Raw genomic sequence first — 114,358 nt, 5'->3', positions numbered from 1 at the left:
TTATGGTTCATCGTAACTTTGCCACAACGTGGGCAAAGGATAGAGTCATAAGTCAATTCGCCCCGTACTCGCATAACGCCATCTGATAAGACTTTAGTGCTTAAGTTTTTAATGTTTTCATCTTTTATTTGAAGTAAAACTCTAGTAGACTGGTCTTGGGACATACCGAACACTCGCTTTCAATTGGTTTTGGTCGACTTGATTGTAGCACAGGGCGGTATGCCCTTTTGTTGTACATAAAAATGGTGTTGATGGATTTCATCCATCAACACCAAATATCATAGAACCTTTTTAAATGGAATCATCCAGACGAGTTGATAAAGTTGCCGACCCAGCCAGACGTGTTCAGATACCTTGACCATTAGGACTCTTTACAATTAAAGGGTAAGTAGTTAACGGCGACGGTGCCGAACGAACGTGAAGAAGTGCAGGAGCGCTGCCAGCAGAACGTAGAAGATCACAACGAAACTAAGGTAGGTGATCCAGAACTTACCAGGGGCAAAGACACCCAGCCACCAAGCTTGAAGGCCCATGGTTACTAGCGCCATAGCCGCAATCATGATGAAGAGCAATATGTAGCGTTTCAAAGTGTTATCATCCTTTCGTGGCCGGTCGGCGATTTTATGTCCCCACCGGGTGCATTCTCGTAATTTTTCGGGCCGCGGGGCTTTAGTGCCCCAGGTCCCGGTACCGACAAACTCACCGACTTTAATCAACCCGGCACCGGTCATGACCCGGTCGAACGTGACAAAGGTCTGATCCGTGATTCCTGTAAAGAAGTTGTCGGTTGAACTAATGAAGCAGGTGGTCATACTGAGATAATGCTTGTTCTGATATTTACCGGGTAGGGTGTCGCCCACGGAATTCATCCGAACTAACCGGAACCGCATGCAGTCGAAGAACTGTTTCATCACCCCGGAGAGTCCGCCCCAGTAGGTCGGGGCACACAGAATCCAGAAATCACTGGCCGCCATCTTGGCCTCCAGCTCATCCAATGCCGGACAAGACTGCTCCTTAGTGTCTGGATAGATGTCATAGTCGCGTAAGAACACGGTTTCCACGGTAGCGTCTTCCGGCAATGCCTGGAGGACGGCTGCTAGGTACCCGGCGGTAATCCCTTCCCGTTCGTGACTTCCTAAAATTGCTAAGTAGCGCATTAACTAACCCCCATTTCCTTGATTCACGTCATTAGTATAGCGCAACTTTGAGGATAAACGAAAGTCCCACAACCATAGGGGGTTATGGGACTCACGACATTTTATTGGAATAGATCAGTTAAGATGGCGAAGAAACGGCGCCGCACCGCAACTTCTTCACCCGCCTTAGAAAATTGATAGTTCAAGAGGTGCCGATCGAATTCCCGGAAAAAGACTTTTGCCATGGTGTGATAATCGCTGTCACTTGTCTGATCGATACGCTTAAAACTCCGCCATGTTGTATACAACAACTGGTCATCAGGCACGTCGGAAATCTCTGGGAAGTTCCGGCGAATCTGTTGCGTCATAAGAACTACTTCGTGTGCACGCTCCGGGGACATTTGCATCTGCGGAGCAGCAGTAGTTCCAGTTGCACTTTGTGCCATCTGGTCTGCCTCCTTAATACAGTCACCAAGTTACTTTAAACTACCTCTAGAATACCACTGTTAAGCGAATTCGGTAAGTGGGAGGCCATTGAAGCCGGACTTTTGACGGTGGATTAGTAAATCTTAACCGAAACCAGTCACTTGTCTACAAAGGGCTATGGTATAATATTGGTTTGATTGGCATCCTTTTTAGAAGGGTGCCTGAGCGCGTTGAATTTACCAAGTGAAAGTAGGGTGTCAAATGTCGGCAAGATCTGATCAAACGGAAAGCCAATCCGTGAACGCTCAGGAACAAATGGTAGCTGGGTCAGCCTGGATGACGGCGGGAAGCATCTTCTCACGCATCTTAGGCGCCGTCTACATTATCCCCTGGAGTATCTGGTTCGGTTCCTTCTTCTTACAGGGGAATGCGCTGTATGGAAAGGGCTACAACATCTACAGCTTCTTTCTCATTGCGGCGATTGCGGGGGTCCCTTCGGCGATTGCCAAGCAGGTGGCCCATTATAATGCTTTGAACGAATATGGCATTAGTGTGCGTTTATATCAACGCGGGCTGGTAATTGCGGTAGGTACCGGGGTAGCCATTGCGGCGCTCATGTACTTTGGCGCTGGTTTGTTTACCGGAGGAGACGATAATCTGATTCCGGTACTGCATTCGTTAGCCTGGGCCATTTTGATTATTCCCACGATGAGTCTCACCCGGGGATACTTCCAAGGCTTTCAGCAAATGGCGCCGTCCGCAATTTCTCAATTTGTGGAACAGCTGGCTCGGGTCGCGTACATGTTGATCACGGCGTTTCTGATCATGAAGGTCCTCAAAGGAGACTGGGTGACGGCGGTTGCCCAGTCGACCTTAGCAGCGGCGGTCGGTGCGTTATGCGGGCTCTTGATCCTAGGTGTCTACTACTGGCGGCGCCGAGGCCACTTTCAGGCGCTGGTTCGTCATAGCAATAACGCCTTGGTCGTACCGGCTAACCAATTATACCGAGAAATTGTGGCACAGGCCGTTCCCTTTATTGTTTTGGGGGCCGGCATTACCATCTTCCAATTGATTGATCAATACACCTTTGCCCCAATCATGCATCTAGCGGGCAATTACTCCGATACGTACCTGAACGATTTATTCGCGTTATTCGGGGTCAACGCCAATAAGATTATTATGATTACGATTTCGTTGGCTTCAGCACTGGCGATTACGGTGGTGCCCCTGTTGTCGGAAGCCTACACCCGGGGCAACAAGCGAGAAATATCCGGTCAGTTGACCAATGCCTTTTTGATGTTTGAATTTGTGATGATTCCCAGTGCGTTGGGGATGTCGGCCGTAGCGCGGCCCCTGAACATCGTTTTCTACGGTCACGCGCAAGAAGCACTAGGCGCATCGATCCTGGCATTTTCATCCTACCTGTCGATTATCTTAGGGCTCTATACGGTCGTCTCAGCGCTGATGCAGGGGATTTCGCAGAACCGCCGGGCCGTGAAGTACTTCTTAGTTGGGACGGTCGTCAAATTCGTGGTGCAGTGGCCGTTAGTGTATGTCTTTGGCGCGTTTGGACCGCTCATGGCGACGGGGGTCGGGTTCTTAGTGACCTGTTACCTGATTATTCATTCGCTCAACGTCCAATTCGGCATCTATTACGTCACGATTGCTAAGCAGAGTAACGGCATCCTATTGTCCGCGATTGTGACCTTCGTGATTGCCCGATTAGTGGTCTGGGGTGGTGAAGCCCTGTTAGGGGATGGCCGAATGACCAGCTTCGTGATTACGGCTGTAGCTGCGGTCTTAGGTGGCGGTTTCTACGTCTACACCATGTTGCACAGTCGGCTGGCCGACACCATCATGGGACCACGGATGGCCGGCTTACGGCGACGTTTGCATATTCGTTAGGAGGCGGACTTGCGTGAATTTGGAACACTATTTAACAACACACCATCAGGGAACGCCCCGACAGATTTTTCGGTTATTGCGGCAGGGGCGAGTGACGGTCAACGAAACGGTCGCTGATAGCGGACGCCAGAGTGTGACGGCGGATGATGAGATCGCCGTAGACGGGTTAGCCGTCACAGGGCGACAGCCGCAATATTTGATGCTAAATAAACCGGTAGGGGTCGTCAACGACCTGCGGGCTACGGTAGCCCATAGTGTCGGTAGTCTCTTGAACGTGTTAGACCAGGAGCGGTCCTTACAGGTCTTGGCGGACCTGCCCAAGGAGGTCGCCGGTTTGGTCCTCCTAAGTGACGATGCCCACTTTTTGGCAGACGTTCAGGCTGCTCATTGGCCGAGTACGTTAGAGGTGCGGGTTAACGGGACGGCGCTACAAGACGCGGATCTGAAGACGCTGGCGGCCTGTCAGCAAGCACAGCTGGTAACGCATGACTTACAGCGTTATCAGATCGTCACGGTTCAAACTCGCCAGGTGGCGGTCGCCACGACAGCATTGTTGGGCTTGGCGAACGTGAGCGGTGCCGTAGCGCGGACGGCCATCGGTCCTTTGCAGTTGCCAGTGGACCTGTCTACGGGCACGTATCGGGGGCTATTTGAACCTGAGATTGACGCCGTCATGGTTCCCACAGGCGATACAGTACTTTAAAAGTTAGACAAAAGGGCCCGGAAGTCACTTCCGGGCCCTTTTGCGGTAAAAAGATTTTGTTCAGTTAGTGTGCTTGATGGTCATGCATGTACTGGGGCAATGCGTCAATAATTTGATGGGGTAACACCACATATTGGCTCGCGGCCAATGCTTCGGCGATGGCGCTATGGGTGTAGACGGCCGCTAAAACGGCGTCTTGGTGATCGGAAAACTGGGCCAGGAAGCCACCGACCATGCCCGCTAGCGTATCTCCCATTCCCCCGGTCGCTTGGGCGGGAGTGCCCAAAGGATTTTGAAAGCTACCAGTTGGCGTATAAATTTGGGTGCGGTGTGACTTGACCACGACGGTCGCATTAAGTTGATTGGCGGCGGCCCGATTACGTTCGGGGGTCTGATCAGCAATGGCGATGCCGCTCAGACGCTGCCATTCCATCTGGTGAGGTGTCAAGACCAGGGGAACGGCTGGTAGGGTCAGGTGATGTTGGGCGACCAACGTAATGGCGGACCCGTCGACGACCAAGGTCTGTTGCGCCGTGACTGTCTGGAAGACTTGTTGTAGCGTAGCTAACGCGGCGTCATCGGTGCCTAAGCCGGGACCGATGACCACCACGTCGGCGCCGGCAACCAGGTCAGTCAGCTGAGTGGTTTGACGCATATCGGCGAACATAGCTTCTGGAAGTCGGGCGTGCAGGCTGCTTTGGTTACTGGCATCGGTGATGGTGGTGACCAACCCGGCTCCGGCATAAACGGCCGCAGCGCTGGCCATCAGAATGGCTCCGCCAAAGTTACGGTTACCACCGACTAGGGTCACACGACCATACGTCCCTTTGTGACTGTTAGCTGGCCGTTGACGAATCGTTTGCGGTAGGATGGCGGCTGTGAGTGTTTCCATAAAGAACCCCTCCTAAAATTGATCTCTGTATCCCCAGTATAGCATGCCCGGAGCTGGCAGATGAAAACGGTTGGCCGGTATGCTAGAATTAGGGTTAAACGTGGTGATCATGGGACCACACAACATTCAAGGAGGGGCAATTATGGTACTTGATTGGCAAAAACTGGCACAACAATACCGCGACGACTACGTGGCGGATCTAAAAACACTGGTGAGCATCGATAGCTCACGGGATGATTCACAGGCAACGGCGGACTTTCCACTGGGACCAGGACCAGCTAAAGCCTTAGCGGCGTTCTTGGCCATCGCCAAACGCGATGGTTTCACCGTTAAGAATCTGGATAATCTGGCGGGGTACGTGGAATACGGGTCCGGCGATGAAACCCTAGCCATTTTAGGGCACGCGGACGTTATGCCGGCTGGCAAGGGCTGGCAGACGGATCCATTCACGTTGACGGCTAAGGATGGCAACCTGTACGGTCGGGGGACTTCCGATGATAAAGGCCCCGCCTTAGCAGCCTACTACGGATTGCGGATGTTAAAGGATCAAGGAATCGTTCCCAAGATGAAGGTGCGGTTCATTATCGGAACGGATGAAGAGAGTGACTGGACGGGGATGAACCATTACTTGGATCTGGAACCGGCGCCCACTTTAGGTTTCTCTCCGGATGCCGAATTTCCGTTAATTAACGGGGAAAAAGGCAACGTAACGTTCGAGACGCACTTTAAGGGACGTAACGACGGGGATTATAAGCTAGATGAATTTGATTCAGGGTTACGAATGAACATGGTTCCCCGCGATGCCGAAGCCGATGTGACGGTTCCGGATGCCGCTAAGTTAGCCGCGGACTTCGATGCCTTTTTGGCGCAAGCTCCCGTTACAGGTGAGGCGACAGTTGATGGCCAACACCTACACCTACACGTGGTTGGGAAGGCCGCTCACGGGATGGAACCGAAGAACGGTATCAATGCCGGGACTTATCTGGCCACGTTCTTGGCACCTTATGCGTTCGGTGGCGATGCACAGCATTTCTTGAATCTGCTGGCGGACCAATTGCATGACGATTCTCGAGCACATAAATTAGGGTTAGCATACACGGATAAGGTCATGGGTGACCTGACCATGAACGTTGGTATCATGACGTTTAAGGCGGGTGAAGCAGGCCTTATCAACACGAACTTCCGTTACCCCACGGGCACGGGGGCTGCGACCATTCTGGCTGGCTTGAAGCAGGCCACGGCAGCCATGGACGTGACCGTTGAACAGGGTCGAGAAATGGTGCCACATTACGTAGATCCGAGTGACCCAATCGTGGCGACATTAATGGACGTTTATCGGCAACAGACTGGCGATACCACGGCCCAACCAGAAGTCGTTGGTGGCGGGACTTACGGTCGGCTGATGAAGCGGGGCGTTGCCTTTGGGGCACTCTTCCCCGGTACGCAAGATACCATGCATCAGGCCGACGAGTTTCAACCGGAAGCCGACTTGCTGAAGGCGATGGCCATTTATGGTCAAGCCATCTACGAGCTGACCAAGTAGGCGATAAGTCAAAATCTAAATGGAAAGAGATTGATGACGATGACCCAACAATATCAACACATTTTAGTCGGAGTGGACGGCTCGCGCCAAGCCAAGCGGGCGATTGAAAAGGCCATTGCGGTGGCTCAGCGAAATCAGGCTGAACTTATCATTGTGACGGTCTTGCGCGGGGGACAGTACGTTGGACTGGGAAGTAATGAAGTCGGGTTTGGGTACGTTGATCAAAAGATCATGGATGAATCGCGGCAACGGTTTGAGGACTTGGTTCAGCGTTACCGGCAACAGGCCCAAGATGCTGGGGTCGAACAGGTCGTGACATCGGTTTATTATGGTAACGCGAAGACGGACCTGGCGAGGACCCTACCGCAAGAATTTGGAGCGGACCTAGTGATGTTAGGTGCAACGGGAGCTAACGTGGTTGAACGAATGGTACTGGGTTCTACCGCGGGTTACGTGATCAGCAACGCAGTCTGTGATGTGCTTCTGGTACGGACGGACTTGAAGAATCACACCAAGAAGTTGCGGTCATCCGTTATCCAGTAACTGAAAACAGAAAAATTCTAAGATTAGAAGAGTGGGACCAAAGGGAGCTAGCTTCGCTTAACTGCCTTTGGTCCCACGTTTTAGAATCGTCTAGTCAGAGGTCCGGGAATTTTATCCTGGACTTAGAAAAAGGCTCAGGGATTACGCTCCCTGGGCCTTATTTGTGTCGAAATGATTAGAGACGGTGGATGTCTAGTACACTGCCCGTCTTAGCATCGGCGATAAACTGATATTGAACCAACTGATCGTTTTCGTAACGGTTAATCCCCCCGTAGTAGACCCGGGTCTTGACCGCGAACTTCTGGTAAGGAACCGTTTGATGCTCGATCCAAGCCCCCTCAATGGGGGACTCTTGGCGGAACTGGCGCTTGACCCGGTCTAGAATCGTATCGGGATCTAAATGTGCCGCACCCTTGAATAATTGGGTGATGAAGATGCCCATAATCCCCCCGAGAACACCGGTAAGACTTAATTGATAGAGTTGTCCATTTCTAGCAGCCATCAGACCGCCTCCTTAAACAATTGTTATATTGGGCAATGTTACCACCACATCCACCTTAAGTATAGCAACTTTTGGGCAGAACTGCCCGTAATGTGCCAGAATTTGCTTTAAAATTCTGAGCTACGAGGTTTCGTGGGCCAGACCGAATCGACTTAAGCGCGATCTGTTCTGAAAAAGTTAGTTTGTTTTGGAACTTATTTATCCTCAAAAACGTTGAAAGTCGCCAAGACTAAAGGTTTTGAATGATGGGATAATCAACAAAGATAGTGAATGTTTAATGATGTTTAAATTAAAACTATGAAATGGATAAAGTTCATGATATACTTCTTTTATCGGATGATAAAGCGCTAACATTAAATACGGTGGTGACTCATAAAATGGCAACCAAACAACTTAAAAAATTACTAATTACAACGGCAGTCTTAACCATGGCAGTCGGGTCTTCGGGAGCTCTATCCCCAGTAATTGCGCAAGCAGAAACGACACCCACAACGGTAACTAAAGATCAAAAGACGACGGCAGAAGATACCACAACTTACGATATTGGTGAGGTTACGCTGCCTTTAAGTTACGCTTGGTCTAAGGGACAGTGGCGAACGGCACTGAACCCCATGGTGGCGGGCTTACCTGAAACACTGACCAAAGAGCAATTAGCAGACGATGCGTACATGGACGGTCTTACGTACCCTAGCGGCATGTCCAAAGAGGTTATTCGTAATGCGTTTAACCCGTTAATGGGGGATTTGACGCTGAAAAAGGGAGAAACGGTTGCTGAATTTACGGCAGCTATTAATGGCGAAAACGATATGGATATCGCGACAACGGTCGACCAAATGGCACAAGCGGCAGGGTTTGTCGCTTGGACCATTAAAAGCACGCAGTTATACCTCGAGGGTCGTTATACCCGAGCGGACTATGTGGCCGATTACCCGCAAATCAAGGCTTACATTGATGCGGCTGGAGAGCGTGAAGGTGGCGAGTGGATGCCTAAGGCTTATGAAACGGCCTTGACTGATGACAAGACCTTTAACACGCTGATGTACTCGACGTCGCAAGACGGGACTAACCAAGTAGCGACGCAGTATGGCCTGACCAACCGGGACTTGGACCTGACGAAAGTGGACGCGCAAGGAAGCGAGCAGAGCACGCGAGACCTGTTAGAATCGCCAGCGGATTGGTTGGTTTCGACGGATCCGAAGACGGGACTGAAGACGTTGAATCTGGTGATCATGATGCCAGTTGCCTTCGCTTTTGATGATGGGGAAACGGCGACCACGCCGACTAATCCCATCGAACCGGCTAAACCAGTGACACCAGATCCAGAACCAACGCCGGATCCTGATCCGGATAAACCGGTGACACCGGAGAAGCCTACGCTCCCAACCACACCGGTAACGCCAATTCTTCCCGAACAACCAGAGGTTACCACGCCCAATCAAGATGATGAGGTCACAGCTGGGGAAGCTGGGGCGGCGGTAACGCCGGCTAAGAAGGGGACGGCTGTGTACGCGACAAAGAAGATTGGGCTGTACAGTAGTCGCAACTTCTCTACGAAGACGCGGCGGCAATGGTACGCTAAGCAGTCGCGAATCAACCGGCCAATGTTCGTGGTCACGGATTACGCCACTTCTAAGACGGGGGCGCTGCGTTACCGCGTCAAAGATGTGAACCATCAAAGCACGACGTACGGGAAGAAGGGGTATATCACCGCTAACGCGACCTATACCGCGCCCGTTTATTACCAAACCAAACAAAAGACTTTGACGGTGATTAATCCAGCAGGGGTCAACGCCTACCAAAACAAGGACCTGACCAAGCGGACTAAGCATTACCGTCAAGGCCAAGTTCTGAAGGTCAAGAAGATTGTACGGCATCATTTGACGACGCGGATGCAACTGACGAATGGCCAGTACGTCACGGCGAACAAGAAGTTAGTGATCAGTGGACAACAAGCGATGGTCAAACGCGTACAGACCAAGAAAGCCATAAACCGTTACACAACGGTCAATCTTAAACAAATCAACCATCACTACCGGAAAGGCCAGAAAATAGCCGTTCGCGGATGGGATTACGCGGCCAGTCGTGACTTTAGTCACAAAGACGTCTTACGCTATCAGGTGAGTGGCGGGTACATCACCGCTAACCAAGCTCAGGTTAAGGTCATCAAATAAGGAATTGACACCGATAAAAGTTGCGCTAGGCAGCTTGATCGGTGTTTTCTTTTTGGTGACGAGAGGGCCATTCGGACGGGGAAGTGGCGTTGGTTGAATCCAGAAAGTCCCGTAAAGCGGATTTTACTTTGAAAAAGTAAGAGCTTAAAGTTCGACAACCAGCCTAAAAATGCTATAATTATGCGGTGTTGTAAATTTAGACTTAAATAAAGGAGCGTTTACTAATGGAACAATTACCTAAGATGTCATCCGCTGACTTAAAAGACGTGGTGAAGAGTGGCAAAACCATGCTGTTCTTCTCGGCGACCTGGTGCCCAGATTGCGCATTCATCAAGCCTGCGATGCCTGCCATTGAAGCGGAATACCCCGACTTTAAGTTTATTGCGGTTGACCGGGACGAGAATATCGACTTGGCCGCAGATCTCAACGTCTTTGGGATTCCTAGCTTCATCGCCTACGCTGATGGTCAAGAAATCGGCCGCTTAGTGAACAAGGATCGCAAGACCAAGGCAGAAGTTGAGACCTTTATCAATTCGTTATCAACACCTGCCGACTAAAACAGTTTGAAAGGATTCCGACATGTTAATTGCTAGTTATAATCCCCAGGAGTTAGGGGATACATTGATTGTTGTCATTGCGCAAGACACGCCACAACAGGCCCACACGGTTCGTGAGGGTGTTGCCCGGATTTACGACCCAGAGACCGAAAAGAGTCTCGGGTACAATTTCTTCGACGTTTCTCAGATTTTGCCGAATTTAACGGGACAAGGGCAAGTCTTCTTGTCCGCTGAAGATGTTGCGGCATTGAACCAAAAGTTAGAGGACGCGGGGTTTGCTGGCGAATTGGAGGCTGAAAAGGCTTCTCGGTTCGTCGTCGGGTATGTCAAGACGGCGACGCCTCATCCGGATTCAGACCACTTATTGGTTACTGAAACCGAAGTGGAAGACGGGCACACGTTGCAAATCGTGAGTGGTTCGCCTAACATGCAAGCGGACATTAAGGTCGTGGTGGCGGAAGTCGGGGCAATGATGCCCAACGGTGTCATCATCTGGCCGGGCGAGTTACGGGGCGTCCCTAGCAATGGGATGATCTGTTCTGGTCGCGAACTCGGACTGGCCAATGCACCGCAGCGGCCTGGGGCACTGATTCTGCCTGATGATTATCAAGTCGGTGATGCCTTTGATTTTGACCGGGGACAAACGATTTTTGCGGCCGAATAACGCGAACTTAAAAAACAGTCTAAGAATTAGGTAGGAAAGCGGGTCAGCCCTTGTCGGCGACCCGCTTTTTTGTGTACAATAAGTAGGATTAGCAACTTTGTTTGCCGATAAAACCAGGGAATGCGTCACATCGTCGTTGACGATCACGACTGCTCCTCTTTTAAATCAAAAAACGATGGAAGATTTTCCGTCAAGGAGGAAGCAACATGGAGCACTATGATGGGCCTGCGTTTTACCGTAAATTTCCGGTAAAACCGACACCAGTTAAACGAGAAGCCCCGATTACTGAGCGGGCTGAATCACAAGTTAAAGAACGCCAGCGGCGCAATACCCGTGGAGAACGGACGACACAAAAGCCAGTCACGACGCCGCATCCCGACACTGCCGAGGTGACGTCGGCGGCAGAAAAACCTAATTACCGACCTTTTCAGGTGACAGAGGTGCCCAAGCAGCTCCACTGGACTCACCGGGAGAGTAACAGTCAACAACAGCATTATCAACGCTTAATCGCACAATTAAAAAAAACGGATGATAGCTTCTTGCGGCTAGTGACACCTAGTGTGGTTACGTCGGATGAAGACCAGACGGCTAGTGACGAAACCGTCACGACACAAGCAGTGTCGACGCCGACTAGTGCAACGACTCATCAGGGGTCGGTCACGGCCTCGGATGATCCCACACCGGTGCCGGCAGTCGATGAACCGGTGCCCGTTACAGCATCCACACCAGCGGATCGGGCCAGCTCAGATCCCCAAGATGATGCTGAGACACCGATGACCGTCGTAGATGAACAGGAGACGGTTTCATCAGTCACTACGAATCCTGAAGCGCCTGCGGGGGTGGCCTTACCCGCTGATCCCGAGCCAGCGGCCACTGATTCTGAACCCACATCTCTAGAGCCTACGGTCACCACGCCGACTGAGACACCGCACGAGCCGGCCGGGGAAGACCCGGAAGCACAGGCAACGTTAGTCGAACCCAAGCCTACGGAGATTTTCTATCCGGAAGTTCCGGTGGAACAGTTGTCTGAGAAGGTAGCCGATACACCGGTAGATGAACCGACGGCTGAACCGGAAGCAGAACCGGAAGTAGTGGCTTCGACGCCGGATTCGGACTTAACTTCCCGGCCGGTTACACCGTCAACGATGGATTACCTCCCGGTTGGGACGGTACCACAAGAGGATAGGGGAGGGGACCCCGTTACGCCGAATGACGAATCGACTAATCAAGCGGATCACGATGTTCAACGGTTGTTAGCGCGTACCGAGAAACCTGAACATTCTACAGAGTCGGTCACGCCGGCGAAGGCCGTTGCCCAAGCGGATACGCAATCGACTGATGTGCAGGCTGAAACGCCAGCGGCCACAGACCAGCAACCGGCTGAGACTGCCGATACCGATGATCAAGCGACACCGACTGAACCAGCCACGACATCGAATGAGACTCATCAGACCCGCCAGACGCCTGTTGCCACTAAACCTAAAGCAAAACCAACTCGGGGGTTGGGCCACTCCTTGGGAGATATTATGCAAGAAGAGGGGAACGACCAACGCGACTTGGCCTTATTTGCTGGCGGTCCTCATTCTGCGGCAACACCAGCGCCGACGCCAGCTGACTTGACGGCGCGGGGCTATCACTTCCCGGATATTGGGCTGTTACCTAAACCAGTGGTTCCGGATGAGCAAGCCATGGATGAATGGATCGAACACCAAGCGACGGTCTTAGACGCCACCTTGAGTGCCTTTCACGTGGACGCGCACGTCACGGACTGGACCATTGGCCCGACCGTCACGCAGTTCCAAGTCAAGTTAGCCTTAGGCGTCAAAGTCAGCAAGATTACCAACTTAAACGATGATTTGAAGCTGGCGTTGGCCGCTAAGGATATCCGAATTGAAGCGCCGATTCCGGGGAAGACCACGGTGGGGATTGAAATCCCGAACAAGAAGTCGCGGCCGGTCATGTTATCAGAAATCTTGAATTCACCAGCGTTCCAGCATAATGAGTCTCCTCTGACGGTTGCTTTAGGGGTCGACCTCTTTGGTCAACCGCAAGTCACTGACTTACGGAAGATGCCCCACGGGTTGATTGCCGGTGCAACGGGATCCGGGAAGAGTGTCTTCATCAATTCTCTGCTGCTGTCGATTCTGTATAAGGCCAACCCGCAACAGGTCAAGCTACTGCTGATTGATCCTAAGGCCGTTGAAATGGCGCCATACGATGGGTTGCCTCACTTGTTGGCCCCAGTCATTTCCGACCCTAAGGCCGCCGCGGCAGCGTTGAAGTGGGTCGTCACGGAGATGGATCAACGGTACGAAAAGCTGGCTGCGGCCGGTGTGCGGAACATCGAGCAGTTTAACGATCGCGCGGATGCCAACGATGAACCGGGTCTGAAGATGCCGTACATCGTGATCATTATCGACGAATTAGCTGACCTGATGATGATGGCGGCGAGCGAAGTCCAAGATTACATTGTCCGCATCACGCAGAAGGCCCGAGCAGCCGGTATTCACCTGTTGGTCGCAACCCAACGGCCAAGTGTGGATATCGTGACCGGGACCATTAAGAACAACATTCCGACCCGAATCGCATTTATGGTTTCGAGTCAGATCGATTCACGAACGATTCTGGATACCACGGGTGCCGAAAGCCTGCTGGGACGTGGCGATATGCTTTACTTGGGGAACGGCGCGAGTCAGCCGATGCGGTTACAAGGTGCCTTTGTGGAAGCCGAAGTGGATCGGGTCACGGACTTCGTGCGGACGCAAGGAAAGCCCCAGTATGCGTTTGAACCAAATGGTTTGTTGAAGCAAGAAACCGATGCGGAGAACCAGGACGAACTCCTGCCGAAAGTGTTAGAATACATTGCACAGGAGAAAACGGTTTCGACCTCGAAACTGCAACGAGTCTTCTCCATTGGGTACAACCGGGCTGCCAATCTGATTGACGACCTGGAACAGCACAACTATGTCTCCCCACAGCACGGGTCCAAACCCCGGGAGGTCTACCTAACGCCTGATGACTTGGGCAAGGATCTACCGGAACCCCATGACCAGGATGCACCCTTTTCATCATAAAATGAATAGGTCTCACTTGGATTAAGCCCCCGGTTCTTTTATGGGGGTGGGGGATATGCTAAACTGGTAATAGAGCAGCTCAAACGGGTCTTGGGAATTACTAAAATCGGACTGAGTTGAGTAGAAAAGAGGATCATTTAATGGATAACGCAACGGTGTACCATTTTGTCGGAATTAAAGGATCAGGGATGAGTGCCCTCGCCTTGATTTTACATGATAAGGGTTTTCAAGTTCAGGGCTCAGATATCACGCAGTATACGTTTACCCAACGGGGATTGGAAAAGGCCGATATCAAGGTCATGCCTTTTGATGAAGCCAACATTCACCAGGGGTTAACGGTGATTGCGGGGAATTCGTTTACCGATGACCATCCTGAAATCAAAAAGGCGCGGGAGATGGGACTGCCCGTTTACCGTTACCATGAATTCTTAGGCCACCTGATTGAAGGTTATACCAGCATTGGGGTCGCCGGTGCTCACGGAAAAACCAGTACGACGGGGCTGTTATCGCACGTCTTAAGTGGCGTGGCGCCAACCTCTTACTTAATCGGCGATGGCACTGGCAAAGGGACGCCTAATGCCCGGTTCTTCGTGTACGAAGCGGATGAATACCGGCGGCACTTCCTGGCGACCAGCCCCGATTATGCCATCATGACTAACATTGATTTTGATCACCCAGATTACTACACGGGAATTGATGATGTGTACAGCGCCTTTGAGACTTGGGCTAACCAGGTTAAGAAGGGCATCTTTGCTTGGGGGGACGACCCTGAGCTGCGGAAGCTGAAGACGGATGTGCCCGTCTACTACTACGGGACCAGTGACCGGGATGACTTCCAAGCCAAGAATATCAAGCGGTCAACTACGGGCTCGAACTTTGACGTTTACCATGACGGCAAGTGCCTAGGCAACTTTGAGATTCACCTGTTTGGGGAACACAACGTTCTGAACAGTCTGGCCGTCATTGCGGTGGCTTACTTTGAAAAGGTCAACATGGACGAGATCAAGCGTGAATTGGCTGACTTCAAAGGGGTCAAGCGCCGGTTTACGGAGCGTAAAGTTGCCGATATGACGATCATTGACGACTATGCGCACCATCCATCTGAAATCAAGGCGACGTTGGACGCCGCACGGCAAAAGTACCCAGATAAGGAGATTATTGCGGTCTTCCAGCCCCACACCTTTAGCCGGACGATTGCGCTGATGGACGACTTTGCCAAGAGTCTCAACTTGGCGGATAAAGTCTATCTGACCAACATCTTCAGTTCTGCCCGGGAGACGCAAGGTGCGGTCTCCAGTAAGGACTTAGCTGCGAAGATCAGTAAGGGTGGCGAAATCTTGACGGTCGACAACATGTCACCGTTACTGGACTACCACGATGCCGTTGTGGTCTTCATGGGTGCCGGTGACGTTCAGAAGTACGAACGGGCCTACGAAGATTTACTGAGTCACTTGTCCTTAAAGAATAACTAAAGCATGAATTAAAATGGCTGTCACTCCGATTAGGGAATGACAGCCATTTTTTAGCGAGGCAAGTAACCATTAACCTGGTAATAGTGCTGACTGAGTGTCGTAATTTGAGCTTGAATGGCCGCATTGGCGGGAATCAGAAACATAAGATGGTGGAGCACGCTTAACCAGTTATGTAGGCGGGCGACCCTGCTTAAGTCATCAAAATCAAAGCCGTGCCAGAGTTGCTGGTCAGTCATGGCTAACCAATTCTTTAACTGGTCGGTCGTTAAATGGTGAGCCTGAAACGCCATCACAAGGGTCATGGCCAAGCGGGGTTCCTCGTCGAATTGAAAGACCTGAGTTTGGCGCAACAGGACCGTCGTCAAGGCGTGTAGAGCGGCCTTAACGGCATCGATGGAGAACGCCGGATGAGCCCAGGCAGCCCCCAATAGGTCGGCGCCATGGGAGACACCATCAGCCCAACCGTTTACTGTCCAGCCACGTTGGTCAGTTTCACGGGGTAAATAGGTCAACGCATCGTTGAAAAAATGGTCGCGTAATTCGGGAGTCAACCAATGGGTCTGGGCGTCATCGCTTAGGACCAACGCGGTTAATAGTGCGGTGAAGCTTCGTAGAAAGACCAGGGGGCTTTGGGGGCCGTCAATTGATGCAAAGAGATCATGATTTTGCGTCAAGTGCCGGGCAATCCGATTCTTCTGATCAAGTGAAAGCGTCTGCTGTTCGAATTGCTGGGCAAAGAGACTGTAAATCGTTTGGTCACGGACTGTCGGATCAAGGGCACCAATGTTGGCCAACATGAGGGTTAATTGAGTCGGCGTGAGGGCTTGGTCGGGGTGAGCCAAGGCCTGTTGTAGTGTCAAAAACTGGGGTGCCATGGGAACATCTCCTTAGAATTCATCTTAAAGTCGACTTGTAGATGGCGTTAATTTTGGTAGTCGCTAAATGCGTAAGCCCGTGTTTAAGTTCCAGTAAACCTGTGAATTTTGGAACGCGGTTTGGTTGCTAGGTGGAGGCGGCCACCAACGTTGCCCCAATCTTAGCATATGACTTGCTGGGCGTGACTAAAAAGTGTCGTAATAAGGGGAAATCGTGATTTAACGGTGGATATTGGGGAATTGTTAGACAGATTATTGGCCCTTTAGCGACGAATTTGCTAAACTAGATTCCAGAAACCAAAAAAGTAGCTACACCTTGTTGTGATAGCTAAGTCGGGAATTGATTTGAAAAAGGAGCGTTTAAATGAACAATTATGAACAACAGCCCCGCGAGACGATTAATACCCAAGTTGGCCTGAATCGTTTTCTGACCAAGATGTTTGGTTGGATGGGGTTAGCGGTATTAGTCTCTGCGTTGACCGCTTATCTGATGGTTACCAATGGTTCAGCAAGTATGATGCGTGGTGGTGGGATGTTGGTCGGTCTGATCGTCTGGTTCATCTTACCATTCGTGATTAGTGCCCAATCGATGAAACGGCCAACGGTCGCTTTCGGAGGCCTGATGGTGTACGCCGTTATTACTGGAGCCGTTATTTCCAGTTATGCCTTTGTCTACACGGGAGCCGCGATGGCACAAGCCTTTGTCTCAAGTGCGGCTGTCTTCTTGACCATGTCCGTGATTGGCTTAACCACTAAGCGAGATCTGTCACGGATCGGGACTCAGGCCACTGCGGCGTTGATCGGATTGATTGTCGCCATGGTGATCAACCTCTTCTTGCGGAGCCCAATGATTTCGTTGATCTTCTCGTTCATTGCGGTGATTATCTTCTCCGCTTTGACGGCTTGGGACACGCAAAAGATGCAGAAGTTGTACTTGCAGTATGGGGATCAAGTTTCCGTAACTGGTTTGGCCGTTACGGGGGCATTACAACTGTACTTAGACTTCGTGAACTTGTTCTTACAACTCTTACAAATTATCGGGATTTTTGGTGGCGGCAGTCGCGATTAATCTTGAAAAATGACTTAGGGAAGTCCCGGCTGAGGCCGGGACTTTTTTTGCGATGGCAAAAACTGATTTCCCAGTGGCTGGTGCTTACCTAGAGATAAGCGGTCAACGGCAGTCAGGATGGATTTGGGTGGCATTAGCACTTGGGGAGCCGAGAACCGACTTGGTGCAATGACTCAAAAAGCAAGCAAACGGTTTGAACCTGCGCTATTTTCTCCCAGCTTACTGATTTTTGCCCTATTCACTAGGCCTTTCCCTAGGTTTTGTTTCGGATTTGACGCGTTTTTTGGTAAAATAGACCCAGAATAGACGAATGCGACAGAAGAGCTGTCGCGTGGAAGGAGTCCACTATGGCGGAGAAACGATTGTTATTGATCGATGGCAACAGTGTTGCGTTTAAAGCCTTTTTTGCCCTGTATACCTCATTAGGCCGGTTTACCAATGGGGATGGGTTACACACGAACGCCATTTATGGCTTCAACACGATGTTAGAGACCATGCTGGATAAGGTTCAACCAACGCATGCGTTAGTGGCCTTTGATGCCGGTAAGGTCACGTTTCGGACCAAGATGTATGACGACTATAAGGGGGGCCGTGCGAAGACCGCACCAGAGCTGTCCGAACAGTTCCCGTACTTAAAGGAACTGCTAAAGGCTCGGGGAATCAAGACCTACGAACTGCCGAACTATGAAGCGGACGACATTATTGGGACGACGGCTAAGCGTGCGGAGGCGGCTGGGTTCACGACCACCATCGTGACGGGAGATCGGGATCTGACCCAGTTGGCCAACGATCATACCACCGTGGCCATTTCTAAAAAAGGGGTCAGTGAAATAGAACGGTACACGCCCGCTTACGTAAAAGAAAAGATGGGCGTGACGCCGGAACAGATTATTGATATCAAAGGCCTTCAGGGCGATAATTCGGATAACTACCCGGGAGTTACGGGGGTCGGTCCTAAGCGCGCGGTTGATCTTATCGATCAGTACGGTAGCGTTGAGGGCGTCTACGACCACATTGATGAGATTACGGCGAAAAAACTCAAGGAGCATCTGGTGGCCGATAAGGACCAAGCCTTCTTGTCGAAAAAACTGGCCACGATTAATCGAGATGCACCGGTCGACCTGACCTTAGAGGACCTAACCTATGCGGGGCCTGAGCGGGATGCCTTGGTCGCGTTTTACCAACGGATGGGCTTTCGTAAGTTCTTACAGGGGATGTCGGTGGATGGCGTGACGCCTTCTGCGACCCCCGGCTTGAAAGCTATTGCGTATACGGTCTTGACAGCCGCTAACTTGGCGGATGTCCAGGTGACGGATGAGTGTGCCTTCTACCTAGAAATGGATGGGGACAATTATCATCTGGCCAAGTTTGCGGGCTTTGTCATCGGTCACGATGACCACTGGTGGGTCAGCCGAGACGTTTCGTTGTTACAGATGGCGCCCCTTAAGCAGCTGTTGGAGAATGCGCAGGTTGCCAAACAGGTCTTTGATGCCAAACGGACCTATGTCGGGTTGAACCGGCTGGGCATCACGTTGGCCGGTGTGGATGGTGACCTATTACTCTGCTCGTACCTGCTGAACACCTACGACAATAGCAATGACTTGGGACGGGTTGCCGCAGAACACGGGTATGACCAGGTGGAGACGGATGAAGACGTGTACGGTCGGGGAGCTAAGCGGGCCATTCCGACGGATGATACGGTGTTCTTCAAACATTTAGCCCGGAAGGCACAAGCGATTGCCCGGTTGAAACAGACCTTGTTTAAAGACCTAGAAGAAAATGACCAGGCAGAACTGTATCGTCAGATCGAACGTCCCATGGCCTTCGTCTTAGCGCGGATGGAAATCGAAGGTATCACGGTCGATGCCGACGAGTTACGGGCAATGGGCAGTAAGTTTAGCGAACAGCTAGCCGAGATCGAGCAAACGATTTACCAAGAAGCGGGCGAAGAGTTTAACATTGGTTCGCCTAAGCAACTGGGTCACATCCTGTTCGAAAAGATGCACCTGCCCGTGTTGAAGAAGACCAAGACCGGGTATTCGACGGCGGTAGGCGTCCTAGAAAAACTGGCCGTGGACGCGCCTATCGCTGAGAACATTCTGAAGTATCGGAAGATTGCGAAGATTCAATCGACCTATGTCGAGGGACTCCTAAAAGTGATCAATCCCGCTGACCACAAGGTTCACACGCGGTACTTGCAGACGTTAACGCAGACGGGACGACTTTCTTCGGTCGACCCGAACTTGCAAAACATCCCTGTGCGGACGGAAGAGGGGAAAGCGATTCGGAAGGCCTTTGTTCCGCGGCATCCGGGTTGGCAGATCTTCTCTTCGGACTATTCACAGATTGAACTGCGGGTCTTGGCCCATATGAGTCACGATGCGAACATGCAAGAAGCGTTCCGGGAAGGTGAAGATATTCACGCGGCCACGGCCCGGCGAATCTTTAAGCTGGGGTCGGACCAAGAAGTGACGCCGAATATTCGGCGTCAAGCCAAGGCGGTCAACTTTGGAATCGTCTACGGCATCAGTGACTTCGGTCTGTCCCAAAACATTGGAATCTCCCGGAAGCAGGCTAAGCAATTTATCGAGACCTACTTCGAAGAGTACCCAGGCGTTAAAGCCTACACCGAGCACATGGTACAGGTCGCCCATGATCAGGGCTACGTCGAGACGATTGCCCACCGGCGGCGTTATCTTCCGGATATTAACTCGCGGAACTTTAACCAACGCTCCTTTGCGGAACGGACGGCGATGAATACGCCTATTCAAGGTAGTGCGGCCGATATCATTAAGATTGCGATGATTCACATGGAGGAAGCCTTGCAGGGGATGCAAGCTACGATGTTGTTGCAGGTTCACGATGAGTTGATCTTTGAGGCGCCGGCTGAAGAGATCCCAACGCTGGCTAAGTTAGTGCCGAAGATCATGGATTCGGCGGTGAAGCTGGAGATTCCGTTGAAGGTCGAAAGTCATGCGGGACCGACCTGGTATGATTTGAAGTAACCGGATAACGGGTAAGAAGTGGTTAAGCTAGTCAGAGAAAGGGCGATAAGATGCCAGAATTACCAGAAGTTGAAACGGTTCGGCGGGGCCTGACCCAGTTAGTGGGGGGCGCCACGATCGACCACGTAGAGGTCTTTTATCCTAAAATGGTGACGCCGGATGCTGAAGTGTTTACGGCTGAATTGATTGGTCGCAAAATTGAAAAGATTGATCGCCGGGGAAAGTATTTACTCTTCCGGTTCAGCGGTCAGCTAACGATGGTGTCCCATCTGCGGATGGAAGGAAAGTATGACGTTCAGCCCGAAGGCAGTCCGGTCACGAAGCACACACACGTGATCTTTCACCTGACCGATGACCGCGAACTCCGTTACACGGATACCCGGAAGTTTGGCCGGATGCGGTTGGTTCCGACGGGGACCGAAGCGGAAGCCTTACCGTCATTGGGGAAGATGGGACCTGAACCGACTGAAGCGACCCTGACGCTGGATTATATGCAGCGAATTTTTGGAAAGTCGCATAAGATTATCAAGCCTTTCTTACTGGATCAATCCCGAATCGCTGGGTTGGGGAACATCTATGCCGACGAAGTCCTGTGGTTGTCAAAGATCAACCCGCTGACGCCAGTGGACACGTTGACCAAGGATCAGCTGGTGACGTTACGGCAAGCAATCATTGACGAGATTCAAAAGGCGATTGCGGGCCACGGCACCACGGTTCATTCGTTCTCGACGGCTTTTGGGGATGCGGGGCATTTTCAAAATGACCTGCACGTCTACGGCCACGAGGGTGAGCCCTGTGAGCGGTGCGGAACCGAAATCGTGAAGATCAAGGTTGCTCAGCGGGGCACCCATTTCTGTCCCCATTGTCAACCGTTGCCACCCGATGCGCAGGGGGTCTTGACCGATGACTGAGGTCTGGGGACTCACGGGTGGAATCGCAACGGGGAAGTCTACGGTGAGCACATGGTTAAAGCAGGCAGAGATTCCGGTCATTGATGCGGATACGATTGCCCGCCAAGTCGTTGCGCTGGGCACCCCGGGATTGCAACAAATCAGCGTTGCGTTTGGGCCCGATTACTTGCAGGCCGATGGGACACTGAACCGGGCCAAGCTGGGCCAATTGGTCTTTCATGATCCGACCCAGTTACAACGGCTAAATGCCATTACCACCCCATTGATTCGGGATGAGATTCGCCGGCAACTGGCGGCTTATCGCATGCGAAAAGTGCCGGTAGTGATGGTGGACGCGCCTACGCTGTTTGAGGTGGGCTATCTGCAAAAGCTGGTCGATCATGTGATGGTGGTGGCCACCAGTGCCACGCACCAGAAGCAACGGCTCATGGCTCGTAACGGGTATACCGCAGTGGATGCCCAAGCCAGAATCGACCGTCAGTGGCCCTTGGCTCAAAAAATTGCGGCTGCGGACGTGGTCATTGATAACGACGGGGACATTACCCAAACACGCCAACAAGTGGTAAAATGGCTTGACATGAATAAATTTGGAAAAACGAATCAGGTAAAATGAGGTGACCAACTATGCAGTGTCCGCACTGTCATCATAACGGGTCACGAGTCGTCGACAGTCGTCCGACTGACGATGGTCGCGTGATTCGCCGCCGTCGGGAGTGCGAGAGCTGCGGCTTTCGGTTCACGACGTTTGAGCGCGTGGAAGTCACACCGCTCCTGGTGATTAAGAAGAACGGGACTCGGGAAGAGTTCAATCGAGAAAAGATTTTACGGGGAATTATTCGCTCGGCCGAAAAACGTCCGGTCGGTATGGATGCCATGACCCAAATTGTTGATGAGGTTGAAAATAAGATTCGGGCGTTAGGCGTCAATGAAATTTCCAGCCAGGTCATTGGGGAATATGTCATGAACCGGTTGGTCGACGTTGACGAAATTGCCTATATTCGGTTTGCAAGTGTTTACCGGCAGTTTAAGGATACGGGGGTTTTCTTCAACGAACTGAAGGATATCTTGGATAAGGATAAGCTGAAACAGGGTAAATCCAAGCCGAAAAAGGACTAAAGTGAGGCGAGATAACGGATGGAGGATTCTTGGCATCAATTGACCCCCCGAACAGGGTTCGTGGTTCGACTGGCTGATCGCGTTACTGATCAGAGTTGGCAGACCTTGACGCAACTCTATCAACCCATTATTGGTCCAGTGGCTGCTGCGTTATACAGCAGCCTCTTTTGGCTACCGGAACGCGAACAGTTGCACCGGCACGGCCGGTTGTTAGCCGGATTAGGCATTGATCTAGAGCACTTGTACGCCGCGCGGTTACGCTTAGAGGCCACGGGGTTACTGACGACCACGGTGAAGACGGCTAACGATTTGACCACCTTTTGCTATACGTTACGCGCACCGTTGACGCCCACGCGCTTCTTTAACGATGATCTCTTAAGCGTTCAATTGTTAGGTGTGATCGGTGAGGAGAGCTATCAGACCTTGCTGACCACGGCGACAGTCGTGACGCCCGCTGCCGACGAACAGGACATTACCAAGAACTTTTTGGAAGTCTTTCACGTGGATGGCCACGAGCTCAGTCAGTTGCCCGCTGCCGTGACGGCCGGGCGACACCAGATAACGGCTAAGACGGCTGAACCGGCTGTGGATTTGCCAGCAACGGATTTTGATTTTCACTTGCTGGGTGAAATTTTAAAACGGTCTTACGTGGATGCCCAGGCCTTGCAACCTTACCGGGAATTACTGGTCACCGAACACGTGACTTATGGGTTAGACGAGCCGACCATGGCTCGTTACATTGGCGAGGCCACTGACCTGGCCACGAACGCCTTTGACCCAGAACGGTTTAAGCGGGTGGTCGCCCGTCACTTCGAACAGCAGCATCCGGGCCAACCGGTTCAATCGACGGCCTCCCCGGCGCCGACTCCGGCTGCGGTCAAGTCGACGGCTGAGCAGACGGTGCTTCAGATGGCCAGTCAGATGACCCCGGCGGACTTCCTGGAAGCCATTAAGCAACAAACGGGGGGCTTTGTGACCTCGGGCGAGCAACGCATCATTCGTGACCTGGTGGGCCGGCAACTCTTTTCCCAAGGGGTTCTGAACATGATGGTGTACCACGTTTTGGTGGACGAGGAACGGCCAACCTTGAATAAGGCGTTGCTGGATACCATCGCCAATGATTGGAGTCAATCGAAGGTCACGACCCCCCAACAGGCGGTTGTGAAGATTCGGGAGCGGCAGCAGGCAGCTAAGCAGCCACGCTCACGGGCAACGGGCTCTCGTCGGAACGCCACGACGGTCAAGGAGACGTTACCGGAATGGGCTAAGGCGCCCGCGGCCACTAAGGCGGCTAAGCAACCGCAGTTATCGGATCAACAAAAACAAAAACTTAACGCCCGAATTGCCCGATTTAAGCAACGGCGTTCTGGGAAGGAGGATTCCTGATGGAAGATGTCAGTAAAGCCATGCAGCAGCTGATGAGTCAGCGACACCTGAATGCGAATTACCGCCAGCTAATGGCCAAAGTCTATGCCGACCAGACGGTCCAGCAGTTTTATCATGACCATAAGGCAGAGTTGGCGGAAGACGTTTTGGACCGCTCGGCAGCTAAACTCTATGAATTCGTGAGCGAACGGGCCAAGGTGGCACAGGGTGGCGAAACGTTTGCAGCGGGGTATGAACCCCAATTGATCGTGTCGAATCACCTGATCGACGTGGCCTATGTTCCGACTAAGGCCACCCAAGAAAAGCAGGCCCAGCAGCAGTTACGACAACGGGTCCGGTCAATAGCGATGCCTAAGGATATTCGTAACGCGCAACTTGATAACTTTGACCACGATGAGGAACGGATGGAGGCCCTGATGGCCGCTTATGATTTCATCGAGACCTACGAGGCGAGTCCCCATCGGCGTCACCAGGCCCTATACTTGGCCGGCAGTTTTGGGGTGGGCAAGACCTACCTCTTAGCGGCGATTGCTAATCAGCTGGCTAACGACGGCTTCTCCAGCACGTTAGTTCACTTTCCGAGTTTTGCGGTGGAGATGAAGAACGCGATTGCCCAGAACGGCGTCGGGGATAAGCTGGACGCGTTGAAGCGCGCCCCGGTATTAATGATCGATGACATTGGTGCGGATGCCATGTCAGCGTGGGTTCGGGATGACATCTTAGGCGTCATTTTGGAGTACCGGATGCAAGAGGAGCTACCGACGTTCTTTAGTTCGAATTTCTCGATGGCTCAGTTGGAGAACGAACACCTGCGGATCTCATCGCGTGGGGATGACGAACCCCTTAAAGCGCAACGGTTGATGCAACGGATTCGGTTCTTATCACGGGAGATCACCATGGTGGGGGTCAACCGCCGGCCACAATAAATTCGAGGTTACCGCTTGACAACTTTTGGCTGCGAGTGTTTAATAGTCCTTGAAGCCAATTAAAAGCTAAGACGAGAGATACGATGCGTTGTGGTTTGTCTCCAGGAAGAGGAAACCTAGATTGGAAGTTTCCTTAGTCGGCCCAATGCATTACCGCTTTCGCAGCTGTCAGAAGGAAAATTTCTGGCCGGTTCGTTCCGTTATCGACGATTAGAGTTCACGGGCGTAGTCTCGTGAAGAATATCGGGTGGAACCACGTTAATTAGACGTCCCCAGTGTCCTTAATGGATGCTGGGAACTTTTTGCGTTGACTGCTCAAAACACACAAGGGAGATCATACCATGGCAGAAATTTCAATTAAGTTCCCTGACGGCAAGGTTCAATCCTTTGCTGAAGGGACGACGCCAGCTGACGTCGCCGAATCCATTTCCATTAGCTTAGCCAAGAAAGCCGTTGCGGCAAAGTACAACGGTGAACTGGTCGATTACCTGACCCCACTGAAGGGTGACGGTGATATCGAAATCGTGACGAAGAGTGATGCAGACGGTTTGGCAGTTCTGCGGAACACCACGGCGGCTTTACTGCGGATTGCCTTGAAGAAGGAATTCCCAGCTATTCGCTTGGGTGAAGTTAGCGCTGACGATGACGGCTTTTACGTTGATACGGATAAGGATGACCAACAAGTCAGTGTTGACGAGTTGGATGCCTTAGCGGTTATCGTGGATAAGTTGGTCAAGGACCACTTAGACATCAAGCGGGTCGCTTTGAGCAAGGCTGACGCGTTGGCAACGGTCAAGGATGACCAATTCAGCACGGCTCTGATCAACGCCATTGACGGCGACCAAGTGCCTTTCTTACAGATTGGGGATTACCAAGTCTTAAGTGATGGCGCCCAATTGGTGAACACCAAGGACGTTAAGCAGTTCAAGTTCCTGTCAGTTGCCGGTGCCTACTGGCAAGGCAAGTCTTCGAACCCAATGCTGCAACGGATCTACGGGACGGCCTTCTACAAGGAAGCTGATTTAAAGGCTGACTTAGCACGGCGGCAAGAAGCCCGCGAGCGGGATCACCGAGTTATCGGGAATCAACTGGATCTGTTCTTCGTTGACCCGAAGGTTGGAGCCGGCTTACCTTACTGGATGCCAAATGGTGCTACGATTCGGCGGACAATCGAACGTTACATCATCGACAAGGAAGTGGCCAACGGTTACCAACACGTTTACACGCCAGTTCTGGCTAACTTGGACTTATACAAGCAATCTGGTCACTGGGCCCACTACCGGGAAGACATGTTCCCACCAATGGACATGGGTGATGGCGAACAGCTGGAATTACGGCCAATGAACTGCCCAAGCCACATTCAGATTTACAACCACCACATCCGTTCTTACCGGGAATTGCCATTGCGGATTGCCGAATTAGGGATGATGCACCGTTACGAAAAGTCAGGTGCCCTGAGTGGTCTGCAACGGGTTCGTGAAATGACCTTGAACGACGGGCACACGTTCGTGGCACCAGATCAGATTCAAGACGAATTCAAGCGCATCTTGAAGTTGATGGTTCAGGTCTACGCTGACTTCGATATCAACGATTACACGTTCCGGTTAAGTTACCGGGATCCTAAGAACACTGAAAAGTACTTCGCCGATGACGAGATGTGGAACAAGGCACAAACCATGTTGAAGGGTGCCATGGACGACTTAGGTCTAGATTACGTCGAAGCTGAAGGGGAAGCGGCCTTCTACGGTCCTAAGCTGGACGTCCAGACTAAGACGGCCCTGGGGAACGAAGAAACGTTATCCACGATTCAATTAGACTTCATGTTGCCAGAACGGTTCGACCTGCACTACATCGGTGCTGATGGTGAAGAACACCGTCCAGTGATGATTCACCGTGGTTTGGTTTCCACGATGGAACGGTTCACGGCTTACCTGACTGAAATCTACAAGGGTGCTTTCCCAACTTGGTTGGCACCCAAGCAAGTGACGATTATCCCCGTTTCCGAAGAAAAGCATGGCGCTTACGCGGATAAGTTAGCTGCTGAGATGAAGGCTGCGAACATTCGGGTCAACGTCGACAAGCGGGGCGAAAAGATGGGTTACCTGATTCGGGATGCCCAAACGCACAAGATTCCATACACGTTAGTGGTCGGGGAACAAGAAATGGCCAACGGCAGTGTGTCTGTACGGAAGTACGGGGAAGACGATGCGCAATCCATGAGCAGCGCCGACTTCATGAAGGAAATTCTGGACGACATTGCCTCATACAGCCGTGACGGAGACAGCACGGGTGAAGAAAGCCAAGTTGAAAAGAAGTTAGACCAAGACTAGTTCATCGGTCGGTGGATTAGACTAGGTTGACGATTAGCCATTGTTTTGGGAAAAGCAGTTGACATCCGCAACTGGTCCTGATATGATGGTTAAGTTGAGAAATTAAGCAGAGGCTACCGCTTCTCGCCTTGTGACTAAGTTGCTGGGCTGGATATGCACGTTAATTCCGTTCTTTAGAATGGGATTTCTTGCGGGAGCCGTTTGATTTTCATCAAAGGTTCCCGCATTTTTTGTCTCATGTGGTTCTCAAGATTATTTTGGAGGTGGATTACCATAGCAAACGACACGATTGTCAACGAGGGGATTCGCGCACGCGAAGTTCGGTTGATTGCCGATAACGGTGACCAATTAGGAATCAAGTCCAAGCGCGATGCATTACAGATCGCCGAAGACGCCAACCTCGATTTAGTTTTGGTTGCACCGAAAGCTAAGCCACCCGTAGCCCGGATCATGGATTACGGGAAGTACCGGTTCGAGTTGCAGAAGAAGCAACGCGAAGCTCGGAAAAAGCAAAAAGTGGTCAGTGTTAAGGAAGTGCGTCTGAGTCCTACCATTGATACCAACGACTTTAACTTCAAGTTGAAGAACGCTAAGAAGTTCTTGACCAAGGGTGAAAAGGTTCGGGTCTCAATCCGGTTCAAGGGTCGGGCCATTACCCATAAAGACATTGGTCGCGAAGTACTCAATCGCATGGCAGAAGAAACTTCTGACGTGGCAACGGTTGAGCAACGGCCAAAGATGGATGGTCGGAGCATGTTCTTGATGCTCTCACCCATTGAGAAAAAGTAAGAGTTGATTGTGTAGCTTCGGCTACGAACTTAAGGAGGATTTTTCGTACTATGCCAAAGATGAAGACTAACCGCGCTGCAGCCAAGCGTTTCAAAGTAACTGCTAAGGGCGGTATCAAGAGTGCTAATGCTTACACGTCTCACCGTTTCCACGGTAAGACCAAGAAGCAACGCCGGAACCTTCGTGGGACCCGGATGATGGATCAAACGACTATCAAGACTTACCGGAGCTTATTACAAAAGTAATTCTCGGGTATTCGGTCGTTAAAATTTCGGGTGGACGATGAATCGTCCCCATAATGTTTGAATTGATTTAGGAGGAAAAGATTATGCCACGAGTTAAAGGCGGTAATGTTACACGCGCACGTCGTAAGAAAGTTTTAAAGTTAGCTAAGGGTTACCGGGGCTCCAAGCACCGTTTATTCAAGGTTGCTAAGGACCAAGTTCGGAAGGGTTACCAATACTCCTTCCGTGACCGTAAAGCTACGAAGCGTAACTTCCGTAAGCTTTGGATTGCCCGGATCAACGCCGCAGCCCGGATGAACGGTCTGAGCTACAGCAAGTTGATGCACGGTTTGAAGTTAGCCAACATTGATGTTAACCGGAAGATGTTAGCCGACTTAGCTGTGAACGATGCAGCTGCCTTCACTGCTTTAGCTGACCAAGCTAAGCAAGCATTGGCTGCTTAATTTCAGTCGATGAAAAGACTTCGCTGACTTTCAGCGGGGCCTTTTTTATTTTTGCGGGTCGCAGAAGATAGCCGTTAAGATGCCCCATGGGTCTTAGACGGAAGTGGTGCGGTCCGCAAACACCATGGGTGGTAAAATAACCAGATATTGCGTATAATGAAGTGCTAGATATGCCAGTATGGCATTGGCACGAAGGGAGGAGTCACCCGCATGGTTGCTGGATTTAAACCCACGTGGATGGTTACGAACATATATGATTTGACCCCCGCCGATTTGAAGGCGCAAGGGATTCGAGCAGTCTTGACCGATTTGGACAATACCTTGATTGCTTGGAACAATCCGGATGGAACGCCGGAATTACGTCACTGGCTCAATTTATTAGAATTAGCCGGGATTCGGGTGATCGTGGTTTCCAACAACAGTCGCCAGCGGGTGGACCGGGCCGTTGCCCCGTTTAAGCTACCGTATATTCACCGTGCACTGAAGCCGTTGTCGTGGGGGCTCAAGCGGGCCTTGACCCGTTGGCACCTTCGCCGCGATGAAGTGGTGATGGTCGGTGACCAGTTATTGACGGATGTCTGGGCGGCCCACAATAGCGGCATTCGTAGTGTACTGGTCAAGCCGTTGATTCAATCGGACGCCTGGGTCACCAAGGGCAACCGTTTCCTAGAAAAAATCGTGATGTGGCGGTTACGTCACGTCTATCCAGAGTTAACTTGGCAGGAGGATTTAAATGAACGAAAAACACATTGACCCCGTCTTAGTGGACGGGGAACCGTTACGTTGCATTGGGTGTGGCGCAATGATTCAAACAACGGATAAGACGGCACCGGGGTATACGCCTCAGTCCGCCTTGGATAAGGGCATTGAAACCAACGAAGTCTATTGCCAACGGTGCTTCCGGTTACGGAACTATAACGAAATTACGCCAGTCGGGTTGACCGATGACGATTTCTTAAACCTGTTGACGCAGATTCAAGACGCAAATGCCCTAATCGTGTATGTTGTCGACATCTTTGACTTTAACGGTAGTGTGATTCCAGGGTTGCACCGGTTTGTCGGGGACAACCCCGTTCTGCTGGTCGGGAATAAAGAGGACCTCTTGCCAAGTTCGTTGAAGCGCAGCAAGTTGCAAGACTGGTTGCGGCAACGGGCGAATGAAGCGGGCTTGCGGCCGATTGACGTGACGTTATTGAGTGCTAAGACCAACCAGTCGGTCGATAGTCTCCTTGCCAAGATTGACAAATACCGGGGAAACCGCGACGTTTACGTAGTCGGCGTGACCAACGTCGGCAAGTCAACGTTAATTAATCAAATTATCCGGCAGAATACCGGAGTCCGTGACCTGATCACCACGTCACGGTTCCCGGGGACGACCTTGGACAAGATTGAGTTGCCACTAGATGACGACCATGTCTTGGTTGATACGCCGGGGATTATTCAAAATGCACAGATGGCCCACTTCCTAACGGGGAAGGACCTCAAGATTGTGACGCCACAGAAACCGATTAAGCCGAAGGTCTACCAGTTGAATGACCAGCAGACGTTATTCTTAGGTGGTGTGGCACGTTTCGATTATGACAAGGGGCCTAAGTCAGGGTTCACGGCTTATTTCGAGAACAACCTATACATTCATCGGACCAAGCTGGCGAACGCCGATGATTTTCGGCAACGGCAGTTAGGACAACTTCTGACGCCACCGCAACCGGAAAACGTCGCTGATTTTCCAGCCTTAGTGGCCCACACCTTTAAGACCACGGCTAAGAGTGACTTAGTCTTTGAAGGCTTAGGGTGGATCACAGTACCAGCAGGGGTCAATGTGACCGGCTGGGCACCCGAGGGTGTTGGCGTCTTGTTACGACGCGCAATGATATAGTAATGGAGGAAATAAATTTGTTACGAGGCAAACAAAAACGCTATTTACGGGCACAAGCCCACAACCTACGGCCCATCTTTTCTGTTGGCAAAAATGGGCTGACCCAGACGTGGTTAGATCAGCTGACAGGGGCCCTGGAAAAGCGGGAACTGATTAAGATTAACCTGCAACAAAGTGCCGAAGCCACGGTCGCAGAGACCAAGGACTTCATCGAAGGCCATACGGACATTCAAGTCGTTCAAACGATTGGACGGGTACTAGTGCTGTACCGGCCGGCAACGGATACGGATAATCAACGCTATTCAACGGTGGTTGAAGACATGTAAGGGGGCTAAGCGGTCGTGGTAAAGATCTTAGAACGAACGAGTACGAAAGTCGCTACGGAGATGGCGGCTACGGCCAAGAAGCGTCGAATCGGCATTCTTGGCGGAACTTTTAATCCGCCGCACTTAGGACACTTAGTGATTGCGGATCAGGTTGCGACCCAGTTGGGCTTAGATCAAGTCTTGTTCATGCCGGATGCGGAGCCGCCACACGTTGATCGAAAGATTACGATTCCGGCAAAGGACCGGGTGGCCATGGTCAAGGCAGCGATTGCGGATAATCCGCGATTCTCGTTAGAATTAACTGAAGTTGAGCGGGGGGGCCGGAGCTATAGTTATGAGACGATGCGCCAGCTTACCCAGCAACATCCAGAAAATCAGTATTATTTCATTATTGGCGGCGACATGGTCGCCTACCTGCCGAAGTGGTACCGGATTAATGATTTGGTAAAGTTGGTCCAGTTTGTGGGCGTTTGCCGTCAGGGATACACTCACGAGTCGCCGTATCCCGTTCTCTGGGTCGACGTGCCGCAGATTGGCATTAGTTCGACGATGGTTCGGGAACAAGTTCGGCGGGGCCAGTCGGTTCGTTATCTGGTTCCGACCTTGGTGGATCTCTATATAAAGGAGCATTTGTTATATCGTGGCTGAGATGACGTATACGGAACACCTCTTTCCGGGGACCCGGGAGGAGTTGCTGGCTAAGATTGAAAAGCAGCTAAAGCCCAAGCGGTTTCAACACGTTTTACGGGTGGAGCAGACTGCCATTCAGTTAGCCCAAGCGAACCACGTTGATTTGGAGAAAGCCAGTATTGCGGGGTTGACCCATGATTACGCGAAGCAGCGACCGGATGAAGACTTTATCCAGGCCATTCACGACTATGCCATGGATCCCGCGTTGCTCACCTACGGCAATGCCATCTGGCACGGCGTTGTGGGTGCTGAGTTCGTTAAGCGCGAGCTGGGTGTCATGGATGAGGACATCTTAAATGCGGTTCGGCACCATACCACCGGCGCGGTTTACATGACGAAGCTGGAGCAGATTGTGTATATGGCAGACTTCATTGAACCAGCCCGCGACTTTCCCGGGGTTGATCGGGCCCGGGAACTCACGGCACAAGACTTGGGCCGCGGGGTAGCCTATCAAGCACAACACACGTTGGCGTACTTAGTGGCGAAGAACCAACCCGTTTACCCTAAGTCTATTGAAACCTATAACGCCTGGATTCGGCGTTACCCGACGATTTGAGAGGAGCACATCATTTGGAAAGCAAAACATTATTAGAAATTGCAGTTAAAGCCGCTGAAAGCAAGCGGGCAGAGGGCATTACCGCATTGGATATGCAGAAAATCAGCTTGATGGCAGACTACTTCCTGATCATGGAAGCTAATTCTAGCCGGCAAGTTAAGGCGATTGCTGACGAAATCATTGATAAGATGGCCGAAAACGACGTGACGATTCGCGACGTGGAAGGTAAGGATGGCGCCAACTGGATCTTAATCGACCTAGGTGACGTTGTGGTTCACGTTTTCCAGAAGGAACAACGGTCCCACTACAATCTGGAAAAGCTCTGGTCCGACGCGCCAACCGTTGACCTGAGCCAATGGGTCGAAGCAGAAGCATGATTTATCAATCCTTCGCCCAGTTATACGACGAATTGTTTGATCCAGCCATGTACCAACAATGGCTGGATTTTGTCGCTTCACGTGTTGCACCTACGGAAGGGCCCTTGTTGGATTTGGCCTGTGGGAGCGGTCGGCTAGGTGTTCAACTCGCCCAGCGGGGGTATGACGTGAGTGGCTTAGATCTGTCGGAAGAGATGCTGGCTTTGGCGGAAAAACACGCTGAAGAGGCCCAGGTGACCTTTCCGCTGATGGCGGGGAACATGGTCGACCTCAGTGAGATCGACACGTATCAAACAGTGACTTGTTTTGCCGATTCGTTCTGCTACTTACCAGATATCGCGACGGTCACGCAGGCCTTTACGCAGGTTCATGATCACTTGGCAATCGGCGGAAAGTTCTTGTTTGACGTCATCACGCCCCATCAGACGGACGACGTCTACCCGGGGTATATGTATAATTATGTTGATGATGACCGGGCCTTTCTCTGGACCAGTTACGGGATTGAAGATGAAGAACACGCCGTTGAGCACGACTTAACGTTCTTTATTCACGATGTCGCCGACGACGCCTATCACAAAGTTACGGAATTACACCATGAACGAACTTACGCGTTGGCTGATTATCAGCAGGCGCTTCAACAAGCTGGACTGACCTTAAAGCGGGTAAGCGCCGACTTTGGTGAACGGGACATTGATGATCAGACCACGCGTTGGTTCTTTGAGGCCACACGGGAGGCTTAACCATGACGTTACGGGCGGCAGGTATCATTGCCGAATATAATCCTTTTCATAATGGACACGCGTATCAATTGAGCCAGGTGCGCACGCAGACGGATGCGGATCTCATCGTGGTGGCGATGAGTGGTAACTGGGTCCAGCGTGGGGAACCGGCCTTGATGGACAAGTGGCAGCGGGCCCAAGCAGCGTTAGTAAGCGGCGTCGATCTAGTGGTCGAATTACCTACGACCAGTGCCGTTCAACCCGCGCATTTATTTGCTGCGGGGGGTGTGCAGGTATTAGCAGCGCTGGGGTGTCAGTGGTTAGCGTTTGGGACGGAGCATCCGGATTTAGACTATGGGCAACTGATGGCTCATTTGCCCACGAATCCGGCGACGTTTAAACGGTTCGACCAGACCTACGCGACCCTGTTTCAGGGGTATCTCCGGGATCAGACGGGGATTACGTTGAATGCGGCTAATGACATTCTGGGCTTCTTCTATGCCCTAGCGAACCGCCAAGCTGGTAGTCCGCTCCGCTTAGTACCGTTACCGCGACGGGGGAGTCAGCATAACGACCAACGGATTGCCGATCAGGCGCACTTTGCGAGTGCCACGGCGATTCGTACGGCAGCGCTAGCCGATGACTGGGACGCCGTTCGGTCCGTGGTGCCTGAGACCACGCTAGCCGCGTTACAGACGACCCAGTTGACCAGTTGGGAGGACTTCTGGCCCCTATTACGGTACCAACTGATCAGTAGTGCCGTAACGGACCTGGGAGCCCTGTACCAGATGCGTGAGGGCGTAGAGTACCGCTTGAAGAAGGCGGCGTTGCCCGCGACGAGTTTTGCGGCGTTTATGCACGCGGTCAAGACCAAACGGTACACTTATACGCGACTACAGCGGCAGGCCACATCGGTGCTCTTGCAGACCAAGCCTGCGGAAATGTTAGCCGGTCCCCAGTACCTTCGCGTTTTAGGGTATAATGCGGTGGGACGCCAGTATCTGCACCAGATTAAGAAACACGTGGCTTTGCCGCTGGTCAGTCGAGCAGACCGGGAGTGGCAGCAGAAGCTGGGAGCTTTGGACAACCGGGCGGGCCTGGTACGGTCTCTGGTGACTGGCGTTGCCCAGGACGATGGCCGCATTCCCGTGATGTTTCCCGATTCTCAAAGACTATCAAGGAAATTACCTTGACATCATTTCGCTTGACAGGTATAATTTATCACGTTGCATTGGAGGAATAACGATGAAATGGTCGTTGACCGAGTTACGCAAGAACCACCGGAATGACCCCTTACAGTTTGAGGAGACGCTGGATTTGAAGGCGGATCTGATGGATCGGTATGGGGAAGAGGTCTTAGATCTCAGTCCCGTTAAGGTTCAAGGGATGGTTTCCGTCGTGAACGGTGACGTTGCGGTGGATGCCCGGGTCAAAGCGGATTTGACGGTTCCGTCAAGTCGGTCTTTGACGCCGGTGGATTTACCCGTCGATTTTAGGATGACGGAGTACTACGTTTCGGATGCTGCGGCAACGCAACGGTTTGAGAAGACCGACGTTGTGATGGTGGTTCCGGACGACTTGATTGATTTTGATAAAGCCGTTGGGGATAACATCATCTTGCAAATTCCGATGCACATTCTGTCTGATGCCGAACAACAAGGTGCCGCAATGCCAGAAGGGCAAGATTGGCAGGTTGTGCGTGAGGCCGACTTAGATAAAGTCGAGGCAGAAAATCAATCAGTTGATCCACGTCTTGCAAAGTTAAAGGACTTCTTCCCTGATCAGGATGATAAGTAGTCACTTTGTGAGCCTTAAAATTTTTTCACTAGTGGATAATTTTAATTAAAGGAGGTGTTTTCTTTGGCTGTACCAGCACGGAAAACGTCTAAGACGAAAAAGCGCATGCGTCGGGGTCACATTAAGTTGAATGTCCCTGGTTTGACGCCATGCCCAAACTGTGGTGAACTGCGTAAGTCACACATGGTTTGCCCTAGCTGTGGCTTCTACGATGGCCGTCAGGTCGTTGCAAAGGCAACTGCAAACAACTAAACCTAAATGAAAAAACTCCTATGAAGTCCGCGGCTTCTGGGAGTTTTTTTGTACCCTAATTTCACTTGTGTGTTGATAAATGATAAATTAAAATATGATTATAAAACGATTATTATTTATTAATTATGGAGGTGGAAAACGTGCTGGTTCGGCGCTATTGGCACTATGCTCGGTATTCGGTAGGCTGGTTATTGCTCCTGATACCGATTGCTAGTGCGATTGAAATTGCGGTTGCCGCGTTGTTACAGCTGATGACGGATGCAGCGACGGGTCACAGTTCAATATCCTATGGCGGGTTGGTGGCTATTGTGGGTGGCTATATTTTAGTGGACGCGGGGATGTTTTTCGGCTGTCAGTACCTGACACAAACGACGCTGAATCGTATGATGGCTGGTCTTCGCCAAGATCTGTTAGGGGCACTGTTCCGCCAACCGACCGGTGTTGGCCGGGATACCCAAGCGCTAACGACGACCTACTATAATGACTTTACGACTACGTTACCCATCATTCGGCAAGAATACCTGCAGGGGAGCGTCAACGTGTACCGGGCGTTATGGCAATTCTTAATTGCCGTGGGCATGTCGGTGATGATTCAGCCCTGGCTGAGCTTATTGATCTTGGCATTATGCTTGCCGGGATTGGGGGTGCCGTTTCTTCAACGGCGTCGCTTACAACGGCGGAAGCAAGCCGTACTCCAACAAAATCAAGCGGTGACGCAACGGTTACAGGATGCAACGCAGGGATTGCGTACGATTCAAATTTTTAATGTTCAACGACAATTACAACGGCTATTTAATCATCAAAGTCAACGGCTGTGGCGCGTTCAAAATCAAGATCAGTGGACACGCAAGACCGTTAGCGGGGTCAGCCAGCTCTTGGATAATGTGTTGTACTTGGGGACCTGGGTTGGCGGAATTTACTTTGTGGTGCGGCAGACGATTACGTTGGGACAGTTGGTAGCCTTCTCCCAATTGATGATTTTTATCTCGGAGCCCATTCAGTCGGCTTCCGGATTGTTAGGAGATCTGGTGGGGGGGCGTACAGCGGCACGTGAGCTTGAAGCGCGTTTGGCAGTGACCCCGTCAAACGCGTCCCAACGGCAGCTGGCACCACTTACCCAGATAGCTTTTAATCAGGTGGGTTATGCCTCGAAAGATGTGTCGATTTTACAGGGTGTCAGCCTAACCTTGCAGGCCCAACAGCATTACGTTATTGTTGGCAAGAGCGGGAGCGGTAAGTCAACGTTGTTGAACTTACCACTTTCTCCGGGACTGTCGATAGCGGGGACCATACAGCTTAATCAGCACAATCTGGAAGAGTATTCAGCAACGTCCGTGGCTCAGCGCTTGGGACTCTTGACGCAAGAGGTCGCGCTCTTCGATGATACGATTGCGAACAACTTGAGTCTGTACCAGGAGGTGGCTGAACCACGACTTCAAGCGGCCCTACGGTTAGTGGGTCTCGATCGCTGGGCAACGCCTGAAGGGGTCCAGCAAGCCATTAGCCGGCAGGGGACCCGGTTATCGGGTGGTGAGCGGCATCGGTTAGCTGTGGCGCGTCTGTGGCTTCAAAACAAAGATTTTTCGTTTTTAGATGAACCCTTGACGGGGTTAGACCCTAAGACGGCCCATGACTTGGTTCAAGTCTTCACCACGCGCTGGCCTACGGGGTGGGCGCTAGTAACCCATCAGTATGATGCAACCCTGTTTGCGGCGGCTGATCAGATCATTGTGGTTGACGCAGGCCGAATTGTGGCCCGAGGAACTCAGGAGACGGCTGCCGTGCAGCACTGGTTAGCGCGGCTTAAGTTAACGGAAGCCTGACGGTTTTAGACTAGAATACGTCAAAACGGCAGTGACGTCCTGAGGGGACGGCCACTGCCGTTTAGTGCGTTATCGTTTAAGTTTACTTGGTAAAGTCGACGACCATCCGACCAACGATTTGGTTGTTCTTCATTTCGTCAATGATATCGTTAACTTCGTCCAAACGACGGGTCTTAACGATTGGGTGAACCTTGCCTTCAGCACCGAATTGGAAGGTTTCGGCTAAGTCTTGACGGGTCCCAACTAAGGAACCACGAACGGAGATACCGTCCAGAACCGTCTTGGCGATGTTCAGCTTCATGTCACCCTGTGGTAAGGCCACGGCAACGAGCTTCCCATCAGGACGCAGGGCGTTAACGGATTGCGTAAAGGCGTCCGCGTTAACGGCAGTTACTTGGGCGGTGTTGACCCCGCCGACCTTCTTTTGAATCTGTTCAGCAACGTCACCGTCGTGCCGGTTGATCAGCACTTCCGCACCGTTTTCCTTAGCAGCTTCCAGCTTGTCTGGGTTCCCATCAACGGCAACAACGTGTGCACCGAAGACGTTGTGGGCGTATTGGATGGCCAAGTTACCTAAACCACCGGCACCGACAACTTCGACCCATTGGCCAGGCTTGGTCTCGCCGACCTTCAAGGCCTTGTACATCGTCACACCAGCACAAGTTAAGGAAGTGGCTTCGACAGGGTCCAAACCTTCAGGGACCTTAACAGCATAGTTGGCATCCACGATGCATTCTTCAGCCATGGCACCATCGACGGTGAACCCGGAGTTCAGAACATTCCGGCAAAGTGTTTCCCGACCGGTCAAGCAGTATTCACAGTGGCCACAGCCCTTGTAGAACCAAGCAATGGAGACCCGGTCACCGATCTTTAAGTTTTTAACATCGTCAGCAACTTGAATCACTTTACCGACACCTTCATGGCCAATGATCCGACCTGGTTGCTTACCAAAGTCACCGGCAGCGACGTGTAAGTCGGTGTGGCATAGCCCACAATATTCCATCTTAACTAAGGCTTCACCGTGAGTGATGGGACGGAGCGTGACGTCCTTGATATCAACATAACCATCTACAGAATCGCGAATAACAGCAGCTTTCATGAAAAGAACCCCTTTTCTTTTTTATCTACACCGCTTAGTATACTTAAAAAATTCACAAGTGCAAGTGAAATCATACACAAAAATAAAATTTAAAAAACTTTTGTCGAAACTGATTGGGGATAATATGGCTTTAGAATGGTTATTCAACTGCCTTTCTAATGTGAAAGTAACCACGAATTAATTTTTCATTAAGCACAAGCCAAAAGAATGCAACCGGTTGTTTACAGGCCTTAGCGCACTTTTAACGCTTCTGCCAATTAATCCCTGTTACGACGAAGGGAAAAGGCGCACAATTGGGAGTAAATATGATAAAATTAAATATTGGAATGAACCACGGTTGCTCTTGAAACACCACGACTGGTGTATGCTGAGCACAGCTAAATCGCCCTAGAGGAGTTAAAGAGTAATGAGTCGAATTTTAATTATTGAAGACGAAAAAAACCTGGCGCGCTTTGTTGAACTGGAACTGAAGCACGAAGGATACGAAACGAACGTTCAGTTTAATGGCCGGACGGGGCTTGATGCCGCGTTATCACAGGACTTCGATGTGATTTTACTAGATTTGATGTTGCCTGAATTAAACGGGATTGAAGTTGCCCGGCGGGTGCGGGAAGTGAAGAGTACGCCAATCATTATGATGACGGCTCGTGACTCGGTGATCGACCGTGTCTCCGGGTTGGATCATGGTGCCGACGATTACATTGTTAAGCCGTTTGCCATTGAAGAATTGTTGGCCCGGGTGCGGGCCCTGTTACGCCGGATTCATTTGGAAGGTGAACAGAAGAACACCAAGCAAACCACGGTGAAGTTCAAAGATCTGACGATTGAGAAGGAAAACCGAATCGTGCGGCGTGGCGACGAGGTCATCAACCTCACTAAGCGGGAGTACGAACTGCTCTTGGCGTTGATGGAGAACGTGAACGTAGTCCTGGCCAGAGACGTGTTACTGACCAAGGTCTGGGGGTACGAATCCGAAGTTGAGACCAACGTGGTCGATGTGTACGTCCGGTACTTACGGAACAAAATTGATGTGCCTGGTCAGAAGAGCTACATTCAGACTGTCCGGGGCACGGGGTACGTGATGCGGTCGTGAGAACTCCCGAATCTAGTCTCGCGGAAGAACCCGTTGAGGCTAAGAAAAAGCCGTTCCGCTTTTCGTTAAAGTGGAAGTGGGCTTTATCAACGGCTGGCGCAGTTTTGATTATTTTTACCGTGATTGCGCTTCTGATCTTTAACAGTTTCATGACCGTCTTACTCCAGCAGGAGCGGACCCATGTCGGTGACACCATGAATGTTGTGGTGGAAAAGCTGAATACTCAGAAACAAGAACTGACGGGCCAAACGGTCGATAACCTATTGCGCCCCCGAGTAGCGGCGATTTTGGGGAAGAAAACCACGCCGTACAATAGTGCTATCGTGACCAGCTTAGCTCGGGATAGCCAGACCGTTGCGGTGTATGACCCGGCCGGAGCCTTGCTCTTCACTAGTCGGGGTGCGAACGTCGCGACGTTTAAGCCGGTGAATAAACAACAGATTCGGACCCAGCAGACCAAGCAGGGATCCGGGTTGATTGGTCGGACACCGATTCGCTCGAAACAAAATGACCAGATTATTGGGTACGTGCAGGTCGACGATAACCTCCAGGATTATCACGAGACCCAGACGCGGCTGCTACAGGTCGTCATTGTCTTGGGCTTGATGGCCGCATTGGCGGCGGCAATTCTCAGCTACATCTTGGCGTCGTTCTTACTACGGCCTATGGATGCCATTCGGGATACGATTCACGCCGTGCGGGATGATCCCCAAACGGATGAACGAGTGCCAGTGTCTAAGCGTAACGATGAACTGGGTGATTTGACAGCGCTGCTGAACGATATGATCGATACCACGCAGCGGTACATCGACCAACAGCAACAATTCGTGGAAGATGTCTCTCATGAGTTGCGGACGCCGGTGGCCATTATTCAGGGCCACATGGAGATGCTGGACCGGTGGGGGAAAGATGATCCCGAGGTCCTTGATGAGTCCATTAAGGCTTCCTTACAAGAGACCAAGCGAATGAAGAGCTTGGTTCAAGAGATGTTGGATCTGCAACGGGCGGAGCAGATTGAAGTGACGTTTACCAATGACGTGACCGATGTGAGTGAAGTGGTCACGCAGGTCTACGACAACTTTAAGATGATCCATCCCGACTATGTCTTTATTCTGGACGATGACGTTCATCAGTCGATTCAAGCCCAGATCTACCGGAACCACTTGGAACAGATCTTGATTATCCTGCTAGATAACGCCGTGAAGTACTCGACCACGCGCAAGGAGGTCCACCTGACCTACGAGCAAGATTCACGGAACGTGGAGATTGCGGTCCAGGACTTCGGGGAAGGCATCTCGCAGGCCAATCGCGACCGGGTCTTTAACCGGTTCTATCGGGTCGACAAAGCACGTTCGCGGACTAAAGGGGGCAATGGACTGGGTCTCGCAATTGCCAAACGGTTGATTGAGGGGTATCACGGGTCCATTACCATTGAGAGTGCCGTCGGACACGGGTCCGTCTTTCGAATCTCGTTGCCAATCCTGTCTAAGGAAGCGGCAGACCGTTTGATAAAAAAGAAACAGCAGGCCCAAGCAGCGAATACGGACATTTCTGGCTTGCTGAAGTCTCAGCTATTAGAGGACGACTCCGGTGAAGATCCGGCTACTAAGTCGGAGACACCGGACGACCATTAAGACACAGGTCTATGATGCATTAGGCCCGAATAAAAGGCGCTCACCAAGTTGAATTGGTGAGCGCCTTTTAGATGGTTTTAGCAATTACCGCCGGTGCTGTTGTTTACCAGCATTCCGGTTGCGGTTGTGATGATGAATCTGTTTTTGTTGCGCTTTGACCTGTTTAGGTGCAACGGGTTTGACGGGTGCAACCGGCGCAGGTTTAGGCATTTTTTCCATTTCTTCTTTGATCTGCCGCCGAATTCGAGGCCGATAGAAGTTGATGATCAACGTTTGCAAGCAGGCGAACAACCCACCCACGAAGAAGTACAGGCCAAGTCCGGCAGGTGAACTCATCGTGAAGAAGAGAATCATAACGGGGCTCATCAGCATGGTGTAGCGCATCTGCTTCTTCTGATCTTCCGGCATCCCCAGCATGGATAAGTACCCTTGAAGCAAGTAGGACAAGAAGGAGAGCAGGGCTAACAGCCAACTAGCTTTCCCTAAGGGGATGTTCATGAAGACGGCTTTGGAAAGCTCAGGTGAGTACCGGATAGCGGCGTATAACGCGGCAAAAATCGGCATTTGAATCAATAATGGCAAACAGCCGATTCCCCCGGTCATACTGATGCCGTTGTTCCGGTAGAGGGCCATCATTTCTTGACTGATAGCGGCTTGCTCTTCCTTAGTCTTCGCAGCCTTCTGCCGTTTTTGAATCTCCTGCATCTGAGGCCGAACCATGGACATCTTTTCTTGTTGGACCGTGGCGCCCCGCATCTGCTTGACCATGACGGGAAGCAGGACCATCCGGACGATCACCGTTAAGATGATGATGGCCCAGCCGTAGCTGTTCCCGAAGATGTTGGCTAACCAATCCATGACGTGTTGTCCGGGAACGGCGAGGTAATCATAGACGAAGCCATACGGTTTCCCGTTCTTGGTCTGCACACACCCGCTCAGCAGTAAGGCTAAGCTCGCGAGGGCGGCAGTGGCCGAAAATCTCTTGGAAAATTTCATTGATTTCAGAAACCCCTTTATAAATTTAACAATAGAAACGTTGCCGTTCCCATGCGGCGAAATCGCCGTGAACATTCAATATCTTACTTGATTTAGGTGGCTTTTTCAAATGATTATTTGAAAGTCGGCAAAGTGTTGGGCCGGAAGTTCCGTCTGAACCAAGTCCGTGACCCGAGCCCAAGCATTGACGTGGTAGAGTCGGTGAGCGAACAAGTCCAGGACCTCGGCTGAACCGCTGGCTACGATTGCGACTTGGCCGGTCTCCAGGTTCTGAACGGTTCCCGTCACGTGTAGATCACGGGCTAACTGGACGGTGGCCCAGCGAAAGCCGACGCCCTGAACGCGACCACTCACCAGAAAGCGACGAGTTAACAAGGTGATTTCCCTCCTTTTAAGATATCCCTTTATGACATGATACCGCATCAATTCCCGGCGGACACGAATATATGGTAAAATTAAGAATAAAACCAGTGAATGGGAGCGTTACTCTTGCAAGAAAAAATCACATCGAGTCAAAATAAACGGGTCAAGCAGTGGCGGGCACTGACCACCAAAAAAGGACGTCAAGCAACGCAAACCTACCTATTGGAAGGGTGGCATCTGGTCCACGAGGCCATCTTGGCGCACCAGTCGTTACGGGCCATCATGGGAACGGCGGAACAGTTAACGGCCCATGCGGCTGAGTTGCCGGCCAACGTTGATCGCTTTGAACTGACCGAGAGTATCGCTAAGACGATTGGGGATGCCAATACGCCACAGGGAATCTTTGCGACGGTCCCGCTACCGGCTAAGGATGTTTTAGACCCCCAGACGGTTGAAGGAGGCTGGCTGTTCTTAGATCAGGTGCAAGATCCTGGGAACATTGGAACCATGGTTCGGACGGCCGACGCTGCTGGCTTACGGGGCGTGGTCTTGGGACTAGGGAGTGCGAGCCTGTACCTGCCGAAGGTCCTGCGGGCGATGCAGGGGAGTCAATTTCACGTTGAAGTGGTGGAAGCAGATCTGCACCAGTGGATTCAGGCCTTCACGGCGCGGCATTTACCGGTCTACGGGACCAACCTAGACCCGCAGGCGCAAGATTACCGGAACGTTGACCCAGTCACGACGGGGGCGATTGTCATGGGGAATGAAGGGAACGGCATGGCTCCCGACCTGCAGCAACTCACAACGCGTAACCTGTACATTCCCATTAAGGGCCGGGCGGAATCGCTAAACGTGGCGGTAGCGGCGGGAATTGTAATGTTTCGGTTGTTTGGCTGAGGCCATCGATTGAGAGCCAGGTTGCAAGACTAGGCGACTTAAAATGGTGACCGTTTAGCAGTTTTCGTTAAAAAAGTGCTAATTTACGGCTAAATCGGCCATAATGATTGCATTTTGAGGAAAAGTAAGTAAAATACAGGGTAACTATTGGTAGTATCACAGCATAATTCTAATTGAAAAGGAAGCATTCTATGACCAAATTATCTTGGCGTGATGATCCCGAATACCTTGCGATCGTTTCTGATTTGTTGGCGCAGGAGCCGGTGCAACGTCTGGCGAATTATACCCAGCATCATCACTCTAATCGACTGGACCATTCCATCTCGGTTTCGTATAACAGTTACTTGATTGCAAAGAAGTTGCATTTAAATGCACGGGCCACCGCGCGGGGTGGGTTGCTTCATGATTTGTTTTATTATGACTGGCGGACGACCAAGTTCGATTTAGGGTCGCACGCGTTTATCCATCCGCGGGTCGCTTTACGGAACGCCGAAAAGTTGACGGATTTGACGCCGATGGAAAAGGATATTATTTTGAAGCATATGTGGGGGGCCACGTTGGCCATGCCGCGGTATCGCGAAAGTATGATCGTTTCGTTAGTTGATGACTACGAAGCCGTCCACGAGTTCACGGGCCCGGCCCGTAAGCATATGCAACTGCTACTTGATAAGTTAACGCCTAACGCTTAGAGTGGGCTAGGAATGTATGAAGGGAGGTAAACGATATGCAAATGATGCCTACAAAAGAGGAAACATCGAAATCAGAAGAAGTTGATTTTACGCTCTGTCCTCGTTTGGAACAGACGTTTACCTTTTTAGGTAAGAAGTGGAACGGCTTGATTATTGATGTTTTGCTAGAAGATGGCCCGCAACGGTTCCGGGACTTGGCGCACAAGGTCTCCCGGTGCAGTGATCGGGTGCTGGTGGAACGCTTGAAGGAGCTGGAACAAAACGGTGTGATCGTACGCCGGACGTATCCTGACAAGTCGTTGATCGAGTATGACCTGACCACTAAAGGTCGGGAATTCCGCGATGTGATGACCGCGATTCATGCGTGGTCTGACAAGTGGTCTTGTCCGGTCGAAGCTGCTGAGAAGTAGTTGACAGCTACCGGAAAGTTCGGTAGGCTGATAAGAGTGATTTAGTTAAAGACGATGATAGAAATTAGTAGCCGGAAGGATTTGGCAGGAAGAGCGGGGCATGACTGAAACCCTGCTTCAAATCCATTCGGGTGAATTCACTTCTTGAGTTGACACCGGGATTCGGAAACGATGAAAGGTGCTCCGGTGAGTGACCGTTATCACGACTGAGTGTGGGGCATTAGGAGAACTAGTGCCCTGAATCAGGGTGGTACCGCGAAGCTTCGTCCCTCTTTTTAAGAGGAACGGAGCTTTTTTTGTGGGCATCACTAGGTGGTTGAGTAGAAATGGAGGAAAACACGGATGTCGTTAAAAGAGCGATTAACGGAACTACAACAAAAAGGGTTAGCCGAAATCCAAAAGTCCCAAGACTTGAAGGATGTCAACCAGATTCGGGTCAACCTGTTGGGCAAGAAGGGTCCCATTACCGAAGTTTTACGGGGGATGCGGGATCTAGAAGCCGAAGAACGGCCTAAGGTCGGTGCGTTTGCGAACGAAGTACGGGATAACCTGACCGCTGCATTGGCTAAGCGTCGCGAAGACCTGGAAGCAGCTGTTTTAAACGCGCGGTTGGCTAAGGAAACCATCGATGTGACCTTACCAGGAACGCCGGTCGCTAAGGGTGAGCCTCATGTGATCCAACAAATTATTGACCAGATTGAAGACCTCTTCTTAGGGATGGGGTACCAAGTCTTGAGTGGGCCAGAAGTCGAAGAAGATAAGTACAACTTCGAAATGATGAACTTGCCTAAGAACCACCCCGCTCGGGACATGCAAGATACGTTCTACATCACGAAGGAAATCTTGATGCGGACGCAGACGTCACCGATGCAAGCCCGGACGCTGGAAAAGCACGACTTTAGTCAGGGCCCATTGAAGATGATCTCTCCCGGTGTGGTTTATCGGCGCGACACCGACGACCCCACACACTCCCACCAGTTCCACCAAGTGGAAGGCCTAGTGATCGACAAGCACGTGACCATGGCGGACCTCAAGGGAACGTTACAGGTCTTAGCGCATGAGTTGTTCGGAGATAAGTTCGATGTTCGGCTGCGGCCAAGTTACTTCCCGTTCACGGAACCATCAGTTGAAGCGGATATTACTTGTTTCAACTGTGGTGGTAAGGGCTGCAAGGTCTGCAAGAACACGGGCTGGATCGAAGTGTTAGGTGCCGGAATGGTCCACCCGAACGTCTTGAAGATGGCGGGCGTGGATCCGGACGTTTACGGCGGATTCGCGTTTGGGGTCGGTCCCGACCGGTTTGCCATGTTGAAGTATGGCGTCGACGATATTCGGAACTTCTACTTGAACGATGTTCGTTTCCTGACGCAATTTACCAAGAAAGGATAGCCGCCAACGATGAATATTTCTTACAATTGGATTAAAGAATACTTGGATTTAGATGTTTCCGCAACGGATTTGGCGGAAAAGATCGAACGGACGTCGGTTGAAGTGGACAGTGTGGTACGGCCCGCCGACGGGTTAAAGAAGATCGTGGTGGGGCACGTGAACTCATTGGTTGCTCACCCCGATTCTGACCACCTCCACATCTGTGAAGTCGATGTAGGGGATGACCAACCTTCACAAATCGTGTGTGGGGCACCCAACGTCGCAGCGGGTCAGAACGTGATCGTTGCGTTACCGGGGTCACGGATTGCCAACAACGTGAAGATCAAGCGTTCCAAGATGCGGGGCGTAGAATCCGATGGCATGATCTGCTCCTTACAAGAAATTGGATTCAGTGAGGATGTTGTGCCTAAGGAATACGCTGATGGCATTTACGTATTGCCAGCCGATGCACAACCGGGTGAACCCGTTTTCGGACTCTTAGGAATGGACGACAGCCTGATTGATTTGGATGTCACGCCTAACCGAGGCGACATGCTGAGCTTGAACGGGACGTTGCGCGACTTAGCCGCAATCTATGATCAACCCGTTAAGCTGGACCAACCAGCCGTTAAGGAGACTGGGGAGGCCATTGCTGACCAACTGACCCTGCACGTGGATGCGGCGTTAGCGCCTCAGTACCGGATGCGGTTAGTCCGCGACCTGAAGATTGCCCCTAGTCCAATGTGGTTACAGATTCGGTTATGGAACGCGGGGATTCGGCCAATCAACAACGTGGTCGATGTGACGAACTACATCATGTTGAAGTATGGCCAACCCCTACACGCCTTTGACTACGATAAGTTTACGGGACAGGACGTCTATGTTCGGACAGCAAATGCTGGGGAACAGTTGACGACTTTAGACGAAAATGACCACGATTTGGATCCTAAGGATATCGTGATTGCTGATGGTCAAGCGCCCATTGCGTTGGCTGGGGTGATGGGTGGTTTATCGACCGCCATTACTGGTCAGACACACACGGTGGCCATTGAAGCAGCGGTCTTCGAACACGATCACATCCGTAAGGCAGCACAACGGCACCACTTACACACGGACGCGTCACAGCGGTTCGAACGGGGCGTCAACCAAGCGGGTGTGCAGGATGCCTTAGATGCTGCTGCTCAGCTGATGGATGAATTAGCTAGTGGCGCGGTTCAGACGGGGACGGCCGTGGGCAGTAACCAACAACCCGATCCAGCGGTGATTCCGTTGACGCTGACGCACGTGAATGCCGTCTTGGGGATGGACCTCAAGCAGGCACAGGTCACGCATATTCTGGAATCATTAGGCTTTACGGTGGCTGTTGACGGGGACCAAATGACCGTCACGGTGCCAATTCGGCGCAACGATATTCATATTCCGGCCGATCTGCTGGAAGAAATTGCGCGAATCTACGGTTACGACAACATTCCAGTGACCTTGCCGACGGGACGGATGACGCAGGGACGCTTGACGCCAGCTCAACGGCTGATGCGGGCGACCCGGCACTCCTTAGAGGCCTTGGGCTTGAACCAAGCCATCTCGTACGCATTGACTACGGAAGACAAAGCTAAAATGTTCATGATGCGCGAGAGTGTTCCGACCAAGTTGGCTTGGCCAATGAGCGTGGATCACGCGGTCTTGCGAATGAACCTGATTACGGGCTTGTTGGACGATCTGGCCTACAATGCCGCCCGGAAAGTCAAAGATGTTGCGTTATATGAACAAGGACGGGTCTTCTACCGTGAGGACGGAACTGACCGGCCAAGCGAAGAAGAACACATTGCCGGTGCCATTACGGGAACGTTGATGCCCCAGGCTTGGAACCAACCTGCTCAAGCAGTTGATTTCTACCAAGTCAAGGGAATCGTTGCAGCTTACCTGCAAGACATGGCGGTCAATGGTGAGGTCACGTATGTTCCGAACCAGGAGATGCCGGAGATGCACCCTGGACGGACCGCGGATATCTTGGTTCACGGACACCGCATCGGGTACCTTGGTGAGATTCACCCCACGATTGCTAAGCAGTTCAAGATCGGGACGACCTACGTCTTTGAATTGAACCTGCAGGCGATTATTGAGATGCCTAAGCAGGAGAACCAATACGACGTGATCTCGCGGTATCCTGCAATTACGCGTGATATTGCGATGTTGGTAGACGATGAGGTGACCAACGAACAGGTCGTCAACTTGATTGAGAAGCGGGGCGGCGCTTACTTGCAGTCCGTCAAGCTATTCGACGTTTATGCTGGGGTTAAGGTGCCTAAGGGCAAGAAGTCCTTGGCCTACACGCTGACCTATCAAGACAAGCACGCCACCTTAGTGGATGATGCCGTTAACCAGGCCTTTGCGAAGGTTACGAAGCGTTTGGAAGATGAACTGGGCGCGGAGATTCGTTAAACAAGTACGGAGCGTGGACGACCAAGTCGTTCGCGCTTTTTGTTGAAGGTAAACATTACATTTTTATCAAAGTGGTACTTGCTGGTTTTCGTAGCCCCTGAAGTTCTGTATAATATAGGGGACTATGGCATAGAACGGAGGAAACAAGTTGGATAATGGCACAGATCCCACGCCGTCACGACAGGTTCGAGGGCCCAAGCGAACCTCTTTCGGACGGCGAATCATGATTGGGGTGGCCAGCTTATTGGTCATCCTGGCGGTAGCAATCGGCATTATTGGGTATCATTACTTTCAGTCGGCGCTGAAGCCGCTGGATGCCAGTAACGATAATGTGGTTCAGGTGAACGTGCCGATGGGCGCGACGTCAAACAAAATTGGGCAGATTCTGCAGGATAAAAAAGTGGTCAAGAGTGGGATGGTCTTCAACTACTATGTGAAGTCCCATAAGTTCACGAACTTTCGGGCGGGCTACTACCAGTTGAAACCGTCGATGACTCTGAACACGATCGCCAAACGTCTGCAAATGGGTGGTTCGGCGGAACCTATCCAGAGTACGGCCGGTAAGGTGCTGGTTCGAGAAGGCGAAACGGTCGATCAATTAGCCGCGGAGATTCCGATCCAAACGGACTTCACCAAAAAAGAATTTCTGAGCTTGATGAAGAGTCCGAGCTTCTTCAACCAATTAGCGGCGAAATATCCCCGCTTGTTAAGTTCAGCGAAGCAGGCCAAGAACGTCCGGTACCGCTTAGAAGGTTACTTAGCTCCGGCCACGTATCAAGCAGGGAAAAAGATGACCTTGAAGCAGTTGATCACTGAGATGGTGGCCAAGATGGACCAGAACCTACAAAGTCATTACCAGACCATCAAGAAGCAGAAGTTAACGGTTCAAGAGACGTTGACGTTAGCTTCCCTGGTTGAACGCGAAGGGGTTACACAGAAGGACCGGGACAAGATTGCCGGCGTCTTCTTGAACCGAATCGATGCGAATATGGCCTTACAATCGGATATTGCGGTTCAGTATGCGTTGAAGACCACCAAAAAGTCATTGACTTATAAGGACCTCAAGGTAAAATCACCGTATAACCTTTACGTTCATACCGGGTTCGGCCCTGGGCCGTTCGATAGTCCGAGTGTCTCATCGATCAAGGCGGTGCTGCACCCGAGTGCGCGGAATAAGGATTACTATTACTTTATTGCGAACACCAAGACCGGTAAAGTTTACTTTTCAAAGACCTATGATCAGCACCAAGCGTTGACCAGTTCACTGGCTAGCGACAATAAATAAAGGATGGCGACAAAAGTTGGCAGATAAGAAGCGACCAATCATCATTGGAGTTACCGGGGGTTCCGGAAGTGGGAAGACGACCGTTAGTCGGGCGATTTTTAATCAATTAGTGGGTCATTCCATTATGATCTTGCAACAGGATTCCTACTACAAGGACCAAGCAGAAATGACCATGGAACAACGGAAAGCGGTCAACTACGACCATCCTTTGACGTTTGACACGGACCTGCTGGTTGACCAGCTAAAGCAACTCTTACGGTATGAGCCCATTGAAAAGCCGGTCTATGACTACAACTTGTTTACGCGGAGTGATGAAACGATCCACCAAGAACCACGTGACGTGATCATTTTGGAAGGAATTTTGATTCTAGATGATGAACGGTTACGGGACTTAATGGATATTAAGGTCTTCGTTGATACGGATGATGATATTCGGATTATCCGTCGGATTCAACGGGATATGAACGAACGGGACCGTTCGCTGGAATCCGTTATCAGCCAGTACCTGAAGACGGTGAAGCCGATGTACCATCAATTTGTGGAACCCACGAAGCGTTATGCTGACATTATCGTGCCAGAAGGCGGTGAGAACCAAGTGGCCATTGACTTATTGGTCACGAAGATTCGGGCCATCTTAGAGGCGCACGGGAATAAAGAAGTTTTTGACAATCCTGACACGACCATTTAAGATGATGGGGTTAGCTGTATCGGCCTAGTCCGTCTCACGGGCGGGTCGTGAGAATATCGACTCAGTAAAAATAATAGAGAAAAAGGGGTGGCCATTGTGGCAGAAGATAAAATGTATCCAATGACTGAAGAAGGTAAGGAAAAGCTTCAGGCTGAATTGGAAGACTTGAAGACGGTTCAACGGCCTAAGGTGATTGAACGCATCAAGATTGCACGGTCTTACGGTGACCTTTCAGAAAATTCTGAATACGAATCAGCTAAGGATGAACAAAGTATGTTGGAAACTCGGATCAGCACGGTTGAACGGATGATTCAATACGCGCAAATTATTGATAACGAGGGAACCGATAAGGACGAAATCAGTGTCGGGAAGAAGGTCACTTTCCAAGAAGGTGACGATGATCCCGAAGAATACACCATCGTCGGTGCGGCTGAAGCGGATCCGATGGCGGGAAAAATCTCTAACGATTCCCCGATTGCTAAGGGGCTGTTAGGACACCGGGTCGGTGAGAACGTGACGTTCCCCACGCCAGGTGGCGATATGACGGTCAAGGTTTTGGCGGTCGACTAAAGTTAACAGAATACTATTTAACCGGACGCCTGAATGGTGGTCCGGTTTTTTAGTAGCGCGGGTCCCCAATCTAATTGTGAACAATATAATTAGGGATTCTACTTGCCATTAACGGGGCGTTCATGTTATAAAGGTAGTTGAAAACGGATTCATAGTCTGGTTAAGAGGAGTTCTGGTAAAATGAAAATTACGGTAACGGATAGAGCAAGTCAGTGGTTCCGCGAGGATATGGGCATGACGGGTCGTGGGATCCGCTTCTTCGGTAAAGTTTACGGGAAGACGCCAGTTCACCAAGGTTTTTCGTTGGGGATGACGCCAGACGACCATCCGCGCGATCCGGTTGTGACCATGACCAAGGATGACGTCACCTACTACATCACGGAAGGGGACGAATGGTTCTTTGTCGGGTACGATTTGACCATTGAGTATGACCCTAAGACCGATGGCCCAACCTATATTTATACCGAGAATGGCGAATTATAGACCAGCATTAGAGTACTTGTGAGACCCGTTTTCACAGCAACGTATGACATCACAGTTAAAAATACCAAGCTTAGAGGCATAGCTGTTCCCGCTGGGGAGCTCCTATGCCCCAAACTTTTCCCTAGAAAACGTTGAGTATTGCTGAGACGTTGAAAAGAGACCCTCCGGCGTTGGCTGGAGAGTCTCTTTTTAAATAACTGGTAGATTAGTGGCGACGGTGATGGTCGTTAGCGGGACGTGGCCGGTGACGACGATGTTGTCCCCACCAAATCAGACTGACCACTAACAAGGTCAGCGTACTGATCAAGAGCCCCAGGTTCAACATTGGGGGCCAGTAACTGAGCTTGACGTGGTTGGTTCCTTTGCGTAACTTGACGGCGTTGAACATCCCCAAGGTCTTGTAAACCTTAGCGGAGTGGCCATTAACCGTGGCATGCCACCCGGCAGCGTAGGGAATCGACGTGTTGAGCACTTGGTGAGCCGTGGTGGCGGTCACGGTACCGTCAAAGGACCGCTGACTATGTTGAGTTAGCTGCCAAGGGTGCTGTTGCAGCTGTGTGGTCGCTTGTTTGAATTGCGCCGTCTGTAGCCGGTAAAGCGTGAAGTTTTCGAGCCACAGCGAGCTCTTCTTGAGCTGAATGGTCAACTTGAGGGTCTTGCCCTTCGCGTGGTCGGCGACACTTACCAGAATGGTATTGCGGTAAGTCTTGTATTGATTCAGTGGCTGACCATTTAGAATGAAGGTGGCGTTGTCGGGATTGACCGTTGAACCAAAGGTCAGGTAGTAAGCATCGTTAGTGTCGGGCTTGATGGTCAACGTGATACTGGCCGGCTTCACCAGGTTCTTCTTTTGCAGAATGGCGCCGGTGATTTTAGTCTGCTGATTGATGTTTTGGAACGTGACCTGGTTGAAGTTTTCTACTTGATACAGGTGTTTATCCTGAGCATTACCGGTCAGGGCCGCGACCCAATTAGCTTGGTATTGTGCTGGGTCGGCGGTCCCATTCTTTAACGTTAGGATCTGATCACTGGCTGCGTAGCCAATCGGTAGCGCGTAAGGATTCTGATAGGTCGTTGCCCAGTGGTCCTGACGAATTGGTCGGTAGGCCGCTAAGTCGGCCTTGTTGGTGCTGGCGGGAAGCATGTTGGACCCAGCCAACGCCCCCGATAATTGCTTTTGCTGGAAGTAGTACTTCATATTCAGCAGGGAGTCGGTGACTAAGGTCCCGTTACTGTATTCCACGAACCCGTCACCATCAGGACTCCCAATGTGTCCCATGAACGTCGGCGTGGCTTTAGGCAGTGCCGAGGAGAAGACGGAGCCACCGTTAAAGCCGGTTTGGAAAGCGTCCCCCTTAGTTCGCAGGAAGGTCTTTCCAATCCGATAAAAGCTTTGATCGTGGGCCTGGGTCTTATCTACTAAGCGTTGCAATTCGTTGGTGTAGTTGGCGTACTCCGATTGGGAGACGTAGCTGATATTATTCAGAGACAAGAAAGCATTAGCGGTGACTTCAGTGACTCCGACCACGAATAACATCAGGGGATAGAGCCAGTGCTTACGAATCGGCAATGCGTAGATCAGCAAGGCTAAGACCACAAAGAGTGCGCCTAACCAGAAGGCGTTACTGTGGAGGAAGGAAAACTTCTTGAGGTTTTCCCCCACGTAGAAGCAACCGCCGGCAACGACTACCGTGACTAGGGCGATTGCAAGCGGACCGGGTTGAAAATCAGCCGTCAAGGTCTGGGCGGCTAACCAGATCAGCCAGAACCCGACAATGAAGGAGAACCGGTAAGGGTACCAGACGGGAAATTGGCCCGCGTGCCAGAGCAGATCTAAAGGCTGCACACATAATGACGCTGCCAAAAAGAGCGTGATGATTCCGGCGGTGAGGCGACTGCGTAAGGTCTGTCGGCGATCGACCAGGAAGAAGAGTGCCCCTAAAACGGCGATTGCCCCAACAAAGAGGTTGGCCGTTCCACTCGGCATCTGGTCGAAGTTAAACGTGCCCATGAAGAATTTAGCCAGCATTTTGGGTGGGAAAAACTCAAACTTCCACTTGAACGACGTCACCGTGTACTGAGCCTTACTCTGGGTCAAGGACCACCAAGTTGGCAGTAAGACTACTGCGGCCAGGAGCCCGCTAGTCAACGAGCCCAGCGCGAAACGGCCAGCTTGTAAGGCCAACTTTCGCCAGGAGGTAAAGTGCGTTACGGCAATCCAAATGAACGCTAAAATCATGAATAGGCAAATCATGTAAGCCATGTAGTAATTGACGATTAGCATCAGCGTCAGCCAGATTAAATAGGCGCGCCAGTGATTGGTCACGACTAGGCGGTAGAGGCCGTAGAAAATCAGGGGTAGGAAGAACAGGGCATCTAACCACATGATGTTCAGTTGATTGGCGATGGTCCATCCCATCATGGCATAGGCCGTTGATAAGGTGATGGCCACGAAACCGCGTTGCGGCGTGAGCTTCAGGAGAAGCCAGGCGAAGCTTAGTCCCGCAAGGCCGTATTTTAGAACGGTTAGCAGAAAAATACCGCTAGAAAGTGACGTTCCGGGAAAGAAGAAGAGCAACCAATTCAGCGGACTTAGGAGGTAGTAAGCCCAGTTACCGACCATTTCGCCCCCTAGGCCGTTACTGAAGGAGTAAAAAATGGCACTGGGATCGTGCAGAATCGTGCGCCGTAAGTAGGCGAAAAAGTCGATATACTGCTGACCTAAGTCGACGGTCAGTAAACTACTGGTACCGAAGGGAGCCATGTGACGGTAGGCAAAATACGCCGTCATGATTATTAAAGGCGTCAGGAATGCCCCGAGAAGCGTCCATTGACGTTGCGTCAGCGTTTTACGCCGTTGCTTTGCTTGCAAAAGAAAGCCACCTCAATCTTTAGAAATTATAAAAGGTTCTTGGGGAACCTGTACTTTTTGCTTTCAACTACCTAGAATAGCATAGAATCATTAAATTTCGATAGCGGGATAGTGGAGTGAGGCGAAGTTTGGTAAAATAGTAGCAGTACAGTAAGGAGCAGAGCTGTTGTGAAGAATTTCTATAATCGTATGAGTAACCGAAACTCGCGGTCGAGCGGTCCTCAAAAATCGTCGATCCCGTTTCGGTTAAACTTTCTTTTCATTATTGTTGCCCTGTTATTTGCAGCGCTGATTGGACAATTGGCTTACTTGCAAGTAATGTACGGTGCGCAATTCAAGGCCCAGGTGAACCAGACCGATACCACCATTGAAACGACCAATGTTCAGCGGGGGATGATCTATGATTCCAACGGGAAGGTTCTGGTGGGGAACCGAGCGCACCAAGCGATTGCCTATACTAAGGGCGTGAACGTTCTGTCGACGGACATGTACAGTATCGCCAATAAGTTAGGCAAGTATTTGACGGTTCCAACGGATACGTTGACTCCACGTCAATCGATCGACTACTACTTGGCCGATACTAAGCGGTTGGCAGCGGTGGAAAAGCGGATTCCGAAAATCAGTCAGTATTCGGAAACGGAACGCTATAACAAAGCCATGACGTACTTGGAAAATGACGATGGCTTTAAGCTGACCGCGACGCAGAAGAACGCAGCTGAAATTTTCGCTAAGATGAGCGGGGCATACGCCTTGTCGACCACGTACATCAAGGATTCGGACGTGTCGAGTACGGAAATTGCCGAGATTGGTGAACACCTTTCCGAAATGCCGGGGATCAAGGTCAGCACCAGTTGGTCCCGGAGCTACCCGAACGGTGAATCAATCAAGTCAATCATTGGGACGGTTTCGTCGGAAAAGACCGGGTTGCCTAGTGACCAGATCAACGAATTGCTGGCTCAAGGTTACTCCCGAAACGATAGTGTGGGTCAATCCTACTTGGAACAAGAGTACGAGTCCGTCTTGCGTGGGACCAAAGCACAGAAGCAAGTGGAAGTCGCTGGGAATAACAAGATTACCAAGGAAGTCGAGAAGTATGGCGGTCAAAAGGGAGACAACCTTCAGTTGACCATCAATTCGACTTTCCAGACTAAGCTACAAAAACTAGTTCGTTCAGCTGAATCCGGAGCCGGTGGTTATTCAACGGGAACCTACGCTGTCGTGATGAATCCCAACACTGGGGGAATCATTGGGATCGCCGGGGTTGACCGTAATCCTTCGACGGGTAAGATGACCGACAACGCTCTAGGGACCATCAATAGTGACATCGTCATGGGGTCCGTTGTGAAGGGCGCCATGGTCTCAGGGGCGTTGATGGACAAAGTCATAACGCCGGAGAACAATACCTTGACGGATAAGGTGATCAACACTGGTGGGGTCAAGAAGTCGTCTTGGTTCAACCACAGTGGGAATGCGAACATTGCCGTCAACGCGGCAACTGCGCTGGAAGTTTCCTCTAACTCCTATATGATGCAATTGGCCATGAAGGAAGCTAAGTTCAACTATGTACCAGGGGGCGCGCTGAACATGAGTACTGACGCTTTCAGTATTGAACGGGGTTACTTTAACCAATTCGGGTTAGGCGTTAAGACGGGAATCGATCTGCCTGGTGAAAGCAGTGGGTTACAAGGTGGTAGTACCAAAGCCGATATTGGGAGTGCTTTGGACTTGGCCTTCGGGAACTACGACGCTTACACCACCATGCAGGTGGCCCAGTACATGTCAACCGTGGCTAACGGAGGCACGCGGATCGCGCCACACGTGGTTCAAGCGATTCGTGGGACCACGTCTAGCGGGAAGTTGGGAACGGTCAAGTCGACCGTAACGCCGAAGATCCTGAACACCATTGACATGACGGAAGCCGAGAAGAAACTGGTCAAGGAAGGCCTCTATGACGTGGTTCATGGGACCAACACTTACAAGACGGGGGCGGAATTGGCCTCAATCTCACCAGGAATCTCGGCGAAGACGGGGACGGCCGAAACCTTCTACAAGGGTCATTCAACGGTTACGCTGAGCTTGGCGTCTTACGCGCCATCCAATGATCCACAAGTCGTTGTCGCCTTGGCTATGCCAAACTTGAGTACCAGTGATGAAGACAATAACATGAAGTTAGCTAAGCAGATCTATGCCGCTTACTGGAAGACGGTTCAGTCGACCTCTACGTTGGATAATCCGACCAAAGCGACTAAGTCTGGTGCCGCACAAAATACGGCGGGGTAAAAGACCTGTAAAGTATTTTTCCTTAACATATTTGGAATAAGACTGGTAAATGTCGCCGATTAATGGTAATATATTACGAGTTAAGGCTCTAGCCTGTAATTCTGAACAAGTTGGGAGGTTACCCACATGCGTGTCCACATCACTTTGGAATGTACGGAATGCCACGAACGCAATTACTTATCCAGCAAGAACCGGCGTAATAACCCGGACCGGGTTGAATTCAAGAAATACTGCCCGCGCGAACGGAAAGTAACGTTGCATCGTGAAACTAAGTAAAGGGTACGGGCGAAAGCCCGCACCTTTTTTTGTGGTTTCAGACGATTCAGTGCGTCATGCTGGCAAATTATTTTTGAAATGGCAGGCACTATTATAGAATAGGTCTCAAGGAGGTCCTGTAGTCATGGACAAAGCGACACTACGACAACAAACGATTCAGGCGTTGGCCAGTATGCCGGCGGATCAGAAGCAAGCGGCTAGTCAGCAACTTTATCATGCACTACAGGCTTTGCCGCAGTGGCAGGCTGCTCAAACCATTGCGACGACGCTAAGTAGTTCCTTGGAACTAGCGACGCACCCCATCATTGCGGCTGCCCGAGCGGCGGGCAAGACCGTGGCCGTCCCGCAGACGCTACCTAAGCGTCAGATGGCGTTTCGGGAGCTGACGGACCAGACGACCCTAAAGACCACCAAATTTGGCTTAACAGAGCCGCAGGACGGACGAATTATTGAGCCGGCGGCCTTCGATTTGATTGTGGTCCCCGGTCTAAAGTTCGCGGCCGGTGGCGAACGGTTAGGATTTGGCGGCGGATACTATGACCGCTACTTACCGCGGACCCAAGGGTTTAAGGTGGCCTTGGCACTACCGGCACAACAAGCGGAACAGCCTAGCTGGCCGGTAGAAGATTTTGACGTTTTGTTGGATGCCGTTTTAACGGCACAGGGAGAAAAATAAAGGGGACTTTGGGGTGAACCACTTGCGATATCGCTTGCGACGGTTAGATCAGACGCCTTACGTGACGGTAGGGCTGATTGGCTTAATGGTGATCGTTTTCTTAGCGATGACCCTAGCTGGTGGCAGCACAAACGGGAGCGTTTTAATTGAGTTTGGGGCTAAGCTGAACCCGTTGATTCAGCAGGGACAGTGGTGGCGCTTAGTCACACCGATTTTCCTTCATATTGGCTTCACACACATTTTGATGAACATGATCACGTTGTACTTTGTGGGGATGCAGTTGGAAGTGGCGTTCGGCCATGGTCGGTACCTGGCCATCTTTTTGGTGTCCGGTATCGGGGGTAACGTGGCAAGCTTCTGCTTCTCTGATAGTTTATCGGCCGGTGCTAGTACGGCAATTTTTGGCCTCTTTGGGGCCTTTATGATGTTGGGCGAGTCCTTCTGGCAAAATCCAGTGATTCGATCGTTAGCGCGGACTTTTTTGGCCTTTGTGGTGATGAATTTAGCTTTCGATGTCTTTACGCCGGGAATTGACCTAGCCGGCCACGTTGGTGGATTGTTTGCTGGCTTTTTCGTGGCCTATTTAGTCGGGGTCCCGAGAATTGGTCGAGTTAGTGTAATTAAGCGCGTCATCGCATCGATCGTATTAATTGGTGGATTGGTCTGGTTGTATCTTCACGGAATGGCGCAATAGTCAAGTAAAATGTCTCGTGCAATTTGATGGAGGTTGTGGCACAATGAAAACGTTATATGATGTTCAGCAGCTACTTAAAAAATTCGGTATTTATGTATACGTCGGCAAGCGTATGTGGGACATTGAAGTGATGGCATTGGAGCTCGATCACCTGCGGCAAGCAAGGGTGGTTGATGAGGCGACCTTTGTCCAAGCGAAAGTGGTCCTCACACATGAACACCGTCTCGAGGAACAGCGGGCAAGAAATCAACACCAATCCATTGGAGGGATTTAGAGTTATGGCACGTAATTTAATCGGAATTGATTTAGGTGGGACAACCACAAAAATGGCGTTTATTTCGGTTGACGGGGAGATCCTGACGAAGTGGAGTATTCCGACGGATACAAGTGATGATGGTAAGCACATTGTTCCGAATATCATTAAATCAGTCAGTGCGCACATTACCAGTTCTGAGTTCAGCAAGGCTGACTTCTTGGGAATTGGGATGGGCGTTCCTGGTCCCATCGATATTGAAAATGGAATCGTTCTCTTTGCCGTTAACTTGGGCTGGAAGCAACGGCAACAAGTGCGGGATCAGATTCAAGAAGCCTTGGGACTCCCATTTGTGTTGGACAATGATGCCAACGTGGCGTCACTAGGTGAGTACTGGAAAGGTGCCGGCGAAAAGGACGAAGACGTGGTCTTTGTAACGCTCGGAACTGGTGTCGGCGGTGGGGTCATCGCTGGTGGCCGGCTCCTGCACGGTGTCAATGGTGGTGCCGGTGAGCTGGGGCACGTAACGGTTCAACCAAACGGTTACTTGTGTAACTGTGGCAAGCGCGGTTGCCTCGAGCAGTATGCTTCTGCAACGGGGGTCGTGCACGTGGCCGCTGATATGGCTAAGGACTTCTTGGGCACTTCTCGGTTGAAAGAAATGGAAGATAATCAAGAGAATGTGACCTCCAAGATGGTCTTCTATCTGGCAGATAACGGCGACATCTTAGCGAACCAAGTGGTCGACCGGGTTACCTTTTACTTGGGGTTGGCTTTGGCCAACGTGGCCAACATCTTGAATCCAGCCAATATCATCATTGGCGGAGGGGTCTCCAACGCCGGGAACACGTTGTTACAACCAACGACGCGGTACTTCCAAGAAAATGCTTTCCCAGCTGTTCGGGACTCAACCAAGTTGCGGTTAGCCCAATTAGGGAATGACGCGGGCGTTATCGGAGCTGCATCGTTAGCTTTGCGGTTCCAAAAAACTAACTAATTAATATTGGCATAAGCCATCAGGAAGGACGATTTTGTTTTGGTAATTGGTGCAATTTCCGGATTAGCTGTTTCTTGGATCATTTTGATCCTCCTCTTAGTCGTATGGGGCGGTTGGCAGCTGATTACGGTCATCCGGCGCAACCAGGTTTCCACACTACTCGATGAACAGGCGTTTCAGGCAGGTATCCGGAAGGCTCAGGTCGTGGATTTGCGGGAGAAGAAGGATTTTGATGCGGGGCATATTTTAGGTGCTCGGAACATCCCTTATTCAACGTTTAAGGCTTACCACACTGAGTTACGCTCCGATCTGCCAGTCTACTTGTACGATCAGGGGAAGGCTTTGAGTACCCGGGCAGCGTTGCTGCTGGCAAAAGAAGGCTATGACCAGATCTTTATCTTGAAGTCTGGTTATGCCCGTTGGCAAGGAAAAACGAAAAAGACGAAATACTAAAAAAACTGTCATTACCCGGTCGGTAATGACAGTTTTTTGATTTGGTTAAACGTGGTGTGCCGAATGGCTCTTCCGGTTTGCCCGTTTGCGGTTTTCCTCGAAACGTTCTTCCTGTTCTTCAATGGGTTGAACGACCTTTTTCTTGAAGGAGAAGACGGCACCGGCAACAGCACTGGCAGTAGCAACGACACCGAATAAGAATCCTTTTGTGAAATGCTTCATCGTAAATGGCCCCTTTCGCTGGAAATTCATTTATCCGCTTCCATTATGCAAGTTTATTCGGCAAATAGCTAGTGATTTACCTTTTGGTTGGTCAGAAGAGTATGGTACGCTAAGGATAACTTAATTCAGAAGGGGTCCGAAAGATGGAGAAAGTATTGGCAATTGTAGGCCCGACCGCGGTCGGTAAAACGGCGTTAGCCATTCAGCTGGCGCAAAAATTTCATGGGGAGATCATTTCCGGGGATTCCATGCAGGTTTACCGACACTTAGACATTGGTACGGCGAAGACCACAGCGGCAGAACAAGCCCAGGCCCCACATCATCTGATCGATATTTGCGACGTGACGCAGCAGTTTACGGTCGCCCAATTTGTCGCGGCAGCCCAGAAGTTGATCCCAGCGATTCGACAACGCGGACACCTCCCGATTATTGCGGGGGGGACGGGCTTCTATCTTCAGGCCTTATTCGATGGCTTGGCGTTGGGAGCGGATGCGCCAGGAGATCCGGCCGTTCGGGAGCGGCTACGGGCCATTGCTCAAGAAAAAGGCGCCCAAGCCTTATGGGAGCAGTTGAACCAGCAGGACCCGGTCGCGGCGGCTAAGATTCCCCAGACCAATGTCCGCCGAACGGTTCGAGCCTTAGAAGTGATCCAGGTTACGGGACAACGATTCTCTCAGCAAGACAACGCTGGTCCTCAGTATGATGAATGCTACCTGGCCCTGAACACGGAGCGCACCCTACTGTATCATCGGATTAACCAGCGGGTCGATCAGATGGTCCAACAGGGACTGTGGGATGAAGTTAAGTGGCTGGACCAGCAGGGTGGGACACAATTACCAGCCGCTACGGGAATTGGCTACCGGGAATTGTTGCCGGTGCTGGATCATCCAGAACAATGGTCTAGTGCAATTGAGACCGTTAAGCAGGATTCACGGCATTATGCTAAGCGGCAATTGACCTGGTTCCGGAACCAGACTAAGGCCACTTGGTATGATCTCGTCCAGCACCCGGAACAGCAGGCCCAGATTGACACTCAGGTCGCTGCATGGCTCCGACATTAGTTCTTACGATTAACTAAAGATTGGGGTGTTTTACCTCTGAATGTTATAAAACGTGACATCATTTCTTGACCTGTTTCTGAGACGTGGTATGATATCGGTATAGTTGAAGGGGGCCGGTAGGTTGAAAGGAAAAGAATTGCGGCGGTCGTTGGCCGTCTTACCGATCGGTACCGTCATGAAGTTAACGAGTCTGACGGCCCGGCAGATTCGATACTATGAATCGCAGGGGTTGGTTTTACCGCAACGGAATGACGGGAATCGGCGGATGTATTCGCTCAACGACATTGACCGGTTACTGGAGATCAAGGATTACCTCGATGATGGTGTGAACGTGGCCGGCATCAAGGCCATCTATGAACAACAAGCGGCACGGGAGGCGGCGCGGAAGGCCAAGCAAGACCGTCCTTTAACGGATGCGGACGTCCGCCAGATCCTCCAAGACGAGCTGATTCGTCAGGGGGGATTGGGTCATCCCCAAGATGGCGTCGATCCTCACCGACCGCTGTAACATAGATGATGGGTACAGATGATGAGTGACTAAGAATTTGATAGGAGCGATTAGAATGGCAAAACCTGCATATACCAAGGATGACATCCGTCAGATGGCAAAGGACGAAAACGTTAAGTTCCTGCGGTTGATGTTCACCGATTTATTTGGCACGATTAAAAACGTTGAAGTTCCCATTAGCCAACTAGGCAAGTTACTGGATAACAAGCTGATGTTTGATGGGTCATCCATCGACGGCTTTGTTCGGATCGAGGAAAGTGATATGTACCTGTATCCGGATCTGTCGACCTGGATGATCTTCCCGTGGAGTACGGAACGGGGGAAGATTGCACGGGTAATTTGTGAGGTTTATACGCCAGATGGTAAGCCGTTTGAAGGCGATCCGCGGAACAACTTGATTCGTGTTCTGTCAGATATGCGTAAAGCGGGCTTCACGGACTTTAACATTGGCCCCGAACCAGAATTCTTCCTCTTCAAGATGGATGAAAATGGTAAGCCAACGACGGAACTAAACGATAAAGGTAGTTACTTCGACATGGCCCCAATGGACTTGGGTGAAAATTGCCGGCGTGAAATTGTCTTGACGCTGGAAGAAATGGGCTTTGACGTTGAAGCGGCGCACCATGAAGTGGCACCAGGACAACACGAAATCGACTTCAAGTATGCGGATGCCTTAACGGCAGCGGACAACATCCAAACGTTCAAGTTGGTGGTCAAGACGGTGGCTCGGAAGTACGGCTTGTACGCCACCTTCATGCCGAAGCCGTTAGCAGGAATCAACGGTTCCGGGATGCACTTGAACATGTCCCTGTTCCACGATAAAGGAAACGCCTTCTACGACCCTAAGGGCGAGATGGAACTTTCCGAAGATGCTTACCACTTCTTAGGCGGGCTCTTGAAGCACGCCCGGAGCTTTACGGCGATCTGCAACCCAATCGTCAACAGTTACAAGCGGTTAGTGCCAGGGTATGAAGCCCCCGTCTATGTGGCTTGGTCCGGGTCTAACCGGTCGCCATTGATTCGGGTCCCGAGTTCCCGTGGCTTATCAACGCGGTTGGAGCTCCGGAGTGTCGATCCAGCGGCCAACCCATACTTGGCTATTGCGGCCGTCTTGGAAGCTGGGCTGGATGGTTTGCGGAACCAGTTGGCACCACGTGAAGCCGTTGACCGGAACATCTACCGGATGGATGCGGAAGAACGGCAGGAGAACCACATTACCAACTTGCCAGATACGTTGCACAACGCCTTAAAGGACTTGGCAGCTGATGATGTGATGCGTAACGCCATGGGTAGCCACCTGTACCAGAGCTTTATTGAAGCCAAGAACTTAGAATACAATTCTTACCGGACCCAAGTATCACAATGGGAACGGGACCAGTACTTGGAACTTTACTAAGTTTAAGTTTAAACATGACTAAGAAGGTCGGAGACGCTGTCTCGGGCCTTTTTGGCGCCTAATGGGGCTGGTGTAAAATTCATTGGGCGTTTGAGACGGTGTTGGCCCCAAGTTTTCGTATAATAGGAGCCAGAGCCCACCTTGGAAAGCAAGCTCTAAGAAGGGCCTAGGTATCTGGGGACGGGGAACCCGACAAGGTTTAATTAAGGTTCACCCGTTGGTTAGAACATTGATTATAAAAATTTTTTTGTTTTCCACTAAAAATCGCTGAAACGGCTTTATTCTCCCGTATTTTGTTGGTAACATAAACGTATAACCAATGTTCACGGCAGTGCCTAAGAACATGAGAATGAGGGATAATTCATGGAAAATCAAGAACAGCAAACAAGTGCTGCCAACGTCTTAACCCAGGCAATTGCCACAAAACTCGATTACTTGAGCACATTACAGGCGGCGGTTCAGCGCGGCGATGACCGTCAAGTTTATGAATTACTGGACCGAGCACGGTACTATCAAGAAATTAAACAAACGCGGGCCAAGCGGTCTGTTAACCATTTGGAAGAACTAGTCGATAATATTCACCCCCAAATCAGTCACTACTTAAGTGACCGGTTGATCGACTATCTAGGGCATATTTACCCGTTCTTCTACTACGAGGAATATACGACCGGGAGATTCCATATTTACTTCGGAAATTGGTGGGATCGTCGGTTATTTGGTGAACTGGACGTGGTCAACGTTCAATTCAACTTCGACCAGACGGAGTTCGATAAACTGCGGCGGTCGTTTGAACTTGAAGCGCATCATCAACGGTTAAACACCGCAAAGATTGAGGCAATTTCAAGTGAAAGCGAAAAGCTCCAGAAGCTGATGGACGCCCAACCGGTTCGGGATAACGAAAAGACCAAGTTGCGGGAACAGCTTAAGGAAAACAGCCAAAAGAGTGGGATGCCTTGGGAATCTGGGAAGATCAAGGATGAACGTCAGGGAATCATTGACCAACTGACCAAGTTGGCGGATGAGGACGAACAGGCGTTGAACGCCCATAAGACCATCAAGGCGAATGACGACCAAATCTTGGTCCTGTCTAAGGAAGACACAATTCTTAATTACGAAAAGCAGAGTATTCGTGAGGCTTTTGATGATTTTGAACACTTCCAGGCACGTAATCAGAGCTTATACGCGGACTACTTGAACAGCCTAGTAGGTAAGAGTTCTAGTGAAGGTGGGGTGAACGTCGATGATTAACGAAAACGATCCGTCTACGTTAACGACCAGTGGCCGGCTGTTGAACTACAACGCAGCCATTAAGGCGGGGTTGGAGACCGGGATTACGTTCACGAAGCTGATGGACCAGTTGATCAAGACCACGAACCCGGACGAGTTGGTGGCTGCGGCGACTGAGCTCGCGGACTTTAAGTTGGATTCTGATTTTGTCACGTTCCCCCACCAATACAGCAATGCGGACTATTACCTACTGTTTATGTCCCGGATGCTGGAGCTGCATGATCAGGGGAACCAGGTCATGGTTCAGTCCCGCGACCAACATGAGGAGTTGATTCAACAACTAACACCTTTAGGTGATCGGGGAACGTTCAACTTCCGTGTGGAGACGTCCGAAAATGGTGGCGTCTTTTACCGGGAACGAGCTACGGGACAATCCCTGTTCTACCTGAATCTGGACCGGAAGATGTTCCGCTTCAATAGTCATGCGTTAACGCAGTTGTTCATCATCGACCTCCACGAAACGGTGCCAGTCGAGACGGTTAAGACCTCCGTTCAGATTCTGATTGACTTTGCCCGTTACCTGAAGGAAGACTACGGGTACTCCGTGGACTTTAATATCTTGGACGCTGCCAACTCGGAGAATTATCCGGTACACTCAGCCGACTTACCAGCTGGTGTGGTGGACCGACTGTTCGTGGCGGCTGCCAAGAACGACTACATGTTAACTAACGGCGTCAACGGTAACGGTGCCCGAATCGCCTTGGATAAAGGCGTTGTGGTGGACATCTTTAACAACCAACTAGAAGGACAGCCTGAGTGGGTCTTGACGGTTCACGATGACGACCAGAAGACCTCGTGGTTCGACGTGTTGTTAAATTACCCGTTCATTCGGGACTGGTACTTAGAGAACTTGACGGACTTGGAGATTGTCTCCGATCCGCTGATCTTTGGTTAGGGAGGACTTGCCGTGTTAGAACTCGCAAAATTAGTGCAGCAATCCATTGCTTTGGATGAACAGATTACGACGGAACGGGACATCGAAATGACGCGGCCGCATCAAATTGAGAATGCTTACGTTGCCTTAGATGTCGAGTTGGCGGAAGTTGCCAACACGTCGGAGTGGTTCAAAGTTTGGAAGACCCACCGCGGGAAAGCCGATGCCGGTGAGACGCCTCGGCAGACTCTGCTGACGGAGTACACGGATGCCCTAGACTTTTTCTTATTGGTTGCAGCCAAGAAGACTTGGACCCACCTGATCATGTTGACGGAAGAGGACCTAACGGGGTTGGCACAGAGTCGCCCGGCGAAGGACCCGGATCAGCAATACTTAATTCTGAAGCGTATGCTGTTTAACAGTCATTTTGCGCATCGGCAGGATGATTTTCGGCACGCGTGGCGGTTATTCTTGAAGTGGGGAATGGTTGATTTCGGCTTCAGTCAAGACCAGATTCAAGCGGCTTACGAGGCCAAACGCCAGGTCAACTTAGACCGACAGGCCAACGATTATTAAGATGAGTTAAGGTTAAACGACGGGACCGTTTGGAAAAATGGTCCCGTCGTTGTGTCCCCTGGATGCGCGAGTAGCGGAGTTTCAAGGTAAAAAAAGAAAAAATTAACGGTTGTCAACCAAAACTTCTTGACAGGAGGGGCGGCTTCCGGTACAATTTTCATGTTGTATTTGTGGACTTCCACAGCTGCAACCGCTCGGGACAAGCTTTTAAGTACCGTATTCGGTCACTTGTTTTCGGCGAGTCTAAGTCTTAGATCATAAGGAGGTGCACATAGATGTACGCAATTATCGTAACTGGTGGTAAGCAGTACAAGGTCGAAGCAGGCCAAGCTGTTTACGTCGAAAAGTTAAACGTTGAGGCCGGCGCTAAGGTCACTTTTGACCAAGTTGTCTTCGTAGGCGGCGATACGCCAAAGATTGGTACGCCAACTGTAGATGGCGCAACTGTTACTGGGACTGTTGAAAAGAACGGTCTGGAAAAGAAGGTTGTGACCTACAAGTACAAGCCAAAGAAGGGCCAACACACGAAGAAGGGTCACCGTCAACCATACACCAAGGTTGTCATTGACGCTATCAACGCGTAAAGATTAAAGGAGCGAACCCGGATGATTCAAGCAACGGTCCATTATGGATCCGACCGAATCAATTCATTTCGAATCACTGGTCATGCCGATTCCGGCGAATATGGCCAAGACATTGTTTGCGCTGCGGTTTCGGTGCTTGCGATTACGACGGTCAACGGCCTACAACGAGTCGCTAAGATTCCGATCGACGTTGAGAATCGTGATCAGGCAGGGGGCTTTCTGGAAGTTCACCTACCACCAAAGCTGGAAGCAACGACCGAATTAAAGGGACAAGCAATCCTCCAGAGTTTCGCGGATGGGTTACGGGATGTCGCAACGAATTATGCCGACTTCGTCACTTATGATGAAGTCACCGATTAAATTCACGGGGGTGAAACATATGCTGATGAACATGAACTTACAATTCTTCTCTCACCATAAAGGTGGTGGGTCCACTGCTAACGGTCGGGACTCTGCTGGTCGTCGTCTTGGGACGAAGGCTGCTGATGGTTCGACGGTTACGGGTGGTTCTATCCTTTACCGTCAACGTGGGACGCACATCTACCCTGGCCTGAACGTAGGTCGTGGTGGCGATGACACCTTATTCGCTAAGGTTGCGGGTGTGGTTAAATTCGAACGACTTGGTCGCGACAAGCGTCAAGTATCCGTTTACCCAGTTGCCGAAGAAGTAGCTAAATAACACGAGGTTTTCCTCGTACGACTGAAGAGCTTGAGGCGAGACCAATTCGCTTTGAGCTCTTCTTTGCTTTCATTATCTGGGAGGGATGTTGATGACCACAGATCGCGTGGCACGGTTACGTGCGCAGTTTGTACCGCTAAGCATTGATAGTTTCTTGATTCAGGCACCCAGTAATCAACGTTATTTGACAGGAACCAGTGTTGAGCCGGGTGACGGTTACGTGTTGGTCACGCCAAAACGGTTGGTCTTTATTACGGATGCCCGTTATGAGACGGAGCTGAAACGGACGATTCCGACGGTTGAACGGGTGATTACACGAAACTACTTGCAAGCAGTCAACGATACCCTGATTGAGGATGGCGCGACGGTTCTGGGCTTGGAAGACACGTTACCCTTACGGACGTTTACTTGGCTAGACGAGCATCTAACGGCCGATCCCGTGCCGTTAACCAACGTTGTGGATGACTTGCGTCAGGTCAAGGATGCTGACGAACTGGCGGCCATCCAACGGGCGACAGCCCTGACTAGCCAGGGGGTCGAGGCCTTGTTCACGGTCTTAAAGCCCGGAATGACCGAACGCGCAGCAGCCTTGTGGTTGACTCGGTGGATGCAAGACCACGGCGCAACCGGTGTGAGCTTTCCAACCATCGTGGCCAGCGGGGCCCGTTCGGCTTGGCCGCATGGTCAGGCGAGCGATAAGCCTTTGGCCTTACACGAATTGGTGACCATTGATTGTGGGTTCTACGTCGACGGCTATACGTCGGATCTGACCCGGACCGTTGCCTTGGGGGACCCAGGGGACGCTTTGAAGCGGGCATATACCGCTGTGCAGACGGCTCAAGCCAAAATCATGGCGGTTGTGCGTCCTGGCGTGACCGGTGGGGAACTTGATCAGTTAGGTCGCGATTACCTCACAGCTGAAGGTTACGGGGATGCGTTTATCCACGGGACCGGTCACGGGATTGGGTTGGACATTCACGAAGGGCCGAACATCGGTCGTGGCTGGCCGGACCGTTTGGAAGCTGACCAAGTCATCACGGTTGAGCCCGGCGTCTACTTCCCAGGACAAGGCGGAATCCGGATTGAAGACGATTTGCAAGTGACCGCCACGGGGCATACCGTTTTGACTACGGTTCCCCGAAATTTAATTATCTTGTAAGCTCACCCCTTGTCTTGCTTTTTAGGGGGTAGAATTGATATTATAAAGAAGACATCTTTTAGGAGGCTGACATTATGGCAATTTCTACTGCTAATTTTAAAAACGGTTTAACCATTGAAGTGGACCACGCAATCTGGCGGATCTTGGAGTTCCAACACGTTAAACCTGGTAAGGGTGGCGCGTTCGTACGGACGAAGCTGAAGAACTTACGGACGGGTGCCGTTCAAGAAAAGACTTTCCGTGCCGGCGCTAAGATGGAACAAGCGGACATTCAAACGCGTTCGATGCAATACCTGTACGAAGACGGTGATAGCCGGGTCTTCATGGATACGGATAACTACGAACAAATTTCAGTTCCAGATTCCGCAATCAAGGACCAATTACCGTTCTTGCAAGAAAACATGAACGTTGACTTGATCCAATACAATTCTGAAGTCTTAGGAATTGAAGTTCCAAATACGGTTGTTCTGGAAGTCGCTTCAACGGAACCAAGTATCAAGGGGAACACCGCTTCTGGTGGATCTAAGCCAGCAACGATGACGACCGGCTTGGTTGTTCAAGTGCCATTCTTCGTTAACGAAGGCGACAAGCTGTCCATCAACACCCAAGATTCGACGTATATTTCACGAGCTTAGGTCGCTGAATCCAGACATTACCTGAAGTTCAACTCGTAAGGGAGGGTCTACGAATGGCAGAAGATACAAACATTATTTTAGAATCAAAGGAACCCGCACTGGGGAAGATTGAGGTGGCACCACAAGTCCTCGAGATTATCGTGGGCATTGCGGCTAGCCAAACCGATGGTGTTGCACGGATGCGTGGTTCTTTGGCCAACAGCGTGAACGAACTCTTCGGTCGTAAGGAACACGGTAAGGGCGTTAAGCTGACGTTCGACGGTGACGAACTCGCCGTTGATGTTTACGTGTACCTGAACTACGGCGTTGCGGTTCCTAAGGTTGCTTTGGCCATTCAAGACAGCGTGAAGCAACAATTGTTGTTCATGACCGACCTTGACTTACGTGAAGTCAACGTTCACGTGGAAGGCGTCATTCCCGAAAAGACGGCGCAGCAGGTAGATCCAGATAACCTGTTCAACCAGCCAGATGAAGGAGACAGTGAACAATCGTGACACTTACACGACATCAAATTCGGGAGCGAGCATTTCAAATGCTGTTCGCCCTTAACGCTAACGCTGATGCCGATCAAGAGGCGTTGTACCAACGCGTGTTGACCGATGACCCTGACCAGATCGTTCCGGTACCCGAGTACCTGACCACGTTGGTCACAGGGGTTTTGGCCCACCAAAGTGAACTGGATGCTCAGATTGCGAAATATCTGAGTGCCGGTTGGCAGTTGCAACGAATCGCAAAGACCGACTTAATCATTATGCGCGTTGCCTTTTTTGAAATTGACCACGTCCCAGATGTTCCTAACCGGGTGGCCGTTAACGAAGCCTTGGAATTAGCCAAGAACTTCAGTGACGACCGGTCACGGCGGTTCATTAACGGGGTCTTGGCCCATACGTTAGACGGTGACGATGCGGCAGATACGCAAGCCTAATTGACCATTCGTTTGACCGACACCCACTTCTTAACTGGAGTGGGTGTTTTTGGGTTCTGAAATACCGGTAATCCACTGGTATATCACGGATTTAATTGCGGGGGTGATTGCCGTTTTTGTCGGTGCTGGGTGCCCCGTTGGTCCGGTAAATATGCTAAAATCGAGGTATAACTTTTTTAACGGGGGGATTCATGATATGACGACCATCATTGACGGCAAACAATTGGCTAAGGCGTTGAACGCCCAAACGAAGACGCGGGTTGCGGCCTTAGCGGCTCAGGGAAAGGTTCCGGGACTCGCGGTGATTATCGTGGGGACGGACCCCGCCAGTGAACTGTACGTGCGGAGTAAGCACCGGAAGGCCGGTCAATTGGGAATCAACTCGATTGTCCGCCAGTTACCAGCGACCATTAGTCAAGCAGACCTACTCGCAGTGGTGCGAGCGTACAACGTGGACCCCACGATTCATGGAATCTTGGTCCAGTCACCACTACCGAACGGATTAGATGAGACAGCCGTCATCAATGCGATTGATCCTGGTAAGGATGTCGATGGTTTCCACCCCGTAAACGTGGGTCGTTTATTTAAGAATCTACCAGGCCACTATCCGGTATCCTGCACGCCCCGCGGCATTATGACCATGTTGGAGAGCTTACAGACCCCATTGCGTGGTAAGCACGCTGTGGTAGTCGGCCGAAGCAACATCGTGGGACGGCCCATGGCAGCGATGTTGCTGAATGCCGATATGAGCGTGACGATTACCCATAAGTACGGCTCTAATCTACGGGCGCTGACCACGACGGCCGATGTTTTAGTGGTTGCGACGGGTGTGACGCACCTGATCAAGGAAGCGGATGTGAAGCCGGGAGCGATTGTGATCGATGTTGGGATGGACCGGGACGCTGACGGTAAGCTAACGGGAGATGTCGACTTTGACGCGGTCTTTGATAAGGTCCACGCCATTAGTCCGGTGCCTGGCGGCGTGGGGCCAATGACCATTGCGACGTTGATGCGGCAGACTGTCGATTTATGTGAGTGGAGTGACGAGCTTGGCAACGAATGATTACTTAACGGTCACGGCGCTGACCCAGTATATTAAACGAAAATTTGACGTCGACCCTTACTTAGGGAAGGTGTACCTGACGGGGGAAATTTCGAACTTCCGCCTGCGTCCGCACGCCCACCAGTACTTTAGTCTCAAGGATGATCACGCTAAGATTAATGCCATCATGTTTCGTTCGGCCTTTGAGAAGCTTAAGTTTGTTCCCGAAACGGGGATGAAGGTCTTAGTGACGGGACGAATCTCCCTGTATGAACCCAGTGGCAGCTATCAGATCTACGTTGAACGGATGGAGCCAGACGGCGTTGGGGCCTTGTATCAGGCTTATGAACAGTTAAAACGTAAGTTAGCCCAAGAGGGGTTGTTCACGGCGGCTAAACGGCCGTTACCGCGGTTTCCTAAACGGATTGCGGTCGTGACGAGTCCCAGTGGAGCGGTCATTCGGGATATTATCACCACGACCCGGCGGCGGTACCCCATTGCCCAGATTGTGCTTTACCCAGCGGTAGTTCAGGGGGATGCCGCGGCGGCGGATATCGTTCGCCAGATTCAACGAGCGAACGCGAACGGCAGTTTCGACACCCTGATTATTGGTCGGGGAGGTGGCTCAATCGAGGACCTGTGGCCATTTAACGAAGAAGTAGTTGCTCGAGCGATTGCGGCTAGTCACTTACCGGTGATTTCTTCAGTGGGTCACGAAACGGATACCACGATTGCGGATTTAGTCGCCGACGTACGGGCTGCGACGCCAACTGCGGCCGCTGAATTGGCGGTACCGGTGTTGAGTGACGAGCTGGTGAAATTACAGCAGCAACGGACGCGGTTGTTTAACGCCATGGCGAACCGCATCAAGTTCCAACAGGAACGCTTGAATCGGTCATTAGGAGCATACGTGTTCCAGCAACCACAGCGCTTATATGAGACCTACGTGCAACGGTTGGACCGCGCACAGCAGGGACTTAAGCAACAAATGCAGACGCAGCTTCAGGGCTGGCAACAACGGGTCCAACTGGATCAGCAGTGGTTGATCGGCCAGTCACCAGCAACGCGGGTTCACCAGGCCCAGCAACAGGTCGAGCAGACGCAAGCCCGGTTAAAGACGGAGATGCGGCGGTACTTGACCCAACAAGAGGAACATGTGGCCCAACTGGCCAGCGGCTTGGATTACCTCAGTCCGTTGAAAATCATGGGCCGGGGGTACAGTTATGTGACGCAGGATGACCATATCGTGCGGCGTACGCAGGAATTGAAACCCACGACCGCTACGATTCATCTGAGTGACGGGACGGCTGAAGCAACGATTACGACAATCACACCAGCAACGGAGGACCAATAATGAGTGAGACACAAAAACCAACCTTTGAAGAGAACTTAACGACCTTAGAAACCATCGTGGCACAACTGGAAAAGGGAGACATTCCTTTGGAACAGGCGTTAGATCAGTTCCAAAAGGGCGTTGCCCTGAGTAAGGACCTACAGAGTACGTTGCAGAATGCCGAAAAGACCTTGACGACCATGATGACGGACGATGATCAAGAGACGCCGTTTGAGACGCCGCAAGGGGGGGCCAACGATGCCCAATAGCACGCGTGAACAGTTAGCGACTTTTGAAGCCAAGTGGGTTCCGCGGCTGAACGCCCCACTTCGGGCGGCCGTGGGCGTTGACACCACTGAAGAGCGGCTGATGGATGCCATGACGTACTCGCTCTTAGCGGGGGGCAAGCGGCTACGTCCCCTGTTGACTATGGCTACGCTTACCACGGTAGGTGGGGTGTACGAAGAGCAACGCGATTGGCGACCGATTATGGCGCTAGAGTTGTTACACACCTATTCGTTGATTCATGACGACCTACCAGCTATGGACAACGATCCCTTGCGGCGAGGAGAGCCGACCAACCATGTGAAGTTCGGTGCGGGTATGGCCACGCTGGCGGGCGATGGCTTGCTCACGCTGGCCTTCCAGTGGTTGACGGCCACGAACTTACCGGGAGAGACGCAAGCAGCGCTAGTTCAAGCATTGGCGCGCGCGGCGGGCCCTGGTGGAATGGTGGCTGGTCAGGCACGTGATATTCAGTTTGAACACGTGGACCTGCCGATGGGAGAGTTGCGGACATTGCACCGGGAGAAGACAGGGGCCCTGTTGCACTACGCAGTTCAGGCCGGGTTGATCCTCGGCCGCCTGCCGGGGAAGGACTGGACGCCGTACTTAGACTTTGCCGACGCGTTTGGATTAGCTTACCAGATTTATGATGATATTTTGGACGTCGTGGCGTCGCCCGAAGAGTTAGGTAAAGCTACGCATAAGGATGCTGGTGAAGCCAAGAATACTTATCCAGGTAAATTGGGCTTAGCTGGGGCCAATCAGGCGCTAATCGATACGATTGCGGCGGGCCAAGCAGCATTAGCCAAGGTCACGGCGCAAGACACGCGGTTGTTAGCGGCGTTCTTTAGTTATTTCGATACGAAACGGGTGACAAAATCATGAAAAAACAACATGTCGCAGCGCTTTTAGTCGAACAGGGGCTTTACACGTCGTTAGACGAAGCCAAGCGAGCCGTAATGGCTGGTGAAATTCTGGGAACCAATGAGGAACGGCTCGATAAGCCTGGTGAATTGATTCCCATTGATACGGAACTGCACCGTAAGGGTCATCCATTGCCCTATGTGTCCCGGGGTGGGTTCAAGTTAGCCAAGGCATTGGACGTCTTTCAGATCGAGTTGACCGATAAGATCGTGTTGGACATTGGTTCGTCGACCGGTGGGTTTACGGATGTGATGCTACAGAACGGCGCTAAGCTCAGTTATGCGTTGGATGTGGGCAGTAACCAGTTGGTCTGGAAGCTGCGTCAGGACCCGCGGGTCATCGTGATGGAGCATACGAACTTTCGCTACAGTAAGTTAGCTGACTTTACGGAAGGACAGCCCGTCTTCGCTTCCATCGATGTTTCCTTTATCTCGCTTCGCTTGATTTTACCGCCATTGAAGGCTATTTTGCCGGAACATGGTGAGGTCGTAGCGCTGATTAAACCCCAATTCGAGGCGGAACGAGAAGAGGTTGGTGCCCACGGAATCGTGCGGGATCCCGCCGTTCACCGGGCCGTCGTGCAGGGAATTCTGGATTTTGCAGTTGCAACGGGGTACACGGTATTGGGACTCGACTTTTCGCCCATTAAGGGTGGCGAAGGCAACATCGAATTTCTGGTGCACTTGCAGTCAGTTGATAAACATGCAGTTTGCGCGCATACCGTTTCGGTCGACCAGACCTTACAAGCGGCTTATAACAGCCTAAAACAATAGATTATGAGAAAATTATTAGAATTTCCTTTCCAATTCCTAAGCTCTGGTATATGATAGATTTATGCATTTTTACCACATGAGGGGGGCTAGGAATGAAAAAGCAGGAACGTCAGCAATTGCTGAAACGATTATTGACCACCCGTGAAATTGAACGCCAGGAGGATTTTGTTGACCTCTTAGCGGCGGATGGCATTCACGTCACTCAGGCGACGATTTCACGGGATATTAAGGAAATGCAACTTGTCAAATTGCCAGCCGAGTCTGGTGGGTACCGGTACAGCTTGCCTGTGCAAAAGAAGATCGATACGCAAAAGAAGTTACAACGGACCCTGCGAGATGCCTACGTCTCCTTTGCCGTACAAGATCAATTTGGCTACTTAAAGGTGCTACCGGGTAACGGTCCAGTGATTGCTTCACTGCTAGAACAGATGCGTTACGACTTTGTTTTCGGCGTAGTGGGGGATGATAGCAAGATCCTCACGGTTTGTGTTTCCCACCAGGGTGCCTTACAATTAGAAAAGACGATCGACCGCATGCTTGCGGATTGATAAAACGACCACGGTTTGCTGACCAGCCCCATGCTGACGACGTAACCGGTGGTCGTTATTTTTAGGAGGCTACAACGTGTTACAGGAGCTGTCTATTAAAAATTTTGCGATCATCGACCAACTAGACGTCACGTTTCAAAACGGGATGACGGTCCTCACCGGGGAAACCGGTGCCGGAAAATCGATTATCATTGACGCGGTCGGACTCTTAGCGGGTGGCCGGGGGTCGGCGAGCTTCGTCCGGACGGGGACACCCAAAGCCGTGATTCAGGGAAGTTTTGTTTTCCCGGCAGACGGCGTGACTTACCGGGTCTTGGATGATCTGGGCATCGATCATGACGACGGCAGTGTCATCTTACAGCGGGAGATCCACGCTAACGGGCGCAATATCTGCCGGGTCAACGGGATGTTGGTCAACACCAGTACCTTGAAGCGAATCGGTGAAACGGCGGTAGATATCCACGGCCAAAATGAGCATCAAGAATTGATGCAGCCGGATAAGCATCTGGGGATGTTGGATGAATTTGCTGGTAAAGCGGTGGTGCCGCTGGAGCGACAGTACACCACGACCTATCAAGCTTATACTAAGTTGAAGTCGACCCTAGAGAGTCGGCGAGCTAACGAAAAAGAATGGGCCCAACACTTAGATATGTTGCGGTTTCAAGTCAATGAGATCGAAGCGGCCCAGTTAGAACCGGGCGAAGAGGCACAATTGGTTGCCGAACGGGACCGGTTAGATAATTTTCAAAAAATTAACGATGCCTTGCAAAAGGCACAGGTCATTTTGACCGGGGAAGATACGGTCCCCGGCGTCAATGACCAGCTAAGTGACGCCCTACAGGCCATGCAGGCCATTGCGGATTTTGATCCGGCGTTCAAGCAGATTGCCAGCGGCTTGGAAACGGCGTATTACGCTTTGACCGATGCCGTGGGGGATGTTTCTTCACAGCTAGATATGTTGGAGTGGGACGAAGGGCGCCTAGACCAGATTGAACGGCGATTAGAAGTCATTAATCAGTTGAAGTACAAATACGGTGATTCGGAAGAACAGGTGTTGAAGTACTACGACAAGATTGCGGCGGAACTCAAACACATGGAAGCGACCGACGAGACGGCTGACGACCTAGAAGCGAAGGTGGCAGCCCAGGCGTCACAGCTACGGCAGTTAGGGGAGCAGTTGAGCCAGGCGCGACAAACGGCGGCGCGGAAATTGGAAACGGCGATTCACCATGAGCTGGCTGATTTGTATATGGACAAAACGGTCTTTGAGGTACGGTTTGATCGTGCCCAGGGACTATTGAGTACGGGGCTGGACCACGTGGAATTCTATCTGCGGACGAATCCGGGTGAGGCCATGTTACCCTTAGCCAAGGTGGCGTCTGGGGGAGAACTGTCCCGAATCATGTTGGCGCTAAAGACGATCTTTTCCGAGTCGCAGGGGATCACGTCCATTATCTTTGACGAAGTGGACACAGGGGTCAGTGGGCGCGTTGCCCAAGCCATTGCTGAAAAAATCAGTGGAATCGCGCGCGACTCACAGGTCCTATGTATCACCCATCTGCCTCAGGTGGCGGCCATGGCGGATCACCACTTCTTTATTGCGAAACAAATCGTGGGTGACCGGACGGAAACCAAGTTGACGCGCCTCAGTGAAGACAAACGGGTCGGTGAATTGGCCCGGATGTCGGCGGGGACCCAAGTCACTAAGCTGGCGATGGAACACGCCCAGGAATTATTGACGCTGGCGGCTCAAGCAAAACGAAAAGATTAGATAAACGTTCAATATCAGTTAGAGTCTATCTAACGATGTTGAACGTTTTTTGTAATGAATCATTATGGTTATTGACGACCCAATAGTGATTCGCAAAAAAAGTTTCGGATATATATTAGTTTTGCGTTAATCAATTTACCTTTTGGGAGTATACTGAAAGTAAATCTTAGTTACACTTTTAGTGAGAGGTGTCATAAATGAGGAAAAGATTGTTATGGTTAATGATGATGGCAGTTGTGGGGATTCTGGCGATTTTGACTGGCTCGCCAGTGGGGGCCTACGCACAAGATATTACTGGTGTTACGAAGGGGTTGGATGCGCCGGTAAAGGTTGAAGAGGCCATTGATGGCCAGTATGTTGACATTACCCAGGATTACCAGAGTGGGAAAACCCTGTTAACCGCTGGAAATTATTACCAGTTAACATATGATTGGTCGATTGATGATCATCAAAAGGTTTCTGCTGGAGACACCGCTACGGTGACTATGCCGAAGACTTCTACACATGGTTCTTTGGGCTTCGATGTGACCAGTGTAGGCAGTAAGCAAACCGTTGGGAAATTCAACGCGCAAGCGTCTACAGCAGAGGATGCTTTGCAAACCGGCACGATCACCTTTAATGACCAATTAGCCCAGACGAACGTGGGACGGGCAGGTGAAATTTCGTTTACCGTTTCGGGGACGCAAAAAGATACGACGGATCCAAGTGCTGGTCATCAGATAATTGCGAAGGGAGGCTGGGTCCCGGATAATTCTACATATACGGGTTCAATTCCTGATACAGTGGTCTGGCAATTAGTCATCAACCCGGATCGTAAAGATTTGGGGGATGTGACGATCAAAGATGACCTTGATGGCAATTTAACCTTTGATGGCCCTAAAAGCGTGAGTGCACATGCACAAGATGCGGATGGCAATAATATTGCTGAGGTCACGCCGACGGTAACGTCCGAAGGTTCAGAGATTACGTTCATCTTGAAACATGTGACTCAGAAGATTTCTTTAACGTATACTACGACGCCTAAATATGACCAACTTGGGACGGCTACAGCGGGGTACTTCTCCAATTATGCGGATCTCACGTCGACTAGTGGTACCGCCGGTAATACAGGTAGCGGGTCGACCAGTAGCAATCCCGTGTATGGAAACGATCATAAAGATATTGGCTGGGGTGGTAAGGGCAACGTAGGTGGTGGTTACCGGGGCTCAGTTACCTTAACCAAAGTTGATGCGGATGACCCAGCGAAAGTTCTGCCTGGTGCTGTTTATGAGCTAAGAGAATATAATACCGCAACGAAAAAGTATGACAGGGTCTCTCAGTCAAATCTGACTACTGATCATAATGGACAGACCTCTAGCGGATTATCAATAGGCGAGTATGAGTACGTGGAAACTAAGGCGCCAGATGGTTATCAATTGGATACCACGCCCCTTCCATTTGTGATTTCTCCCAATACTGCACCGGTTCACCAGACAGTGACGGCTAAGGATCAGCAGAAACCAGTCGACAATCAGGGAAGTGTGACGCTCACGAAGGTGGACGCAACCAGTAAGCAAGCACTAGCTGGAGCTGTCTTCAGTTTGCAGAAGAAGACGGGTGAGAGTTATCAGGACGTTACCAATAAAACGACGTTGACTACGGACGCTAGCGGACAGCTTAATGTTACGGGATTGAGTGCTGGAACCTACCACTTTACAGAAGTTACGCCGCCAACGGGGTATGTTAAAAGCCAGAAACCAACGGCTGATTTCACCATCACAGCGGGATCTAAGGACCATCAGGCAGTGACGGTGGAGGATACCAAAACGCCTGCGGCCAATCAGGGCAGCGCCATGTTGACTAAGATTGACGCGGCGTCCAATGCAGTCTTACCCGGGGCAACGTTTAAATTACAACGATTAGTTAACGGTCATTATCAAGACGTGGCTGATAAAACAGACCTGGTTACCGATGCCCAAGGACAGATCACGGTTGCGGGATTATCAGGTGGGGACTATCAGTTTGTCGAAACACAGGCACCGGAAGGCTATGACAAGAATGCAGACGGTCAGCCCTTTACGATCACAGCTGGGGTGACCGCTGTTCAGAAGGTCATCATGAAGGATGTTAAGACTAAGACACCACCTAAGGCCACGGGCAGTGCCATTCTAATAAAAGAAGACGCGACGGATGCAGCAAAACGCTTACCGGGTGCGGTCTTTAAGTTGCAGGAGCAAAATGAACAAGGTGTGTACGTCGATTATCAGCCGGAAACGACGGTCACGACCGCAGCCAATGGTCAAGTCAAGGTGACAAACCTGCCAGTAGGCAACTATCAGTTTGTTGAAACGGTTGCCCCTGAGGGTTATCAGTTAGATAAAAACATTGCCCACCGAACTCACTCATTTACGATTGCCACAGGGCAGACCGTTCCTGTAACAGTGACGGTTCAAGATGCCCCTGCAGGTACGCCAACATCTCCGAATAATGAAGCGGACTCATCGTCAAGTTCTTCAAGTGTTGCCAGTTCTTCAAGCGTTACCAACTCGTCGAGTACGGTTCCGCCGGTAATCAGTTCCAGTGAATTGAGTTCATCGGAAATAGTTACCAGTACAGAAACGACTGGTAACTCCAGCTCGCAACCCACAACGAGTACGACTACTAAAACACCAGGCGTGACGCCGTCGAGTCGGGCATCACATACTGACACCACAGTAAATGGTGGCGCTGATGGTTCCGGAGTTGGGTCGGTGAGTGGTGACCGTGGTACGGCGCGCGAATCACATCCGATCCATCATCGTAGTTCAGCTGGAGTTAGTCGTCTGCCACAGACCAGTGAGCAAAGGACTGTGGCGGTATTGTTTGGGGGTCTTCTCCTTCTAGGCGGCACCCTCAGCTATCTGCAATGGCGTCGGAACCGTTCCTAAGCAGACGTTAAAAAGATTGGTTTAACAACATTCTTATTGATAAGGTGTTCAAAAAATCCGCTCTAACCAGTTTGGCTTGCGTCAGATTGGTTAGGGCGGATTGGTGTCATGATGAATTGAATTAATGAAGGTGGACGCGTTGCACCGAACGAAGCATCGTTGGGGTGACGATGGTCGTTAAAGACGTAGACCGCAGAATCATGTGCTGAGCAGCATCCGTTTGCAGGAAGCCACTGACGGTCATTGGGGCAACGTTCGGGGCAGCTTTGAATTGAAGTTGAACCCGGTAATGGCGGGTCACAGCCTGGTCAAGAAAATAAGTGAGTTGAAATTCAGGCATCTGGGGATAGACCACTTGACCATCAATCAGAGGAAGTTCACCAAAGAATTCTTGATAGATAGTGGCGACTTGATTGGATAGGTTGGCGAATCGCCGGGCAGTTGAGTTTTGCATGCTGATCACCTCGAACATTTGTTTGTATTTTTATTATACGAACACACGTTCAAGATTGCAAGCTTTTTCTGAACGGAAGTTTTTTCTCAGTTTTCGGCCGGGAATCCTGCCATCGAGTGGTAAAGAGTGGTAATATAGTAACCTATAGAATTGTAGAATTGCCGGGTAAGGTGAACCGGCCAGAATTTAATTAATGAAGGGATTTTTAGACAATGGCGAAACGTGGAATGCTCATTGTGCTCTCGGGTCCTTCGGGAGTCGGTAAGGGAACGGTACGGAAGGCGCTTTTTGAAACGGGCAATACGGACTTCTCTTACTCAATTTCGATGACAACTCGTAAACCCCGTAAGGGTGAAGTGAACGGGGTCGATTACTACTTTGTCTCTAAAGAAGAGTTTGAAGAAAACATTCGGAACGGCGAGATGTTAGAGTACGCCAAGTATGTTGACAACTACTATGGTACCCCGTTAAAATATGTTAATGAGACCCTTGATCAAGGGAAAGACGTCTTCTTGGAAATCGAAGTCAATGGTGCGATGCAAGTTCGGGCCAATTGTCCCGATGCCGTCTTCGTTTTCCTGACGCCCCCTGATTTAATGGAATTAAAGCACCGCTTAATTGGTCGGGGCACCGATGCCATGGACGTGATCAATAAGCGGATTAAAAAGGCTGTGGGTGAGATTCGGATGATGCGCAACTACGATTACGCCGTGGTGAACGACGAAGTCAGCAACGCGGTCGAACGGATTCAGATGATCATTCGCAGTGAACGGTTACGGGTGACCCGGGTCATGCCGGATTACGAACAGATGATTGGAGACGAATAAACAATGCTATTATATCCTTCAGTTGATGATTTATTAGCGCAAGTGGATTCACGGTATTCATTGATTATGTTGGCTAGCAAGCGGGCCCATGAATTGGACGCGGGTGCTAAGCCACTGTTAACGGAGTACAAGTCGCCGAAGACCATCGGCCGGGCCTTAGAAGAAATTGCGGCCGGGGCTTTGATGATTGATCCAGACGAAAAAGATTTAAACGCCTAAGTTGGGTGCTAGGATAGACCAGGTTGCCAGTAGGTAATCTGGCCTTTTTAGTCAGAAAAGGAGGTTTGTAATGCTTCAGGATAAACATGTGACGTTAACGGTCAGTGGTAGCGTGGCGAGTTATAAAGCCGCCACCTTAGCACGTGCGCTACAGCGTGCAGGTGCCCAGATACGAGTCGTCTTAACGGCAGCGGCGAGTCGGTTCATTACGGCGGAAACGTTCGCTACTTTGACTAAGCATCCCGTCTTGACGGACCAGGGATGGTGGCAAGCCGATGGGCAGATCGACCACGTTGAGTTGGCTGATTGGACCGAATTGGCCTTAGCGGCGCCAGCGTCTGCTAATTTAATGGCGCAATTCGCTAACGGGTTAGCTGATGACGTGGCGAGTGCCACCTGGTTGGCGACGGCGGCGCCCAAAGTCGTGGTACCGGCGATGAACAGCCACATGTGGCAGGCGGCCGCAACGCAACGTAACCGGCAGCGGTTAATCGATGACGGCGTTACGGTTCTGACACCGGCCACGGGTGCGTTAGCCGAAGGATATCAGGGCCAAGGCCGCTTCTTAGAGCCAGCCGAGATTGTGGCCCAGTTGGCGCAACTCACGGCACCGACCGTTGATTTAACGGGCAAACGGATCCTAGTGACGGCGGGAGGGACTCGAGAACGGTTAGATCCGGTCCGGTTCCTGACTAACGATTCTTCTGGCAAGATGGGATATGCGGTCGCAGCGGCGGCGCAACGGGCTGGAGCGACCGTGACGTTGATCACGGCGCCAACCGCCCTGACCGTTCCCCGTGGCGTGACCGTGGTCCCCATTGAGAGTACCCAGGAGTTAGCAGACGCCGTAACGTCACGGTTCCCGCAGGCCGATGCGTTGATCATGGCCGCGGCCGTTGCAGATTTCCAACCGTTGACTGCCGCGACGCAAAAGATTAAGAAGACGGCGGATAACGATGAATTAACGCTGACCTTGAAAAAGACACCGGATATTTTGAAGACGGTCGCGCCGATGAAGCAGGCGGACCAGGTCGTGGTGGGCTTTGCCGCTGAGACCCAGGAATTGCTTAAAAATGGCCGTCAGAAATTACGCCACAAGCATTTAGATATGCTGGCCGCTAATGACGTCTCACGAGCGGATATCGGCTTTAACGGAGACAATAATCAAGTGACCTTTCTCTTTGCTGATGGGACTAGTCAGCAGACGCCGGTCGCATCCAAACGAGTAATCGGTGAACGGTTGATTGAACAGGTCGCAAAGTTGTTCGCAAAGAAATGAGGTGAACGGGATGGCCCAAATCGCGCAGGTCTTAGTTGATGTACCAACCATGCAAACAAATGAACCGTATTCTTATGCGATTCCGGAACAGTTTCAAGATCAGGTGGAACCGGGGATGCGGGTCACGGTCCCGTTCGGTCACCGGGTCGTTTCCGGCTTTGTCGTGGGAATCAGTAATCAGAGCCAGTACGACGGGCAGTTGAAGCCCATTGCAGCCGTCTTGGATTTGGCCCCCGTCTTGAACGCAGAACTTTGGCAGCTCGCAGATTGGCTGGCGACCACGACCTATGCGTTTCGGATCACGTGCATCCAAACCATGTTGCCCAACCTGCTGAAGGCGTCTGTGGAACGGTTCGTTCAGCCGACCGATAAGATTTCAGCGGCTGAACGCGCGCAATACTTTCCAGATAGTTCATCGCGGGCCTTCGATGTCAGCAAGTTGCCCGATGAGACGCTGGCTGGATTGCTAAAACTACGGCGGGCGGGTAAGGTGACGGTAACTTACGATGTCCAGGATAAGGCCACCGTTAAGACCACTCCAGCCATTCTGCCGGCATTGCCAACAGTGAAGTTGCAAGAGATTCAAGCGACGGTAGCTAAACGTGCTCCGAAGCAGGCCCAGTTACTGGCGTATCTACAGACGATGGGGACCACGCCCGTTGCTCAAGCACAAGTGGGTCGTGATGCCGGCGTCAGTGCGGAAGTTATCCGGACGGCGGTGGCAAAAGGGTGGGCAACTAAGCAGGCCCTCGAAGTTTACCGGGACCCGTTTCAACAACCCGTTCCCCCGACTCATCCCTTGACGTTGAATGCCGAACAACAGACCGCCGTCGATGCGATTGACGCGGCCATGGTAGAACATCGGCAGCAGACCTTCTTAGTTGAAGGGGTCACGGGAAGCGGTAAGACGGAGGTCTACCTACAAAGTATTGCTAAGGCCTTAGCCCTGGGCCGTACCGCGTTAATGCTGGTTCCCGAGATTGCCCTGACGCCGCAAATGACCAACCGGGTCAAGTCCCGGTTCGGCCATCAAGTTGCGGTATTGCATAGTGGCTTGTCGAAGGGCGAACAGTACGATGAATGGCGTCGTATCGACCGGGGAGAGGCGACAGTCGTTGTAGGAGCGCGCTCAGCCGTGTTTGCCCCCTTGCATGATATTGGCATCATTATCATGGATGAGGAACACGAAACCAGTTATAAACAAGATGAAAATCCCCGGTACCACGCCCGTGACGTGGCCATCTGGCGCGGAAAGTTTCACCAAGCGCCAGTGGTGCTGGGGAGCGCCACACCGTCTTTGGAGACCCGGGCGCGAGCAGCAAAGGGGTTGTATACCCGCTTGGCCCTCGCACACCGAGTCAACGACCACCCGCTTCCCACGGTCCATATCGTGGATATGCGGGAGGCTTTGAAGGAAAATGGGGACGGTGATTTCTCACCGGAACTCTTAGAAGCCATCCAGACCCGCCTTGATCGCCAAGAACAAGTTGTGTTGATGCTGAACCGACGGGGATATTCGTCGTTTATGATGTGTCGGGACTGCGGGTTTGTGTTGAAGTGTCCCAACTGTGATATTTCACTAACGCTCCACATGGATACGCACAGCATGAAGTGCCATTATTGTGGCCACGAAGAACCCATCCCCCGAATCTGTCCTAACTGTCAGAGCCGCAAGATTCGGTATTATGGAACCGGGACGCAGAAGGTTGAAAAAGCCTTGCAGGCTAAGTTACCGGCTGCTCGAATCTTACGAATGGACGTTGATTCGACCCGGCGGAAGGGCGCCCACGAGCGCCTCTTGAAGCAGTTCGGACAGCACCAGGCGGACATCTTGTTGGGGACTCAGATGATTGCGAAGGGCTTGGACTTCCCGAACGTGACCCTAGTGGGTGTTCTGAATGCCGATACGGCGCTGGGGTTGCCAGACTTCCGGGCTAGTGAGCGGACCTTTCAACTCCTGACGCAGGTCAGTGGTCGGGCCGGCCGTGCGGAAAAACCGGGAGAGGTATTTATTCAGACCTTTAATCCGGAACATTACGCGATTCAACTGGCCCAAAGTCAAGACTACGAGCGCTTCTTCGTCACGGAGATGCATATGCGCCATCAGGGGAATTACCCACCGTACTATTATGCGGTGCAAGTGACGGCTAGCCATGAAGAGGAACCCGTCGCGGCGAAAGCCATGTATCAGATCGTGGACGTGTTGCGACAAGGCCTCAGTGACCAGGCGATTATTTTGGGACCTACGCCCAAGGCGATTGCGCGGGTCAAACGGAAGTATTATTATCAAGTTGTGATTAAGTATAAGCACGAGCCGCGGTTAAAAGCGGTCTTGGAACAGATTCGTCAGGGGGCACAAAAAGCCCAACGGGGATTAACGATTACCATTGATCCCGAACCAATGAATTTTATGTAGACTCTAACTAAAGAAAGTATGGTGCAACAATGACCTCAGTGATTTTTATGGGAACGCCGGAATTTTCCGCGCCTATCTTACAAAGCTTGATCGACCACGACTACCAAGTCTTAGCGGTTGTTACGCAACCCGATCGGCGGGTCGGTCGTAAGCACGTTTTAACGGCATCACCCGTTAAGCAAGTGGCGGTCGCCAACAATATCGAAGTTCTCCAACCGGAGAAGATTGGAGGGAGCCCTGAGATGGCTCGGGCTATCGCGTTAGCACCGGACTTAATCGTCACGGCGGCGTTTGGCCAGTTCCTACCGACCAAGCTCTTGAAGGCGGCCAAGGTCGCGGCGGTAAACGTGCACGCGTCTCTGTTACCGAAGTACCGGGGTGGCGCTCCCGTCCACTATGCCATTATGAATGGTGATCGAGAGACCGGGGTGTCCATCATGTTCATGGAGAAAAAGATGGATGCGGGGGATGTTCTGGCACAACGCGCCATTCCGATCACCGACCAAGACGATGTCGGCAGTATGTTTGATAAGCTTAGTCTGTTAGGACGGGACCTTTTGCTGGATACCTTACCTAAGTTATTAGCGGGCGAGATTACCCCCGTTAAGCAAGATGAGCAGCGGGTCACGTTCGCACCGACCATCAAGTCCGATGAAGAACGGATTGATCTGACCATGAGTGCCCACATGATCGACTGCAAGGTTCGGGCGTTACGGCCGTTCCCAACAGCGCACATCTATCTGAACGGGGTACGGACCAAGTTGTGGCAGGTCACGGTACTGGATCAGACCACGGACTTACAGCCCGGGGAACTGGTCAGCCGCGATAAGCATCACTTGGCAATTGCGACCGGAGAACATGGTGTTCTGCAGATTGATGAGTTACAACCGGCCGGTAAGCCTAAGCTAAGTATCACGGACTTTCTGAACGGATCAACGGATGCCCTACAAGTGGGCGAACAGGTGGCTGAATAATGAGCGAAAATCAAACAGCACGGTCGATGGCCGTGGATGCACTGACCCGGGTTGCGGGCGGTGCCTACTCGAACTTGCAATTGGATAAGATGATCGACCGGAGCACTTTAAACGACGCTGACCGGCGGTTGTTGACCAACTTGGTCTACGGAACGATTCAACACCAGTTAACACTGGAATACTACCTCGATAGTTTTGTCAAACCCAACCAGAAGTTGCAACCATGGGTCAAAATGACGTTGTTAGTGGCCTTATATCAGATGTTGTACTTAGACCGGATTCCGAATTGGGCCATCTTTGATGAGGCCATTCAGTTGGCCAAGGAACGGGGGCACGAAGGAATTCGTCGGTTCGTAACGGGAGTCTTACACGCCGTCGACCGACAAGGCGTTCCGGATGTTGCCCAGATTAGCGACCCAACGCAACGCCTCAGTGTGACCTATTCGATGCCTGTCTGGCTGGTTAAGGCGTTGCAGGCTCAGTTAGGGGAAGCCAAGACTGAAAGCATCTTGAAGACCATCAACCAACCGGCTGCCCAGTCGGTTCGGGTCAACACGGCCGTCACGACTGCGGACCAAGCTATCCAGGCTTTAGAGGCAGTGGGATACCAGGTGGACGTCAGCACTGTTTCGGGTGACGGGCTACGAGTTGACGGCCAACCCGCTAACCACAGCGAATTATTTGAGAACGGGCAACTGACGATTCAAGACGAGAGTGCCATGTTACCCGTAGAAGCCCTGCAGGTCCAACCCGGAGATCAGGTCTTAGATGCCTGTGCCGCTCCTGGGGGGAAGACCACGCAGATTGCGGCCGCGCTAGACCCAGCTGCGGGTGGTCAGGTCACGGCCTTGGATCTGCATGCCAAGAAGGTCAAGCTGATTGCTCAGAACGCCGCACGGTTGCAGGTCGCTGACCGGGTCAACGCCATGGCTTTGGATGCCCGGAAGGTCGATGATGAATTTGCCGACCAGACGTTTGACAAGATTCTGGTGGACGCACCTTGTTCCGGGATTGGTTTGGTTCGGCGGAAACCCGAGATTCGATACGATAAGACCCCCGAAGATAGCCAACATCTGCAGAAAATTCAGCTGGCCATCTTAGATGCCGTGAGTCGTAAGCTGAAGCCGCAGGGGCTGATGGTCTACAGTACTTGCACGATTCTGGAGACGGAAAATGACGCGGTGGTTCGTCAATTCTTGGCGGATCATCCCGACTTCGAAGCCGTTCGGGTGACCACGACGCGCAACGTCAAGGGTGACCGGGAAACGGCAACGTTATCCATCTATCCCGATGATTTCGACACTGACGGCTTCTTCGTGAGTGCCTTCCGGCGGAAAGCGTAGGTGAGCGGCAATGGAAGTTGCCTTTCGAACGGCAATTGGCAAGCAGCGGGCTGATAATCAAGACTACGTCGATGTCTTCACGAATCAGGCCGGGCAACACCTGGCGTTGGTTGCTGACGGCATTGGGGGTCATCAGGGTGGCGACGTGGCGAGTGCCATGGCGGTCTCCCATCTGGGACACGACTTCGAATTGACGGCGTGGACCACGACCACCGCAGCGAGCCAATGGTTGAGCCAACAGATTACCATGGAGAACCATTCGATTATTGAAAAGTCTAATCAATTTGCGGACCTGAATGGCATGGGAACGACCTTGGTAGCAGCCGTCTACTTTACGGATGAAGTCGTGATTGCCAGTATCGGAGATTCCCGGGCTTACCTCTTACGCGATGGTCAACTCCGGCAACTGACGGAGGACCACTCATTGGTCAATGAACTGGTGAAGCGTGGTGAGATCAGCCGACAGGCGGCGCGACACCATCCCCAAAAGAACGTGATTATTCGGTCGTTAGGGATTTCTAACGACGCCAACTTTGATTTGAACACCTACCCGTTGGTCCTAAATGATCAGCTATTGCTGTGCACGGATGGATTGACCAACATGGTCGATGACCAGCAGATTGCCACGGTCTTAGAAAGCGCCCAGCCGCTAGAAGCCAAGTGTGACCGGTTGATTGAACTGGCAAACGCGGCGGGGGGTCTCGACAACATTAGCGTGTTGATTATCGCCAATGGCGGGCGGAAGGTGGCGAGCTGATGCGAGCGGGATACACGTTAAGCGGACGTTACCGCATCATTCGCGCGTTAGGTGAAGGGGGCATGGCCAACGTTTATTTGGCCCACGACCTGATCTTAGACCGGGACGTTTCCGTCAAGTTGTTGCGTTTAGACTTGCGGGATGACCCGAACACCATGCGGCGGTTTCAACGCGAAGCTCTAGCCGCAACCGAGCTAGTGCACGATAATATTGTTCAGGTCTACGACGTTGGCGAAGAAAACGGGATGCAGTACCTGGTGATGGAGTACGTGAAGGGAACCGACCTGAAGGCCTACATCAAGGCGCACTTCCCGATACCTTACCGGGAAGTCATTCAGATCATGGAACAGATTCTCAGTGCGGTACGCCTAGCCCACGAGCACAACATTATCCACCGGGATCTGAAGCCCCAGAATATCTTGATCGATCAAAACCGGGTGGCGAAGATTACGGACTTCGGGATTGCCGTGACCCTGTCCGAACATAGTCTGACGCAGACCAATACGGTCTTAGGGTCGGTCCACTACCTGTCCCCGGAACAGGCCCGTGGTGGCATGGCAACCAAGCAATCGGATATCTATTCACTGGGAATCATTCTGTACGAGATGTTGACGGGAACCGTTCCCTTTGAAGGGGAAACGGCGGTGTCCATTGCGTTGAAGCATTTCCAATCGGACGTTCCCGCGGTGCGGGACACGGATCCACGGATCCCTCAAGCCCTAGAGAACGTGGTCTTCAAGGCCACGGCGAAGCGGCCGCAGAACCGGTATGCGAGTGTAGCCGATATGGCCGCGGATCTGCGGACGTCATTGTCTCCTAAGCGAGCTGGCGAGGAGCGGTTCACACCGGAAGCGGACGATGACGGTGAGACCAAGGTCTTGCCCCTGAGTTCGCTGGGCCACTTATCGGACGCTACCGCACATGCCCAAACGACGCCTGAACCGGCCGCAGCGGCTAAGGCGAGTGAGCAGTCGACTGAAGAAACGGCGCCCAAGGCCCGGCTGTCTTACAAACAGCGCCATCCCCGTCGGCGTAAGTTTATGCTGATGGGATTGATTATCCTGATGCTACTGATTGGGGCCGGTTTAGGGGTCGCACTCTTTCAACCCCGGATGACCAACGTTCCCAATGTGGTGGGTCAGCGACAAGCCAAGGCCCAGTCAACGTTGGTGGCTACCCACCTGAAGGTCGGCGAGATCCATAAGACGGCTAGTGCTAAAGTTAAACGGCACCGAGTTGTCCGGACGGAACCCCGGTCAGGGACGGAGCTGCAACGTAATTCCGTCATCGATCTGTGGATCAGTACGGGCCCTAAGCGCTATCGGTTAGGCGACTACCAGGGAGATTCGTATAGCAGCGTTGCGGCGAAGCTGGAGGCGCTAGGCTTTACGGTTCACCGGGAGTCGGTCCATTCAACCAGTGTGCCAGCGGGCCGGATTATTCAACAGAGCGTTTCGGCGGGTCACAAGGTGATTCCCAAGGACACGGCAATCACGTTGACGGTCTCGACGGGAACCCAGACGGTGACCTTGAGTGATCTCACGGATAAGACCAAGAGCCAAGCACAGGACTATGCGGCGAGCCATAACTTAAACCTGGCGTTCACGTACGCCTATTCTAGCGACGTGGCGAAGGGGAAAGTCATGCGCCAGTCGCCTGGTGAGGGCGCTGTCGTTCAAGAAGGCGACGAGATTACGCTGACTATGTCACGGGGACCGGAAAGTGACAGTTCGGAGACGGACCAGTTCAGTGTTAAGGTCAAAATTCCGTTTGACAGCAGTGCCACCAGTGGCAGCGATACGGAAGATGACGACAGTAGCAGTTCCGCGGCAAGTGAGAACTTGGTTCAAATCTATCTGCGGGACCAGGATCACCAGTTGAGTTCGGTTTACAAACAGATGACCATCACGAATGACACGACGGTTTCGTTGCCGTTCACGGTCGCTCACGGGAAGTCTGGGGCTTATAAGATCGTGCGCAACGGTGAAGTCATTGGTGAAGATAGTCACGTGACGAAAAATTAAGGAAAAAGCCTGCATTTGAAGCTCAGTTCTTTTATAATAAAAGGGAACTGAGCTTTTTTGCATCACGACAAAGAGGAGGTGCTTCATGGCAGAGGGACAGATTCGCCAATCGCTAAGCGGGTTCTATGACGTGTTTAGTGATGGCGAGATGTATCGAACCCGGGCCCGGGGAAACTTTCGCAAGAAGCGGGTGACACCCTTAGTGGGTGATCGCGTACGCTTTGAAAGCTCGTCTCCCAAGGAAGGGTATATTTTAGAGATCCTACCGCGGGATAACGCGTTAACACGACCGCCCGTGGCTAATATTGACCAAGGCGTTGTGGTGACGGCGGTCAAGGCGCCGGACTTTTCGACGAACTTGCTGGATCGGCAATTGATTGCCTTAGAAGTCAGTCGGATTCAACCGGTGATTTATTTCACCAAAACGGACCTGATTGACGATGAACGGTATCAGGAGTTTGAAGACTTGGCGGCGGCCTATCGGCAGTTAGGGTATGCCGTGTGTCTGACCCGCGAACCCTTTGCGTCGACCGGATTGGACCAGCTACGCGAGTTGTTGGCGGGCCAAGAAACGGTCATTATGGGTCAGACCGGTGCGGGCAAGTCAACACTGTTGAACCACATCGCACCGGAGCTGACGTTAGCAACCGGCGAGATTTCGACGGCCCTGAACCGGGGACGGCATACAACCCGGAAAGTTAGTTTGATGCCGGTTGCCGGTGGGTTAGTGGCTGATACGCCGGGATTCTCGTCGTATGATACGCTGACGATCGATTACCGCGAACTGGGACAGTATTTCCCTGAATTTCGTCGGTTGGCGCCAGATTGTCGTTTTCGGGGATGTGTACACGTCAACGAACCGGGCTGTGCGGTCAAGGCCGCATTGGCTGCGGGAGACCTGTTGCAGAGCCGGTACGACAACTACTTGCAATTACTCACGTTGTTACAGAACCAAAAACCTGTTTATCACAAAAAGAAATGAGGAAGAGAAGTTATGATTAAAGTAGCACCATCAATTTTAAGCGCAGATTACGTGAACCTCCAACCAGATATCGAAAAGGTTGACCGTGGGGGTGCGGAAGTTCTGCACATCGACATCATGGATGGTCAATTCGTCCCAGCCTTGTCTTATGGTCCCGGATGGGTCAAGGCAATTCGGCCTATCACCAAGATGGTCTTAGACGTCCACATGATGGTCCAAAACCCAGAACGCTACGTGGATGACTTTGCTAAGGCGGGGGCCGACATCATCGGGGTCCACGTGGAAGCAACGCCACACATTCACCGTGCCTTACAGATGATTCAAAACGCTGGTGTGACGCCAGAAGTTGTCATCAACCCTGGGACGCCGGTTAGTCAGATCGAACCCGTCTTGGACATGGTGGGTCAAGTCTTGGTCATGACGGTCAATCCGGGCTTCGGGGGCCAAAAGTTCCTGCAGAGTACGGTTCAAAAGATCGCACAACTAGACGCAATTAAGAAGGAAAAGGGCTACAACTTCGACATTGAAGTCGATGGTGGGGTCAATGATAAGACGGTAGTTGAGTGTGCGAACGCCGGAGCTACGGTTGCCGTTGCCGGTTCCTACGTCTTCAATGCGGATGATCCCGTTGCCCGGATCAACGCCTTAAAGGACGCCACTAAATAATGCCTCAGGGTGGAACGTTCAATCTCTTGGTGGGCGGGCCTAAGGCCAATTGGCCGCAGACGTTGACCGACCAAGAGATTACGGGCCCCTGGATTGGGGTCGACCGGGGAACGTTGCGGTTGATTGGGTTGAATATTCAGCCGGTAGCGGCCATTGGGGACTTCGATTCTTTACAGGAACCGGAGTTACAATTAGTCCGGCGGAACGTTAAGGACATCCGACAAGCGCAACCCGAAAAGGATTTTACGGATACGCAGATGGCGGTCATGGTGGCCTTTCGGGACTACCATGCGGATCGCGTCGACATTTATGGGGCTACTGGTGGCCGCTTAGACCACTTCATGGCCAACCTCTTTTTGGTCTTGGAGCCGCAGTATAAAAAATATGCTAACCAGATTCGGTTGATTGATCGGCAGAATACAATCACTTTCTATTTACCGGGCCATTACCGGCTCCAAAAGGAAGCTGATAAGAAGTATCTGGCGTTCATTCCATTAACACCGATCGATCACTTGAGCTTATTTGACGAGAAGTATCCGCTCCACGATGAACCGATTCCGTACCCGATTTCCTTCGCCAGTAACGAATTTATTGGGGAGACGGGAACCTTTCAGTTCGACACGGGACTACTGTGTGTGATTCAGAGTTGTGACACCTACGAAGCGCGCCACGAATAGGAGCGTTCAAGCGACACTTAAAACACCCTAAAATTGGCTCTGTAAAACCCAAGCGGTTTTACAGAGCCTTTTTGAGTGGCAGTGGAATAGGTGAGCTGAAGCTTGCCCTTGGCCCACCCCGTGGTGATGGCCGTCCTCACGGCTTACGATTGTGTCACCATAGTGGAACATGATGCGCTATCAGGTCGTGGGACCCAACTGGTAAGGCGGATGATGGGTACAGTCGGCCTTTGGTCGCACGTTTCAACACCGTATTGTTATCGTTAAGAAAAAAAGTCCGGTCAGACGGGGATGTCTAACCGGACTTTTTTTGAAACTGATTTTGGCTAGGAAAACGGGGTTAGAATCAAAAAAAGACGTCATTCAGATCACCATCTGAATAACGTCTTTAATCTTATAAGTCGGTTTTAGTTTAACCTAAACCCGAGTTACCTTACCTGATTTCAAGGTCCGAGCAGAAACCCAAACCTTCTTTGGCTTACCGTCCACTAAGATGCGAACCTTTTGCAAGTTCGGCTTCCAAGCACGACGAGTTGAGTTCAGGGCGTGGGAACGCTTGTTACCGAAGCGCGTCCGCTTGCCGTTAAGAAAATCCTTTGCCATGGCGTAAACCCTCCTTTGTGGATTTATTACTTTTTAAAAAGCAGTGCTTTTTACTCACCTGACTAATTTACCATACTCTTTGAGGGAACGCAATATTTTCTTTCAAGGAAATTTACTTGACAGTCAATTACTGCTACTGCCCGCTTTTCAGTGTTCCTATTTCTATTTTTTAGCAGGTTGTGGTAAGATTAATTTCTGTTAAGATTCTATTCTTTGACAAGGAGGCTATTTCCATGGCCGTAAAGATTAAGACTCAGTACGGAACAATTGATATTACCAATGAAGTAATTGCGACCGTAGTTGGGGGTGCCGCGACTGATAATTATGGTGTCGTGGGCATGGCAAGTAAGAATCAGCTGCGGGATAACGTGAACGATATCCTGCGACGAGAAAATTACGCGCGGGGCGTTGTGGTTCGCCAAGAAGACAACGGTGTCGCAATTGACGTGTATGTGATTGTCAGCTACGGAACTAAGATTTCGGAAGTCTCCCGTAACGTTCAATCCAAAGTGAAGTACAACCTTGAAACGATGCTCGGGGTAACTGCTAATTCAGTTAACGTGATCGTGCAAGGGGTGCGGGTGTTGGCTGACTAGCCAGACGTGCTAAAATCAAGGAGGATACTTAGTTGAAAGTAACAGAAATTACTAATCTTGAGTTTGGTAAGATGGTTCAGGCCGCCTCGCAAAAACTAAACCAAAATGCTGATTTTATTAATTCATTAAACGTGTTCCCAGTGCCTGATGGTGATACGGGAACCAATATGAGTCTGTCGCTGCAAAGTGGGGCCAAATACGAACGCGATGCCGATACCACGGCCGTGGGCGCTTTGGCGGTCGCTTTGGCCAAGGGCTTGTTGATGGGTGCTCGGGGGAACTCTGGGGTCATCTTGTCCCAGATCTTCCGGGGCTTTTCGAAGAAACTGGCCGACAAGCAAACGCTGACGGCGCAAGACTTAGCCGACGGGTTTGCTGCAGGGGCGGAAACGGCCTACAAAGCCGTGATGAAGCCGACCGAAGGGACCATTTTGACGGTGGTTCGGGAAGGTGCCCAGGCGGGCTTAAACGTCGCTAAAGATTCCGATGACATTTTGGCCGTGATGGATGCCGTCTATCAAGCTGCCAAGGCGGCTTTGGCTACCACGCCAGATCTCTTGCCAGTCCTGAAACAGGTTGGGGTCGTCGACTCCGGTGGTCAGGGCCTCACGTTTGTGTTAGAGGCCTTTGACGATTCACTGAATGGTCGGGTCTCCGAAACCGCGGACTACCAGCCCGATGATGCCGAGATGGACGAAATGATTGATGCAACGCACCATCAAAGCGTACAGGGTAAGTTAGACCCGAACAGTATCAAGTATGGGTACTGTACGGAAATCATGGTCCGGATTGGCCGCGGGAAACAGGTCGACCACAAATTCGACTACGATACATTCTATGACTACCTGGCTAAGTTAGGGGATTCCTTACTGGTCGTGAACGATGACGAAATCGTTAAGGTTCATGTGCATACGGAACACCCTGGTAAGGTCATCGCTTGGGGTCAAGAATTCGGTGACCTGGCGAAGGTCAAGGTCGATAACATGCGGATGCAACAAGAAACCATTATGGAACACGACGAAGAGAAGGCACCGGAGGCTGCTCCAGCAGCCCCTGAAGCGGAAGAGGCACCGGAGACGGCGATTATTGCCATTGCTGCCGGAGACGGCTTAGCGACGCTCTTTAAGAGCCTAGGTGTGACGCACGTGGTCAATGGTGGGCAAACCATGAACCCAAGTACGCAAGATATCGTGGATGCCATTCACGCGTCTAAGGCTAAGCGAGCCATTGTGCTGCCGAACAACAAGAACATTTTCTTAGCTGCTGAGCAGGCCGCACAAGTTGCTGATATTCCAACGGTCATCGTTCATGCTAAGACGGTTTCGCAAGGGATGACGGCGATGTTGGGGTACAGTCCGGATGCTAGTCTGGAAGATAACCAGACTTCGATGGAAGATAATTTGACCACGGTCAAGAGTGGTCAGGTGACCCACGCGATTCGCGACACCCAACTAGATGGCTTTGAGATTAAAGAGGGCAACTACATGGGGATCGTCGACGGCACTATTAAGGTGACGGATGCCGATCTGTTGACCACGGCCGTTGACATGGTCAAGGCGATGTTAGATGATGATAGTGAGATTGTCACCATCATCTATGGTGCGGATACCACCGCTGAAGTCGCCGCTGATTTACAACAACGGGTTTCAGATTTAGATGATGACCTGGAAACAGAAGTTCACGAAGGAGACCAACCGGTTTATCCATTCTTGATTTCGGTGGAATAACGAAACAGGCCCGAAAAGATTGGACAGCCGTCCAATCTTTTTTCACATCTAAGACGATTTTGAACGTTGCGTGAACGGAAAACTGAGAGGAGGACCCCGGATGGCAAGTTTAAGTGATTCAGTAGGAAGTTTAAGTGGCGTGGGTCCTAAGCGGGTCCAGGCCCTAAAAGATCTGGCGATTGAGAACGTCAATGACCTGTTGACCTACTTTCCGTTCCGTTATGAGGACCTGCAGGCCAAGGATCCAGCGGAACTCACGGATCAGGCCAAGGTGGCCCTCAAGGGGACCGTGGCGGCTGAGCCCGTGTTGACCCGGTTCGGTCGTAAGAAGAACCGGCTGAACTTCCGGCTGTTGTTGGATGACCACACGATTATCCCGGTGACGTTCTTTAACCAGCCTTGGCTGCGGGATCAGATTGAAGCGGGAAAGTCACTAGTGGTGTATGGGCGGTTCGATGCGAAACGCCAAAGTATGGCGGGCATGAAGCTGCTGACCAGTGCGAACGGTGCGATGGGGTCCATCTATCCGGCCAATAAGGAGATCCGGCAGGCCACCATCAAAAAATTGGTGACACAGGCTTACGAGGCCTATGAATCGGTCATCGTTGACCTGATTCCAGAAGCGATTCGCGCGCAATACCGGTTGTTGCACCGGAAGCAGATGATTCACGACATGCACTTTCCGGCCGATGCCACCGCTGCCCAAGCTGCACGGCGGACGGCTAAGTTCGAAGAATTTTTCTTATTTGAATTGCGCTTGCAGATTGTGAAGCGCCAGGACCATACGTTGCGGGGCCAGGCGCTCCCCTATGATCTGGCCGAGCTAAAACGATTCATTGCGAGTCTGCCCTATGAACTCACGGCGGCGCAGAAGAAAGTGGTTAACGAGATCTGCTATGATTTAAAGCGACCGCTTCACATGAACCGGCTCCTTCAAGGTGATGTGGGAAGCGGGAAGACGGTGGTCGCGGCCATTGGGATGTACGCAGCCATTACTGCCGGGACCCAGGCCGTCTTAATGGCACCGACCGAAATTCTGGCCGAGCAACATGCTAATAATCTGGCCAAGCTATTTGCGGATTTTCCCGTCAACGTTGCGTTGCTGACGGGAGCGACCAAGCCAGCGGCGCGGAAAGTTTTGCTGCCCCAGATTGCGAATGGTGAAGTGAACTTAGTGGTGGGAACGCACGCCCTGATCCAACCCGAGGTCCACTACCACCACTTAGGTTTAGCGGTGATTGACGAGCAACACCGTTTTGGGGTCAATCAACGGCAGGCCCTACGACAAAAGGGGGCTCAGCCCGATATCTTAGCGATGACGGCGACCCCGATTCCCCGGACCCTAGCGATTACCGCTTACGGGGAGATGGATGTTTCCGTGATCAATGAACTTCCCGCAGGGCGTCAGCCGATTCGGACGGTTTGGATTCGTAGTAATCAAGAAGCCAGTATGTTGCGTGAGGTCAAAGCTGAACTTGCGGCGGGGTCGCAGGCTTACGTGGTCACGCCCCTAATTGAAGAATCTGAGGCTGTCGACATGAAGAACGCGGAGGCCATCTATCAACGGTTCCAGGCTCAATTCGAGCCACAGTACCGGGTGGGACTCCTGCACGGACGCATGAAGAATGACGAGAAAAACGCCATCATGGACGCCTTCAAAGCCAACGAATTTCAGGTGCTGGTCGCGACCACGGTGATCGAAGTCGGGGTCGACGTCCCGAATGCGACGTTGATGATGATTTACGATGCCGACCACTTCGGCTTAGCTCAGCTCCACCAGTTGCGGGGCCGCGTTGGTCGGGGGAAGAAAGCGTCGACCTGTATCTTGATTGCGGACCCTAAGAACCAGCTTGCGATTGAGCGGATGACCACGATGACCAGTACCACGGACGGGTTCGTGCTGTCCCAAAAAGATTTGGAACTGCGGGGACCCGGGGATGTTTTGGGACGCAAGCAGTCAGGGGTTCCCGAGTTTAAGGTGGGGGATCCAGTGGCCGACCTCAATATTTTGAGTGTCGCGCAGCAGGCCGCCAAGTCCGTGGTTGACCAGGACGATTGGGCGAACCAGGATGCTAACTTACCAGTGGCGGCCTACCTGACCACCACAGCGCACCAGACCACGACGATGGATTGAATAAAGGAGATTGCAAAAAATGAAGATTGCCGTAGATGCAATGGGTGGCGACTACGCCCCCGACGAAATCGTAAAGGGTGTCGAACTCGCCCGGGATGCTTACCCGGACTTAGAGTTCCTGTTATACGGACAGGCCGATAAGGTCCAACCCCTGCTACAAGATACCACGCGAATCACGCTAAAGCCGGCCGAAGAGGTCATTGCCATGGGGGATGAGCCGGTGCGGGCGGTTCGACGCAAGAAGCACTCGAGCATCGTGTTAGCCGCTACGGCGGTCAAGGAAGGGGAAGCCGATGCCTTCTTCTCAGCAGGGAATACGGGTGCGGTCTTAACGGCCGGGTTATTGATCGTGGGACGGATCAAGGGAATTGACCGTCCGGGTCTGACCACGACCCTCCCGGTTTTACGGAAGCCGGACCAATCCAGCTTTGTGATGTTGGATGTCGGTGCGAATGCCGATACGAAGCCCTTCAACGTGGTCCAGTACGCCATCATGGGCCAGTACTATGCACAGTCGGTCATGCACGTGGCGCATCCCCGCATTGGGCTCTTGAATAACGGGACCGAAGCGGATAAGGGCGACAAGGCTCACCGGGCGATTCATGACACCTTAGCGGGCATGGACGATATTCATTTTGTGGGGAACGTTGAGTCCCGAGAACTCTTGAACGGTGCGGCGGACGTGGTGGTAACGGATGGCTTCACGGGTAACGCGACGCTCAAGGCCATCGAAGGCACCGCCCTCTCGATGCTCAAGCTGATCAAGGGTGAGATTATGAGTGGCGGCCTAGGAGGGAAGCTGGGTGCCAGCATGTTACGGCCAGTCTTTCACCGGGTCCGCGACGCCATGGACTATTCCCAATACGGCGGTGCCGTGCTGTTGGGCTTGAAGGCTCCCGTGGTCAAGACGCACGGCTCGACGAAGGCGGAGACGGTCAAGAATACCATGGGCCAGATTCATGAATTACTGGCCACGGACAGTTCCCGTCAGATGATTAATTACTTTACGGACCACGCCGAACAAATGGCGGCTTTAAAGGAAACCTTGAAGTAGCCCCCTAAAGAATCTGCTAGACAAGCCTTTGGAAAACGGCTAAACTACTATTTGAATACTGTGAGCGAGGGATAGCAAATGACGAGATCAGAAATTTTTACTAAAATTGCCGATATTATTGCGGACCGTTTCGAAGTTGACCGCGATCAGATCAATGAGCAATTAAACTTTAAGCAAGATTTAGATGCCGATTCAATTGATTTTGTGGAATTCGTCTTGGAATTAGAGGATACGTTTAATGCCGAGATTTCTGACGAAGATGCCGAGAAATTAAATACCATTGGTGAAGTGGTTGACTACATCGTCGCCCATCAAGAACAAAAATAGTTACTGAGCGAGTCCGGGCCGCAACCTTTCGTCCCGGGCTTTTTCAATCTTAATAAGGAAATGAGGAATCGCACGTGATTGTTGGATTGAATCAAGAATTAGCCGAACGGTTTGATATCCATATCAAGGACCAATCCCTGCTGGATGAAGCCTTTACGCAGGCTTCGTATGTGAATGAACACCCGAACCAGGGACTGAAATTCTACGAACGTATCGAATTCTTGGGGGATGCGGTGATGCAGTTGGTGGTCTCCAACTACATCTATCGGCGTTATCCTCAGATGCCCCAAGGCCGGTTGACCCGGTTACGGGCTGCCATGGTCAATGAGAACAGCTTTGCTAGTTTTGCGCGTGAGTGTCACTTTGACCAGTATATTCGACTGGGTAAGGGTGAGGAAAAGGCGCAAGCACGGCAACGTGACTCGCTGTTATGTGATATCTTCGAATCTTTCATCGGGGCACTGTACCTGGACCAGGGACTGGATGCTGTGGTGAAGTTCGTCACGCAGGTGGTCTTCCCTAAGTTGGATGAAGGCCGGTTCGACGAGTTCTTTGACCACAAGACGGAGCTGCAGGAGCTGGTCCAACAGAACGGTGCCGTAGCCATCGACTACCGATTAGAGGATGAGCAAGGGCCGGATAACGACCTGGCCTTCAAAGTGGCCGTGTACGTTAATGACCAGTTATTAGGCGAGGGGACTGGTCACTCCAAGAAGCATGCGGAGCAGAACGCTGCACGTCACGCACTAGAAAATTTGAAAGCATAGTAAGGATGACTAACGATGCGGTTAAAGACATTAGAGATTAGCGGGTTCAAGTCCTTTGCGGACAAGACCCGAATTGACTTTTTGCCGGGGATGACCGGCATCGTCGGTCCCAATGGAAGCGGGAAGAGCAATATTGCGGAAGCCGTTCGTTGGGTATTAGGGGAGCAGTCCGCTAAGAGTTTGCGGGGGAGCAAGATGCCTGACGTGATCTTCGGCGGCTCGACCGACCGACATGCCTTGAACCGCGCGGCGGTGGCCATTACCCTGGATAACAGTGACCATTACTTGAAGAGTGCCTATACCGAACTCACGATTAGCCGGGTACTTTACCGGTCCGGGGAAAGTGAGTACCTGTTGAACGGACAGAATTGTCGGCTTAAAGACATCACCGAACTTTTAATGGATTCGGGGATGGGCCAAGATTCGTTTTCCATCATTTCTCAAGGACGAGTCGAAGCCATCTTCAATAGTAAGCCGGAAGATCGGCGGACCATTATTGAAGAAGTCGCGGGGGTGTATAAGTACCGTAAACACAAGGAAACGGCTCAGCACGAATTAGACGGGACCATGGGCGACCTGCACCGGGTCGAAGATATCATCGCCGAACTGGAGGGCCGCTTAGAACCACTTGAACGGCAACGCAGTCTGGCCCAGGACTACCTCGACCAGCAAAAGAAGTTTGCCGTTTTGGACCGTACCCAGTTAGTGCGGCAGTTACACACCGAATTGAAACAAAAGAAGACGGTGGATGCGCAGGTGGTTCGTAAGCAGGCCCAAGTTGCTAATTACCAAGCCGCTCAAAAGGACCAGCAACGCGTGGTCCAGCAGCTTAGTGAGCAGCAGACGGACTTGTTAGCCCAGAAGGATACGTTGCAAGGCCAATTGGTCGCCGCGACGCAGCGGGTCGAACAGTGTCAAGGACAGGTTAACCTGTCGGCAGAACAACGGCGGCACGTTGAGGATCAGCGCCAACGCTTAGCGACCCAGTTGACGGCGTTGCAGCAGCGCCAACAGCATTTAGCTGATCAGCTGGCCGCGGGCGAGCAATCGCTCAAGGAACTACGTCAGCAGATTGCGACGTGTCGGCGAGAGATCAAGGAGTTGCGACAGGAGACGGCTGATAAGCGGGTCGCGGAACTGCGGGATCAGTTAGAAACGTTGCGGGCCGATTACTTTGACCAGAAGCAACAAGTCGCCAACTGGCGGAACCAACGGCAGTACTTACAACAGGACCAGGACCGCCAACAGAAGCGTAGTCAGCGGTTGACGGGACAGCTACAGGAATTGCGGACGGCTGCGGCAACGGCGAAGGCGAAAGCCACGGATCTAGCGCAGCAGGCTACAGCAGTTCAGGAGCAGTTGTCCCAAGCCGAGCAAGCCTATGATGCGGCAGCTGGAGAGTTTCAACAGCACCAGACCACGTATCGGCAGTACCAACGGCAGTGGCAATCAGCGTTGGGCGTGTACCAGCAAGCCAAGACTAGGGCCGCTAACCTACAAGCGTCTGCCGCAGAATACGGGGGCTTCTATCAAGGTGTCCGGGCAATCCTCCGGCAACGGGACCGGTTAACCGGTTTGATTGGTGCGGTGTCAGAATTATTAAAGGTGCCGACGCAATTCACCACCGCCATTGAGTATGCCTTGGGCGGTCAGCTGCAACACGTGATCGTTACGGATGAAGCTGCGGCTAAGGCGGCGGTGGCTTACTTGCGTGAACAACGGGCTGGTCGGGCGACATTTCTGCCCCTGACCACGGTCCGGGGACGCCAAGTTGATCGGACGACCTTGGCCCAACTTGCCGATGTTCCGGGTTTCTTGGGCGTCGGGAGTGCCGTGGTCACGATTGACCAGCGAGCGCAGGGCATCTTAACGCACCTATTGGGGACAACGTTACTGGCGCAAGATCTGGATGCGGCGGTCGCCATTAGCCAGCGGGTCCATCACCGTTATCGGGTGGTCAGCCTAGCTGGTGACGTGGTCAGCGCCAGTGGGGCGATTACCGGTGGTCAGAACCGGAGTAATCGCACGAGTGTCTTGCACCAGCGACAAGAGCTCCAGAAGTTGGAAGCGTCATTAACGACCATGCAAACCCAGTTGCGGGACCAGGAACAAAAGGTTCAAGCGGCCCAAATGGCCATGCAGACCAGTGAGGCCCAGCAACAAGATTTACAGGCCACCATCAACGACGTTCAACCACGTTGCCGCCAGCTCAATGAAGCGTTAGCGGCGGCGGAAACGGCCGCGAAGCAAGCGGACCGCCAGCTACAGGCGGCACAGGTAGAGATTCAACAGGCTACGGATGCGGATCAGGCCACGCAAGCGGCCACGCTGGAAACGCAAATCAAGCAAGGTCAGGCGCAGATTGCTGAGCAAGAAGCGCAACAGCAGAAACTTCAGGCTAAGATTAAGATGGTGACGACCCAGCAGTCTAGTCAGCGCGAGGTTTTGACCTCTAAGCAGACCTGGTTAGCGGGCGCCCAAGAGCGGTTACAGCAACAGGAACAAAATCAAAAAGATCGCCAGGCGACTCAGCAGGCGACCCAGCACGACTTAGCCCAGGTCCAGGCGCAACAACGGGACCTGGTCGCCGCTAAGTCCTTAACACCGGAAGCTGCTCAGCAACAACTAGAGCAGGCACAGACGCAGCGAAAGGACGTTGAACAACGCCTCCAGACCATCAGCGACCAGCTGACGACGGTAAACGATCAAGCGACCCAAGCCGCAGCGGACAATGATCGGACCACGGGGCTCTTGCAGGTCGCAAACGATGATTTGCAGCAGGCCCAGGTCAAGCAGACGCAGCTGTCTTCCTTGATTGATCAGCAACAGAATCAGCTATCGGAGAAGTATCAGATGAGTCTTGCGGCGGCGGAAGCGGATGTTAGCGACCTGCCGGCGGATGAATTAGCGGTTCAGTTGAAGCTGTTGAAGCGCGGATTAGATGAGATCGGACCGGTCAACCTGAACGCCATTGAGGAGTACCAGACCGTCCACGATCGCTATACGTTCCTGACGCAACAGCGGGATGATTTGTTAACGGCTAAGGAACAGCTCACCACGACCATGGCGGAACTGGATGGCCAGGTCAAGACCCGTTTCCAGAAGACGTTTACCCAAATTGCGACGAAGTTCAGCGAGACCTTCCAGCAGATGTTTGGTGGGGGTAAGGCCCAACTGGTCTTAACGGATCCCCATGACTTATTGACCACGGGGATTGATATCATGGCACAGCCACCGGGCAAGAAGTTCCAGAACATGGGCTTGTTGTCGGGGGGCGAGCGGGCTTTGACCGCCATTACGTTACTCTTTGCCATTCTTCAAGTTCAACCAGTACCATTCTGTATCTTAGATGAGGTGGAAGCGGCGCTCGATCCGGCGAACGTGACCCGGTTTGCCCGCTATATGCACCAATTCCAAGATCAGACGCAATTTATCGTCATTACGCACCGTAAGGAAACCATGGTGCAAGCCAATGTATTATACGGGGTGACGATGCAAGAATCCGGGGTGTCCAAGATGGTCACCGTGGATCTTGACCAACAGACCACTTCGGAAGGGAAGCCAGCATAATGGGATTATTTGATATCTTTCGTCGCCGAGCGAAGAAGTCGGCAACACCGACTAGTGAGGCATCAGTCACCGAACAGTCACTGAGTAGCACAGACACTAGCCTTAGTGACAGCAGTGTGTCCGCTAGTGTTAGCGCCAAGCTTGCGTCATCAGTGTCCGCCAGTCAGGGAGGCCAGGTGTCTGCTGTAGAAGCACCCCAGACACTGACGACGGACTCAGGCGTCGCCGCACCGACTAGCGCTGCACCGGCTGAAAGCCAAACGAGTTTAGCAACCAGCGTCGCGGATGAGACGTCTGCGGCCGAAGAGGCCACGAGTACCGTCACGTTGACTAGTGAAGCGACACCTTCTGTGACCTCAGAGGTGGGGTCTGCCCAAACGCTAAGTGACACCGGAGACACAACGGAAACTAGTGGCAGTGACGCCCCGCAGGAAGCGGTGGCGACTGAGGCATCGACGACTCCGGAAGTTGTGGCGGCTGAAGAATCTAAAGACACGCCCGCCGCACCCGCTGAGCCGACCAGTGAAGCCAGTGATGAGCAACTTTATGGGAAGGGTCTGGAGAAGACCCGCCACACGTTCGGGGAACGCCTGAACGCCTTGCTGGCGAACTTCCGGCACGTCGATGAAGGCTTCTTCGACGACCTCGAAGAAACGCTGATTGGCGCCGATGTGGGTTTTGACATGGCGGTGAAGTTGAGTGACGAGCTGCGGGATGAAGTAAAGCTGCAAAACGCTAAGCGGTCCCAGGACGTCCAAAACGTCATTGTTGAAAAGATGGTCGAAATCTACGACCAGGCCGGGGAAAAGGAAGAAAGTACCGCGCTGAACGTTGCATCGGACGGACCGACCGTAATCCTGTTTGTCGGGGTCAACGGTGTCGGGAAGACTACGACCATCGGGAAGATGGCTCACCGGTACCACCAGGATGGGAAGAAGGTCCTACTGGCGGCGGCCGATACGTTCCGGGCCGGAGCTACCGAGCAACTGGATGTGTGGGCTAAGCGCAGCCAGGTCGATATCGTAAAGGGGAAGCCGCAATCTGATCCAGCAGCGGTGGTCTTCGACGCGGTCAAGAAGGCTAAGGCCGAAGATTATGATATTTTATTCGTAGATACGGCTGGTCGGCTGCAGAACAAGGTCAACTTGATGAACGAGCTGTCGAAGATGAAGCGGATCATCACCCGGGAAATCCCAACGGCCCCCCATGAAGTTCTATTGGTTCTGGATGCGACTACGGGACAAAATGCGTTGACCCAAGCTAAGCTGTTTAAGGAATCAACGGACGTTACGGGAATCGTTTTGACTAAGTTGGACGGAACGGCCCGTGGGGGAATCGTGTTGGCGATTCGCAACGAGCTGCACGTTCCCGTCAAATTCATCGGACTTGGGGAACAGATCAACGATTTGCGACCGTTCAATCCAAGTGAATTTGTCTACGGCTTGTTCAAGGGCTTGATTGACCCGGCGGCTTTAGGCCAGAAGTAGGGCGCTTAACGCTTTAGAATAGAGTTTTTAACGGGTATGGCGGTTAACGGTCATACCCGTTTTTTAAGAACCGGAACGGTCGTCGTGAAAAAAATTGACGAGCGCGCGAAAAATCGGTACTCTAATAGAGTGTGACACTTTGAGGAGGGCGTAATTATGGAACTGGAAAAGAATTATCGGATTAATTCCCTCTTTGCGTTCTACCAGCCGTTATTGACGACCAAACAAAACAACTATATGCAGTTGTACTATGGCGATGACTATTCCTTGGGAGAAATCGCTGAGGAATTTAACGTGAGCCGTCAGGCCGTCTACGATAATCTCCGGCGGACCGAAAAGATTCTGGAGGCCTACGAGGCCAAGTTGCATCTTTATCAAGAATTTACAGCCAGAAACGACCAGGCCGATGAGATTCAGTCTTACGTCAAGGCGCATTATCCCCATGACGCGGAACTGAACCGACTGGTCGCAGGCTTAGAGAACTTAGAAGAACAATGAAAGTTAGGTGGCAAGTTTAATGGCGTTTGAAGGATTGACCGAACGATTACAGAATGCAATGCGGAAGTTGCGCGGAAAAGGAAAGGTTTCCGAAAGTGACCTGCGAGAGACCATGCGCGAGATTCGACTCGCCCTGTTGGCAGCCGACGTTAACTTTACGGTCGTAAAAGACTTTGTGAAGCAAGTTCGTGAACGGGCGATGGGGGCCGACGTCCTCGAGGGCTTGAATCCAGCGCAACAAATCGTCAAGATCGTTGACGAAGAGTTGACCAAGACCATGGGGGACGAAGCGGTTCCCCTGAATAAAGCACCGAAGATTCCGACAATCATCATGATGGTCGGGTTGCAAGGGGCCGGGAAGACCACCACGGCCGGGAAACTGGCTTTACGGTTGAAGAACGAGGAAAAGGCACGGCCGTTAATGATTGCGGCCGACGTTTATCGGCCAGCCGCGATTGATCAATTAGTCCAGGTAGCTGCGGGAATCGACGTCCCCGTCTTTCAATTGGGCACGGATGTCGACCCCGTGGAAATCGTGCGTCAGGGGTTAGCTCAAGCCGAAGCCAACCATAACGACTACGTGATCATCGATACCGCCGGACGGTTGCAGATTGATGAACAATTGATGGATGAGCTGGCTAATATCAAGGCCTTAGCCCACCCGAATGAAATCTTACTGACGGTAGATGCCATGACCGGGCAAAACGCCGTGGCTACGGCTGAAGGGTTCAACGACAAGTTGGACGTGACCGGGGTCGTCTTGACCAAGTTAGACGGGGACACCCGTGGTGGGGCGGCACTGTCGATTCGGGCCGTGACCGGCAAGCCAATCAAGTTCATCGGGCAAGGGGAAAAGATGACGCAATTAGACGTCTTCCACCCCGACCGGATGGCTTCACGGATCCTGGGAATGGGGGACATGCTGTCCCTGATTGAAAAGACCCAGAAGGAATACGACGCCAAGCAAGCCCAAGAGTTGACTGAAAAGATTCAGGAAAATTCCTTTGACTTCAATGATTTCATTGACCAGATCGACCAGATTCAGAAGATGGGGCCGATGGAAGACTTGATGAAGATGATTCCGGGGATGGCGAACAATCCGGCGATGAAGAACGTTCAGGTCGACCCGAAAGATATGGGACACTTAAAGGCGGTAGTCTATTCAATGACGCCCGCTGAACGGACTAACCCCGACCTCTTGAATCCCTCACGGCGACGGCGAATTGCGGCCGGTTCTGGACGACCGATTCACGAAGTTAACCGGATGATCAAGCAGTTCAACCAGATGAAGAAAATGATGAACCAGATGTCCAAGGGCAACATGTCCGGCATGGAACAGATGATGGGTCAAGCCGGTATGGGCGGCGGTTTGTCCGGCCGGATGCAAAAGATGGCCTTGAACCGGATGTCGCGTCAAATGAAGAAGAAAAAGCGCAAACGGTTGAAGGGCAAACGCCGGAAGAAGTAATTTTCATAGACATTTCACGAAAATTTCGGTATACTCACCTTACAATCATAAGGGAGTAACTGGCAGAATAAAATCTGTGATAATCTCGTCAGCAAGAAGACGTTCCGGGATTACCTTAAATGGTGAGACTTATGTGTGTTCACAAGTATGTGTACGCGCGTAGGTCTCATTTTCTTTTATCCAAAGAAAGTGGGACCCGCGGTACGGCACAGTCATGCAGGAGGAAGAAATATGACGAAAACACCGCTGTATCAGCAACCCATTACCCAGATTTATCAAACGTTAGCCACCACGGAACAGGGATTATCCCCTGACGTGGCGGCCCAACGACTGGCCCAAAACGGCAAAAATGCGTTGAATCAGCAAAAGAAAACCACGCTCATCCAACGCTTTTTAGGTCAGTTCAAGGATTTAATGATCATTGTCTTACTGGTCGCCGCATTGATTGCCGGGTTGACCGGAGAAATGGTCGATGCCGTGATCATTCTGTTAGTGGTGATTCTCAATGCCGTGTTCGGGGTGTTCCAGGAAGCGAAGGCTGAAGAAGCCATTAACGCGTTAAAGGAGATGTCGGCCCCCAACGCGACGATTCGCCGGAACGGAGAAGTTCTGACGGTCAAGAGTGACGAATTAGTGGTTGGGGATGTGGTCTTACTGGAGGCCGGTGACGTGGTCCCAGCTGATCTGCGGTTAGTAGACGTCGCGGGGCTTAAGGTCGAAGAATCGGCGTTGACCGGGGAATCGGTTCCGGTGGAGAAGACCAGTGCGACGTTGACGCAGGACAACTTAGGGTTGGGTGACCGGACGAACCTGGCGTTTATGAACAGTAACGTGACCTATGGCCGGGCGACCGGAGTCGTGATTGCGACCGGGATGCAGACGGAAGTGGGCCGAATCGCGGGGATGCTGGAAGCAGCGGATGAGACGACAACGCCACTCCAGCTCAACTTGATGCAATTAGGAAAAGCGTTAACGGTCCTCATTTTGATTATCGCGGCCGTGGTTTTTGGTTTAGGACTTTGGCGGGGAACGGAGAGCGTGATCGACATGCTGTTAACGGCGATTTCGTTAGCCGTTGCGGCGATTCCAGAAGGGTTACCGGCCATTGTGACCATCACCTTGGCATTAGGGACCCAGCGAATGGCTAAGCGCCACGCGTTAGTGCGGAAGCTGCCGGCTGTGGAAACGTTGGGGAGCACGGACGTTATTGCTTCCGATAAGACGGGAACGCTGACGCAAAACAAGATGACGGTGGAAAAGGTCTACCAAAACGGGCACTTGATGGAAGCCGCCGACCAACCCGTGACGGCGGATGATCCGCTGGCTCGGGTCATGATTCTCAGCAACGATACCCAGCAAATGGCGGACGGCTTAGCAGGGGATCCGACTGAAACGGCGTTGGTTCAATACCAGCTGGACCGTGAATTTCCAGTCGATCAGACGCTGAAGGCCCTACCCCGGGTCGCTGAGATTCCGTTTGATTCAGAACGGAAATTGATGACGACGGCCCACCCGTTGAACGATGGTCGTTTCCTTGTGGCCGTTAAGGGGGCCCCGGATGAATTACTGAAGCGGGTGACCCAGGTGGACTTAGACGGGACTGTGAGTGCGTTTACGACGGCCCAACGGCAAGACGTCTTGGCGGTCAACCATGAGTTGGCGACCCAGGCAATTCGGGTCTTAGGTTTTGCGTACCGAATTGTTGACCAGCTTCCTACTAAGTTGACTACTGAAAATACGGAACAAGAGTTGGTGTTTGCGGGCTTAGTCGGCATGATCGACCCTGAGCGTCCCGAAGTAGCCCAAGCCGTCGCAGAAGCTCAGGCGGCGGGAATTCGGCCCGTGATGATTACCGGTGACCACCGGGATACGGCGGCCGCCATCACGGCGCGGTTAGGCATCATCCAGCCCGGAGAGACCCAGGCGGTCTTGACCGGGGCCGAACTTGACGCGATGGACGATGCGACGTTCCAAAAGCGGGTCGGTGATTATGCCGTCTACGCGCGGGTGGCGCCAGAGCACAAGGTCCGGATCGTGAATGCTTGGCAGAAGCGCGGTAAGGTGGTCGCAATGACGGGGGATGGCGTGAACGACGCGCCCGCGTTAAAGGCTGCGGATATTGGAATTGGCATGGGGATCACCGGAACGGAAGTAGCTAAGGGCGCCAGTGACATGGTGCTGGCCGACGATAACTTTGCGACGATCGTGGTGGCGGTTGAAGAGGGCCGAAAGGTGTTTGCCAACATTCAAAAGGCCATCCAATACTTGCTTTCCGCTAACTTAGGGGAAGTCTTGACGCTCTTCATGATGACCATGTTGGGTTGGCAGATTCTGGCCCCCGTGCACATCCTCTGGATCAACCTGGTGACGGATACCTTACCGGCCATTGCGCTGGGGATTGAACCGCTGGAACGGAACCTGATGAACCGGCCGCCACGTGGTCGGCGGTCGAACTTCTTCTCTGGTGGAGTCCTCAACGGCATCTTGTATCAAGGGTTCCTAGAAGGAGCCTTGACTCTGGGCGTTTACTGGTTTGCCATCACGTATCCGGTGCACGCGGCGTCTGATTTGGCGCATGCCGATGCGTTGACCATGGCTTTTGCCACGTTGGGTCTGATTCAACTGTTCCACGCCTTTAACTCGAAATCGATTCACGGATCCATCTTCAAAGTGGGGCTTTGGCGCAACACCTTCTTTAACTGGGCGATTGCGATTGCCTTTGGGTTACTTGCCATGACGATTTTGATTCCGGGCTTAAACGGGATGTTCCACGTCACGCACTTGGACCTGTACCAGTGGGCAGTGGTCGTTTTAGCGGGTATCTTGATGGTGGTCATTGTAGAAATCGTGAAGTTCTTCCAACGACGCGTGGTAAAATAAGCCTAAACGTTTTAAAAGGAGGAACTTAGCCGTGGCACTCACTTATCCGGAATGTTTACAGGCGATTGAGGTGGTTTTGGCAACCGATAGCGTCCCCACAATCGTGGGTGAGGCGGGTATCGGGAAATCTGCCTTAGTGGCGGAACTGGCTCAAAAACGAGGCGCCAAGTTGTTCACGACGGTGGTTAGTTTGGTTGAAAAGGGGGATCTGGTGATTCCAGTTCCCCCGTTGACCAGCGACTCATTCGTCCAGACGAAACATTTTGGCCGGTTAGCCGACGTTCAGTTTGGCTATTCGCATACCTTGGTCGCCCTGATTCGGCAAGCAGAAGCATACCCAGATCAGGAAATCATCTGGTTCTTAGACGAATTCAACCGGGGGACCCAAGCCGTTCAAAGTGAACTGATGAACCTGGTCTTGCAACGCCAGATCAACGGGTTGCAACTTCCTCAGCAAGTTCATCTGATCTTAGCGGAGAACCCCGATGCAACTATGGCAGGCTTTGCGGCTAGCCATTACGGGGTGACCCCTGGGGATGCGGCAATCGTGGACCGAACCACCCGATTAGTGCTCCAGGCGGATCCCGCAACTTGGTTGACTTGGGCGACGACTCAGGTGGCCGGTGGGCCCCGGGTCAGTCCCTTAGTGACCACTTATCTCACCGAACACCCGGCAGAACTGACCGGAACGGTGACCCAGGCAACACCAGACGATGACCTGCGACCAACGCCTCGGGCGTGGACGCGGGTCTCTGGTCTGTTACGGGAGTTGGACCGCCGTGATCTGTTAGGACAAGCGGCACTGGTGCAAGAGCTTGTCCGCGGGAATCTGGGGGATGCTGTTGGCTCAGCATTTTCAGGGTACGTCCTCGAACACCGGGTAACGTTGACGGTCGCTGAGGCTTATACGGCCCCCGATGCGGTGACCCGGTTTACTCAGCTCACGCTAGCTCAGCAACAGCGCCTGCTGGCCCAGGCTGTGAAATCTCAGCAGGATTGGCCACTGACTACTGGGCGGTGGGCCCAACGCTTTGATGAACTGCTGCGGGTCTGCCCAGCGGATGGTCAGTTTGCAATCGCTCGGGCGATTGCGCAGGCACCAAATTTGTTGGAAGGGCTACAAGCCCAGACGGCAACTGTTCCGGCGGTCGCTAAGCTATATGCGGAACTGACAGCGATTGGTCAGCGGGGCAGTCAGATCGAGGTGTAGTGGGATGCGTAGTTTAACAGCAAGCTTACAACGCCTGGCTGATCTGCCTACTCAGACGCAATCTAGGGCGACGCAGCAGGTGTATCGCGATGCCGTGATGTATCTGTTACGGACGGATCCCTTTTATGGGCGGGTGCTCAGCCAACTGACCCTTAAGCTTTGTTCGGGGTCCGCTGTGCTGGCACTGCGGGCGACGGCTCACGAGTGGCAACTTGTGGTCGATCCTGGACGGTTGGCTCAAGCCGATTGGACGGGGCCACAGTGGTTAGCCATGTTGCGGCACACGGTGCTCCATCTCCTGTGGCAGCATCCGGAGCGGTACGCGGCGGCCCTAAAATCGCCCCATCAGGCGGCGTTGGTTCGCTGGGCAACGGATGCGGCGGTCAACGACTATTTAACGGATTTACCGACGCAGGCGATTACCAGTCGTCGATTGCAGGCGTTGGTGGGACGACCAGTTGCGCGCCGGCAGGATTCTAACGCGTATTGGCAGGTCTTACAGCGCTGGCAACGACAAACTCAGCCGGGCCACGACTTACCGCAGCGGGGGCCAAACAACGCTACAGATGGCCGTCCCGTGGACGCAGCGACTGCGTGGGATGATCACCAGACCTGGACTGAGGCGCCGGCTGGCTCAGCTTTAGAGCGTCAGCAATGGCGCCAGCAGTTGTTTACCACTACTGCTGCGGAACTATCGGCGAAGCAACGCGGAACATTACCCGGTGCCATTCGGGCGGCCTTAGCCGTTGTGCCGGCCCAACGATCGTTAAACTGGCGGGCATTGCTGCAGCGTTATCTGGGACAGGTTCCGGATGGACGCCAGCCCGCTTATGGGCGGTTCAATCGGCGGCAACCTTATCGGATGGACTTACCCGGTCAGGTCGTACAGACTTGGCAGGAGATTCGGGTCTTCGTGGACGAGTCAGGATCGATGGGAAACCAGGAGATTGGCGACTTGTTGGGACAGTTAGCGGGGCTCTTGGCCCTATACCCGGCGTCGATCACGGTCTATCCGTTCGATACGCAGGTCCATCTAGCTGAGCGGTACCAGTTTACGGGGCGGGTCCATGACGTACAACGCGTTGGTGGCGGTGGGACCCGCTTTCAAGCGGTGTTCGATGTTTTACCGCAACTGACGCATCAGGCAGGACAGCTGACGATTATCCTGACCGATGGCTATGGCGAAGACCATGTGACTGGGACCCAATCAGGCAATCTAGTCTGGTTACTGACCAGCCCGGCAACACAGCTGTCGGTGCAGCCGGCACCGGGCGTGGTGATTAGCTTAGCGGATGATCCAGAATGGCAAGCGCAACGGGAGGGATAACGATGACGCAGATGTTAACGGCCACGGAATTACGGGCCTTGATCTTACAGCAGCCGGCTTACCTCAATGCACAGGCGATCTTGGCCGATGATTGGGGTGGCCGGACAACGGCGAACCCACTATATCAGGCACCCATCAGCATTGCGGATCTTCGCTTTGTGCGGGACTTGCAAGCCAGTGGGGTGAGTCCGTTGGTCTTGGATTTCACGGATTACGGGGCGGTTCAGACTTGGATCAGCCAGCATCAGACCTACCTGACACCGAACGTCATCAGCTGGTTACGCCGCCCGTTTGAATAATTTAAAGGTGTAAAGAAAAAACTCTTTACATCATATCCAGAAACTGGTATATTATTACACGTTGAAAGAAATACAGGAGGTGTCTACATGTCAGTAAAGATTCGTCTGAAGCGGATGGGTTCTAAGAAGCGCCCATTCTACCGGATCGTGGTTGCCGATTCTCGGAGCCCTCGTGATGGCCGTTTTATCGAAAACGTTGGGACTTATAACCCAGTTACGAACCCAGCTCAAGTTAAGTTGAACGAAGAATCGATCATGAACTGGTTGAACAATGGTGCTCAACCTTCAGATACGGTTAAGAACTTGCTTTCGAACGCCGGGATCATGAAGCAATACCACGAAGCTAAGTACACTAAAAAGTAGTGATTAGCCATGACCGATTTTAAGGCATTAATTCTTGCAATTGTAAGCCCACTGGTAGAGCATCCGGACGCGTTAGCTGTTTCTATGACAGAGACCGACCGGTTCTACGAGTATCGGTTAGCTGTTCATCCGGACGACGTTGGTCGGGTGATCGGTAAGCAAGGCCGTGTGGCACAGGCTATCCGGACAATCGTCTATAGCGTGCGCGTACAGGGCAATAAACGGGTTCGGCTCATCATTGATGACCAACCAGCAAAGACACTCGAGTGAGGCGGCGACGTTTCCTCGAGTTTTTTGTAGCATATTTTTTAAAACAACGAAGCTAAAAATACCGCTTTACAGCCGGTCACAGCGCGGCATCCGTAAAGCGGCTCACCAAGATAGGAGAAGGATTAATGGCGTACTATACTGTAGGAACTCTGGTAAACACGCACGGCATTAAAGGGGAAGTCCGGGTTGTGGCTACGACTGATTTCCCCCAGAGCCGGTTTGCGGTGGGCGCGACCCTGTTTGCCTTTATGCCGAATCAGCCAACGCCCATTCAACTGACCGTTAAGACGGTGCGTCAACACAAAAACTTTTATCTGCTCAGTTTTGCGGGGCGCCCATCCATTAACGATGTTGAGCGGTTGAAGACGGCGGTCTTGAAGATTGATGATGATCAGTTGCAGGCGGATGACCTGAAGCCGGGGGAATACTACTACCACCAGATTGTGGGCTTATCCGTGGTGACGGAAGATGGGGAACCGGTAGGAACCATTAAAGAAATCTTGTCACCGGGGGCCAACGATGTGTGGGTCGTCGCGCGACCGGGGCAGTCCGACCTACTATTGCCCAAGATCGACCAGGTGATTAAACGGGTCGACTTGGACCAGCATCAAGTGACTGTAGAATTAATGGAGGGATTAGACTAATGCGAATTGACGTCTTAAGTTTGTTTCCCGACATGTTTAGTGGTCCCATGCACGATTCAATCGTAGGTAAGGCCATTGAGAACGGTCATTTAACGATGCCCGTGACTAACTTTCGAGATTATTCGACGAACAAGCACGGCAACGTGGACGATTACCCCTTTGGCGGGGGCGCAGGGATGTTATTACAGCCCCAACCCATCTTTGATGCGCTAGCGGCGACGCAAGCGCAGGCGGCGGCTGAGGGCCTTCCTAAGGGGCGGGTAATTTTGACCGACCCAGCAGGGGTGACCTTTGACCAGCACGTTGCGGAGACGTTTGCTCACGAAGAACACTTGACGTTCCTGTGCGGCCATTATGAGGGCTATGATGAACGGATTCGCCAGCTGGTAACGGATGAGGTCTCTTTGGGGGACTTCGTGCTGACCGGTGGCGAATTGCCGACGATGGTCATGATCGATGCGACGGTGCGGTTGTTGCCCGGGGTCTTAGGCAACGCGGAGTCGGCGCCGGGAGACTCCTTCTCGACGGGCTTGCTGGAGTACCCACAGTACACGCGGCCAGCGGACTTCCGGGGGATGCCGGTACCCGACGTCTTGATTAGTGGGAATCATCAGAAGATCGACGAATGGCGGCTCAAGGAGTCTCTTCGGCGGACTTACTTGCGCCGACCGGATCTGATTGACCACCAGCAGCTGACGCCGTTACAGAAGCGGTTGCTCGCGGACGTACGGATTGAAGAAGAGGAACGACAACATCTGGAGTCAAGAAAATAACCTTTACAGGGGTCAGCAGATATGCTACACTTATTTTTGGCTGTTTAGCCACATAAACAACATTCCGCTGTCGAAACTGAGAATGAATGTTGGCGAAAGGAAAGAATAAATTATGCGCCAAAACCAATTAATTGCTAAGATTAACCAAGCTCAATTACGTGATGACTTACCAGACTTCCGTGCTGGGGATACTGTTCGGGTTCACGCCCGGATCGTTGAAGGTACCCGCGAACGGATCCAATTGTTCGAAGGTGTCGTTATCAAGCGTAAGGGTGCCGGTGTCCAAGCGACCTACACTGTTCGTAAGATCAGTAACGGGATCGGTGTGGAACGGATCTTCCCATTACACTCACCACGTGTTGCTAAGATTGATGTTGTTCGTCAAGGTAAGGTTCGTCGTAACAAGCTTTACTACTTACGTGACCTTAACGGTAAGGCTGCGCGGATTCCAGAACGTCGTCGCGGCTAATCAACAACACACAAAAAACACCAACCCTTGTGGTCGGTGTTTTTTTGTGCCCAATTTTTAGTTAAGGTTCTTCTTAATGTAATCGGCGGAAGCCTGCAGCTTGTCGAGTTCGTCTTGTGGTAGGTTTAAAGTGATCTGTTGCTCAACGCCTTGACGACCGATAATGGCCGGG

General features: G+C 51.9%; 113 protein-coding genes and 2 other annotated features (1 of these 115 running past the window's edge). Of the genes, 100 read left to right on the top strand and 13 right to left on the bottom strand.

Annotated features, from left to right (window positions below; translation table 11 throughout):
• Positions 1 to 392: 392 nt before the first annotated feature.
• A complete protein-coding gene (locus tag FD30_RS02565; protein ID WP_056943769.1) occupies positions 393 to 1,157 on the bottom strand; it encodes a flavodoxin family protein in 765 nt (254 codons plus the stop codon).
• Between the two features lie 101 nt (positions 1,158 to 1,258).
• Positions 1,259 to 1,582, bottom strand: a complete 324-nt coding sequence (locus tag FD30_RS02560) for a hypothetical protein (protein ID WP_024746546.1) — start codon at positions 1,580 to 1,582, stop codon at positions 1,259 to 1,261.
• A gap of 241 nt (positions 1,583 to 1,823) precedes the next feature.
• Between FD30_RS02560 and FD30_RS02555 the strand changes: the two genes are divergently transcribed.
• A complete protein-coding gene (locus tag FD30_RS02555; protein WP_056943768.1) occupies positions 1,824 to 3,467 on the top strand; it encodes a putative polysaccharide biosynthesis protein in 1,644 nt (547 codons plus the stop codon).
• A gap of 13 nt (positions 3,468 to 3,480) precedes the next feature.
• Positions 3,481 to 4,170: a pseudouridine synthase domain-containing protein gene (locus FD30_RS02550; RefSeq protein ID WP_056943767.1), complete on the top strand. Its 690-nt coding sequence runs from the start codon at positions 3,481 to 3,483 to the stop codon at positions 4,168 to 4,170.
• A 64-nt stretch (positions 4,171 to 4,234) separates the two neighbouring features.
• On the opposite strand, the gene FD30_RS02545 is transcribed toward FD30_RS02550, so the two are convergent.
• Positions 4,235 to 5,062: an NAD(P)H-hydrate dehydratase gene (locus FD30_RS02545; protein ID WP_056943766.1), complete on the bottom strand. Its 828-nt coding sequence runs from the start codon at positions 5,060 to 5,062 to the stop codon at positions 4,235 to 4,237.
• Positions 5,063 to 5,204: 142 nt separating this feature from the next.
• Between FD30_RS02545 and pepV the strand changes: the two genes are divergently transcribed.
• Positions 5,205 to 6,605, top strand: a complete 1,401-nt coding sequence (gene pepV, locus FD30_RS02540; RefSeq protein ID WP_056943765.1) for a dipeptidase PepV — start codon at positions 5,205 to 5,207, stop codon at positions 6,603 to 6,605.
• A gap of 39 nt (positions 6,606 to 6,644) precedes the next feature.
• Positions 6,645 to 7,148, top strand: coding sequence for a universal stress protein (locus FD30_RS02535; RefSeq protein WP_024746541.1), 504 nt, complete (start codon positions 6,645 to 6,647; stop codon positions 7,146 to 7,148).
• A gap of 175 nt (positions 7,149 to 7,323) precedes the next feature.
• On the opposite strand, the gene FD30_RS02530 is transcribed toward FD30_RS02535, so the two are convergent.
• On the bottom strand, positions 7,324 to 7,650 hold the full coding sequence (locus tag FD30_RS02530; RefSeq protein WP_056943764.1) for a PepSY domain-containing protein: 327 nt from the start codon (positions 7,648 to 7,650) through the stop codon (positions 7,324 to 7,326).
• 377 nt (positions 7,651 to 8,027) lie between these two features.
• On the opposite strand from FD30_RS02530, the gene FD30_RS02525 reads away from it, so the two are divergent.
• From FD30_RS02525 to murC, 5 genes are all read left to right on the top strand, one after another.
• A complete protein-coding gene (locus tag FD30_RS02525) occupies positions 8,028 to 9,821 on the top strand; it encodes a DUF5776 domain-containing protein (protein WP_056943763.1) in 1,794 nt (597 codons plus the stop codon).
• A 224-nt stretch (positions 9,822 to 10,045) separates the two neighbouring features.
• Positions 10,046 to 10,378: a thioredoxin family protein gene (locus FD30_RS02520; protein WP_024746538.1), complete on the top strand. Its 333-nt coding sequence runs from the start codon at positions 10,046 to 10,048 to the stop codon at positions 10,376 to 10,378.
• Between the two features lie 22 nt (positions 10,379 to 10,400).
• Positions 10,401 to 11,042: a YtpR family tRNA-binding protein gene (gene ytpR / locus FD30_RS02515; protein ID WP_024746537.1), complete on the top strand. Its 642-nt coding sequence runs from the start codon at positions 10,401 to 10,403 to the stop codon at positions 11,040 to 11,042.
• Between the two features lie 206 nt (positions 11,043 to 11,248).
• Positions 11,249 to 14,116 carry a DNA translocase FtsK gene (locus FD30_RS02510; protein WP_056943762.1) on the top strand — a complete coding sequence of 956 codons (2,868 nt, stop codon included), beginning with the start codon at positions 11,249 to 11,251 and terminating at the stop codon, positions 14,114 to 14,116.
• 140 nt (positions 14,117 to 14,256) lie between these two features.
• Positions 14,257 to 15,588: a UDP-N-acetylmuramate--L-alanine ligase gene (gene murC, locus FD30_RS02505; protein ID WP_056943761.1), complete on the top strand. Its 1,332-nt coding sequence runs from the start codon at positions 14,257 to 14,259 to the stop codon at positions 15,586 to 15,588.
• Between the two features lie 50 nt (positions 15,589 to 15,638).
• Here the strand turns inward: murC and FD30_RS02500 are convergent, their stop codons facing one another.
• Entirely contained in the window at positions 15,639 to 16,463 is an 825-nt protein-coding gene (locus FD30_RS02500; protein WP_056943760.1) for a DUF2785 domain-containing protein, read from the bottom strand.
• Between the two features lie 364 nt (positions 16,464 to 16,827).
• Here FD30_RS02500 and FD30_RS02495 point away from each other — a divergent pair, with 364 nt between their 5' ends.
• The 22 genes from FD30_RS02495 to FD30_RS02395 all read left to right on the top strand — a co-directional run bounded on the left by FD30_RS02495 (position 16,828) and on the right by FD30_RS02395 (position 37,099).
• On the top strand, positions 16,828 to 17,532 hold the full coding sequence (locus tag FD30_RS02495) for a Bax inhibitor-1/YccA family protein (protein ID WP_056943759.1): 705 nt from the start codon (positions 16,828 to 16,830) through the stop codon (positions 17,530 to 17,532).
• Positions 17,533 to 17,879: 347 nt separating this feature from the next.
• Positions 17,880 to 20,537 (top strand): DNA polymerase I, encoded by a 2,658-nt coding sequence (polA, locus tag FD30_RS02490; protein ID WP_056943758.1) that lies wholly within the window; start codon positions 17,880 to 17,882, stop codon positions 20,535 to 20,537.
• 50 nt (positions 20,538 to 20,587) lie between these two features.
• Positions 20,588 to 21,448, top strand: coding sequence for a bifunctional DNA-formamidopyrimidine glycosylase/DNA-(apurinic or apyrimidinic site) lyase (mutM, locus tag FD30_RS02485; protein WP_056943757.1), 861 nt, complete (start codon positions 20,588 to 20,590; stop codon positions 21,446 to 21,448).
• The gene (gene coaE / locus FD30_RS02480) at positions 21,441 to 22,061 is read left to right on the top strand and encodes a dephospho-CoA kinase (protein ID WP_056943756.1); all 621 of its coding nucleotides are present in this window, start codon (positions 21,441 to 21,443) and stop codon (positions 22,059 to 22,061) included. Before mutM ends, coaE begins: the two co-directional genes overlap by 8 nt.
• A gap of 11 nt (positions 22,062 to 22,072) precedes the next feature.
• Positions 22,073 to 22,564 carry a transcriptional regulator NrdR gene (gene nrdR / locus FD30_RS02475; protein WP_034544880.1) on the top strand — a complete coding sequence of 164 codons (492 nt, stop codon included), beginning with the start codon at positions 22,073 to 22,075 and terminating at the stop codon, positions 22,562 to 22,564.
• Between the two features lie 39 nt (positions 22,565 to 22,603).
• The gene (locus tag FD30_RS02470; protein WP_235803245.1) at positions 22,604 to 23,950 is read left to right on the top strand and encodes a replication initiation and membrane attachment family protein; all 1,347 of its coding nucleotides are present in this window, start codon (positions 22,604 to 22,606) and stop codon (positions 23,948 to 23,950) included.
• Entirely contained in the window at positions 23,950 to 24,876 is a 927-nt protein-coding gene (gene dnaI, locus FD30_RS02465; protein WP_024746528.1) for a primosomal protein DnaI, read from the top strand. Before FD30_RS02470 ends, dnaI begins: the two co-directional genes overlap by 1 nt.
• 341 nt (positions 24,877 to 25,217) lie before the next feature.
• On the top strand, positions 25,218 to 27,206 hold the full coding sequence (gene thrS, locus FD30_RS02460; RefSeq protein WP_056943754.1) for a threonine--tRNA ligase: 1,989 nt from the start codon (positions 25,218 to 25,220) through the stop codon (positions 27,204 to 27,206).
• A gap of 237 nt (positions 27,207 to 27,443) precedes the next feature.
• Positions 27,444 to 27,995, top strand: coding sequence for a translation initiation factor IF-3 (infC, locus tag FD30_RS02455; protein WP_081721481.1), 552 nt, complete (start codon positions 27,444 to 27,446; stop codon positions 27,993 to 27,995).
• Between the two features lie 50 nt (positions 27,996 to 28,045).
• Positions 28,046 to 28,240 (top strand): 50S ribosomal protein L35, encoded by a 195-nt coding sequence (gene rpmI, locus FD30_RS02450; RefSeq protein WP_024746525.1) that lies wholly within the window; start codon positions 28,046 to 28,048, stop codon positions 28,238 to 28,240.
• 83 nt (positions 28,241 to 28,323) lie between these two features.
• Positions 28,324 to 28,683 carry a 50S ribosomal protein L20 gene (gene rplT, locus FD30_RS02445; RefSeq protein ID WP_024746524.1) on the top strand — a complete coding sequence of 120 codons (360 nt, stop codon included), beginning with the start codon at positions 28,324 to 28,326 and terminating at the stop codon, positions 28,681 to 28,683.
• A 210-nt stretch (positions 28,684 to 28,893) separates the two neighbouring features.
• Positions 28,894 to 29,436: a YqeG family HAD IIIA-type phosphatase gene (locus tag FD30_RS02440; protein ID WP_024746523.1), complete on the top strand. Its 543-nt coding sequence runs from the start codon at positions 28,894 to 28,896 to the stop codon at positions 29,434 to 29,436.
• Complete coding sequence (gene yqeH / locus FD30_RS02435) at positions 29,417 to 30,559, top strand: ribosome biogenesis GTPase YqeH (RefSeq protein ID WP_056943753.1); 1,143 nt, start codon at positions 29,417 to 29,419, stop codon at positions 30,557 to 30,559. The genes FD30_RS02440 and yqeH overlap by 20 nt, the downstream gene beginning before the upstream one ends.
• 2 nt (positions 30,560 to 30,561) lie before the next feature.
• Positions 30,562 to 30,885: a ribosome assembly RNA-binding protein YhbY gene (gene yhbY / locus FD30_RS02430; protein WP_034544877.1), complete on the top strand. Its 324-nt coding sequence runs from the start codon at positions 30,562 to 30,564 to the stop codon at positions 30,883 to 30,885.
• Positions 30,886 to 30,945: 60 nt separating this feature from the next.
• Positions 30,946 to 31,533 carry a nicotinate-nucleotide adenylyltransferase gene (locus tag FD30_RS02425; RefSeq protein ID WP_225426451.1) on the top strand — a complete coding sequence of 196 codons (588 nt, stop codon included), beginning with the start codon at positions 30,946 to 30,948 and terminating at the stop codon, positions 31,531 to 31,533.
• Positions 31,523 to 32,131, top strand: coding sequence for a bis(5'-nucleosyl)-tetraphosphatase (symmetrical) YqeK (gene yqeK / locus FD30_RS02420; protein ID WP_186810756.1), 609 nt, complete (start codon positions 31,523 to 31,525; stop codon positions 32,129 to 32,131). Before FD30_RS02425 ends, yqeK begins: the two co-directional genes overlap by 11 nt.
• A 14-nt stretch (positions 32,132 to 32,145) precedes the next feature.
• Positions 32,146 to 32,508: a ribosome silencing factor gene (gene rsfS / locus FD30_RS02415; RefSeq protein ID WP_056943752.1), complete on the top strand. Its 363-nt coding sequence runs from the start codon at positions 32,146 to 32,148 to the stop codon at positions 32,506 to 32,508.
• Positions 32,505 to 33,248, top strand: a complete 744-nt coding sequence (locus FD30_RS02410) for a class I SAM-dependent DNA methyltransferase (protein WP_056943751.1) — start codon at positions 32,505 to 32,507, stop codon at positions 33,246 to 33,248. The genes rsfS and FD30_RS02410 overlap by 4 nt, the downstream gene beginning before the upstream one ends.
• Before the next feature lie 2 nt (positions 33,249 to 33,250).
• Positions 33,251 to 34,420: a nucleotidyltransferase gene (locus tag FD30_RS02405; protein ID WP_056943750.1), complete on the top strand. Its 1,170-nt coding sequence runs from the start codon at positions 33,251 to 33,253 to the stop codon at positions 34,418 to 34,420.
• Positions 34,421 to 34,472: 52 nt separating this feature from the next.
• Complete coding sequence (locus FD30_RS02400; RefSeq protein WP_056943749.1) at positions 34,473 to 35,024, top strand: YceD family protein; 552 nt, start codon at positions 34,473 to 34,475, stop codon at positions 35,022 to 35,024.
• Positions 35,025 to 35,087: 63 nt separating this feature from the next.
• A complete protein-coding gene (gene rpmF, locus FD30_RS11390) occupies positions 35,088 to 35,276 on the top strand; it encodes a 50S ribosomal protein L32 (RefSeq protein WP_081721480.1) in 189 nt (62 codons plus the stop codon).
• A 140-nt stretch (positions 35,277 to 35,416) separates the two neighbouring features.
• Positions 35,417 to 37,099: an ABC transporter transmembrane domain-containing protein gene (locus tag FD30_RS02395; RefSeq protein ID WP_056943748.1), complete on the top strand. Its 1,683-nt coding sequence runs from the start codon at positions 35,417 to 35,419 to the stop codon at positions 37,097 to 37,099.
• Between the two features lie 82 nt (positions 37,100 to 37,181).
• On the opposite strand, the gene adhP is transcribed toward FD30_RS02395, so the two are convergent.
• Positions 37,182 to 38,198 carry an alcohol dehydrogenase AdhP gene (gene adhP / locus FD30_RS02390; protein WP_056943747.1) on the bottom strand — a complete coding sequence of 339 codons (1,017 nt, stop codon included), beginning with the start codon at positions 38,196 to 38,198 and terminating at the stop codon, positions 37,182 to 37,184.
• Between the two features lie 406 nt (positions 38,199 to 38,604).
• Here adhP and FD30_RS02385 point away from each other — a divergent pair, with 406 nt between their 5' ends.
• Both FD30_RS02385 and FD30_RS02380 read left to right on the top strand, forming a co-directional pair.
• The gene (locus tag FD30_RS02385; protein ID WP_024746513.1) at positions 38,605 to 39,291 is read left to right on the top strand and encodes a response regulator transcription factor; all 687 of its coding nucleotides are present in this window, start codon (positions 38,605 to 38,607) and stop codon (positions 39,289 to 39,291) included.
• The gene (locus tag FD30_RS02380) at positions 39,288 to 40,925 is read left to right on the top strand and encodes a HAMP domain-containing sensor histidine kinase (RefSeq protein WP_056943746.1); all 1,638 of its coding nucleotides are present in this window, start codon (positions 39,288 to 39,290) and stop codon (positions 40,923 to 40,925) included. The genes FD30_RS02385 and FD30_RS02380 overlap by 4 nt, the downstream gene beginning before the upstream one ends.
• 84 nt (positions 40,926 to 41,009) lie before the next feature.
• On the opposite strand, the gene yidC is transcribed toward FD30_RS02380, so the two are convergent.
• Entirely contained in the window at positions 41,010 to 41,921 is a 912-nt protein-coding gene (gene yidC, locus FD30_RS02375) for a membrane protein insertase YidC (RefSeq protein WP_056943745.1), read from the bottom strand.
• A 105-nt stretch (positions 41,922 to 42,026) separates the two neighbouring features.
• Positions 42,027 to 42,296 (bottom strand): acylphosphatase, encoded by a 270-nt coding sequence (locus FD30_RS02370; protein ID WP_056943744.1) that lies wholly within the window; start codon positions 42,294 to 42,296, stop codon positions 42,027 to 42,029.
• Between the two features lie 114 nt (positions 42,297 to 42,410).
• Here FD30_RS02370 and FD30_RS02365 point away from each other — a divergent pair, with 114 nt between their 5' ends.
• From FD30_RS02365 to FD30_RS02325, 9 genes are all read left to right on the top strand, one after another.
• Positions 42,411 to 43,181, top strand: a complete 771-nt coding sequence (locus FD30_RS02365; protein WP_371862340.1) for a TrmH family RNA methyltransferase — start codon at positions 42,411 to 42,413, stop codon at positions 43,179 to 43,181.
• A gap of 191 nt (positions 43,182 to 43,372) precedes the next feature.
• Positions 43,373 to 43,870, top strand: coding sequence for an HD domain-containing protein (locus FD30_RS02360; protein ID WP_024746508.1), 498 nt, complete (start codon positions 43,373 to 43,375; stop codon positions 43,868 to 43,870).
• Between the two features lie 35 nt (positions 43,871 to 43,905).
• Positions 43,906 to 44,280 (top strand): winged helix-turn-helix transcriptional regulator, encoded by a 375-nt coding sequence (locus FD30_RS02355; RefSeq protein WP_082604776.1) that lies wholly within the window; start codon positions 43,906 to 43,908, stop codon positions 44,278 to 44,280.
• Positions 44,281 to 44,325: 45 nt separating this feature from the next.
• Positions 44,326 to 44,554, top strand: a binding site (T-box leader).
• A 68-nt stretch (positions 44,555 to 44,622) separates the two neighbouring features.
• On the top strand, positions 44,623 to 45,669 hold the full coding sequence (pheS, locus tag FD30_RS02350; RefSeq protein ID WP_056943742.1) for a phenylalanine--tRNA ligase subunit alpha: 1,047 nt from the start codon (positions 44,623 to 44,625) through the stop codon (positions 45,667 to 45,669).
• A 9-nt stretch (positions 45,670 to 45,678) separates the two neighbouring features.
• Positions 45,679 to 48,087: a phenylalanine--tRNA ligase subunit beta gene (gene pheT / locus FD30_RS02345; protein ID WP_056943741.1), complete on the top strand. Its 2,409-nt coding sequence runs from the start codon at positions 45,679 to 45,681 to the stop codon at positions 48,085 to 48,087.
• A gap of 148 nt (positions 48,088 to 48,235) precedes the next feature.
• A complete protein-coding gene (gene mltG / locus FD30_RS02340) occupies positions 48,236 to 49,372 on the top strand; it encodes an endolytic transglycosylase MltG (RefSeq protein WP_024746504.1) in 1,137 nt (378 codons plus the stop codon).
• 16 nt (positions 49,373 to 49,388) lie between these two features.
• The gene (gene udk, locus FD30_RS02335; RefSeq protein ID WP_024746503.1) at positions 49,389 to 50,060 is read left to right on the top strand and encodes a uridine kinase; all 672 of its coding nucleotides are present in this window, start codon (positions 49,389 to 49,391) and stop codon (positions 50,058 to 50,060) included.
• A gap of 96 nt (positions 50,061 to 50,156) precedes the next feature.
• Positions 50,157 to 50,630, top strand: a complete 474-nt coding sequence (gene greA / locus FD30_RS02330; protein WP_024746502.1) for a transcription elongation factor GreA — start codon at positions 50,157 to 50,159, stop codon at positions 50,628 to 50,630.
• A 180-nt stretch (positions 50,631 to 50,810) separates the two neighbouring features.
• Entirely contained in the window at positions 50,811 to 51,113 is a 303-nt protein-coding gene (locus FD30_RS02325) for a HesB/YadR/YfhF family protein (protein WP_056943740.1), read from the top strand.
• Between the two features lie 205 nt (positions 51,114 to 51,318).
• On the opposite strand, the gene FD30_RS02320 is transcribed toward FD30_RS02325, so the two are convergent.
• Complete coding sequence (locus FD30_RS02320; protein ID WP_056943739.1) at positions 51,319 to 53,985, bottom strand: YfhO family protein; 2,667 nt, start codon at positions 53,983 to 53,985, stop codon at positions 51,319 to 51,321.
• Positions 53,986 to 54,174: 189 nt separating this feature from the next.
• Here FD30_RS02320 and FD30_RS02315 point away from each other — a divergent pair, with 189 nt between their 5' ends.
• From FD30_RS02315 to FD30_RS02290, 7 genes are all read left to right on the top strand, one after another.
• Positions 54,175 to 56,265, top strand: coding sequence for a peptidoglycan D,D-transpeptidase FtsI family protein (locus FD30_RS02315; protein ID WP_056943772.1), 2,091 nt, complete (start codon positions 54,175 to 54,177; stop codon positions 56,263 to 56,265).
• A 126-nt stretch (positions 56,266 to 56,391) separates the two neighbouring features.
• On the top strand, positions 56,392 to 56,541 hold the full coding sequence (rpmG, locus tag FD30_RS11385) for a 50S ribosomal protein L33 (RefSeq protein ID WP_081721478.1): 150 nt from the start codon (positions 56,392 to 56,394) through the stop codon (positions 56,539 to 56,541).
• A gap of 124 nt (positions 56,542 to 56,665) precedes the next feature.
• Positions 56,666 to 57,217 carry a 5-formyltetrahydrofolate cyclo-ligase gene (locus FD30_RS02310; RefSeq protein ID WP_056943738.1) on the top strand — a complete coding sequence of 184 codons (552 nt, stop codon included), beginning with the start codon at positions 56,666 to 56,668 and terminating at the stop codon, positions 57,215 to 57,217.
• 34 nt (positions 57,218 to 57,251) lie between these two features.
• Positions 57,252 to 57,911: a rhomboid family intramembrane serine protease gene (locus FD30_RS02305; RefSeq protein WP_420864746.1), complete on the top strand. Its 660-nt coding sequence runs from the start codon at positions 57,252 to 57,254 to the stop codon at positions 57,909 to 57,911.
• 43 nt (positions 57,912 to 57,954) lie between these two features.
• Positions 57,955 to 58,185 (top strand): YqgQ family protein, encoded by a 231-nt coding sequence (locus FD30_RS02300; protein WP_056943736.1) that lies wholly within the window; start codon positions 57,955 to 57,957, stop codon positions 58,183 to 58,185.
• 4 nt (positions 58,186 to 58,189) lie between these two features.
• On the top strand, positions 58,190 to 59,161 hold the full coding sequence (locus FD30_RS02295) for an ROK family glucokinase (RefSeq protein ID WP_056943735.1): 972 nt from the start codon (positions 58,190 to 58,192) through the stop codon (positions 59,159 to 59,161).
• Between the two features lie 39 nt (positions 59,162 to 59,200).
• On the top strand, positions 59,201 to 59,614 hold the full coding sequence (locus FD30_RS02290; RefSeq protein WP_024746494.1) for a rhodanese-like domain-containing protein: 414 nt from the start codon (positions 59,201 to 59,203) through the stop codon (positions 59,612 to 59,614).
• A gap of 45 nt (positions 59,615 to 59,659) precedes the next feature.
• Here FD30_RS02290 and FD30_RS02285 read toward each other — a convergent pair whose 3' ends face one another.
• Positions 59,660 to 59,836 (bottom strand): DUF3042 family protein, encoded by a 177-nt coding sequence (locus FD30_RS02285; RefSeq protein WP_024746493.1) that lies wholly within the window; start codon positions 59,834 to 59,836, stop codon positions 59,660 to 59,662.
• A 143-nt stretch (positions 59,837 to 59,979) separates the two neighbouring features.
• On the opposite strand from FD30_RS02285, the gene miaA reads away from it, so the two are divergent.
• The 21 genes from miaA to FD30_RS02180 all read left to right on the top strand — a co-directional run bounded on the left by miaA (position 59,980) and on the right by FD30_RS02180 (position 79,102).
• On the top strand, positions 59,980 to 60,897 hold the full coding sequence (gene miaA, locus FD30_RS02280; protein ID WP_056943734.1) for a tRNA (adenosine(37)-N6)-dimethylallyltransferase MiaA: 918 nt from the start codon (positions 59,980 to 59,982) through the stop codon (positions 60,895 to 60,897).
• Between the two features lie 121 nt (positions 60,898 to 61,018).
• Positions 61,019 to 61,405: a MerR family transcriptional regulator gene (locus FD30_RS02275; RefSeq protein ID WP_056943733.1), complete on the top strand. Its 387-nt coding sequence runs from the start codon at positions 61,019 to 61,021 to the stop codon at positions 61,403 to 61,405.
• Positions 61,406 to 61,460: 55 nt separating this feature from the next.
• Complete coding sequence (glnA, locus tag FD30_RS02270) at positions 61,461 to 62,801, top strand: type I glutamate--ammonia ligase (RefSeq protein WP_024746490.1); 1,341 nt, start codon at positions 61,461 to 61,463, stop codon at positions 62,799 to 62,801.
• 363 nt (positions 62,802 to 63,164) lie between these two features.
• Positions 63,165 to 64,049, top strand: coding sequence for a hypothetical protein (locus FD30_RS02265; protein WP_056943732.1), 885 nt, complete (start codon positions 63,165 to 63,167; stop codon positions 64,047 to 64,049).
• Positions 64,042 to 64,983 carry a hypothetical protein gene (locus FD30_RS02260; protein WP_024746488.1) on the top strand — a complete coding sequence of 314 codons (942 nt, stop codon included), beginning with the start codon at positions 64,042 to 64,044 and terminating at the stop codon, positions 64,981 to 64,983. The genes FD30_RS02265 and FD30_RS02260 overlap by 8 nt, the downstream gene beginning before the upstream one ends.
• A gap of 12 nt (positions 64,984 to 64,995) precedes the next feature.
• A complete protein-coding gene (locus tag FD30_RS02255; protein ID WP_056943731.1) occupies positions 64,996 to 65,538 on the top strand; it encodes a dUTPase in 543 nt (180 codons plus the stop codon).
• A 178-nt stretch (positions 65,539 to 65,716) separates the two neighbouring features.
• Positions 65,717 to 65,793 (top strand) — a sequence feature (ribosomal protein L21 leader region).
• Between the two features lie 20 nt (positions 65,794 to 65,813).
• Positions 65,814 to 66,122 carry a 50S ribosomal protein L21 gene (rplU, locus tag FD30_RS02250; RefSeq protein WP_024746486.1) on the top strand — a complete coding sequence of 103 codons (309 nt, stop codon included), beginning with the start codon at positions 65,814 to 65,816 and terminating at the stop codon, positions 66,120 to 66,122.
• A 21-nt stretch (positions 66,123 to 66,143) separates the two neighbouring features.
• Positions 66,144 to 66,482: a ribosomal-processing cysteine protease Prp gene (locus FD30_RS02245; RefSeq protein WP_056943730.1), complete on the top strand. Its 339-nt coding sequence runs from the start codon at positions 66,144 to 66,146 to the stop codon at positions 66,480 to 66,482.
• A 25-nt stretch (positions 66,483 to 66,507) separates the two neighbouring features.
• Entirely contained in the window at positions 66,508 to 66,801 is a 294-nt protein-coding gene (rpmA, locus tag FD30_RS02240; protein ID WP_024746484.1) for a 50S ribosomal protein L27, read from the top strand.
• Between the two features lie 91 nt (positions 66,802 to 66,892).
• Complete coding sequence (locus FD30_RS02235) at positions 66,893 to 67,960, top strand: M24 family metallopeptidase (protein WP_056943729.1); 1,068 nt, start codon at positions 66,893 to 66,895, stop codon at positions 67,958 to 67,960.
• A gap of 74 nt (positions 67,961 to 68,034) precedes the next feature.
• Complete coding sequence (efp, locus tag FD30_RS02230; RefSeq protein ID WP_024746482.1) at positions 68,035 to 68,595, top strand: elongation factor P; 561 nt, start codon at positions 68,035 to 68,037, stop codon at positions 68,593 to 68,595.
• Positions 68,596 to 68,648: 53 nt separating this feature from the next.
• Positions 68,649 to 69,089 (top strand): Asp23/Gls24 family envelope stress response protein, encoded by a 441-nt coding sequence (locus FD30_RS02225; protein ID WP_024746481.1) that lies wholly within the window; start codon positions 68,649 to 68,651, stop codon positions 69,087 to 69,089.
• Positions 69,086 to 69,520, top strand: a complete 435-nt coding sequence (gene nusB, locus FD30_RS02220) for a transcription antitermination factor NusB (protein WP_024746480.1) — start codon at positions 69,086 to 69,088, stop codon at positions 69,518 to 69,520. The genes FD30_RS02225 and nusB overlap by 4 nt, the downstream gene beginning before the upstream one ends.
• A gap of 196 nt (positions 69,521 to 69,716) precedes the next feature.
• Positions 69,717 to 70,583, top strand: a complete 867-nt coding sequence (locus FD30_RS02215) for a bifunctional 5,10-methylenetetrahydrofolate dehydrogenase/5,10-methenyltetrahydrofolate cyclohydrolase (protein ID WP_056943728.1) — start codon at positions 69,717 to 69,719, stop codon at positions 70,581 to 70,583.
• Positions 70,570 to 71,916, top strand: coding sequence for an exodeoxyribonuclease VII large subunit (xseA, locus tag FD30_RS02210; protein ID WP_056943727.1), 1,347 nt, complete (start codon positions 70,570 to 70,572; stop codon positions 71,914 to 71,916). Before FD30_RS02215 ends, xseA begins: the two co-directional genes overlap by 14 nt.
• On the top strand, positions 71,916 to 72,164 hold the full coding sequence (locus FD30_RS02205) for an exodeoxyribonuclease VII small subunit (protein WP_056943726.1): 249 nt from the start codon (positions 71,916 to 71,918) through the stop codon (positions 72,162 to 72,164). The genes xseA and FD30_RS02205 overlap by 1 nt, the downstream gene beginning before the upstream one ends.
• On the top strand, positions 72,154 to 73,065 hold the full coding sequence (locus FD30_RS02200) for a polyprenyl synthetase family protein (RefSeq protein ID WP_056943725.1): 912 nt from the start codon (positions 72,154 to 72,156) through the stop codon (positions 73,063 to 73,065). The genes FD30_RS02205 and FD30_RS02200 overlap by 11 nt, the downstream gene beginning before the upstream one ends.
• The gene (locus FD30_RS02195; protein WP_056943724.1) at positions 73,062 to 73,877 is read left to right on the top strand and encodes a TlyA family RNA methyltransferase; all 816 of its coding nucleotides are present in this window, start codon (positions 73,062 to 73,064) and stop codon (positions 73,875 to 73,877) included. Before FD30_RS02200 ends, FD30_RS02195 begins: the two co-directional genes overlap by 4 nt.
• Positions 73,878 to 73,969: 92 nt before the next feature.
• Positions 73,970 to 74,425 (top strand): arginine repressor, encoded by a 456-nt coding sequence (locus tag FD30_RS02190; RefSeq protein ID WP_024746474.1) that lies wholly within the window; start codon positions 73,970 to 73,972, stop codon positions 74,423 to 74,425.
• A gap of 76 nt (positions 74,426 to 74,501) precedes the next feature.
• The gene (recN, locus tag FD30_RS02185; protein WP_056943723.1) at positions 74,502 to 76,196 is read left to right on the top strand and encodes a DNA repair protein RecN; all 1,695 of its coding nucleotides are present in this window, start codon (positions 74,502 to 74,504) and stop codon (positions 76,194 to 76,196) included.
• 197 nt (positions 76,197 to 76,393) lie between these two features.
• Entirely contained in the window at positions 76,394 to 79,102 is a 2,709-nt protein-coding gene (locus FD30_RS02180) for a SpaA isopeptide-forming pilin-related protein (RefSeq protein WP_082604775.1), read from the top strand.
• A gap of 121 nt (positions 79,103 to 79,223) precedes the next feature.
• Here FD30_RS02180 and FD30_RS02175 read toward each other — a convergent pair whose 3' ends face one another.
• Positions 79,224 to 79,556, bottom strand: coding sequence for a hypothetical protein (locus FD30_RS02175; RefSeq protein WP_024746471.1), 333 nt, complete (start codon positions 79,554 to 79,556; stop codon positions 79,224 to 79,226).
• 212 nt (positions 79,557 to 79,768) lie between these two features.
• Between FD30_RS02175 and gmk the strand changes: the two genes are divergently transcribed.
• From gmk to FD30_RS02120, 11 genes are all read left to right on the top strand, one after another.
• The gene (gene gmk, locus FD30_RS02170; protein WP_024746470.1) at positions 79,769 to 80,383 is read left to right on the top strand and encodes a guanylate kinase; all 615 of its coding nucleotides are present in this window, start codon (positions 79,769 to 79,771) and stop codon (positions 80,381 to 80,383) included.
• 3 nt (positions 80,384 to 80,386) lie between these two features.
• Positions 80,387 to 80,602 (top strand): DNA-directed RNA polymerase subunit omega, encoded by a 216-nt coding sequence (gene rpoZ / locus FD30_RS02165; RefSeq protein ID WP_024746469.1) that lies wholly within the window; start codon positions 80,387 to 80,389, stop codon positions 80,600 to 80,602.
• 70 nt (positions 80,603 to 80,672) lie between these two features.
• Positions 80,673 to 81,881, top strand: a complete 1,209-nt coding sequence (gene coaBC / locus FD30_RS02160; protein WP_056943721.1) for a bifunctional phosphopantothenoylcysteine decarboxylase/phosphopantothenate--cysteine ligase CoaBC — start codon at positions 80,673 to 80,675, stop codon at positions 81,879 to 81,881.
• Positions 81,882 to 81,891: 10 nt separating this feature from the next.
• Complete coding sequence (priA, locus tag FD30_RS02155; protein WP_056943720.1) at positions 81,892 to 84,297, top strand: primosomal protein N'; 2,406 nt, start codon at positions 81,892 to 81,894, stop codon at positions 84,295 to 84,297.
• A 29-nt stretch (positions 84,298 to 84,326) separates the two neighbouring features.
• On the top strand, positions 84,327 to 85,271 hold the full coding sequence (fmt, locus tag FD30_RS02150; RefSeq protein ID WP_056943719.1) for a methionyl-tRNA formyltransferase: 945 nt from the start codon (positions 84,327 to 84,329) through the stop codon (positions 85,269 to 85,271).
• Positions 85,271 to 86,614, top strand: a complete 1,344-nt coding sequence (rsmB, locus tag FD30_RS02145; protein ID WP_056943718.1) for a 16S rRNA (cytosine(967)-C(5))-methyltransferase RsmB — start codon at positions 85,271 to 85,273, stop codon at positions 86,612 to 86,614. Before fmt ends, rsmB begins: the two co-directional genes overlap by 1 nt.
• Positions 86,615 to 86,624: 10 nt before the next feature.
• The gene (locus tag FD30_RS02140; RefSeq protein WP_056943717.1) at positions 86,625 to 87,371 is read left to right on the top strand and encodes a Stp1/IreP family PP2C-type Ser/Thr phosphatase; all 747 of its coding nucleotides are present in this window, start codon (positions 86,625 to 86,627) and stop codon (positions 87,369 to 87,371) included.
• Positions 87,371 to 89,395, top strand: a complete 2,025-nt coding sequence (pknB, locus tag FD30_RS02135) for a Stk1 family PASTA domain-containing Ser/Thr kinase (protein WP_056943716.1) — start codon at positions 87,371 to 87,373, stop codon at positions 89,393 to 89,395. The genes FD30_RS02140 and pknB overlap by 1 nt, the downstream gene beginning before the upstream one ends.
• Positions 89,396 to 89,480: 85 nt before the next feature.
• Entirely contained in the window at positions 89,481 to 90,377 is an 897-nt protein-coding gene (gene rsgA / locus FD30_RS02130; RefSeq protein ID WP_056943715.1) for a ribosome small subunit-dependent GTPase A, read from the top strand.
• 12 nt (positions 90,378 to 90,389) lie between these two features.
• On the top strand, positions 90,390 to 91,043 hold the full coding sequence (gene rpe / locus FD30_RS02125; protein WP_024746461.1) for a ribulose-phosphate 3-epimerase: 654 nt from the start codon (positions 90,390 to 90,392) through the stop codon (positions 91,041 to 91,043).
• Positions 91,043 to 91,720: a thiamine diphosphokinase gene (locus FD30_RS02120; RefSeq protein WP_056943714.1), complete on the top strand. Its 678-nt coding sequence runs from the start codon at positions 91,043 to 91,045 to the stop codon at positions 91,718 to 91,720. The genes rpe and FD30_RS02120 overlap by 1 nt, the downstream gene beginning before the upstream one ends.
• A 417-nt stretch (positions 91,721 to 92,137) precedes the next feature.
• Here the strand turns inward: FD30_RS02120 and rpmB are convergent, their stop codons facing one another.
• On the bottom strand, positions 92,138 to 92,323 hold the full coding sequence (gene rpmB / locus FD30_RS02115; RefSeq protein ID WP_024746459.1) for a 50S ribosomal protein L28: 186 nt from the start codon (positions 92,321 to 92,323) through the stop codon (positions 92,138 to 92,140).
• 233 nt (positions 92,324 to 92,556) lie between these two features.
• On the opposite strand from rpmB, the gene FD30_RS02110 reads away from it, so the two are divergent.
• The 19 genes from FD30_RS02110 to rplS all read left to right on the top strand — a co-directional run bounded on the left by FD30_RS02110 (position 92,557) and on the right by rplS (position 114,186).
• The gene (locus tag FD30_RS02110; RefSeq protein WP_024746458.1) at positions 92,557 to 92,919 is read left to right on the top strand and encodes an Asp23/Gls24 family envelope stress response protein; all 363 of its coding nucleotides are present in this window, start codon (positions 92,557 to 92,559) and stop codon (positions 92,917 to 92,919) included.
• 32 nt (positions 92,920 to 92,951) lie between these two features.
• On the top strand, positions 92,952 to 94,646 hold the full coding sequence (locus FD30_RS02105) for a DAK2 domain-containing protein (protein ID WP_056943713.1): 1,695 nt from the start codon (positions 92,952 to 92,954) through the stop codon (positions 94,644 to 94,646).
• A gap of 100 nt (positions 94,647 to 94,746) precedes the next feature.
• Positions 94,747 to 96,780: an ATP-dependent DNA helicase RecG gene (recG, locus tag FD30_RS02100; protein WP_056943712.1), complete on the top strand. Its 2,034-nt coding sequence runs from the start codon at positions 94,747 to 94,749 to the stop codon at positions 96,778 to 96,780.
• 19 nt (positions 96,781 to 96,799) lie between these two features.
• Positions 96,800 to 97,834, top strand: coding sequence for a phosphate acyltransferase PlsX (plsX, locus tag FD30_RS02095; RefSeq protein WP_024746455.1), 1,035 nt, complete (start codon positions 96,800 to 96,802; stop codon positions 97,832 to 97,834).
• A gap of 78 nt (positions 97,835 to 97,912) precedes the next feature.
• Positions 97,913 to 98,161, top strand: coding sequence for an acyl carrier protein (gene acpP, locus FD30_RS02090; RefSeq protein WP_024746454.1), 249 nt, complete (start codon positions 97,913 to 97,915; stop codon positions 98,159 to 98,161).
• A 74-nt stretch (positions 98,162 to 98,235) separates the two neighbouring features.
• A complete protein-coding gene (gene rnc / locus FD30_RS02085) occupies positions 98,236 to 98,928 on the top strand; it encodes a ribonuclease III (protein WP_056943711.1) in 693 nt (230 codons plus the stop codon).
• Between the two features lie 15 nt (positions 98,929 to 98,943).
• Entirely contained in the window at positions 98,944 to 102,498 is a 3,555-nt protein-coding gene (smc, locus tag FD30_RS02080; protein ID WP_056943710.1) for a chromosome segregation protein SMC, read from the top strand.
• Positions 102,498 to 103,985: a signal recognition particle-docking protein FtsY gene (gene ftsY, locus FD30_RS02075; protein WP_056943709.1), complete on the top strand. Its 1,488-nt coding sequence runs from the start codon at positions 102,498 to 102,500 to the stop codon at positions 103,983 to 103,985. The genes smc and ftsY overlap by 1 nt, the downstream gene beginning before the upstream one ends.
• Positions 103,986 to 104,141: 156 nt before the next feature.
• Positions 104,142 to 104,483, top strand: a complete 342-nt coding sequence (locus tag FD30_RS02070) for a putative DNA-binding protein (RefSeq protein ID WP_024746450.1) — start codon at positions 104,142 to 104,144, stop codon at positions 104,481 to 104,483.
• A gap of 19 nt (positions 104,484 to 104,502) precedes the next feature.
• Positions 104,503 to 105,951 (top strand): signal recognition particle protein, encoded by a 1,449-nt coding sequence (gene ffh, locus FD30_RS02065; protein WP_056943708.1) that lies wholly within the window; start codon positions 104,503 to 104,505, stop codon positions 105,949 to 105,951.
• A gap of 231 nt (positions 105,952 to 106,182) precedes the next feature.
• On the top strand, positions 106,183 to 108,831 hold the full coding sequence (locus FD30_RS02060) for a cation-translocating P-type ATPase (protein WP_056943707.1): 2,649 nt from the start codon (positions 106,183 to 106,185) through the stop codon (positions 108,829 to 108,831).
• 31 nt (positions 108,832 to 108,862) lie between these two features.
• On the top strand, positions 108,863 to 110,041 hold the full coding sequence (locus FD30_RS02055) for an ATP-binding protein (protein ID WP_056943706.1): 1,179 nt from the start codon (positions 108,863 to 108,865) through the stop codon (positions 110,039 to 110,041).
• 4 nt (positions 110,042 to 110,045) lie between these two features.
• Positions 110,046 to 111,368, top strand: coding sequence for a vWA domain-containing protein (locus FD30_RS02050; RefSeq protein WP_056943705.1), 1,323 nt, complete (start codon positions 110,046 to 110,048; stop codon positions 111,366 to 111,368).
• 2 nt (positions 111,369 to 111,370) lie between these two features.
• Complete coding sequence (locus FD30_RS02045; RefSeq protein ID WP_056943704.1) at positions 111,371 to 111,667, top strand: hypothetical protein; 297 nt, start codon at positions 111,371 to 111,373, stop codon at positions 111,665 to 111,667.
• Between the two features lie 87 nt (positions 111,668 to 111,754).
• Positions 111,755 to 112,030: a 30S ribosomal protein S16 gene (rpsP, locus tag FD30_RS02040; protein ID WP_024746444.1), complete on the top strand. Its 276-nt coding sequence runs from the start codon at positions 111,755 to 111,757 to the stop codon at positions 112,028 to 112,030.
• A gap of 9 nt (positions 112,031 to 112,039) precedes the next feature.
• Positions 112,040 to 112,300: a KH domain-containing protein gene (locus FD30_RS02035; protein WP_024746443.1), complete on the top strand. Its 261-nt coding sequence runs from the start codon at positions 112,040 to 112,042 to the stop codon at positions 112,298 to 112,300.
• A gap of 125 nt (positions 112,301 to 112,425) precedes the next feature.
• Positions 112,426 to 112,944 carry a ribosome maturation factor RimM gene (rimM, locus tag FD30_RS02030; RefSeq protein WP_056943703.1) on the top strand — a complete coding sequence of 173 codons (519 nt, stop codon included), beginning with the start codon at positions 112,426 to 112,428 and terminating at the stop codon, positions 112,942 to 112,944.
• On the top strand, positions 112,944 to 113,717 hold the full coding sequence (gene trmD / locus FD30_RS02025) for a tRNA (guanosine(37)-N1)-methyltransferase TrmD (RefSeq protein ID WP_056943702.1): 774 nt from the start codon (positions 112,944 to 112,946) through the stop codon (positions 113,715 to 113,717). Before rimM ends, trmD begins: the two co-directional genes overlap by 1 nt.
• A 112-nt stretch (positions 113,718 to 113,829) precedes the next feature.
• Positions 113,830 to 114,186, top strand: a complete 357-nt coding sequence (gene rplS, locus FD30_RS02020) for a 50S ribosomal protein L19 (RefSeq protein ID WP_024746440.1) — start codon at positions 113,830 to 113,832, stop codon at positions 114,184 to 114,186.
• 57 nt (positions 114,187 to 114,243) lie between these two features.
• Here the strand turns inward: rplS and FD30_RS02015 are convergent, their stop codons facing one another.
• On the bottom strand, positions 114,244 to 114,358 hold the 3' portion of the coding sequence (locus FD30_RS02015; RefSeq protein ID WP_056943701.1) for an L-lactate dehydrogenase. The gene runs 797 nt beyond the window's last position; only the last 115 of its 912 coding nucleotides appear in the window; the start codon falls outside the window, past its right edge — the gene reads right to left on this strand; the stop codon is at positions 114,244 to 114,246.

This window comes from Levilactobacillus namurensis DSM 19117 (assembly GCF_001434785.1).
In the GTDB taxonomy this organism is placed as follows: Bacteria; Bacillota; Bacilli; order Lactobacillales; family Lactobacillaceae; genus Levilactobacillus; species Levilactobacillus namurensis.
The sequence above is the reverse complement of the archived record's forward strand: the minus strand, read 5'-3'. Positions and strand labels throughout refer to the sequence as shown.

What these genes read in the sequence shown, in the direction of transcription:
- FD30_RS02565 (WP_056943769.1), bottom strand. Translation starts at nt 1,157, where the DNA reads ATGCGCTACTTAGCAATTTTAGGAAGTCACGAACGGGAAGGGATTACC.
- FD30_RS02560 (WP_024746546.1), bottom strand. Translation starts at nt 1,582, where the DNA reads ATGGCACAAAGTGCAACTGGAACTACTGCTGCTCCGCAGATGCAAATG.
- FD30_RS02555 (WP_056943768.1), top strand. Translation starts at nt 1,824, where the DNA reads ATGTCGGCAAGATCTGATCAAACGGAAAGCCAATCCGTGAACGCTCAG.
- FD30_RS02545 (WP_056943766.1), bottom strand. Translation starts at nt 5,062, where the DNA reads ATGGAAACACTCACAGCCGCCATCCTACCGCAAACGATTCGTCAACGG.
- pepV (WP_056943765.1), top strand. Translation starts at nt 5,205, where the DNA reads ATGGTACTTGATTGGCAAAAACTGGCACAACAATACCGCGACGACTAC.
- FD30_RS02535 (WP_024746541.1), top strand. Translation starts at nt 6,645, where the DNA reads ATGACCCAACAATATCAACACATTTTAGTCGGAGTGGACGGCTCGCGC.
- FD30_RS02530 (WP_056943764.1), bottom strand. Translation starts at nt 7,650, where the DNA reads ATGGCTGCTAGAAATGGACAACTCTATCAATTAAGTCTTACCGGTGTT.
- FD30_RS02525 (WP_056943763.1), top strand. Translation starts at nt 8,028, where the DNA reads ATGGCAACCAAACAACTTAAAAAATTACTAATTACAACGGCAGTCTTA.
- FD30_RS02520 (WP_024746538.1), top strand. Translation starts at nt 10,046, where the DNA reads ATGGAACAATTACCTAAGATGTCATCCGCTGACTTAAAAGACGTGGTG.
- ytpR (WP_024746537.1), top strand. Translation starts at nt 10,401, where the DNA reads ATGTTAATTGCTAGTTATAATCCCCAGGAGTTAGGGGATACATTGATT.
- FD30_RS02510 (WP_056943762.1), top strand. Translation starts at nt 11,249, where the DNA reads ATGGAGCACTATGATGGGCCTGCGTTTTACCGTAAATTTCCGGTAAAA.
- murC (WP_056943761.1), top strand. Translation starts at nt 14,257, where the DNA reads ATGGATAACGCAACGGTGTACCATTTTGTCGGAATTAAAGGATCAGGG.
- FD30_RS02500 (WP_056943760.1), bottom strand. Translation starts at nt 16,463, where the DNA reads ATGGCACCCCAGTTTTTGACACTACAACAGGCCTTGGCTCACCCCGAC.
- FD30_RS02495 (WP_056943759.1), top strand. Translation starts at nt 16,828, where the DNA reads ATGAACAATTATGAACAACAGCCCCGCGAGACGATTAATACCCAAGTT.
- polA (WP_056943758.1), top strand. Translation starts at nt 17,880, where the DNA reads ATGGCGGAGAAACGATTGTTATTGATCGATGGCAACAGTGTTGCGTTT.
- mutM (WP_056943757.1), top strand. Translation starts at nt 20,588, where the DNA reads ATGCCAGAATTACCAGAAGTTGAAACGGTTCGGCGGGGCCTGACCCAG.
- coaE (WP_056943756.1), top strand. Translation starts at nt 21,441, where the DNA reads ATGACTGAGGTCTGGGGACTCACGGGTGGAATCGCAACGGGGAAGTCT.
- nrdR (WP_034544880.1), top strand. Translation starts at nt 22,073, where the DNA reads ATGCAGTGTCCGCACTGTCATCATAACGGGTCACGAGTCGTCGACAGT.
- dnaI (WP_024746528.1), top strand. Translation starts at nt 23,950, where the DNA reads ATGGAAGATGTCAGTAAAGCCATGCAGCAGCTGATGAGTCAGCGACAC.
- thrS (WP_056943754.1), top strand. Translation starts at nt 25,218, where the DNA reads ATGGCAGAAATTTCAATTAAGTTCCCTGACGGCAAGGTTCAATCCTTT.
- infC (WP_081721481.1), top strand. Translation starts at nt 27,444, where the DNA reads ATGTGGTTCTCAAGATTATTTTGGAGGTGGATTACCATAGCAAACGAC.
- rpmI (WP_024746525.1), top strand. Translation starts at nt 28,046, where the DNA reads ATGCCAAAGATGAAGACTAACCGCGCTGCAGCCAAGCGTTTCAAAGTA.
- rplT (WP_024746524.1), top strand. Translation starts at nt 28,324, where the DNA reads ATGCCACGAGTTAAAGGCGGTAATGTTACACGCGCACGTCGTAAGAAA.
- FD30_RS02440 (WP_024746523.1), top strand. Translation starts at nt 28,894, where the DNA reads ATGGTTGCTGGATTTAAACCCACGTGGATGGTTACGAACATATATGAT.
- yqeH (WP_056943753.1), top strand. Translation starts at nt 29,417, where the DNA reads ATGAACGAAAAACACATTGACCCCGTCTTAGTGGACGGGGAACCGTTA.
- yhbY (WP_034544877.1), top strand. Translation starts at nt 30,562, where the DNA reads ATGGAGGAAATAAATTTGTTACGAGGCAAACAAAAACGCTATTTACGG.
- FD30_RS02425 (WP_225426451.1), top strand. Translation starts at nt 30,946, where the DNA reads ATGGCGGCTACGGCCAAGAAGCGTCGAATCGGCATTCTTGGCGGAACT.
- FD30_RS02410 (WP_056943751.1), top strand. Translation starts at nt 32,505, where the DNA reads ATGATTTATCAATCCTTCGCCCAGTTATACGACGAATTGTTTGATCCA.
- FD30_RS02405 (WP_056943750.1), top strand. Translation starts at nt 33,251, where the DNA reads ATGACGTTACGGGCGGCAGGTATCATTGCCGAATATAATCCTTTTCAT.
- FD30_RS02400 (WP_056943749.1), top strand. Translation starts at nt 34,473, where the DNA reads ATGAAATGGTCGTTGACCGAGTTACGCAAGAACCACCGGAATGACCCC.
- adhP (WP_056943747.1), bottom strand. Translation starts at nt 38,198, where the DNA reads ATGAAAGCTGCTGTTATTCGCGATTCTGTAGATGGTTATGTTGATATC.
- FD30_RS02385 (WP_024746513.1), top strand. Translation starts at nt 38,605, where the DNA reads ATGAGTCGAATTTTAATTATTGAAGACGAAAAAAACCTGGCGCGCTTT.
- yidC (WP_056943745.1), bottom strand. Translation starts at nt 41,921, where the DNA reads ATGAAATTTTCCAAGAGATTTTCGGCCACTGCCGCCCTCGCGAGCTTA.
- FD30_RS02360 (WP_024746508.1), top strand. Translation starts at nt 43,373, where the DNA reads ATGACCAAATTATCTTGGCGTGATGATCCCGAATACCTTGCGATCGTT.
- FD30_RS02355 (WP_082604776.1), top strand. Translation starts at nt 43,906, where the DNA reads ATGCAAATGATGCCTACAAAAGAGGAAACATCGAAATCAGAAGAAGTT.
- pheS (WP_056943742.1), top strand. Translation starts at nt 44,623, where the DNA reads ATGTCGTTAAAAGAGCGATTAACGGAACTACAACAAAAAGGGTTAGCC.
- pheT (WP_056943741.1), top strand. Translation starts at nt 45,679, where the DNA reads ATGAATATTTCTTACAATTGGATTAAAGAATACTTGGATTTAGATGTT.
- FD30_RS02325 (WP_056943740.1), top strand. Translation starts at nt 50,811, where the DNA reads ATGAAAATTACGGTAACGGATAGAGCAAGTCAGTGGTTCCGCGAGGAT.
- FD30_RS02315 (WP_056943772.1), top strand. Translation starts at nt 54,175, where the DNA reads ATGAGTAACCGAAACTCGCGGTCGAGCGGTCCTCAAAAATCGTCGATC.
- rpmG (WP_081721478.1), top strand. Translation starts at nt 56,392, where the DNA reads ATGCGTGTCCACATCACTTTGGAATGTACGGAATGCCACGAACGCAAT.
- FD30_RS02310 (WP_056943738.1), top strand. Translation starts at nt 56,666, where the DNA reads ATGGACAAAGCGACACTACGACAACAAACGATTCAGGCGTTGGCCAGT.
- FD30_RS02300 (WP_056943736.1), top strand. Translation starts at nt 57,955, where the DNA reads ATGAAAACGTTATATGATGTTCAGCAGCTACTTAAAAAATTCGGTATT.
- FD30_RS02295 (WP_056943735.1), top strand. Translation starts at nt 58,190, where the DNA reads ATGGCACGTAATTTAATCGGAATTGATTTAGGTGGGACAACCACAAAA.
- FD30_RS02285 (WP_024746493.1), bottom strand. Translation starts at nt 59,836, where the DNA reads ATGAAGCATTTCACAAAAGGATTCTTATTCGGTGTCGTTGCTACTGCC.
- miaA (WP_056943734.1), top strand. Translation starts at nt 59,980, where the DNA reads ATGGAGAAAGTATTGGCAATTGTAGGCCCGACCGCGGTCGGTAAAACG.
- glnA (WP_024746490.1), top strand. Translation starts at nt 61,461, where the DNA reads ATGGCAAAACCTGCATATACCAAGGATGACATCCGTCAGATGGCAAAG.
- FD30_RS02265 (WP_056943732.1), top strand. Translation starts at nt 63,165, where the DNA reads ATGGAAAATCAAGAACAGCAAACAAGTGCTGCCAACGTCTTAACCCAG.
- FD30_RS02260 (WP_024746488.1), top strand. Translation starts at nt 64,042, where the DNA reads ATGATTAACGAAAACGATCCGTCTACGTTAACGACCAGTGGCCGGCTG.
- rplU (WP_024746486.1), top strand. Translation starts at nt 65,814, where the DNA reads ATGTACGCAATTATCGTAACTGGTGGTAAGCAGTACAAGGTCGAAGCA.
- FD30_RS02245 (WP_056943730.1), top strand. Translation starts at nt 66,144, where the DNA reads ATGATTCAAGCAACGGTCCATTATGGATCCGACCGAATCAATTCATTT.
- rpmA (WP_024746484.1), top strand. Translation starts at nt 66,508, where the DNA reads ATGAACATGAACTTACAATTCTTCTCTCACCATAAAGGTGGTGGGTCC.
- FD30_RS02235 (WP_056943729.1), top strand. Translation starts at nt 66,893, where the DNA reads ATGACCACAGATCGCGTGGCACGGTTACGTGCGCAGTTTGTACCGCTA.
- efp (WP_024746482.1), top strand. Translation starts at nt 68,035, where the DNA reads ATGGCAATTTCTACTGCTAATTTTAAAAACGGTTTAACCATTGAAGTG.
- FD30_RS02225 (WP_024746481.1), top strand. Translation starts at nt 68,649, where the DNA reads ATGGCAGAAGATACAAACATTATTTTAGAATCAAAGGAACCCGCACTG.
- FD30_RS02215 (WP_056943728.1), top strand. Translation starts at nt 69,717, where the DNA reads ATGACGACCATCATTGACGGCAAACAATTGGCTAAGGCGTTGAACGCC.
- FD30_RS02205 (WP_056943726.1), top strand. Translation starts at nt 71,916, where the DNA reads ATGAGTGAGACACAAAAACCAACCTTTGAAGAGAACTTAACGACCTTA.
- FD30_RS02200 (WP_056943725.1), top strand. Translation starts at nt 72,154, where the DNA reads ATGCCCAATAGCACGCGTGAACAGTTAGCGACTTTTGAAGCCAAGTGG.
- FD30_RS02195 (WP_056943724.1), top strand. Translation starts at nt 73,062, where the DNA reads ATGAAAAAACAACATGTCGCAGCGCTTTTAGTCGAACAGGGGCTTTAC.
- FD30_RS02190 (WP_024746474.1), top strand. Translation starts at nt 73,970, where the DNA reads ATGAAAAAGCAGGAACGTCAGCAATTGCTGAAACGATTATTGACCACC.
- FD30_RS02180 (WP_082604775.1), top strand. Translation starts at nt 76,394, where the DNA reads ATGAGGAAAAGATTGTTATGGTTAATGATGATGGCAGTTGTGGGGATT.
- FD30_RS02175 (WP_024746471.1), bottom strand. Translation starts at nt 79,556, where the DNA reads ATGCAAAACTCAACTGCCCGGCGATTCGCCAACCTATCCAATCAAGTC.
- gmk (WP_024746470.1), top strand. Translation starts at nt 79,769, where the DNA reads ATGGCGAAACGTGGAATGCTCATTGTGCTCTCGGGTCCTTCGGGAGTC.
- rpoZ (WP_024746469.1), top strand. Translation starts at nt 80,387, where the DNA reads ATGCTATTATATCCTTCAGTTGATGATTTATTAGCGCAAGTGGATTCA.
- coaBC (WP_056943721.1), top strand. Translation starts at nt 80,673, where the DNA reads ATGCTTCAGGATAAACATGTGACGTTAACGGTCAGTGGTAGCGTGGCG.
- priA (WP_056943720.1), top strand. Translation starts at nt 81,892, where the DNA reads ATGGCCCAAATCGCGCAGGTCTTAGTTGATGTACCAACCATGCAAACA.
- fmt (WP_056943719.1), top strand. Translation starts at nt 84,327, where the DNA reads ATGACCTCAGTGATTTTTATGGGAACGCCGGAATTTTCCGCGCCTATC.
- rsmB (WP_056943718.1), top strand. Translation starts at nt 85,271, where the DNA reads ATGAGCGAAAATCAAACAGCACGGTCGATGGCCGTGGATGCACTGACC.
- FD30_RS02140 (WP_056943717.1), top strand. Translation starts at nt 86,625, where the DNA reads ATGGAAGTTGCCTTTCGAACGGCAATTGGCAAGCAGCGGGCTGATAAT.
- pknB (WP_056943716.1), top strand. Translation starts at nt 87,371, where the DNA reads ATGCGAGCGGGATACACGTTAAGCGGACGTTACCGCATCATTCGCGCG.
- rsgA (WP_056943715.1), top strand. Translation starts at nt 89,481, where the DNA reads ATGGCAGAGGGACAGATTCGCCAATCGCTAAGCGGGTTCTATGACGTG.
- rpe (WP_024746461.1), top strand. Translation starts at nt 90,390, where the DNA reads ATGATTAAAGTAGCACCATCAATTTTAAGCGCAGATTACGTGAACCTC.
- FD30_RS02120 (WP_056943714.1), top strand. Translation starts at nt 91,043, where the DNA reads ATGCCTCAGGGTGGAACGTTCAATCTCTTGGTGGGCGGGCCTAAGGCC.
- rpmB (WP_024746459.1), bottom strand. Translation starts at nt 92,323, where the DNA reads ATGGCAAAGGATTTTCTTAACGGCAAGCGGACGCGCTTCGGTAACAAG.
- FD30_RS02110 (WP_024746458.1), top strand. Translation starts at nt 92,557, where the DNA reads ATGGCCGTAAAGATTAAGACTCAGTACGGAACAATTGATATTACCAAT.
- recG (WP_056943712.1), top strand. Translation starts at nt 94,747, where the DNA reads ATGGCAAGTTTAAGTGATTCAGTAGGAAGTTTAAGTGGCGTGGGTCCT.
- plsX (WP_024746455.1), top strand. Translation starts at nt 96,800, where the DNA reads ATGAAGATTGCCGTAGATGCAATGGGTGGCGACTACGCCCCCGACGAA.
- acpP (WP_024746454.1), top strand. Translation starts at nt 97,913, where the DNA reads ATGACGAGATCAGAAATTTTTACTAAAATTGCCGATATTATTGCGGAC.
- smc (WP_056943710.1), top strand. Translation starts at nt 98,944, where the DNA reads ATGCGGTTAAAGACATTAGAGATTAGCGGGTTCAAGTCCTTTGCGGAC.
- ftsY (WP_056943709.1), top strand. Translation starts at nt 102,498, where the DNA reads ATGGGATTATTTGATATCTTTCGTCGCCGAGCGAAGAAGTCGGCAACA.
- FD30_RS02070 (WP_024746450.1), top strand. Translation starts at nt 104,142, where the DNA reads ATGGAACTGGAAAAGAATTATCGGATTAATTCCCTCTTTGCGTTCTAC.
- ffh (WP_056943708.1), top strand. Translation starts at nt 104,503, where the DNA reads ATGGCGTTTGAAGGATTGACCGAACGATTACAGAATGCAATGCGGAAG.
- FD30_RS02060 (WP_056943707.1), top strand. Translation starts at nt 106,183, where the DNA reads ATGACGAAAACACCGCTGTATCAGCAACCCATTACCCAGATTTATCAA.
- FD30_RS02050 (WP_056943705.1), top strand. Translation starts at nt 110,046, where the DNA reads ATGCGTAGTTTAACAGCAAGCTTACAACGCCTGGCTGATCTGCCTACT.
- FD30_RS02045 (WP_056943704.1), top strand. Translation starts at nt 111,371, where the DNA reads ATGACGCAGATGTTAACGGCCACGGAATTACGGGCCTTGATCTTACAG.
- rpsP (WP_024746444.1), top strand. Translation starts at nt 111,755, where the DNA reads ATGTCAGTAAAGATTCGTCTGAAGCGGATGGGTTCTAAGAAGCGCCCA.
- FD30_RS02035 (WP_024746443.1), top strand. Translation starts at nt 112,040, where the DNA reads ATGACCGATTTTAAGGCATTAATTCTTGCAATTGTAAGCCCACTGGTA.
- rimM (WP_056943703.1), top strand. Translation starts at nt 112,426, where the DNA reads ATGGCGTACTATACTGTAGGAACTCTGGTAAACACGCACGGCATTAAA.
- trmD (WP_056943702.1), top strand. Translation starts at nt 112,944, where the DNA reads ATGCGAATTGACGTCTTAAGTTTGTTTCCCGACATGTTTAGTGGTCCC.
- rplS (WP_024746440.1), top strand. Translation starts at nt 113,830, where the DNA reads ATGCGCCAAAACCAATTAATTGCTAAGATTAACCAAGCTCAATTACGT.